The sequence below is a fragment of the Hominiventricola sp. genome (assembly GCF_057604405.1).
The window spans coordinates 1-115,343 of the sequence record NZ_DBLYVB010000005.1 but is presented as its reverse complement, the minus strand read 5'-3'; the positions used below and the strand labels follow the sequence as shown (position 1 = coordinate 115,343).

At 43.1% G+C, this 115,343-nt stretch carries 106 protein-coding genes, 1 other RNA gene, 3 pseudogenes and 1 riboswitch (1 of these 111 running past the window's edge); of the genes and pseudogenes, 98 read left to right on the top strand and 12 right to left on the bottom strand.

Going from position 1 to position 115,343, the window contains the following annotated elements; all coding sequences use genetic code 11:
• The 25 genes from ACZMB2_RS05340 to ACZMB2_RS05220 form a co-directional block, all read left to right on the top strand.
• Positions 1–420: the final stretch of an AAA family ATPase gene (locus tag ACZMB2_RS05340; protein ID WP_487595855.1), read on the top strand. The gene continues 1,047 nt to the left of window position 1, outside the view; only the last 420 of its 1,467 coding nucleotides appear in the window; its start codon lies beyond the left edge, outside the window; it ends in the stop codon at positions 418–420.
• A complete protein-coding gene (gene yfcE / locus ACZMB2_RS05335; RefSeq protein ID WP_487595854.1) occupies positions 398–940 on the top strand; it encodes a phosphodiesterase in 543 nt (180 codons plus the stop codon). Before ACZMB2_RS05340 ends, yfcE begins: the two co-directional genes overlap by 23 nt.
• Before the next feature lie 103 nt (positions 941–1,043).
• Complete coding sequence (locus tag ACZMB2_RS05330; protein ID WP_487595853.1) at positions 1,044–1,907, top strand: ABC transporter substrate-binding protein; 864 nt, start codon at positions 1,044–1,046, stop codon at positions 1,905–1,907.
• Positions 1,908–2,134: 227 nt separating this feature from the next.
• Complete coding sequence (locus ACZMB2_RS05325; RefSeq protein WP_487595852.1) at positions 2,135–2,857, top strand: amino acid ABC transporter permease; 723 nt, start codon at positions 2,135–2,137, stop codon at positions 2,855–2,857.
• Complete coding sequence (locus ACZMB2_RS05320) at positions 2,844–3,566, top strand: amino acid ABC transporter ATP-binding protein (RefSeq protein ID WP_487595851.1); 723 nt, start codon at positions 2,844–2,846, stop codon at positions 3,564–3,566. The genes ACZMB2_RS05325 and ACZMB2_RS05320 overlap by 14 nt, the downstream gene beginning before the upstream one ends.
• A gap of 53 nt (positions 3,567–3,619) precedes the next feature.
• Complete coding sequence (secG, locus tag ACZMB2_RS05315) at positions 3,620–3,859, top strand: preprotein translocase subunit SecG (protein WP_487595850.1); 240 nt, start codon at positions 3,620–3,622, stop codon at positions 3,857–3,859.
• Positions 3,860–3,947: 88 nt separating this feature from the next.
• On the top strand, positions 3,948–6,080 hold the full coding sequence (rnr, locus tag ACZMB2_RS05310; protein WP_487595902.1) for a ribonuclease R: 2,133 nt from the start codon (positions 3,948–3,950) through the stop codon (positions 6,078–6,080).
• Positions 6,081–6,087: 7 nt separating this feature from the next.
• The gene (gene smpB, locus ACZMB2_RS05305; RefSeq protein WP_118770182.1) at positions 6,088–6,552 is read left to right on the top strand and encodes an SsrA-binding protein SmpB; all 465 of its coding nucleotides are present in this window, start codon (positions 6,088–6,090) and stop codon (positions 6,550–6,552) included.
• A 126-nt stretch (positions 6,553–6,678) separates the two neighbouring features.
• Entirely contained in the window at positions 6,679–6,945 is a 267-nt protein-coding gene (gene rpsO, locus ACZMB2_RS05300) for a 30S ribosomal protein S15 (protein ID WP_118770181.1), read from the top strand.
• Between the two features lie 187 nt (positions 6,946–7,132).
• A complete protein-coding gene (locus tag ACZMB2_RS05295) occupies positions 7,133–9,223 on the top strand; it encodes a polyribonucleotide nucleotidyltransferase (RefSeq protein ID WP_118770180.1) in 2,091 nt (696 codons plus the stop codon).
• Between the two features lie 255 nt (positions 9,224–9,478).
• Positions 9,479–10,303 (top strand): tyrosine-type recombinase/integrase, encoded by an 825-nt coding sequence (locus ACZMB2_RS05290; protein WP_487595849.1) that lies wholly within the window; start codon positions 9,479–9,481, stop codon positions 10,301–10,303.
• A gap of 377 nt (positions 10,304–10,680) precedes the next feature.
• Positions 10,681–14,592 carry an InlB B-repeat-containing protein gene (locus tag ACZMB2_RS05285; RefSeq protein ID WP_487595848.1) on the top strand — a complete coding sequence of 1,304 codons (3,912 nt, stop codon included), beginning with the start codon at positions 10,681–10,683 and terminating at the stop codon, positions 14,590–14,592.
• A gap of 9 nt (positions 14,593–14,601) precedes the next feature.
• Positions 14,602–15,126, top strand: a complete 525-nt coding sequence (gene lepB / locus ACZMB2_RS05280; protein WP_487595847.1) for a signal peptidase I — start codon at positions 14,602–14,604, stop codon at positions 15,124–15,126.
• A gap of 156 nt (positions 15,127–15,282) precedes the next feature.
• Complete coding sequence (locus ACZMB2_RS05275) at positions 15,283–16,368, top strand: QVPTGV class sortase B protein-sorting domain-containing protein (protein ID WP_487595846.1); 1,086 nt, start codon at positions 15,283–15,285, stop codon at positions 16,366–16,368.
• A 93-nt stretch (positions 16,369–16,461) separates the two neighbouring features.
• The gene (gene srtB, locus ACZMB2_RS05270; protein ID WP_487595845.1) at positions 16,462–17,199 is read left to right on the top strand and encodes a class B sortase; all 738 of its coding nucleotides are present in this window, start codon (positions 16,462–16,464) and stop codon (positions 17,197–17,199) included.
• Positions 17,200–17,223: 24 nt separating this feature from the next.
• Entirely contained in the window at positions 17,224–17,913 is a 690-nt protein-coding gene (locus ACZMB2_RS05265) for a streptococcal pilin isopeptide linkage domain-containing protein (RefSeq protein WP_487595844.1), read from the top strand.
• Positions 17,914–18,041: 128 nt separating this feature from the next.
• Positions 18,042–19,481 (top strand): tyrosine-type recombinase/integrase, encoded by a 1,440-nt coding sequence (locus ACZMB2_RS05260; RefSeq protein WP_487595843.1) that lies wholly within the window; start codon positions 18,042–18,044, stop codon positions 19,479–19,481.
• A gap of 531 nt (positions 19,482–20,012) precedes the next feature.
• Complete coding sequence (gene spoIIIAA, locus ACZMB2_RS05255) at positions 20,013–20,918, top strand: stage III sporulation protein AA (protein WP_487595842.1); 906 nt, start codon at positions 20,013–20,015, stop codon at positions 20,916–20,918.
• A complete protein-coding gene (locus ACZMB2_RS05250; RefSeq protein ID WP_487595841.1) occupies positions 20,912–21,430 on the top strand; it encodes a stage III sporulation protein AB in 519 nt (172 codons plus the stop codon). Before spoIIIAA ends, ACZMB2_RS05250 begins: the two co-directional genes overlap by 7 nt.
• Positions 21,431–21,448: 18 nt before the next feature.
• On the top strand, positions 21,449–21,643 hold the full coding sequence (gene spoIIIAC / locus ACZMB2_RS05245; protein ID WP_118770172.1) for a stage III sporulation protein AC: 195 nt from the start codon (positions 21,449–21,451) through the stop codon (positions 21,641–21,643).
• 15 nt (positions 21,644–21,658) lie between these two features.
• Positions 21,659–22,042 (top strand): SpoIIIAC/SpoIIIAD family protein, encoded by a 384-nt coding sequence (locus ACZMB2_RS05240; RefSeq protein ID WP_487595840.1) that lies wholly within the window; start codon positions 21,659–21,661, stop codon positions 22,040–22,042.
• 4 nt (positions 22,043–22,046) lie between these two features.
• Positions 22,047–23,075, top strand: a complete 1,029-nt coding sequence (locus ACZMB2_RS05235; RefSeq protein ID WP_487595839.1) for a stage III sporulation protein AE — start codon at positions 22,047–22,049, stop codon at positions 23,073–23,075.
• Between the two features lie 21 nt (positions 23,076–23,096).
• Positions 23,097–23,327: a stage III sporulation protein AF gene (locus ACZMB2_RS05230; protein WP_487595838.1), complete on the top strand. Its 231-nt coding sequence runs from the start codon at positions 23,097–23,099 to the stop codon at positions 23,325–23,327.
• A complete protein-coding gene (locus tag ACZMB2_RS05225; RefSeq protein WP_487595837.1) occupies positions 23,324–23,863 on the top strand; it encodes a SpoIIIAG-related protein in 540 nt (179 codons plus the stop codon). The genes ACZMB2_RS05230 and ACZMB2_RS05225 overlap by 4 nt, the downstream gene beginning before the upstream one ends.
• A complete protein-coding gene (locus ACZMB2_RS05220; RefSeq protein ID WP_487595836.1) occupies positions 23,860–24,543 on the top strand; it encodes a SpoIIIAH-like family protein in 684 nt (227 codons plus the stop codon). The genes ACZMB2_RS05225 and ACZMB2_RS05220 overlap by 4 nt, the downstream gene beginning before the upstream one ends.
• A gap of 65 nt (positions 24,544–24,608) precedes the next feature.
• Here the strand turns inward: ACZMB2_RS05220 and ACZMB2_RS05215 are convergent, their stop codons facing one another.
• From ACZMB2_RS05215 to ACZMB2_RS05205, 3 genes are read right to left on the bottom strand one after another with little or no spacing between them, the layout of a single operon-like run.
• A complete protein-coding gene (locus ACZMB2_RS05215) occupies positions 24,609–25,463 on the bottom strand; it encodes a TlpA disulfide reductase family protein (RefSeq protein WP_487595835.1) in 855 nt (284 codons plus the stop codon).
• Between the two features lie 30 nt (positions 25,464–25,493).
• Positions 25,494–26,360, bottom strand: coding sequence for a 4Fe-4S binding protein (locus tag ACZMB2_RS05210; RefSeq protein ID WP_487595834.1), 867 nt, complete (start codon positions 26,358–26,360; stop codon positions 25,494–25,496).
• Entirely contained in the window at positions 26,353–26,493 is a 141-nt protein-coding gene (locus ACZMB2_RS05205) for a CD1871A family CXXC motif-containing protein (protein ID WP_487595833.1), read from the bottom strand. Before ACZMB2_RS05205 ends, ACZMB2_RS05210 begins: the two co-directional genes overlap by 8 nt.
• Positions 26,494–26,589: 96 nt before the next feature.
• Between ACZMB2_RS05205 and ACZMB2_RS05200 the strand changes: the two genes are divergently transcribed.
• The 5 genes and pseudogenes from ACZMB2_RS05200 to ACZMB2_RS05180 all read left to right on the top strand — a co-directional run bounded on the left by ACZMB2_RS05200 (position 26,590) and on the right by ACZMB2_RS05180 (position 30,960).
• On the top strand, positions 26,590–27,276 hold the full coding sequence (locus ACZMB2_RS05200; protein ID WP_487595901.1) for a response regulator transcription factor: 687 nt from the start codon (positions 26,590–26,592) through the stop codon (positions 27,274–27,276).
• A complete protein-coding gene (locus ACZMB2_RS05195; RefSeq protein ID WP_487595832.1) occupies positions 27,273–28,430 on the top strand; it encodes a sensor histidine kinase in 1,158 nt (385 codons plus the stop codon). Before ACZMB2_RS05200 ends, ACZMB2_RS05195 begins: the two co-directional genes overlap by 4 nt.
• A gap of 25 nt (positions 28,431–28,455) precedes the next feature.
• Complete coding sequence (locus ACZMB2_RS05190) at positions 28,456–29,763, top strand: putative ABC transporter permease (RefSeq protein ID WP_487595831.1); 1,308 nt, start codon at positions 28,456–28,458, stop codon at positions 29,761–29,763.
• Between the two features lie 79 nt (positions 29,764–29,842).
• Positions 29,843–30,277, top strand: a pseudogene (locus ACZMB2_RS05185) (FKBP-type peptidyl-prolyl cis-trans isomerase); the annotation flags it as partial.
• Between the two features lie 41 nt (positions 30,278–30,318).
• Positions 30,319–30,960: a class I SAM-dependent methyltransferase gene (locus tag ACZMB2_RS05180; RefSeq protein ID WP_487595830.1), complete on the top strand. Its 642-nt coding sequence runs from the start codon at positions 30,319–30,321 to the stop codon at positions 30,958–30,960.
• A gap of 57 nt (positions 30,961–31,017) precedes the next feature.
• Here the strand turns inward: ACZMB2_RS05180 and ACZMB2_RS05175 are convergent, their stop codons facing one another.
• Positions 31,018–31,512 (bottom strand): hypothetical protein, encoded by a 495-nt coding sequence (locus tag ACZMB2_RS05175; RefSeq protein ID WP_308458656.1) that lies wholly within the window; start codon positions 31,510–31,512, stop codon positions 31,018–31,020.
• Positions 31,513–31,736: 224 nt separating this feature from the next.
• Between ACZMB2_RS05175 and ACZMB2_RS05170 the strand changes: the two genes are divergently transcribed.
• Genes ACZMB2_RS05170 through ACZMB2_RS05160 form a run of 3 tightly spaced genes read left to right on the top strand, consistent with a single transcriptional unit; the run spans position 31,737 to position 33,738 of the window.
• Positions 31,737–32,216: a DUF2975 domain-containing protein gene (locus tag ACZMB2_RS05170; protein ID WP_487595829.1), complete on the top strand. Its 480-nt coding sequence runs from the start codon at positions 31,737–31,739 to the stop codon at positions 32,214–32,216.
• A gap of 12 nt (positions 32,217–32,228) precedes the next feature.
• Entirely contained in the window at positions 32,229–32,477 is a 249-nt protein-coding gene (locus tag ACZMB2_RS05165; protein WP_487595828.1) for a helix-turn-helix domain-containing protein, read from the top strand.
• The gene (locus ACZMB2_RS05160) at positions 32,449–33,738 is read left to right on the top strand and encodes a DUF4153 domain-containing protein (RefSeq protein WP_487595827.1); all 1,290 of its coding nucleotides are present in this window, start codon (positions 32,449–32,451) and stop codon (positions 33,736–33,738) included. The genes ACZMB2_RS05165 and ACZMB2_RS05160 overlap by 29 nt, the downstream gene beginning before the upstream one ends.
• A gap of 44 nt (positions 33,739–33,782) precedes the next feature.
• Here ACZMB2_RS05160 and ACZMB2_RS05155 read toward each other — a convergent pair whose 3' ends face one another.
• Positions 33,783–34,811: an aldo/keto reductase gene (locus tag ACZMB2_RS05155; RefSeq protein ID WP_487595826.1), complete on the bottom strand. Its 1,029-nt coding sequence runs from the start codon at positions 34,809–34,811 to the stop codon at positions 33,783–33,785.
• 227 nt (positions 34,812–35,038) lie between these two features.
• On the opposite strand from ACZMB2_RS05155, the gene ACZMB2_RS05150 reads away from it, so the two are divergent.
• The 10 genes from ACZMB2_RS05150 to ACZMB2_RS05105 all read left to right on the top strand — a co-directional run bounded on the left by ACZMB2_RS05150 (position 35,039) and on the right by ACZMB2_RS05105 (position 46,886).
• The gene (locus ACZMB2_RS05150; protein WP_118769263.1) at positions 35,039–35,515 is read left to right on the top strand and encodes a complex I 24 kDa subunit family protein; all 477 of its coding nucleotides are present in this window, start codon (positions 35,039–35,041) and stop codon (positions 35,513–35,515) included.
• 3 nt (positions 35,516–35,518) lie between these two features.
• Positions 35,519–37,399 carry an NADH-ubiquinone oxidoreductase-F iron-sulfur binding region domain-containing protein gene (locus tag ACZMB2_RS05145; protein WP_118769264.1) on the top strand — a complete coding sequence of 627 codons (1,881 nt, stop codon included), beginning with the start codon at positions 35,519–35,521 and terminating at the stop codon, positions 37,397–37,399.
• 14 nt (positions 37,400–37,413) lie between these two features.
• A complete protein-coding gene (locus tag ACZMB2_RS05140) occupies positions 37,414–39,120 on the top strand; it encodes a [FeFe] hydrogenase, group A (RefSeq protein WP_487595825.1) in 1,707 nt (568 codons plus the stop codon).
• Between the two features lie 125 nt (positions 39,121–39,245).
• Entirely contained in the window at positions 39,246–40,745 is a 1,500-nt protein-coding gene (locus ACZMB2_RS05135) for a sensor histidine kinase (protein ID WP_487595824.1), read from the top strand.
• Between the two features lie 103 nt (positions 40,746–40,848).
• Positions 40,849–41,188, top strand: a transfer-messenger RNA (tmRNA) gene (gene ssrA, locus ACZMB2_RS05130).
• A 111-nt stretch (positions 41,189–41,299) separates the two neighbouring features.
• A complete protein-coding gene (locus ACZMB2_RS05125; RefSeq protein ID WP_487595823.1) occupies positions 41,300–41,974 on the top strand; it encodes a response regulator transcription factor in 675 nt (224 codons plus the stop codon).
• A 156-nt stretch (positions 41,975–42,130) separates the two neighbouring features.
• The gene (locus tag ACZMB2_RS05120; RefSeq protein WP_487595822.1) at positions 42,131–43,354 is read left to right on the top strand and encodes a dicarboxylate/amino acid:cation symporter; all 1,224 of its coding nucleotides are present in this window, start codon (positions 42,131–42,133) and stop codon (positions 43,352–43,354) included.
• 58 nt (positions 43,355–43,412) lie between these two features.
• The gene (locus ACZMB2_RS05115; RefSeq protein WP_487595821.1) at positions 43,413–44,900 is read left to right on the top strand and encodes an AAA family ATPase; all 1,488 of its coding nucleotides are present in this window, start codon (positions 43,413–43,415) and stop codon (positions 44,898–44,900) included.
• 64 nt (positions 44,901–44,964) lie between these two features.
• Positions 44,965–45,627 (top strand): FadR/GntR family transcriptional regulator, encoded by a 663-nt coding sequence (locus tag ACZMB2_RS05110; RefSeq protein WP_487595820.1) that lies wholly within the window; start codon positions 44,965–44,967, stop codon positions 45,625–45,627.
• Between the two features lie 128 nt (positions 45,628–45,755).
• Positions 45,756–46,886, top strand: a complete 1,131-nt coding sequence (locus tag ACZMB2_RS05105) for an Ldh family oxidoreductase (protein WP_487595819.1) — start codon at positions 45,756–45,758, stop codon at positions 46,884–46,886.
• A 91-nt stretch (positions 46,887–46,977) separates the two neighbouring features.
• Here the strand turns inward: ACZMB2_RS05105 and brnQ are convergent, their stop codons facing one another.
• A complete protein-coding gene (gene brnQ, locus ACZMB2_RS05100) occupies positions 46,978–48,078 on the bottom strand; it encodes a branched-chain amino acid transport system II carrier protein (RefSeq protein ID WP_487595818.1) in 1,101 nt (366 codons plus the stop codon).
• Positions 48,079–48,223: 145 nt separating this feature from the next.
• Between brnQ and ACZMB2_RS05095 the strand changes: the two genes are divergently transcribed.
• From ACZMB2_RS05095 to ACZMB2_RS05020, 16 genes are all read left to right on the top strand, one after another.
• Positions 48,224–48,931: a hypothetical protein gene (locus tag ACZMB2_RS05095; protein ID WP_308458649.1), complete on the top strand. Its 708-nt coding sequence runs from the start codon at positions 48,224–48,226 to the stop codon at positions 48,929–48,931.
• Entirely contained in the window at positions 48,928–49,965 is a 1,038-nt protein-coding gene (locus ACZMB2_RS05090; protein ID WP_487595817.1) for an N-acetylmuramoyl-L-alanine amidase family protein, read from the top strand. The genes ACZMB2_RS05095 and ACZMB2_RS05090 overlap by 4 nt, the downstream gene beginning before the upstream one ends.
• An 87-nt stretch (positions 49,966–50,052) precedes the next feature.
• On the top strand, positions 50,053–51,435 hold the full coding sequence (locus tag ACZMB2_RS05085; protein WP_487595816.1) for a uracil-xanthine permease family protein: 1,383 nt from the start codon (positions 50,053–50,055) through the stop codon (positions 51,433–51,435).
• Between the two features lie 130 nt (positions 51,436–51,565).
• Positions 51,566–53,011: a uracil-xanthine permease family protein gene (locus tag ACZMB2_RS05080; RefSeq protein WP_487595815.1), complete on the top strand. Its 1,446-nt coding sequence runs from the start codon at positions 51,566–51,568 to the stop codon at positions 53,009–53,011.
• Positions 53,001–53,633, top strand: a complete 633-nt coding sequence (gene yqeC / locus ACZMB2_RS05075) for a selenium cofactor biosynthesis protein YqeC (protein ID WP_118770146.1) — start codon at positions 53,001–53,003, stop codon at positions 53,631–53,633. The genes ACZMB2_RS05080 and yqeC overlap by 11 nt, the downstream gene beginning before the upstream one ends.
• Entirely contained in the window at positions 53,626–54,468 is an 843-nt protein-coding gene (gene yqeB / locus ACZMB2_RS05070) for a selenium-dependent molybdenum cofactor biosynthesis protein YqeB (RefSeq protein ID WP_487595814.1), read from the top strand. Before yqeC ends, yqeB begins: the two co-directional genes overlap by 8 nt.
• Entirely contained in the window at positions 54,461–55,513 is a 1,053-nt protein-coding gene (locus tag ACZMB2_RS05065; RefSeq protein WP_487595813.1) for an XdhC family protein, read from the top strand. Before yqeB ends, ACZMB2_RS05065 begins: the two co-directional genes overlap by 8 nt.
• Entirely contained in the window at positions 55,500–56,651 is a 1,152-nt protein-coding gene (locus ACZMB2_RS05060; RefSeq protein ID WP_487595812.1) for an aminotransferase class V-fold PLP-dependent enzyme, read from the top strand. Before ACZMB2_RS05065 ends, ACZMB2_RS05060 begins: the two co-directional genes overlap by 14 nt.
• A gap of 15 nt (positions 56,652–56,666) precedes the next feature.
• The gene (selD, locus tag ACZMB2_RS05055) at positions 56,667–57,710 is read left to right on the top strand and encodes a selenide, water dikinase SelD (protein ID WP_487595811.1); all 1,044 of its coding nucleotides are present in this window, start codon (positions 56,667–56,669) and stop codon (positions 57,708–57,710) included.
• A 13-nt stretch (positions 57,711–57,723) separates the two neighbouring features.
• On the top strand, positions 57,724–58,332 hold the full coding sequence (gene yedF / locus ACZMB2_RS05050) for a sulfurtransferase-like selenium metabolism protein YedF (RefSeq protein ID WP_487595810.1): 609 nt from the start codon (positions 57,724–57,726) through the stop codon (positions 58,330–58,332).
• 1 nt (position 58,333) lies between these two features.
• Entirely contained in the window at positions 58,334–58,573 is a 240-nt protein-coding gene (locus tag ACZMB2_RS05045; protein ID WP_118770140.1) for a putative Se/S carrier protein, read from the top strand.
• A gap of 32 nt (positions 58,574–58,605) precedes the next feature.
• Positions 58,606–59,400 carry an FAD binding domain-containing protein gene (locus ACZMB2_RS05040; RefSeq protein ID WP_308458638.1) on the top strand — a complete coding sequence of 265 codons (795 nt, stop codon included), beginning with the start codon at positions 58,606–58,608 and terminating at the stop codon, positions 59,398–59,400.
• Positions 59,400–59,927, top strand: a complete 528-nt coding sequence (locus ACZMB2_RS05035) for a (2Fe-2S)-binding protein (RefSeq protein WP_308458637.1) — start codon at positions 59,400–59,402, stop codon at positions 59,925–59,927. The genes ACZMB2_RS05040 and ACZMB2_RS05035 overlap by 1 nt, the downstream gene beginning before the upstream one ends.
• Positions 59,914–62,253, top strand: coding sequence for a xanthine dehydrogenase family protein molybdopterin-binding subunit (locus ACZMB2_RS05030; RefSeq protein WP_487595809.1), 2,340 nt, complete (start codon positions 59,914–59,916; stop codon positions 62,251–62,253). Before ACZMB2_RS05035 ends, ACZMB2_RS05030 begins: the two co-directional genes overlap by 14 nt.
• On the top strand, positions 62,254–62,952 hold the full coding sequence (locus tag ACZMB2_RS05025; protein ID WP_487595808.1) for a nucleotidyltransferase family protein: 699 nt from the start codon (positions 62,254–62,256) through the stop codon (positions 62,950–62,952).
• Between the two features lie 240 nt (positions 62,953–63,192).
• Positions 63,193–63,364, top strand: a riboswitch (Lysine riboswitch).
• Between the two features lie 104 nt (positions 63,365–63,468).
• Positions 63,469–64,983 carry a Na+/H+ antiporter NhaC family protein gene (locus ACZMB2_RS05020; RefSeq protein WP_487595807.1) on the top strand — a complete coding sequence of 505 codons (1,515 nt, stop codon included), beginning with the start codon at positions 63,469–63,471 and terminating at the stop codon, positions 64,981–64,983.
• A gap of 443 nt (positions 64,984–65,426) precedes the next feature.
• Here the strand turns inward: ACZMB2_RS05020 and ACZMB2_RS05015 are convergent, their stop codons facing one another.
• Positions 65,427–65,711, bottom strand: a complete 285-nt coding sequence (locus ACZMB2_RS05015) for a hypothetical protein (protein ID WP_487595806.1) — start codon at positions 65,709–65,711, stop codon at positions 65,427–65,429.
• A 358-nt stretch (positions 65,712–66,069) separates the two neighbouring features.
• Between ACZMB2_RS05015 and ACZMB2_RS05010 the strand changes: the two genes are divergently transcribed.
• From ACZMB2_RS05010 to relB, 5 genes are all read left to right on the top strand, one after another.
• A complete protein-coding gene (locus ACZMB2_RS05010; protein ID WP_487595805.1) occupies positions 66,070–68,193 on the top strand; it encodes an ATP-dependent helicase in 2,124 nt (707 codons plus the stop codon).
• 13 nt (positions 68,194–68,206) lie between these two features.
• Complete coding sequence (locus ACZMB2_RS05005; RefSeq protein WP_487595804.1) at positions 68,207–69,139, top strand: AEC family transporter; 933 nt, start codon at positions 68,207–68,209, stop codon at positions 69,137–69,139.
• Between the two features lie 242 nt (positions 69,140–69,381).
• Positions 69,382–69,843, top strand: coding sequence for a hypothetical protein (locus ACZMB2_RS05000; RefSeq protein WP_487595803.1), 462 nt, complete (start codon positions 69,382–69,384; stop codon positions 69,841–69,843).
• Positions 69,844–69,905: 62 nt separating this feature from the next.
• Positions 69,906–70,202, top strand: a complete 297-nt coding sequence (locus ACZMB2_RS04995) for a helix-turn-helix domain-containing protein (protein ID WP_487595802.1) — start codon at positions 69,906–69,908, stop codon at positions 70,200–70,202.
• A 333-nt stretch (positions 70,203–70,535) separates the two neighbouring features.
• Complete coding sequence (gene relB / locus ACZMB2_RS04990) at positions 70,536–70,823, top strand: type II toxin-antitoxin system RelB family anti-toxin (RefSeq protein WP_487595801.1); 288 nt, start codon at positions 70,536–70,538, stop codon at positions 70,821–70,823.
• A gap of 45 nt (positions 70,824–70,868) precedes the next feature.
• On the opposite strand, the gene ACZMB2_RS04985 is transcribed toward relB, so the two are convergent.
• The 3 genes from ACZMB2_RS04985 to ACZMB2_RS04975 are packed head-to-tail and all read right to left on the bottom strand — an operon-like array spanning position 70,869 to position 73,454.
• Complete coding sequence (locus ACZMB2_RS04985) at positions 70,869–72,044, bottom strand: M20 metallopeptidase family protein (protein WP_487595900.1); 1,176 nt, start codon at positions 72,042–72,044, stop codon at positions 70,869–70,871.
• A gap of 2 nt (positions 72,045–72,046) precedes the next feature.
• Positions 72,047–72,733 (bottom strand): hypothetical protein, encoded by a 687-nt coding sequence (locus ACZMB2_RS04980; protein WP_308458631.1) that lies wholly within the window; start codon positions 72,731–72,733, stop codon positions 72,047–72,049.
• 13 nt (positions 72,734–72,746) lie between these two features.
• Complete coding sequence (locus tag ACZMB2_RS04975; protein ID WP_487595800.1) at positions 72,747–73,454, bottom strand: DUF5058 family protein; 708 nt, start codon at positions 73,452–73,454, stop codon at positions 72,747–72,749.
• 188 nt (positions 73,455–73,642) lie between these two features.
• On the opposite strand from ACZMB2_RS04975, the gene ACZMB2_RS04970 reads away from it, so the two are divergent.
• The 27 genes and pseudogenes from ACZMB2_RS04970 (at position 73,643) to ACZMB2_RS04840 (ending at position 107,863) form a co-directional block, all read left to right on the top strand.
• On the top strand, positions 73,643–75,262 hold the full coding sequence (locus tag ACZMB2_RS04970; RefSeq protein ID WP_487595799.1) for a PucR family transcriptional regulator: 1,620 nt from the start codon (positions 73,643–73,645) through the stop codon (positions 75,260–75,262).
• A 113-nt stretch (positions 75,263–75,375) separates the two neighbouring features.
• Positions 75,376–76,656 carry a 2-hydroxyacyl-CoA dehydratase subunit D gene (locus tag ACZMB2_RS04965; RefSeq protein WP_487595798.1) on the top strand — a complete coding sequence of 427 codons (1,281 nt, stop codon included), beginning with the start codon at positions 75,376–75,378 and terminating at the stop codon, positions 76,654–76,656.
• Positions 76,653–78,350: an acyl-CoA dehydratase activase gene (locus ACZMB2_RS04960; protein WP_487595797.1), complete on the top strand. Its 1,698-nt coding sequence runs from the start codon at positions 76,653–76,655 to the stop codon at positions 78,348–78,350. Before ACZMB2_RS04965 ends, ACZMB2_RS04960 begins: the two co-directional genes overlap by 4 nt.
• A gap of 652 nt (positions 78,351–79,002) precedes the next feature.
• The gene (locus ACZMB2_RS04955; protein ID WP_487595796.1) at positions 79,003–79,278 is read left to right on the top strand and encodes a hypothetical protein; all 276 of its coding nucleotides are present in this window, start codon (positions 79,003–79,005) and stop codon (positions 79,276–79,278) included.
• A 321-nt stretch (positions 79,279–79,599) separates the two neighbouring features.
• Positions 79,600–80,871, top strand: a complete 1,272-nt coding sequence (locus tag ACZMB2_RS04950; RefSeq protein ID WP_487595795.1) for a DNA cytosine methyltransferase — start codon at positions 79,600–79,602, stop codon at positions 80,869–80,871.
• A gap of 17 nt (positions 80,872–80,888) precedes the next feature.
• A complete protein-coding gene (gene drmD, locus ACZMB2_RS04945; RefSeq protein ID WP_487595794.1) occupies positions 80,889–83,477 on the top strand; it encodes a DISARM system SNF2-like helicase DrmD in 2,589 nt (862 codons plus the stop codon).
• 9 nt (positions 83,478–83,486) lie between these two features.
• Positions 83,487–85,184: a site-specific DNA-methyltransferase gene (locus tag ACZMB2_RS04940; RefSeq protein ID WP_487595793.1), complete on the top strand. Its 1,698-nt coding sequence runs from the start codon at positions 83,487–83,489 to the stop codon at positions 85,182–85,184.
• Positions 85,184–87,916 carry a DEAD/DEAH box helicase family protein gene (locus tag ACZMB2_RS04935; RefSeq protein WP_487595792.1) on the top strand — a complete coding sequence of 911 codons (2,733 nt, stop codon included), beginning with the start codon at positions 85,184–85,186 and terminating at the stop codon, positions 87,914–87,916. The genes ACZMB2_RS04940 and ACZMB2_RS04935 overlap by 1 nt, the downstream gene beginning before the upstream one ends.
• Positions 87,917–87,929: 13 nt before the next feature.
• Positions 87,930–90,689, top strand: coding sequence for a DISARM system helicase DrmA (gene drmA / locus ACZMB2_RS04930; RefSeq protein ID WP_487595791.1), 2,760 nt, complete (start codon positions 87,930–87,932; stop codon positions 90,687–90,689).
• Positions 90,690–90,740: 51 nt separating this feature from the next.
• Positions 90,741–91,397, top strand: a pseudogene (locus ACZMB2_RS04925) (DISARM system helicase DrmA); the annotation flags it as partial.
• On the top strand, positions 91,397–93,160 hold the full coding sequence (gene drmB, locus ACZMB2_RS04920) for a DrmB family protein (RefSeq protein WP_487595790.1): 1,764 nt from the start codon (positions 91,397–91,399) through the stop codon (positions 93,158–93,160). The pseudogene ACZMB2_RS04925 and the gene drmB, both read left to right, overlap by 1 nt.
• Complete coding sequence (locus tag ACZMB2_RS04915) at positions 93,142–93,837, top strand: phospholipase D-like domain-containing protein (RefSeq protein ID WP_487595789.1); 696 nt, start codon at positions 93,142–93,144, stop codon at positions 93,835–93,837. Before drmB ends, ACZMB2_RS04915 begins: the two co-directional genes overlap by 19 nt.
• 25 nt (positions 93,838–93,862) lie before the next feature.
• Positions 93,863–94,456: a hypothetical protein gene (locus ACZMB2_RS04910; RefSeq protein ID WP_487595788.1), complete on the top strand. Its 594-nt coding sequence runs from the start codon at positions 93,863–93,865 to the stop codon at positions 94,454–94,456.
• A 69-nt stretch (positions 94,457–94,525) separates the two neighbouring features.
• Positions 94,526–94,855: a hypothetical protein gene (locus ACZMB2_RS04905; protein ID WP_487595787.1), complete on the top strand. Its 330-nt coding sequence runs from the start codon at positions 94,526–94,528 to the stop codon at positions 94,853–94,855.
• 33 nt (positions 94,856–94,888) lie between these two features.
• Positions 94,889–95,560, top strand: a complete 672-nt coding sequence (locus ACZMB2_RS04900; RefSeq protein ID WP_487595786.1) for a GNAT family N-acetyltransferase — start codon at positions 94,889–94,891, stop codon at positions 95,558–95,560.
• Position 95,561: 1 nt separating this feature from the next.
• On the top strand, positions 95,562–95,708 hold the full coding sequence (locus ACZMB2_RS04895; RefSeq protein WP_487595785.1) for a hypothetical protein: 147 nt from the start codon (positions 95,562–95,564) through the stop codon (positions 95,706–95,708).
• A gap of 291 nt (positions 95,709–95,999) precedes the next feature.
• A complete protein-coding gene (locus ACZMB2_RS04890; protein WP_487595784.1) occupies positions 96,000–96,341 on the top strand; it encodes an arsenate reductase family protein in 342 nt (113 codons plus the stop codon).
• 624 nt (positions 96,342–96,965) lie between these two features.
• Positions 96,966–99,812, top strand: a complete 2,847-nt coding sequence (locus ACZMB2_RS04885; RefSeq protein WP_487595783.1) for a carbohydrate-binding protein — start codon at positions 96,966–96,968, stop codon at positions 99,810–99,812.
• A 178-nt stretch (positions 99,813–99,990) separates the two neighbouring features.
• On the top strand, positions 99,991–100,962 hold the full coding sequence (locus tag ACZMB2_RS04880; protein ID WP_487595782.1) for a hypothetical protein: 972 nt from the start codon (positions 99,991–99,993) through the stop codon (positions 100,960–100,962).
• Complete coding sequence (locus ACZMB2_RS04875; protein WP_487595781.1) at positions 100,947–101,696, top strand: hypothetical protein; 750 nt, start codon at positions 100,947–100,949, stop codon at positions 101,694–101,696. Before ACZMB2_RS04880 ends, ACZMB2_RS04875 begins: the two co-directional genes overlap by 16 nt.
• A 9-nt stretch (positions 101,697–101,705) precedes the next feature.
• On the top strand, positions 101,706–102,194 hold the full coding sequence (locus tag ACZMB2_RS04870) for a YaiI/YqxD family protein (protein ID WP_487595780.1): 489 nt from the start codon (positions 101,706–101,708) through the stop codon (positions 102,192–102,194).
• Positions 102,166–103,917 carry a DUF2075 domain-containing protein gene (locus ACZMB2_RS04865; protein ID WP_487595779.1) on the top strand — a complete coding sequence of 584 codons (1,752 nt, stop codon included), beginning with the start codon at positions 102,166–102,168 and terminating at the stop codon, positions 103,915–103,917. Before ACZMB2_RS04870 ends, ACZMB2_RS04865 begins: the two co-directional genes overlap by 29 nt.
• A 10-nt stretch (positions 103,918–103,927) precedes the next feature.
• A complete protein-coding gene (locus tag ACZMB2_RS04860; protein ID WP_118771435.1) occupies positions 103,928–104,248 on the top strand; it encodes a nucleotide pyrophosphohydrolase in 321 nt (106 codons plus the stop codon).
• 140 nt (positions 104,249–104,388) lie between these two features.
• Complete coding sequence (yfcC, locus tag ACZMB2_RS04855) at positions 104,389–105,909, top strand: putative basic amino acid antiporter YfcC (protein WP_177970073.1); 1,521 nt, start codon at positions 104,389–104,391, stop codon at positions 105,907–105,909.
• Between the two features lie 97 nt (positions 105,910–106,006).
• Positions 106,007–107,155: a beta-aspartyl-peptidase gene (iadA, locus tag ACZMB2_RS04850; protein WP_487595899.1), complete on the top strand. Its 1,149-nt coding sequence runs from the start codon at positions 106,007–106,009 to the stop codon at positions 107,153–107,155.
• 185 nt (positions 107,156–107,340) lie between these two features.
• Positions 107,341–107,607, top strand: coding sequence for a type II toxin-antitoxin system Phd/YefM family antitoxin (locus tag ACZMB2_RS04845; RefSeq protein WP_487595778.1), 267 nt, complete (start codon positions 107,341–107,343; stop codon positions 107,605–107,607).
• Positions 107,600–107,863: a Txe/YoeB family addiction module toxin gene (locus ACZMB2_RS04840; protein WP_487595777.1), complete on the top strand. Its 264-nt coding sequence runs from the start codon at positions 107,600–107,602 to the stop codon at positions 107,861–107,863. Before ACZMB2_RS04845 ends, ACZMB2_RS04840 begins: the two co-directional genes overlap by 8 nt.
• A 102-nt stretch (positions 107,864–107,965) precedes the next feature.
• Here ACZMB2_RS04840 and ACZMB2_RS04835 read toward each other — a convergent pair whose 3' ends face one another.
• Both ACZMB2_RS04835 and ACZMB2_RS04830 read right to left on the bottom strand, forming a co-directional pair.
• Positions 107,966–108,403, bottom strand: coding sequence for an Rrf2 family transcriptional regulator (locus tag ACZMB2_RS04835; RefSeq protein ID WP_118771430.1), 438 nt, complete (start codon positions 108,401–108,403; stop codon positions 107,966–107,968).
• Positions 108,404–108,691: 288 nt separating this feature from the next.
• Positions 108,692–109,033 carry a hypothetical protein gene (locus ACZMB2_RS04830; RefSeq protein ID WP_487595776.1) on the bottom strand — a complete coding sequence of 114 codons (342 nt, stop codon included), beginning with the start codon at positions 109,031–109,033 and terminating at the stop codon, positions 108,692–108,694.
• Between the two features lie 464 nt (positions 109,034–109,497).
• Here ACZMB2_RS04830 and ACZMB2_RS04825 point away from each other — a divergent pair, with 464 nt between their 5' ends.
• The 7 genes and pseudogenes from ACZMB2_RS04825 to ACZMB2_RS04795 all read left to right on the top strand — a co-directional run.
• Entirely contained in the window at positions 109,498–110,268 is a 771-nt protein-coding gene (locus tag ACZMB2_RS04825; RefSeq protein WP_487595775.1) for an ATP-binding protein, read from the top strand.
• An 85-nt stretch (positions 110,269–110,353) separates the two neighbouring features.
• On the top strand, positions 110,354–111,286 hold the full coding sequence (locus ACZMB2_RS04820; RefSeq protein WP_308458603.1) for an AAA family ATPase: 933 nt from the start codon (positions 110,354–110,356) through the stop codon (positions 111,284–111,286).
• Between the two features lie 6 nt (positions 111,287–111,292).
• On the top strand, positions 111,293–113,110 hold the full coding sequence (locus ACZMB2_RS04815; RefSeq protein WP_487595774.1) for a cobaltochelatase CobT-related protein: 1,818 nt from the start codon (positions 111,293–111,295) through the stop codon (positions 113,108–113,110).
• Positions 113,111–113,126: 16 nt separating this feature from the next.
• The gene (locus tag ACZMB2_RS04810; protein WP_055149523.1) at positions 113,127–113,321 is read left to right on the top strand and encodes a hypothetical protein; all 195 of its coding nucleotides are present in this window, start codon (positions 113,127–113,129) and stop codon (positions 113,319–113,321) included.
• Between the two features lie 20 nt (positions 113,322–113,341).
• A complete protein-coding gene (locus tag ACZMB2_RS04805; protein WP_487595773.1) occupies positions 113,342–113,968 on the top strand; it encodes a DUF3786 domain-containing protein in 627 nt (208 codons plus the stop codon).
• Between the two features lie 96 nt (positions 113,969–114,064).
• Complete coding sequence (locus tag ACZMB2_RS04800) at positions 114,065–114,841, top strand: ATP-binding protein (protein ID WP_118771424.1); 777 nt, start codon at positions 114,065–114,067, stop codon at positions 114,839–114,841.
• Between the two features lie 426 nt (positions 114,842–115,267).
• Positions 115,268–115,343 (top strand): annotated as a pseudogene (locus tag ACZMB2_RS04795) (IS200/IS605 family transposase); the annotation flags it as partial.

The window sequence follows — 115,343 nt, the reverse complement described above, 5'->3', positions numbered from 1 at the left end:
TTCACGGAACACGGAGAAGGAACCCTGCGGGAATTTTTGGAACAACGGAAGAAAGAACTTCGCGTCCGCAAAGAACATGGTCTCTTAAAGGATCAGGAAGAACGGCTGGAACAATGGGTAGACCGGCAACTTCTGGATGGCATGGATGACAGCTTGCCGGGAAAACATTCCATGGAAGAAGAAAAGAAGGCTGTTTTAGCGGCTATGAACCGGGGAACGGATTTCCTGGTACATGCATTTGGGACAGATCTGGAGCTGTCAGACTGGCTCTGGGGACTGAAACATCACGGGGATTACCGGCTCTTTGGATTCCAGAGACCGGAATATGACCATATTACAGAAGAAAAAGATCTGGAGAAGAAACTTCGGGATCAGTTAAAAGAAATGGAGGAACAATATGAAACTTGTAATCGCATCTGACATTCATGGTTCTGCATACTATTGCAGAAAACTACTGGAGCGTGTGGAGAAGGAACAGCCGGACCGGCTGGTATTTTTGGGAGATATTCTTTACCACGGTCCGAGAAATGATCTTCCGAAAGATTATGCACCGAAGGAAGTTATTGCGATGCTGAATCCTTTGAAGAAGAAAATTCTCTGTGTCCGCGGGAACTGCGATACGGAAGTGGATCAGATGGTACTGGAATTCCCGATTTTGGCGGATTATGGATTTTTATACGAAAAAGGGCGCATGATTTTCCTGACCCACGGACATGTATTCAATGAAAAGAATCTGCCGATGCTGGGAAAAGGAGACATTTTACTTCATGGACATACTCATGTGCCGGTATGCAGAGAGCATGAGACCTATATTTATATGAATCCGGGCTCTGTCTCTATTCCGAAAGAAGAAAGTGCCCACAGTTATATGACTTATGAGGACGGACTGTTCCAGTGGAAGGATCTGGATGGACAGGTATATATGGAATATCGGATCTAAAATATTTATATTTATTCACAAAAAAGCTTGCAATCGTGAATAAATGCATTATAATTAGTCAATGATAAAAGTTTATGATACTTTTTATGAGGAGGAAACTATTATGAAAAAGAAAATCGTAAGCGTAATGCTGACAGCAGCTATGGCAGCTACTCTTCTTGCAGGATGCGGAAGCAGCAGTGCAGCAACTGATACTGCAGCAGATGAGACCACTGAGGCAGCTGATGAGACTGAAGAAGATGCAGAAGCAGCTGAGGATACCGAGGCAGCAGCAGAGGACGCAGCAGAAGTAACGACTGTAGAGCCGGGTGTTCTGACCATGGGTACTAACGCAACATTCCCGCCATATGAGTACAAAGATGGAGATGACATCGTAGGTATCGATGCTGAGATCGCACAGGCAATGGCTGACAAACTTGGCTTGAAGCTTGAGATCGTTGATATGGACTTTGATTCTCTGATCGCTTCTATCCAGTCCGGCAAGATTGACATGAGCCTCGCTGGCATGACGGTAACCGAGGAGAGAAAACAGAACGTAGATTTTACTGATTCTTATGCAACAGGTGTTCAGGTTATCATCGTAAAAGATGATTCTGACATCGCTTCCGTAGATGATCTGCAGGATAAACTGATCGGTGTTCAGCAGGGAACTACCGGACATCTGTACTGCGCTGATGACTTTGGCGAGGATCATGTAAATGCACTTCCGAATGGTGCTACTGCTGTACAGGCACTGCTTCAGGGCAAGGTTGACTGTGTAGTTATCGACCAGGAGCCGGCAAAAGCATTTGTAGAGGCTAACGAGGGACTGAAGATCCTTGATACTGCATACACCACAGAGGATTATGCAGCAGCTGTATCCAAAGACAACCCGGCACTGACTGCAGCACTGAACAAAGCGCTTCAGGAGCTGAAGGATGATGGAACCATTCAGGGAATTCTTGATAAATACATCAAAGCAGAATAAGTTCTGAATCTGAAAAGAACAGAGGCGGAGGTGTTCCGTATTGAACACCTCCGTTTTTCCTGTATAGAAGCCCAAAACATCCGGAAAAAACCGCATGGATATATAAGAAGCAATCTGAGACTTGCTTTTTATATATCCATACTGTAAAATAAATGCATATTTATGCGTAAGAGCAAAGTTTATTTGCACAAAGATACGAAACGAGGGAAATGAAAGGAGCCATAATTATGTGGGAAAGTCTTAAGATGGGATTCTATCAGACATTTATACTGGAAGATAATTACCAGTATTTCGTAAAAGGTCTGGGAACCACGCTGACGGTAACTATTTTTGCATTGATCATCGGTGTGATCATCGGTGTACTGGTGGCAATCATCCGTTCTGCACATGACCAGCAGCCGGAGAAAAAGAAAGGACTGCCGCTTAAAATTCTCAATGGAATTTGTAAAGTGTATCTGACGGTGATCCGTGGAACGCCTATGATGGTACAGCTTCTGATCATGTGGTTTGTAGTGTGGGCAAGCGCCAGATCCACAGACAGCAATATGATGAAATGTGCGATTCTGGCATTTGGAATTAACTCAGGCGCATATGTGGCTGAGATCTTCCGTTCCGGCATCATGTCCATCGACAAAGGGCAGATGGAGGCAGGCCGTTCCGTTGGTCTGACCTATGCAACGACCATGCGTTATATCATTATTCCGCAGGCATTCAAAAATGTACTGCCGGCACTGGGTAATGAGCTGATTACCCTTGTAAAGGAAACATCCGTTGTAACCGTTATCGGTCTTCGCGATCTGACCAAAGGAGCTATGATCGTCCAGGCTAAGACTTATCAGGCGCTGGTTCCCTACGTTGCGATTGCAGCAATCTATCTGGTGATAGTAATGTTCCTGACATGGATCATGGGAAAAATGGAAAGGAGACTGAGACAGAGTGATTTACGTTAAAGGATTATCCAAATCATACGGTGACAATCAGGTTATCAAAAATATTGACATGCATATTGCTCCCGGGGAGAAAGTCGTTATCATCGGACCGTCGGGTTCCGGAAAATCTACCTTCCTGCGCTGCCTGAATCTCCTGGAGCAGCCGACTTCCGGAAGTATCGTATTTGACGGACAGGAGATTACCGATCCGAAGGCAGACATTAATGAGATCCGCCGTCATATGGGAATGGTATTCCAGCATTTTAATTTGTTCAACAACCTGACGGTGCTGGACAATATTACACTGGCTCCTATCAAATTAAAGATCATGACGAAGAAAGAGGCAGAGGCAGAGGCCATGCGTCTTTTAAAACTGGTCAACCTGGAAGAAAAGGCAAATGCTTACCCAGCACAGTTGTCCGGAGGACAGAAACAGCGTATTGCCATTGTACGTTCCCTTGCCATGAAGCCGAAGGTAATGCTCTTTGACGAGCCAACTTCCGCACTGGATCCGGAGATGGTTGGTGAGGTTCTGGATCTGATGAAGAAACTGGCTGACGACGGTATGACCATGGCAGTGGTCACCCATGAGATGGGATTTGCAAGAGAAGTGGCTACCAGAGTAGTATTCATGGATGAAGGCATTATTATGGAAGAAAACAATCCGAAGGATTTCTTTGGTAATCCGCAGAATGAACGACTGAAAAGTTTTCTCGCAAAAGTGTTGTGATTTCTTGCTTTCTATGATAGAATGAATCTGTTTAACACGTAGGAGGTGTGAAAATGGAGATTTTAAGATATATCCTCATGGGGATGTTCGTGTTAGTATGTATCGTAGCTACCGTATTGGTACTGCTTCAGGAGGGCAGATCTCAGGGACTTGGCGCCATCGCTGGTGCAGCAGAGAGTTACTGGGGTAAGAATAAAGGACGTTCCATGGAAGGAAATCTGGAGAAATGGACCAAGATTCTGATGGTTGTATTCTTTGTTCTGGCAGTTATCCTGAATCTGAGTATTTTCTAATATTGAAATGAGAACATGATAAGCACTCCGGCGGACAGGAGTGCTTATTTTCGTATAGGATGAGGAATCATGAAAGAGAGGTGAGATGATGACAGAAGAACAGATGAAAGAGAGAAAGAAGATGCTCTGTGATCTTATGGATAATGACCTTTATGTACCCATGAAGATCAAGGAGCTGGCAATCCTTCTTGACATTCCCAAAGAAAAGCGGTCTGATCTGCAGGAAGTGTTGGATCAGCTCATGCTGGAGGGAAAGGTGGAAGTTTCCCAGAAGGGTAAATACAGTAAAGGCAAAGGAAAGCTTCTGGCAGGTGTATTTACTGCTCATGCCAAGGGCTTTGGATTTGTGACTGTAGAGGGCATGGATGAGGATCTCTTTATTGGAGAGGATAATACCCATGGGGCCATGCATCAGGACACGGTGCAGGTAATGGTGAAGCCGGGCATCAGCGGAAAGCGCCGGGAGGGCGTGGTGACAAAAATTCTGTCCCGAGGCACAGTGAAGCTGGTGGGAATTTATCAGGAGAGCAAGAATTACGGTTTTGTGATTCCTGATAATGAACGGTTTATCCGGGATATTTTTATTCCGAAAGAAGAGTCAAAAGGTGCCATGAACGGTCATAAAGTAGTGGTGGAACTGACAGATTATGGCACGGAGCGGAAGAACCCGGAAGGAAAAGTGGTGGAGATCTTAGGCCATATCAGTGACCCGGGTACGGATGTCCTCTCTATCGTAAAAGGCTATGACCTGCCTACAGAATTCCCGGAGAAGGTGATGAACCAGGCGGAGAAGGTGCCGGATGCCATCAGTGAGGCGGATATGGCAGGCCGGATGGACTTAAGAAACCTGCAGATGGTGACCATCGACGGTGAAGATGCCAAAGATCTGGACGATGCGGTTTCGCTGACAAGAGAAGGTGAAAATTATGTACTGGGTGTACACATTGCGGATGTAGCCAACTATGTACAGGAGAGAAGTGCTCTTGACCGGGAAGCTTTGAACCGCGGCACCAGTGTCTATCTGGTAGACCGGGTGATTCCTATGCTTCCAAGAAGATTATCCAATGGAATCTGCTCCCTGAATGCAGGAGAAGACCGTCTGGCCATGAGCTGCATCATGACAGTGGATAAAAAAGGAACGGTGATAGATCATGTGATCACGGAATCTGTCATTCATGTAGATCAAAGGATGAGTTACACCGGCGTACAGAAGATCCTGGACGGAGATGAAGCTGCTCTGGCAGAATACGAAGTACTGATTCCCATGATTCGTGATATGAAAGAACTGGCGGATCTCCTGCGTGCAAAGAGAAAGAAGAGAGGTTCCATCGACTTTGATTTTCCAGAGACGAAGGTGATCCTGGATGAGCAGGGCAAACCGGTAGATATCCGCCCCTATGACCGGAATGCAGCAACAAAAATCATCGAGGATTTCATGCTCATTGCCAATGAGACCGTGGCAGAGGATTATTTCTGGCAGGAAGTTCCCTTCCTTTATCGAACCCATGATAATCCGGATCCGGACCGGATGCGGAAACTTGCTACCTTTATCAATAACTTTGGATACAGCATCCGTCTGAAAGATGATGAAGTCCATCCGAAGGAACTGCAGAAACTGCTGGCAAAGCTTGACGGCACACCGGAAGAAGACCTTATCAGCCGGCTGACCTTACGTTCCATGAAGAGGGCAAGATATACGACAGACTGTACCGGACATTTTGGCCTGGCAGCCAAGTATTACTGCCATTTTACTTCGCCTATCCGCCGGTATCCGGATCTTCAGATTCATCGGATCATCAAGGACTGTCTCCGGGGACGGATGAACGAGGAAAAACGGCAGCATTATGAAGCTATTCTGACAGAGGTGGCAAAGCAGTCCAGTGAGCGGGAACGGAAAGCTGATGAAGCGGAGCGGGAGACCATTAAGCTCAAGAAGGTAGAGTATATGAGCCAGCATCTGTGGGAAGTGTACGAAGGGGTTATTTCCGGTGTCACTGCCTGGGGTATTTACGTGGAACTGCCGAATACCGTCGAAGGTCTGGTGCGCGCTGCCTCTTTACAGGGGGATTATTTTGAGTATAATGAAAATGAGTATGCCATGGTCGGAACCCATACCGGAAAAGCTTACAAATTAGGTGAGAAAATCCGAGTGCAGGTCGTGGCAGCAGATAAAATGACCAGAACCATTGACTTTGAACTGGCAGAAGACGAAGAAGAGTGAGGAAGGCATGGCAAAGGATAGTATTAAACTTATTGCAAATAATAAGAAAGCATATCATGACTATTTTATAGAGGAGACTTATGAGGCGGGCATTGCCCTCCATGGAACAGAGGTAAAATCTCTCCGTATGGGAAAATGCAGTATCAAGGAGTCCTTCGTTCGCATCGAGAAGGGTGAAGTCTTTATCTATGGCATGCATGTAAGCCCCTACGAGAAGGGAAATATTTTCAACCGGGATCCGCTGAGAGTGAAAAAACTTCTCCTTCACAAAGGCGAGATTAACAAGCTGGTGGGAAAGATAGCGGAGAAAGGTTTTACATTGGTTCCTTTGAAAGTGTATTTTAAGGGAAGTCTCGTGAAAGTTGAGATCGGTCTTGCCAAAGGTAAGAAACTCTATGATAAGCGTGCGGATATTGCAAAGAAAGATATGCGGCGGGAAGCGGAGAAAGAATTCAAGGTTAGAAACCTGTAATTAGTGCTTTACAAATATCTTAGGGTATGGTAAAGTAATCGAGTATGAGTTTAGCCGTCATTCAGAGCCCGGACAACTCCGACCGACCCTTAATGACAGGCGATTAATAGAACAGGAGGAAATATCATGATTTCAAAGGAAAAGAAACAGGCAATTATCGCTGAGTACGGACGCTGTGAGGGAGACACCGGTTCACCGGAGGTTCAGGTAGCTATCCTGACCGCAAGAATCCAGGAGCTCACTGAGCATCTGAAAGAGAACCAGAAGGATCATCATTCCAGAAGAGGTCTGCTGAAAATGGTTGGACAGAGACGTGGAATGCTTGCATACCTGAAAGAAAAAGATATCGAGAGATATCGTGCTCTGATCGCAAAATTAGGTCTGAGAAAATAATCAACCATCATAGGGCGGAGATTTCTCCGCCCTGTTTTTGAAGATGGGTACTTGCCTGGTAGTGGAAGATAAGTTCCGAGACCACTGAAAAGGACAGAAAAAATGAGACAAGGGTCTGTATTTTTCAGTAGTTTCGGTATCTTCCGCTATGAAACTTATGTAAGAAATGGAAAGGAGATACAAGAGTATGTACAAAAGTTATACCATGGAGCTTGCCGGCAGAACCTTAAGAGTAGATGTGGGCCGCGTGGCAGCTCAGGCAAATGGTGCAGCATTTATGCACTACGGAGACACCGTTGTTCTCTCCACTGCAACTGCATCTGACAAACCGCGTGATGGAATTGATTTCTTCCCGCTGAGTGTTGAGTATGAAGAGAAATTATATTCTGTAGGAAAAATCCCGGGAGGATTCAATAAGAGAGAGGGAAAAGCATCTGAGAATGCCATCCTGACTTCCCGTGTGATTGACCGTCCGATGCGTCCTCTGTTCCCGAAGGATTACAGAAATGACGTTACCCTGAACAATATGGTTATGAGCGTAGATCCGACCTGCCGTCCGGAACTTGTTGCCATGCTTGGTGCTGCAATCGCAACCAGCATTTCTGACATTCCCTTTGCAGGACCCTGTGCCATGACTCAGGTGGGCATGATTGATGGAGAGTTTATCATCAACCCGACCCAGGAGCAGTGGAAGAAAGGCGACCTGAACCTGACCGTTGCTTCTACCCGTGAGAAAGTGATCATGATTGAGGCCGGAGCAAATGAGATTCCGGAAGCAAAAATGATTGAGGCTATTTACAAAGCTCATGAAGTAAACCAGACCATCATCAAATTTATCGATGAGATCGTAGCAGAGGTTGGCAAAGAGAAACATGCTTACACCAGCTGTGCAGTTCCGGAAGAGCTGTTTGCAGCCATCAAAGAGATCATTCCGCAGGAAGAGATGGAGAAGGCTGTATTTACCGATGACAAGCAGACCCGTGAGGAGAATATCCGTGTCCTGACTGAGAAGCTGGAAGAGGCTTTTGCAGAAAATGAGGAGTGGCTTGCTGTTCTTGGTGAAGCGGTATATCAGTATGAGAAGAAGACTGTCCGCAAGATGATCCTGAAAGATCACAAACGTCCGGATGGACGTGAGATCACCCAGATTCGTCCGCTGGCAGCTGAAGTAGATATTATCCCGAGAGTACACGGTTCCGCTATGTTCACCCGTGGACAGACTCAGATCTGTGACGTATGTACACTGGCTCCGCTGTCTGAGCAGCAGAAGCTGGATGGACTGGATGAGCATGAAGTAAGCAAGAGATACATGCATCATTACAACTTCCCGAGCTACTCTGTAGGAGAGACTAAACCCTCCAGAGGACCGGGACGTCGTGAGATCGGTCATGGTGCACTGGCTGAGAGAGCTCTGGTTCCGGTATTGCCGAGTGAGGAAGAGTTCCCTTATACGATCCGCTGTGTATCCGAGACCTTTGAGTCCAACGGTTCCACTTCCATGGCTTCTACCTGTGCATCCTGTATGTCTCTGATGGCAGCAGGTGTGCCGATTAAGAAGATGGTAGCAGGTATTTCCTGCGGTCTGGTAACTGGTGAGACTGACGATGATTTCGTACTTCTGACCGATATCCAGGGTCTGGAAGACTTCTTCGGCGACATGGACTTCAAGGTAACTGGTACGACTGACGGTATCACGGCTATCCAGATGGATATTAAGATCCATGGACTGACCAGACCGATCGTAGAGGGTGCTATTGCAAGATGCCGTGAGGCAAGACTCTTCATCATGGATAACTGCATGAAGCCGTGCATCGCTGAGCCGAGAAAAGAGGTAGGCGAGTACGCTCCGAAGATCATCCAGATGAGCATTGACCCGCAGAAGATCGGTGATGTAGTTGGCCAGAGAGGTAAGACCATCAACGCAATCATTGAGCAGACCGGCGTGAAGATCGATATTACTGATGACGGTTCCGTATCTATCTGCGGTACTGATAAGGCAATGATGGATAAGGCTAAAGAGCTGATTAATATCATTGTAAGCGAGTTCGAAGAGGGACAGGTTTACGTAGGTAAGGTTGTCAGCATCAAAGAGTTTGGTGCATTCCTTGAGTTTGCTCCGGGCAAAGAGGGCATGGTTCATATCTCCAAGATCGCAAAAGAGCGGATCAATCATGTAGAAGATGTTCTGACTCTCGGTGATGTTGTGAAGGTTGTTTGCCTTGGCAAAGACAAGATGGGACGAATCAGCTTCTCTATCAAAGATGTGAAAGAAGATTAAGCAGTTATCTTCTAAAAAATAAGAAATAAAGTGACTCCGCAGATGAGTAACCATCTGCGGAGTCTTTTTTTTCGACATTTCTAAAAACTGGCAAATTTTGACATCCCGTTTGTGTTACTCTGTTTCCACTGAAAAATGTTATCAAAAAACTGTATGGCTGGGAATACATAATGTTAAGATAACAGTTTATCCTAACATAACAGGAATGATACAAAATCAGAAGAGAGGGACAAATATATGGATCATATCATCAGGATGACATTATTGGATACATTTAAAAGGGAGTTAATCAATGAAGAAAAGAGTGATCTGACGATTGAAAAATATATCAGGGATGTAGGTGCATTTTTTCGCACTATGGAAGAGGGGACTGTAGTGACGAAAGAAAAGGTGATTCAGTACAAACGTAAGTTGATGGAGCAATATACACCGTCCAGTGTAAACTCCATGCTTGCATCCATCAACCGTTTCTTTAAAATGATGGAGTGGTACGACTGTACTGTCCGCAGCCTGAAGATCCAAAGGAGTAGTTTCCGGTCAGAAAAACAGGAACTGACCATTGGAGAGTACAAAAAGCTTTTGAAAACAGCAAAAGATCATAAGGATGAGAGAATGTATCTTTTGATCGAAACGCTGGGGGCAACCGGAATCCGGATCAGTGAGCTGCCGTTTATTACAGTGGAAGCTGTGATGCAGAGAAGGGCTACTGTGTCACTGAAAGGAAAGACGAGAATCGTCTTGCTTCCGATGGAACTGAGAAGAAAACTGCGTGCATATGCCGGTCAGAAAAATATCAGTACAGGAAGTCTTTTTGTCACGCGGTCCGGGAGACAGATGGATCGCAGTAATGTGCTGCATGCAATGAAGAAGCTTGCTTTAGAAGCGGGCGTTGCACCTGAGAAAGTCTATCCCCATAATTTCAGACATCTCTTTGCGTGTACGTATTATCAGAAAGAAAAAGACCTGTCCCATCTGGCGGATCTGCTGGGACATTCCAATATTAATACCACACGAATCTACACATGTATCAGTGGGGAAGCACAGGAGGTGAAGCTGAAAAATCTTGGACTGGTCATATAGACAGAAAATAAAAATACCACATAATATCCATTATGCGGTAAAACCTTTATTGACTACATAGAAATTGCTATCATTTGGTTATAACATAGCACATTTTTCTGATAATTACAATATCTATTGCTGTTAAAATTTCGACAAGAAAATGATAGTATGCACTCTTTTTAAAACTGGGCACACAAAGCAGACGAGTCAGCTGTTTAAAGGCTGTTCCGTCTGTTTTGTGTGCTTTTTAGTTCGGAAAATCATGGAAATTCAGGACTTTTTTACACATCCCGATACCTCATAATGGATATTATGCGGTACTGGAATTCGGCTGCTATTGCAATCATGGAGGGTACAACATACTCCAAATAAGAAAAAGGATGGGAGAATGCGGGATGAAAAGGAAAGTGAAAGCATTACTGGCACTGGCACTGACGTTGGCACTTGTCTCCACGACGCTTGGAGACAACTGGCTCTACGTATCCGCAGAGAATGCAGCAGGGGCAGAAGAACAGACTGATGAGCCGGCAGCTACAGCAGAAGAGGAGACAGAAGAGAAGCCAGCAGCACCAGAAGAAGCAGCGCCTGAAGAAACAGTGTCAGAAGAGACAACACCAGTGGAGGAGACAGCTGCAGTCGAAGAAGAGACAGCTCCGGTAGAGTTAGTTCCGGAAGAAAAACAGACAGAAGAACAAAAACCGGAAGCAGCAGAGGCTTCGGCTGAACAGCCGACAGGAGCTCCGACAGAAAGTCCTGCTCCGGCAGATGAACAGAAGCAGCCAGTAGAGGCCCCGGCTGAGCAGCCAGCAGACAACCCTGCCCTGGCAGATGATCAGAAGCAGGCAGCAGAAAGCTCTGCTCCGGCAGATGAACAGAAGCAGGAAGCAGAGACTCCGGCGGCAGCTGCAGCAGCTCCGGCTGAGACGCCTGTAGCAGATGCAGAAGTACCGGGAGTGGATGAAAAAGATACTGAGACAGTGGAGGAAGAAACCGGTCTGACAGAACAGACGATAGAAGCTTCTGTGGATACGGAGGAAAAAGATGTTGTAATTACCCTGACAGGTGAAATGCCGGAAGAAGCAACGGCAAGTGCCTGTCCAGTGGATATTTCCATGGATGGTGTGAATATCATCTCCGCTTATGATATCACCATCTATGATGCAGATGGCCAGGAATTCCAGCCGTCTGAGGAGAAACCGCTTCAGGTTAAGATTGAGGACGACGCAGTACGGAAAGCTCTGGAAGAAAATACAGAACTGGAAGTATATCATCTTGAGGATGCAGAGGCAGAACCCGAGCAGGTACAGGAAGTCAATCTGGAAGCTGCAGCAGTTGAGTTCCAGGCTCCAAGTTTTTCCATCTATGCAGTAGTAACACCAGAACAGCATTTTACACATACGTATCAGTTTGTGGATGAGGATGGAAGTCCAATAGCGGGTATTCAGGAACAGATCTTATCTGCAAATGAGACACTTACAGAACCGAAAAGTCCGACAAAAGATCATGCGGTATTTGAAGGCTGGTATACGGCACAAAATGGCGGAGAGAAATTTAACAAATTCGGGCAGCAAGAGCCGGAATTGAAAGCAAGCGTAACAACAACGTTATATGCACGGTTTACCACGGTGTATTACGTGTACTATAAAGCTGGAAGTCAGGCAGACAGTAAAGTATTGTTTACACAGACATATCATGACGAAGCAGCTACGATAGTTACCGGTGATATTCCATTTACTCCGGAGAGTACGGAAGAGGCCTTAGTTGGATGGACGACTGTAGCAGGAGGGACGGAGCCGGAAACTTCTCTTGTTATAAAGGATGATGATGTAACTCTTTATCCTGTTGTAAAAAAAGCACATTGGCTGAATTATCATTCTATGGGTGGAACATCTGTAGAACCTGTATATGTATTGGCAGGAAATACGACGCAGGATGACCAGGTCCCAGAAAGAAAGGGATATACGTTTGAGGGATGGTATACAGATCAGTCGTATAGTCAGAAGTTTGAATTTGGTAAAATTCTTGATCAGGATCAGGATCTTTATGCAAAATGGAATCCTGCAATGGTAGAGTATACTGTCGCGTATTGGCAGGAGAATGCAGATAATGATGACTATAGTTATGTGGAATTCGAAAAGAAGCAAGGACTGACCGGAACGGAAGCAGGTTATGACAAGGTGGAGAAGTATGATAATTTCGCCCTGGACACTGCAAAAACGGATATAGAGAAAGTTATTATTTCCGCAGATGGAAGCAGTATTAAGAATGTATATTACAAGAGAAATATTTATACGATCAATTTTGTAAAAGAAAGCAGTAATAGACCTACATGTGGAAAAGAAGAGCATACCCATACACATGGATTTTTGGGAATTGGAAGCTGTTATGACAGATCCGGAAATTTGAAGTGTGGAAAAGAAGAGCATAAACATGACGCCAGCTGTTATGCGGGAGGAGCTATTTTAACAATTAGTCAGAAGTATGATTCTGATATTAGTAAATATTGGGAAGAAGATCCTATTAAGGCGTTGTTAGATGAGGGATATGTCTGGAAATCAAGTTTGACAGGAAAATATTATACATTTCTGCAAAAAATGCCAGAAAATAATATTATCATGACACAAACTAAATGGAGTGGACAAAAATACACATGGTATTACTATTTGGAAGCTTTGGATGGAAAGGCACCAAATGGAGAAGAGATAAGAAAAGATGACGGAAAAACGTATTATTTGTATCATGCAACTTCGGTTTATGGAAATAATTTAAGCCTGACATATGATGAAGATTATTTCCCACTTACTGGATTTGAACAAAGAGACAAGAATGTACCTGAATTTAAGTGGAATAAAAGTAAAAAATGTTATGAAGCTTCACTATATTATCTAAGAGAAGCTTATGAAATTGATTTCCATACCAATAATACGAACAGCGATGTGATAAAGAAATCAGAAATTTTATATGAATCTGATTTATCTAATATTGCACCGAAAGGGTATGTGATTGGAGAAACAACAAAAATTTTGAATGGTGTGACCTATTATTTTGATGGATGGTATGACAATCAATATCTTCAGGGCAACGCTTATGTTTTTACTGGCAAAAAGATGCCGGCAAAGAATCTTGCATATTATGCAAAGTGGAGCAGCAGAAAGGTAACGCTTTCTTTTGATAGTGCAGGTGGTACTGAAATTGATAGTCAGACTCTTGATCAGGGAGCAGCAGGAGTAAAACCTGATAATCCTGTCCGAAGTGGATTTAAGTTTGCAGGCTGGGTAAAAGAGGATGGAACACCATTCAGTTTTTCAACTGTGATTATGAGTGATACCACAATTTATGCAAAGTGGATCAGTAACAGCCAGTATACGCTTACTTACGATCCTGGTGCAGGATCTGGTGCTACAGTTACAGATCTGACTGGCTATGTAAATGGTGCAGAAGTGAAACTGAAAGAAGTACCGGAAGGTTTCCAGCCACCTGAGAAGCATTATGGATTTGTCTGCTGGAATACGGTAAAAGATGGAAGTGGAACGGATTATTACCCGGGTGCAGGATATGTTATGCCTGAGGAAGATGTCACATTGTATGCAAAGTGGGCACCAATCCGAAAGACGACACTGAGTTATGATTATACTGGCGGTATGTTTGGTGGCAAAGAAAGATCAGATGCCATTGAAATTGCAATTCCTAATTCAGAATATGAAATTGACGATAGAATCCCGACAAGAGAAGGGTATGAATTCCTTGGTTGGAGTATTACAAAAGAGATTGCGGCAGGAGGAGCCCTCTTGACTAAGGGTGACAAGATCCAGGTAGACACTTTGGCTGAGGAATCCAATGTAATCTATGCACAGTGGAGAAAGCTGAAAGAAGTTACCTTCACAGTAGAAAAATTAGTGGATGGTAATATGGGAGACCACAACCGGGAATTTGAGTTTAAGTACTCTATTATCGACAAAGAGGGTGCTGAAAAAGACAGTGATACATTTAAACTGAAATCGAGCGTTAGTACGGAACTTCCAAAAGTAGCAGAGGGTTACACTATTGTAATTCAGGAAACTTCGGTAATAGGATATACAACAACGATTGATGCCACCGTAGATAATGCTTCTTCGGAGGCAGGAAAATTCAGTTATACGGTAACCAAAGATAGTTCAGATGCTATTAAAGTTACGTATACGAACAGTAAGACAATGGTTACTCCGACTGGAGTTACTACAAACGGGATGACCTCTATTCTGATGCTTCTGGCAGGCCTTGGTATGGCAGTGGTGATGCTGCTCACAGGAAAACGCAGAAAGATCTGATCATAAAGAATGAAGGCTGAGAAAAAGAAATGGACGAAGAAGGCGGCTATGGCAGAGGTCAGGTTATTTCTGACACGCCTGACTGCCATGGTACTTCTGATATGGGTACTGTTCGGACTGATCTTCGGTATCTGTCCCATGAAAAATGAGGATATGATGCCGAGAATCAGTTCCGGTGACCTGCTTCTCTACTATCGATTGCAGCAAAGCTTTGTATCAGGTGACGTAATCGTCTTACAGAAAGACGGAAAACGATATGTGGGAAGAGTGGCAGCTCATGGCGGAGATACCGTAGAGATCACAGAGGATGCACAGCTCTCCGTAAATGGAAGTACTGTGATCGAAAATGATATTTATTATTCCACACCCAGGTATGAGAGCGGAATTGCCTATCCGGTGACATTGGCAGAAAATGAAGTCTTTGTATTATGTGATTACCGGGAAGGTGCAAAGGACAGCCGGTATTTCGGGCCAGTAAGCAAGTCCGAGATCAAAGGGAAAGTGATTACGATTGTCCGGCGGTCCAATCTTTAAGTGGTATATTGCGGGAATAAAGGACGGGGGAGGCGTGACTGGATGAACATAGAAACATAGACCGTCATAGTTCCGTGATATAGACTGTGCCGAGCGTGCAGCCAGATTATATAACAAAGTCAGGGGAGAGAATCCCGGGAAAGAGAGGTTCATATTATGAAATTTAGTAAAATCTCAAAACGATTAGCAGCCTGTTCACTGGCAGGAGTCATGATGGTATCAATGCTTGGAATGACCGCATTTGCAGCGGAGCCTGAATCTGCTACAGGCACAGTGGGAGCAGGTGGAGTATCTTTTACTAAGACTCTGGATATGTCAGAAGCAGTAGGTGCCAGTGTACCGGATATAACATTTTCGTACGAGATTAAGCCGGGGACATATAAGGCTGCTACAGATACTACACCGGAAATTCTGGCTGGAATTGAAGGTGCAGAAATTGGTACTGTAGCATATACCTATGAAGATAAGGCTGCAACAACTATTGATAAGTCTGTATCTGTAAACTTTAATAAAGTAACATGGCCAGCGCCGGGTATTTATAGATACATTATTACTGAGAAGGCGACTTCTGGAAATGACGACATCACCAATGATGAAAATCCTACCAGATATTTAGATGTATATGTAGTAAATGGTGATAAAATCGGCGAATATAGAATTGCTTCTCAGGCATTGAGTACAAGTGATGCAGCACCGACTGGAAAACAGTATAGCAACAAGAGTGCTGGATTTACCAACAAATATAAAACCTATCAGCTTAGTCTTTCCAAAGTAGTAGATGGTACTATGGGTGAAAAGAGAAGAACTTATAACTTTAAAATTAATTTTGAAGGACCGGCAAATGCATCATTTACAATGAAGAATGATAAAAATGAAGATGTAAAAGTCGTTCTTGATGGTGATGGCAAAGGAAGTGTAGATATAGCACTGACAAATGGCAGCACAAAGGACATCAAAGGTATTCCGTCTACTGTTAAATATACTGTAGTTGAGAATATCAGTAAGAATGATGGATATACAGTCAGCTATACTGTAGGCGGTACAGATGCAACCAGTGCTACTTATGCAACATCTACTGAGAAGACAATGGGTAAGGGTGATAATGCAGTTGTATGTACTAACCTGAAGAACGCAGTTACCCCGACCGGTATTGCCATGACCGTAGCTCCGTACATTCTGATGGTAGCAGTTGCTGGTATCTTTGCAGTTCTGTTCCTTCGCAAAAGACACGAAGAAGCTTAATCAGTGAAGTAAAAGCTTCCCCCGGAGACAGCTTTTTCATGAATGAAGGCGCTCTCCGGGAAACAAAGAAGTTTTCAAAAGGAGGAACCCGTCATGGAGATTGCTGGCACATTAGCCAGGCTGGGAAATCGAATATTGAGCATGATTGCAGCAATTATGATTCTGCTCATGCTGCTCTATGGCGGATACTCCCTCTGGGATACGGTGATGGTGTACCGGGGAGCGCTCCTCTCCAGTGACCTTCTGCAGTTCAAACCAGCGGAGGATGCGGTGGAAAGTCCGACGCTTCTGGAGCTGCAGGCTATCAATCCGGATGTACAGGGCTGGCTTACCATAGATGATACACACATAGATTACCCGGTCGTGCAGGGGGAGAATGACATGGAATATGTCAACAAAGATGTTTATGGAGAATTTGCACTGTCCGGAGCAATCTTTCTGTCCAGCCTCGACAATCTGGAATTTGATGAGGGATATCAGCTGCTGTATGGGCATCATATGGATAACGGCGGAATGTTCGGTGATATCGTGGAATTTTCGCAGGAATCTTATTTTGAAGATCATACATCCGGTGTGTTTTATCTGCCGGATGCAGCTTATGATATTACACTGTTTGCCTGCCTGGAGGTAGACGCTTATGATCCGGTAGTCTACGATTGTGATTCAGGGGCAGACAGGAAAAAACTGTTAGATTATATTAAAAAAAATGCTGTTCAGTACCGGGAGATCGGAGTGACAGCAGCGGATTCGGTTATGGGATTTTCAACCTGTGCCGAGGCGGAAACAAATGGCCGTGTTGTTGTGTTCGGGCGGCTTACCAAAAGAAGCTAAACACAAGAAGGAGGTTATGAAGCGATGACAAGTAGAAAGAAAGGCATTCCCGGCGGATTGCTGATTCTGCCGTTGCTGTTCCTGTTTCTGATGATGCCCGGACAGGTAAAGGCAGCACAGAACAGCTGCGAGGTGACGATTCCGGTGCAGATTGAAGTATCCGGTGATAAGATCCCGGATGGAGAGACCTATCAGATTACGATGGAAGCAGTGACAAAAGATGCACCTATGTCGGCACAGAATGTGCAGGAACGGAAAAATGCAGGAAGTATTTTCTTTGGACCGATGACGTATACAGTGCCCGGAGATTATCAGTATAAAATCTCCCAGACTGCAGGAAAGACAGATCGTTTTACCTATGATACCAGTACGTATCTCGTGACTGTCAGAGTAGTAAATGCAGAAAATGGTACATTGAAATCAGAAATGTGGGCAGTAAAAGATGGATCAGAGACAAAATCTGGAACCATCTCTTTTGGAAATCATTATGATACCCCGAAATCCGGAGGTTCCAAGAAGCATCATCACTCCAGTAAAACGGAAGAGACTACGGTGACTCCGGTAATTGTGCAGACTCTTCAGACACTGGCTTCACCGAAGACAGGTGACAGTGCAAACGTACTTCTCTGGGGTGCATTTGCGGCAGCAGCGCTGCTTGGTGTTGCAGTTATGATCTTGATCACTGTGCGAAACGGAAGACGGAAAGAAGAGTAGCTGTAAAACAGAAATGAATCATGAGAATGACTGAGGGACTGCGTCCGGGTGCGAGAGTATTCGGACGCAGTTTTTGAAGTATAGCTTCAGGCAGGTACAAAGCGATACAAAGGAGTGATGGGACAAAGATGGCAAGGACGGGAAGAGATCTTACCGGACTGAAATTTGGAAAGCTGACAGTGCTCGGGTTCGGCGGCTATGAACAGAATAAGAGACAGCGTGTGGCGATGTGGAATTGTCATTGTGACTGCGGAAGTGACTGTCAGGTGGAAGGATATTTGCTGGTCAGCGGACGGAGAAAAAGCTGCGGCTGTATCCGGAGGGCAGCAGATCAGATGGAGGGAGAGCGCTTTGGAAAACTGGTGGTTCTGGGAGCAGATCCTGAGAATCATACCACATTGCAGAAAGTGCTTTGCCGCTGCGATTGTGGAAATGTAAGGAGCGTGGCGACAAGAGAACTGAAAAATGGAAAAATCACAAGCTGCGGATGTGATGGAACCAGCCGGCGGAGTGCAGAGGATTTTATGGAACGGCAGTATGATGCCGGAATGGAAGTATTGCGTGTGGAGTTTCGTCAAGGAAAATATACACAGATTCACACATTAAAAGAATGGGTTTATGTGTGGATCAGGGAAGTGCTGCAGGGAGTCGTAAAACCGACTACCATACGTATGTATGCAGAGACGATGGAGCATCATATTTTTCCGGCGCTCGGAGAGGAGCAGCTTCAGGAACTGTCCGGAGAGAAGCTGGAAGCCTGGCTTGCATTATTGAGCAGACAGTCAGTGACAGGCACCAGGACTGGAAAGATGACAGAGGGGACGGTCAGGAACGTATTGTCAGTCTTAAGCGGAAGTCTCAGGGACGCACAGAAATATGGTCTCATTGATAGTAATCCATGCCTGGACGTGCATTTCTTTGAGAAAAAGGATCAGAGTAGTGATTGCAGGTCATGGCTTCAACCGGAACAGATCCGGAAGCTGGAACCGGTACTTGTCTCTTATAAGGATGAAGATGGTTATCCGCTGGGACTGGGATTTCAGCTGGTGCTTTATACAGGGATTACCTTGAGTGAAGCGGCAGCCCTCAGGTGGAAAGATGTGGATTTTCAGGAAAAAATTTTGAATATTCGCTATTTTGTGGCAATGAAAAGAAGCCGCCCGGAGGACGAACGGGTATATGACCTGGAAAAATTGACCGGGCGCAAGAACCGCCGGGTACCGGTGCCGGATTTTATGATGCAGACGTTGGAAAAGCTGCAGAAAAGCTATCAGGGCAATTCAGAGGATTTTGTATTAGGTAATCAGGCACAGGAACCGGTGCGTGTAGACCGGATGCGGGCAGCCCTGCAGCGCCGCTCCCATATGTGCGGCATGGACACGGTAACGCCCCGTATGCTCAGGGACACCTATGCCATGAGAGCAGTGCAGGCAGGAGCCACTTCTGATTTGATCGCACAATTAATGGGATTTGCCTCCTCTCAGCAGGTGATCAGGCGGTACATGCCTGCGAATAAAATGAACGAGAGGGAACTTTTGGACCGCATGTTTGGAAATAGAACCTCTTGATTTTTTCTCTGAAACTGATTAAATTGTAAGGGGCTGTTGCAAAATGGATGAGTACTCATCTGTTTTACAACAGCCCCTTTCTGCTGTAAGCCTATAAACCTTAAGGCATTTTATTTGATATTTATAGATGGGTCTATATTGGATTCTTAGTAAAAAAATTCCTGCGAAATATAATTTAGAAGGAACTTTTTCGTAGTCAGAGTCTGTTGAACCCCTTAACCGCCTGGACAACCCCTAATTTTGCCCCAAAAGTGGAACTTTCACATAAGAAATTAAATATAGACCCATGCACACCCAAAATAGACTGCCCCACGCAGTTGAAAGAGTTCTCCCGCGGCACTAGTGTCCCCAGGTGTAAGCCTTTTCCGCGAACTTGCTTTGGGTGGAGCAGACAGGATATATTCCATATGTCCAGCACTGCCGTCAGGAAAAGTGCCGCTCAATCACCTATTCCGGTGATTTTGCGACACTCCCTTCTTTTTACGCATAAAACCTGTCCCGGCTCATATATTTTGATAAGGGGTTGGGACAATGAAGTGCAATGAAATCATAGAGCTGTTTCCAGATATTTTAAAAAATCCGCTGCAGGAGGCGAAGGTGGATCTGTGGGAGACGGAAGAAATCCGGGTACGGGCAGGACAGTGTCTTTCCGTCCGGGTGCGGGGCAGAGAATGGAGACTGGAAGTTCGTTATACGGTGGAAGAGATCCGTCAGATTCTTTCTTATCTGGCCAATTATTCTCTCTATGCTTATGAAAGGGAGATCCGTCAGGGCTATCTTACGCTTCCGGGAGGACATCGGCTGGGACTGGTGGGAAGAGCGGTGCTGGAGGGAGACCGTATCACGTCGCTGATGGAGATCTCTGCCCTCAACCTTCGGCTGGCCCATGAGAAGAAGGGCTGCGCGGATTCGGTGATTTCCTGTTTGTGGGAGCAAGACAACCTGTGTGATACGCTGGTGGTGTCACCGCCCGGCGGCGGCAAGACGACCCTTCTCAGAGACTGTATCCGCCAGATTTCCGATGGGACAAAGGAACATCGTGGAAGAACGGTAGGGGTCGTGGATGAACGGTCGGAGATTGCAGGATGCTGCAGGGGGGTGCCAGAAAATGATGTAGGGATGAGGACCGATGTGCTGGACGGCTGTCCGAAAACCCTGGGGATGCGGATGCTGCTTCGTTCCATGGCACCGGAAGTATTGGCCGTGGATGAGATTGGAAGTGAGGAAGATGTGCGGGAAATCCAGTATGCGGCAAACTGTGGATGTACGGTCTTTGCCACCGTTCATGGAGACAGCCTGGATGCTCTGCAGAATCAGCCGAATCTTCGGAAATTACTGGAAACAGGAGTATTTCAGAGGTTACTGTTTCTGGAGGGGCGGGATGCACCGGGCAGAATCCGGCAGGTGACGGACCACAGAGGAACCGTGTTATGCTGAAATTTCTGGGCATCGGCCTCCTGTTATCAGGTACGGCTGGAATTGGATTTGGAAAGGCAAGAGAACTGGATCAGCGAGTGGAAGAGCTTCGAATGCTCCGGCAGTTGATCATGCTGCTGGAAGGAGAAATCCGCTGTACCCATCGGCCGCTTCCAGAACTGCTGATTTCCATGGGGGAGCGGTTCGGACCTCCTTTTCAGTCTTTTTTGGTGGAGACCGGCAAGGAGCTGGAGGCCCATAAGAGTCTTACGGTGCAGGAGGTATGGAAGGAACAGCTGATCCTTAGCAGAAAGAAATTTCATCTGAACAGACAGGAGTATGAAGAACTGTTGGAATTTGGCGGAATGCTGGGATATCTGGATATTCAGATGCAGACGGAACTGTGTCTTTGGTATGAAGAGCGGCTGAAAATATCGGTGCAGGCTGCCATGTCAGAGGCAGGAGAAAAACGGCAGCTGTATCGGTGTCTTGGAATTTTAAGCGGCGTTGTGCTGGTGGTATTTATCATATAGGACAGGTGGAATCAAAGTATGAGCGTGACACTGATTTTTAAAATTGCCGCAGTCGGAATTCTGGTATCGGTTCTCTCCCAGGTTCTGAAGCACAGCGGCAGGGAGGAGCAGGCATTTCTTACAAGTCTGGCGGGTCTTCTGCTGGTCCTTTTCTGGATTATTCCTTATGTGTATGAGCTCTTTGTTACGATGGAGAAGCTGTTCACACTGTAAGAAAGAGGGGAAACCATGATAAAAATTGCCCTGATCGGTATTGTGGGAATTCTTCTGGCACTTCAGATAAAAGCGGTAAAGCCGGAATATGCCGTGTATCTGTGTATGGGTGTCAGTCTGCTCATTTTTATGGGAGTGACTGAGCAGCTTCAGATCATTGTGGATACCATACAGGCCATCGAAACTTATCTGCCGTTAGATCAGAGGTATATAAAAATTCTTCTGAAAATCGTGGGGATTACCTATATTGCGGAATTTTCCTCGGATCTTTGTAAGGATGCGGGATATCAGACCATTGCCGGACAGATTCAGATCTTTGGGAAACTGTCTGTACTGGCAGTCAGTATGCCAGTGCTTCTGGCTCTTTTAGATGTGATTCAGAACTTTCTGGGAGCGTGAGCAGATGGGGGAAATTGATTATGGGGAAATTCAGCAGGTGCTGGATGACCTGCTGGGGCAGAATGTGGATTTTCAGAATATGGCCGAGCAGGGAGCATCCGGAAACAGTCCCATTTCTTTTCAGAATCTGCTTAAGATGGCGGAAGGACTTTTTTTCCGGGAACTGATGGAACAGAAAGAACTGTGGGTGCACATCCTGATACTGGCAATAGCAGCTGCGGTACTGCTTCATTTTGCCGATGTATTTCAAAATAAGGGCGTGTCCCGGATCAGTTTCTGCATGATCTATATGATGTTATTTTTACTGCTCATTACTTCTTTTCAGGGAAGCATGGAAATAACGACAAATGTGCTGGATGCAATGAAAGACTTTATGACGGTACTGGCTCCGGCTTTTTTTCTTGCCATGACGCTGACATCTTACATCAGTTCTGCGGGAATTTATTATGAATTTACGTTATTCCTGATTTCCGGGGTGAGGTGGCTGACCAGTGTATTTTTGCTTCCTTGTATCGAAATCTATATTCTGCTGGTGCTGGTCAATCATCTGTCGGGAGAAAAGCGGCTGGGACATCTGGCGGAACTGATGTCTATGCTGGTGGGATGGAGTCTGAAAGCGCTGCTGGCGTTGGTGTGTGGTTTTCATATGGTCCAGGGGCTCATTTCGCCGGCAGCGGATGCTTTTCGTACCATGTCGGTGAGTAGAGGGATAGAGGCAATTCCAGGTGTGGGGGATGCAGGAAGCTCTGCCACGGAGCTGGTGCTCGGCTCTGCCATGCTCATAAAAAATGGGATCGGTGCGGCGGCTCTGGTGGTACTGATTCTGCTTTGCATGGTGCCACTTATCAAGCTGGCGGTGATTATGCTGGTATATTATGTGCTGGCAGCAATTCTGCAGCCTGTGTCGGATGAACGGATTACGGAATGTCTGCTCGGCATGGGGAATGGTGTGAAGCTTCTGTTTCAGGCGGCATTTACGGTGCTGGCATTATTTTTGCTGACCATTGCACTGACGACGGCAGTGACGGGATGAGGAACAGACAGGGGGAATAAGATGCAGGCAATTCTGGATATGGTGCGGATGATTGCGGTCTTTTATTTGTTGGAACAGATGGTATTGCAGCTGATTCCCGGGGAGAGGTATGAGCGGTATGTGCGGTTTTATCTTGGACTGCTGTTGGTATTGCTTTTACTGCAGCCAGTCTTTCAGATTTTCAGATTGTCGGAGCAGCTGGATCAGAAAGTATTTCTGCAGGAAAGGAAGATGGAGGAGATGCCGGAATGAAGGAAAAATGGGAAGCACTGCGAAAAAAATACTGGCCGCCCGGAAAGGATCAGTTCCTGATTATGGCGCTGTGTGGACTTTTGCTGGCAGTGATTGCTGTTCCGGTGGATTCCGGGAAACAGAAAGGAACGCAGGAGAACAATGGGCAGGAAACAGAGACCCAGCAGGAGACAGATAGCTATGAAGAGCAGATGGAAAAGAAACTGGAAGAGTTGCTTTCAAGAGTGGAGGGCGTCGGACAGGTCCGGGTTATGCTTACCTTTGAAGGAAGCGGGGAGCGGAAAGTAGAGAAGGATAAGCAGGTGGGGACGGGCGGAACAGAGGAGGAGACTGTATATGAGGAGTCAGGGAGCTCAAGCCGCAGGCCTTACGTAACGTCGGAGAGCAATCCGCAGGTGGAGGGAGTTCTGGTCATTGCAGAAGGAGGCGATAAGAGCAGCGTCAAAGAAGAAATTATCGGAGCCGCTCAGGCATTATTTGGCATTGAACCTCATAAAATTAAAATAATGAAAATGGAGGTGGAGGAAACAAAGTGAAGAAGCTTGTGAAAAAGCCTGTATTTAAGAAAAATCAGATGATTATCACTGCGCTGGCGGGCATGATTGCCATAGCAGGATATCTGAACTATGCGGGAACGGATGTAAATCCTTCCCTGCTGAGTGTGGACAGTGAGGCGGTAGAAGATGTGGCTGAGACAGATCTGGCGCAGGATATTTCCGCAGAAGATACCTATGCTTTGACGGGAGAGGTGGATGAAGGAAGTCAGGATATTGCGAGTCTTGATGAAAATGAGGACGGAGATGTGGCAGCCGAAGAAGGTACGGATGCCGGGCAGACCGTGATGGCCAGTACCACTGTGGGTGTCGGACTGGTATCCGAGGCAAAGGTGACCCGGGAACAGAACCGCTCCAGAAATAAAGAAATTCTCATGGAACTTATCAACAGTACGAATATTACAGACGAACAGAAGCAAAGTGCCATTGATGAGATGGTAGCCATGACAGATGCGGCAGAAAAGGAGCTGGCAGCAGAAACCCTCCTGACGGCCCAGGGGTTTGATGAGGTAGTGGTGAGTATCAATGATGCTTGCGCTGACGTGGTGGTGAGCAGCTCGCAGGTCAGTGATGCAGAACGGGCACAGATTGAGGATGTGGTAAAGAGGAAGACAGGAATCGAGGCGGCGAATATCACGATCACACCAGTCACGGCTGAATAATGAATGCTCATATCATCAGGGACAGGATAAAAAACCTCTGGCTTTTATTCTGTCCCTGATTAGAATTATTTAGTTGAGCTGTCAGCATCAATGACCGATTGAATCTGTTTCATCAGAGCATCATAGTTGTCCTGATTGTCAATTCCGCCAAGCAGGGGATCTCCCACAATATTACCGTTTCTGTCGACCAGTATAGTGGTAGGAAATGCCATAATGTCGGAGGCATATTTACCTGCATCGGAAGCAGAGTCGATGGAAAGGTTGCGGTATTTGGCACCCTGGCTTTCCAGAATTGCGGATGCTTCCTGAATGGCAGCTTCATTTCCGTCAAAGGTTTCTGTGTTGATGCCTACGACCTCGCCGCCCATTGATTTGATTGCATCGTTCAATTCATTAAGCTTAGGTAACTCGGCGACGCAGGGCTTGCATCCGGTAAACCAGAAATTGAGGACAGTGACGGCATTTTCGGAAAAGAGACTTTCATCAACAGAATTACCATCAAAATCCATGCCGGAAAAATTTTTGAAGGGAGATACGTTTTCGGCATTATTTTCCTGACCGGTGGTATCTGATGCCGCATTTTCATTTTCCATTTCAGCTATCTGCTCCTCAAGGTTTCGTATCGTTTCCATATCATCCGTCAGTGTTTTCAGCTCATCATCCGTAAAAGCCTCTTTGCCTGATTCGATGGTGTCAGCCAGATAATCCGCATAATTTCCATTGGGATCGGCAGTGGTTTTATCCATCATGCCAAATACTTTGTTCCATACATCTTCATGATCTGCAAAGACCTGGTTCTCCTGCTGATACAGGTCATCCAGGCTGGTGGCGGAATTGTCCGCAGATTTTTTTGTGCTGCATGCTGTAAGCAATGCCATGCTAAGTATCATAACAGCAATCAATGTTCTTTTTGTTTTCATAAATAATAGCTCCTTTCACTATTTCATTTCCTATGATTTTCCCATTAACTGGTAGTGGATTGCATTTTTAGGACAAGCTTTGATACAGGCCCCGCATCGGATACATTCCGGATGATTTGGAGTTTTGCACACATCCACATCCATTTTACATGCCTTTGTACATTGGTTACAACCGACACATTTGTCGGTTTCAATTTTTATATGAAGAAGGCTGACCTTGTTAAACAATGAATAAATTGCACCAAGAGGACAAATCCATTTACAGAAGGGTCTGTAAAATAAAATGCTTAACACTACAACGGTAATTAAAATAAAGCATTTAAAAGAAAACAGCGTTCCCAGTGCAGACCGTATAGATGCATTTCCAAGGGAAAGTGGGATAGCACCCTCTAAAACACCCTGAGGACAAATATATTTACAGAAGAAGGGGTCGCCCATTCCGACTGAGTTCGTTACAAGCATTGGCAGAAGGATAACAAAAACAATAAGAATGAGATATTTCAGGTATCTTAGTGGTTTCAGCCTGGCTGTGGAAAGTTTTTTTCCGGGAATTTTATGAAGTAAATCCTGAAACCATCCAAAGGGACACAGGAAACCACAGATAAATCTTCCAAGGGTCACGCCGAGCAGAATAAAAAAACCGGTTATGTAGTAGGAAAATTTAAAGCGGGATGATCCCACAACCGCCTGAAAGGCACCAATCGGGCATGCTCCCGAAGCGGCAGGACAGGAATAACAGTTTAATCCTGGTACACAGACTGCTTTCGCCTTGCCCTGATAGATTCTGCCTTTCCATAAATTAGGAATATGAATATTGGTAAGCAGCGTTGCGGCTGCCTGTATCCACCCGCGTAGCTGGGCTGTTTTTTCTGACAGTAATTTCTTTTTCTTATCCAATTCCGACACACTCCAGACATAATTTGATTGCTTTGCCAAGCACGACAGCCGCTTCCCCTCTGATGACACCATAGCCCATCATGGTAATACCTGCGAGGAGCAGGACGGTCGGAACGATTTTTCCGTACTTCAAGATAGGGTCATTCCTTTCGTTTGTTCTATTTATTGACCAGCTGACTTAGGTATTATACAATAACGGTTGTAAAATCTTTGTTAAGAAACAGGTGAAATCATTTTGAGATTATTAATTGTTGAAGATGAGAAACAAATATGTGACACAGTTGCGAAAAGTCTGTATGGTGCCGGGTACGAGGTGGACACCTGCTATGATGGAGAAGAGGCGCTGGAATGTATTCTGGCGGAGAATTATGATCTGATTGTCCTGGATCTGAATCTGCCCGGTATGGATGGTATGGAGATACTGAAGGAACTCAGACAGAGAAATGAAGAGACAAAGGTTCTTATATTATCGGCAAGAAGTCAGATTGCGGATAAGGTGGAAGGACTGGATGCAGGGGCAAATGATTATATGGAAAAACCATTCCATCTGCAGGAACTTGAGGCACGGATCAGAAGCCTGACAAGAAGAAAATTTGTGCAGAAGGATGTATGTCTGGAAAGTGGCGGGATAAAGTTCGATACGATCAAACGGGAGGCATATGCAAAGGGAAAAAAAGTTTCCCTGACAAGAAAAGAAAATGGGATTCTGGAATATTTGCTTCTTAATTTAGGCCGACCGGTGAGCCAGGAGGAATTGATGGAACATGTCTGGGATGCATCTGTGGACAGCTTTAGTGGAGCCATCAGAGTACATATGTCTTCCCTCAGAAAAAAGCTTAAGGCGGTGCTTGGATATGATCCGATTTTGAACAAAGTGGGAGAGGGCTATCAAATACGGGAGGTATCTGACAGATGAAAAAAATATCACTGCAGTGGAGACTTACCTGTATCATTACCATCTATATTGCGGTTATATGTGGATGTCTGACGATGTTTGTCTATAAAAACGGGGTATATTACATGGATACTCTGCAGGAAAGGGTGGATGCCCAGGGAGATGACAATGCGGAGGATACAGACGAAATATACATCAGCATTCCGGATGATAAGTGGGATGAGTTTGCAACGGATTTTTCGATTCAGGTATACAATAATAAGGCAGACTACAAAAAAAACAGTCTGCTTATCTCAGCTTTCCTGGCTCTTCTTGGCGGAGTAGCCACATATTTTATAAGCGGACATGCACTCAGACCAATCAAAGAGTTTTCTGATAAAATTGAAAAGGTGCAGGCACAAAATCTGGCAGACTCACGAATAGAAGAAAATCAGGTGAAAGAACTGAACCAGCTTAGTATTTCCTATAATAAGATGCTGGGACGTCTTTCTCATGCATTTGAGACCCAGAGACAATTTACTGCCAATGCGGCACATGAGCTTCGAACCCCATTAGCTTTAATGCAGGTGCAGCTTGATCTATATAATTCCACCCGTCATCCGGACAATGATGCAGAGACTTTGCAGACGATAAATATGGTCACGGAACAGAACGACAGGCTTGGCAAAATGGTAAAGACGCTTCTCGATATGAGTGAGTTTCAGACGGTAAGCCGGGATGAAAAAATTATAGTGGACGCCCTTGTTGATGAGGTGCTGGCAGACCTGGAACCTCTTGCCCAGGAAAAAGATATCACACTTATTGGAAAATGTGAGAGTATTACGATGATGGGAAGTGATGTTCTTATTTACCGACTGGTATACAATCTCGTTGAAAATGCTATAAGATATAATCATCCGGGCGGTCAGGTTACCGTAACTGCCTGCCGGAAGGAACAAAAGGTGTACCTGTCCGTAGCAGATACGGGAAGCGGAATTCCTGAGGATCTTAGGGAGCGGGTGTTTGAACCCTTCTTCCGTGTGGATAAATCCAGAAGCCGGGAGCTTGGTGGTGTAGGACTTGGACTTGCCCTGGCTCGTGAAATTGTGAGGGTGCATGAGGGCAGTATTACGGTCAGACCGAACCCATCAGGAGGAACGATTTTTGATGTGATCTTCACCCAGGGATCAATTTAACTATTATCATAAAGAGGAGACTTACATGGAATATACGATTTATGAACTGCTGTTTTTCTTATTTTGCTACTCGTTTATTGGATGGTGCGGAGAAACGCTTTTTGTTGCCGTGCGCAGAGGCCATTTTCATAATCGCGGTGTGTTTGGTGTTCCCTTCAGCCTTTCTTACGGTATTATGATGGATCTTCTGATTCTGGTACTGCCGACATTGAAAGACCGGTATCTTCTGCAGGTAGTGGCATATATGGTCATTACCTCTGCCTGCGCCCAGCTGGCAGGAGAGTTTTCGAACCGTATGACCAAAGCCGTGCTGTGGGAGCAGGAAGAACATTCGGTCTATGCTGGTAAAGGAAGAGGATTCCTGGATGTGCTGGGCATGAGCGCAGTGGCAGTGGTGGCCATGCTGCTGATTCAGCCTATGCTCTTCTTCCTGACTCAGATCATTCCAGTGCTGGTCCTGAAAATCATTGTATTTGTGCTGATGGCGGTGGTTATTCTTGATTTTATCGCCGTGGAATATGCGGTTCACAGAAAGCCTCTTCCAGAGAAAATGAAGAATCTGGAGCGCGGTATCTGGGAGCGGAAAGTAGGACTTGGCACCTGGATCGCCGATCGTTTCTGGCGGCGTATTCAGCTGGCATATCCAAACCTGAAGGCAGGCGAAGAACCAGTGTCAGAGGCAGAGAAGCAGTATACCTTTGCAATGGGACTGTGCCTTGATAAAATTATCTGGGTATTTTTTATCTGTGCTCTGGGCGGTGACATCATCGAGACCTTTTATGTGCATTTCACCGCAGGTATCTGGATGAGCCGTTCCAGTGTGCTCTACGGCCCTTTCAGTATTGTGTGGGGATTTGGAGCAGCACTTCTGACCATGCTTTTGTATCGTCTTGCAAAGCTGGAAGACCGGTATATTTTCCTTGGAGGATTCTTCCTTGGAGGTACGTATGAATACATGTGCAGTGTCATTTCAGAGAAAGTATTTGGCACAGTATTCTGGGACTACAGCAACATGCCTTTCAATATTGGCGGAAGAACGAACCTTCTGTTCTGCATTTTCTGGGGAATTCTGGCCCTGATCTGGGTGAAAATCATTTATCCGCCCCTCAGCCGTCTGATCGAGAAAATTCCGCCCATTGCAGGAAAAATCATCACCTGGGTGTGTGTGGCGCTGATGGTCTGTGACCTGGCATTATCGGCTTTTGCCATGATGCGGTATGTGGAGCGAAAAGATGGTGTTCCCGCAAAGAATGCAGTGGAAAGCTTCCTGGATGAACAGTATCCCGACGCGTTTGTGGAATTTGTGTGGCCGAATATGAAGATTACGAAATAAGTTTCCCTTGCACAAACGGTAAAGATTAGGTACTCTTATAGGGAATCATTTTGAAAACAACGGAGGATTTATCATGGACAACCTGACAGGACGCAATGTAGGCAAGACCTGCCGTACTCATTACAGAGGAACTTTTAACGATGGAACCCAATTCGACTCATCCTATGACCGCGGCGAACCGCTGGAGTTTGTATGCGGTGCAGGTCAGATGATCAAAGGTTATGATGCAGCAGTGGCAGATATGGAAGTTGGCGAGGTGAAAGAGATTCACCTGATGCCGGAAGAAGCATATGGAATGCCGAATCCGGATGCCATTTTTGAGATGGAGATCGCAAAGCTTCCGGGCTCCGAAGATCTGGAAGTAGGCCAGCAGGTATATCTGACCAATCAGATGGGCCAGCCGTTCCCGGTAAAAGTAACCGCAAAGGATGAGGTAAACATTACTTTTGATGCCAATCATGAGATGGCTGGAAAAGAGCTGAATTTCAAGATTGAGCTGGTAGAAGTAAAATAAGAAACTTCTCAGAAAGAGATCATTTCAGGAGGAGCAAGACCATGAAAACACAGGAAGAGGTGACACGCATCGGCAATCCGCGCAAGCCGGAGGGCACGGAAGGCGAGGAAATGCTGGAGCGCATGAACCAGAGCCATTATGAGGTGACCGGCTGGGCCCTTTCCTACTGGGAGATTCAGGAGGATGACAGGGTTCTTGATATCGGCTGCGGCGGTGGAGCAACGCTTCACCGGATGGCGGAAAAGGTAACCTCCGGTCATGTGACAGGTGTGGATTATTCGGACGTATCCGTGGAAACTTCCAGGAGGAATAACGAGAAGAATATCAGCAGCGGTAAGATGGATGTACTGGAAGGTTCGGTGGAAAATCTTCCCTTTGCAGATGATTCCTTTGATAAAATCATCACCGTGGAGAGTTTTTATTTCTGGCCGGATCCACAGGAAAACCTGAAAGAAGTACGGCGTGTGCTGAAAGCAGGCGGAACCTTCCTTCTGGTGGCAGATATTTACCAGAATGGAAATCTGACGGAGCGGGAAAAAGAGAATATCCGGAATTATCATCTCTTTAATCCGACGAAAGAAGAATTTGAGCAGCTGTTCATAAATGCCGGATTCACAGATATTCAGATTCATACCAGGAAGGGCGAGAACTGGATCTGCGTCGAAGGTGGAAAAAGAGCATAAGATAAGAAAAACGAAACCCTGCCGGGAACTAAAAATTCCTGGCAGGGTCGTTTTCGTTTAGAAGGAAGTTTGTACATCTGTACATGGTTCAGCACCATAGTAGGGAAGCCTGCCTTCGCTGTATCCATACGCAAAGTAATGATTCAGGAGTCCTACAGCATCCGGTCCGATGACAGCGGCTACATCCGGATAGTTATTGTAGTAGTAGATCGGGTCGAATTTCGGAAGGTCGGAATTGGCATTCTCCGGATTGGGGGATGGAATCTGCATCATGAAAGCGGTTCGTTCTTCCTGAGTGGCCACATATCCGGCAGCAGCTTTCCACTCGGATTCCCGGTTCGGAAAACGGCCTTCCTGCATACCGGCCGTCTGATAATGGTTGAACAGGGCCTGGGTATCGAAGCCGTATTCATTTGCTACATCCACGTATTTCTCAAAATAGTAGCTGGGATCAAAAGCGGTCTTCGCCTCAGAAGGAAATGCCCCAAAGATGGATGCAAGGAACACGGCAGATACTGCACATAAAACAGTTTTCATTTTTGTAAATTTCAATCTGGTCACCTCCGTAGATACGATTATTCTTACAAATAGCTTATCATTAAAATTGTCAAATTTCAACGAAAATTGTCAGAAAAATAAAAAATATGCTGATCATAAAAAAATGAGAAGTCTTGAATTACAATTATAATTTATCGCAAAACGATAAAAATATATTGACAAATATCTTTATACCAACTATACTGCACCTATAAACAAACATAAAGGAGCGAAGTGGTATGGAGCAGCACAGACTGATTAAATGGTTAAAATTTCTGGTGATTTTCGCAGCGGGATGCGGAATGGTGATGGATCTGGGAGTCCTGCCGGGAGTAGGAAGCTGGATGGTGGATCTGGCACCGGAGTTTGGCGGATATTTCTGGCCATGGCTTATATTTTTATGGATTCTTTCCGTGCCCTGTTATATGGCATTGTGGATGGCGTGGAAGATTTTTACAGATATTGAGAAGGACAGAGCATTTACCATGGAGAATGCAAAACGTATGGGGAACGTTTCCTTTCTGGCAGCGGCGGATGCGGTGCTTCTGGTTGTTGGAAATGCGGTTTACCTGATTCTTCATATGAATCATCCGGGGGTGCTGCTGGCTTCATTTTTTATTGCATTGGTGGGAATTGCCATTGCTATCGCGGCGGCCATGCTGTCCCATCTCATCCGGAAAGCGGCGAGGCTGCAGGATGAGAGCGACTGGACCATATAGGAGGATGCGATCATGTCAATTATTATCAATATCGATGTCATGCTGGCGAAACGGAAGATGAGTGTGACAGAGCTCTCTGAACGGGTCGGTATTACCATGGCAAATATTTCCGTGCTGAAAAATGGAAAGGCGAAAGCTGTTAAGATCAGCACTTTGAACAGTATTTGTAAGGCCATTGACTGTCAGCCGGGGGATATTCTGGAATATGTGGAAGACGGAGATGATGAAAACGATGAAAACGATGAAAACGAAAGATCTTAATCAGGTCATGTCAGTTCTTTATCTGGGGCTTGGCTATGGGTTTATTTATCTGTGGTCTTCCTGGACGCTGGAATGGGGACTGACTTTATTTACAGCTGCTTATGCAATTGCAGTACTTGGTTATTGCTATGGAAGCGGCAGAAAACCGGCCCGTGAGAGCTGGTTCTGGCTGACAGTCCTGTTCGCCATTGCCATACCTATGAATTTCTATCTGACATTTGGTATTTTGCAGATACTGGCGCTTATGATGGCAGCGGCCTACTGGACGGAGTCGGTAGGCGGAAGCCTCCTGGATCACGGAAAGACGTCCCATTTTATTGCATTTGACCTGTGGAATGTATTTGTCCAGGTGCCGTTTCGGAATTTTTCAGCCCAGATCCTGGTGTGGTTCTCGGAAAAAGAAAACGAACAGGAAGAGGGAACAGAGCAGAAGAAAATGAAGATGAGCGGTGTAATGGCAGTAGTTTGCGGGCTGGTGCTGGTCATTCCGGTTCTCTGTATGATTCTTCCCCTTCTGTCCCGGGCAGATGCAGGATTTGCAAGGGCGACGGAAGAAATCACAGAGTATTTGCAGTGGCATTTGGCAGCTGTGCTGATGAGGCTTCTGTTTGCCATTCCGGTATCTCTTTATCTGTTTGGACTGGTATACGGGAGTATTTACAAAGTTCACACGGACGACATCAAAGTGGAACAGCTCCGGAAAATGTCTGTACAGGTGAAGAGATTACCGCAGGTGACAGTCTGTACGGTGCTTCTGGTGATCTGTGGGGTCTATGGTTTTTTTATGGGAATTCAGGGAAATTATCTCTTTTCCGCTATTGCCGGGAGATTGCCGGAGACATTTACCTATGCAGAATATGCGAGAAGGGGATTTTTTGAACTGTGCCAGATTGGTATCTGGACGCTGGGCATTCTGTTTCTGGCCAATATGTTTGCCGGACAGACTGCGAAAGCATTGAAATGCTGCAATATACTGCTGGCCGGAGAGACGCTTTTATTGCTTATCACGGCAGCCAGTAAAATGTTTCTCTATATAAGAAGCTACGGACTTACCATCAACCGGATTCTTCCCATGGTGTTTATGATCTGGATGGGAATGGTGCTCATAAGTTTTGTTCTGCGGCAGAGAAAACGGTTTCCCATGGTGCGGATCTGCCTACTGGCCGGAGCAGTGCTGTTTTGTATGCTCTGTGTGCTTCCGGTGCAGCATTTGACCGAACTGTATAATACATGGGCGAGAATGAGTGGACTTATTCCGTAAAAAACAGGCAGGATTTCCAGAAAGAGGAAATCCTGCCTGCGGCGTTAACAGACTTTTATTTCGCCTGCCAGAATCTTCTTGTAATCTTCGTAGTTTTTCTGAAGAAGTTCCGGCGTATTCAGCTGGTAAGGACATTTTTTCATGCATTTGTTGCAATGGAGACATCCTTCGATTTTTTTCATATTTTCCTGCCAGGTCTCATTGAGCCAATGGTCGGAGGGAGCGCGGCGTACCATCAGGGACATACGGGCACAGTTGTTGATGAGAATGCCTGCCGGACATGGCATGCAGTAACCGCATCCGCGGCAGAAATCACCGTCCAGTTCTTTTTTCTCTTTTTCAATGAAGTCTTTGATCTTTTCATCCATAACCGGAGCGTTGTCCATATAGGAAAGCCATTCTTCCAGCTCGCTCATTTTCTGGATTCCCCAGATGGGAAGCACATTGTCAAACTGGGAAATATAAGCATAGGCGGCTCTGGAATTGTTGATGAGTCCGCCTGCCAGTCCTTTCATGGCAATGAATCCCATGTTGTGCTCCTTACACAGACGAACCAGTTCCAGTTCTTTCTCTACGGAGAGATAACTGAAGGGGTATTGCAGCGTCTCATAAAGACCGGATTCAATACATTCCTTTGCAACCGTCAGCTTGTGGGCGGTCACACCGATGTGGCGGATCTTGCCCTGCTCTTTTGCCTCCAGCATACATTCATACATGCCGGTTCCGTCACCGGGGCGGTAGCACTGATCCACGCAGTGGAACTGATAGAGATCCAGATAATCTGTTTTCAGAAGCTTTAATGAGGTATCTAATTGTTCTTTGAAATCTTCGGGAGTGCGCCCCATGGTCTTGCTGGCGATAAAAATCTTCTCACGCATTCCTTCAAATGCATTTCCGAGTTTTTCCTCACTGTCACTGTAAGCTCTGGCCGTATCGAAGAAACGCATGCCGCCTTCGTAGGCTCTGTGAAGAATCTGTCTGGCAGTTTCCATATCCACACGCTGGATGGGAAGAGCACCGAAGGCGTTCTGGGGTACGGTAATACCGGTTTTTCCTAAAGTTACCATTTTCATAATATCAATACTCCTTTGTAAAAGTAATCTTATTGTAATGCAGCAAAGAGATAGGTGTCAAGAAAGTGCTTTTATTAGCACAAACTAACTGTGGGATTTGTCAAATTCCGTGTTAAAATTCTGTGAAAAATGCAAATTGTGCAAAACGTTAAAAAATGATAGAATTAATTCATCGTATTATGCACAAAATGCATAAAAGAGTATATGGGATAAGGAGGATAACGAAAATGCTTGACCAGTCTTATTACAGTAAGACCGATGAGATCATTGAACATTATGGCAAGGATGCCCGTTCATTGATCCCCATCATGCAGGACATCCAGGCGGAGTACCGCTATCTGCCGGGGGAGCTGCTCACCTATGTAGCAGAGCAGATTGGAATTACAGAGGCGAAAGCGTACAGTGTAGCAACATTCTACGAGAATTTTTCCTTTGAAGCAAAGGGAAAATACGTGATTAAAGTCTGTGATGGTACCGCCTGTCATGTGCGGAAGTCCATGCCGGTTCTGGAAGCGCTCTGGAAGGAACTTGGACTTAGTAAGAAAAAGCATACAACGGATGACATGATGTTTACCGTAGAGACGGTGTCCTGTCTTGGAGCATGTGGTCTGGCACCTACCATGATGGTGAATGAAGACGTGCATCCTTCCATGACACCGGAGAAAGCACTGGCGGTGATCGAAGAATTGAGAGGGAGGGGATAAACCATGATGACAAGGGAAGAGCTTCAGCAGGTAAGAGAAGATGCCAGACGGCAGATTGAAGCTTATGATTGCCGGATTCTGGTCTGTTCCGGTACCGGATGTATTGCTACAGGTTCCACGAAGATCTACGAAGAATTTCTGGAACTGGTAAAAAACACACCGGGAATCGTGCTTGATTTTGCACCTCACGATGAAGATGGGGAACATGTAGGTGTTAAGAAAACCGGATGTCAGGGATTCTGTGAACTTGGACCCCTCGTAAGAATCCAACGCGGGGATGAAGTGATTCAGTATGTAAAGGTACAGCCGGAAGACTGCAGAGAGATTTTTGAAGAGACGGTCGTAAGGGGAGAGATCGTTGATCATCTGCTTTATACGAAGAAAGACGTTCATTATAAGCATCCGGAAGATATTCCGTTCATGGCAAAACAGACAAGAATTGTTTTGGAAAACTGCGGTCGTGTGGATGCGGAATCTCTGGATGAGTATATTGCATCCGGCGGTTTTGAGGCACTGAACAAAGCCATGTTTGAGATGTCCAGAGACGAGGTTATTGATGAAGTAGACCGCTCAGGATTAAGAGGACGTGGAGGCGGAGGTTTCCCCTGCGGACGCAAGTGGAAACAGGTAGCACGCCAGAAAGAAACGGTTCGTTACGTGGTATGTAACGGTGACGAGGGTGATCCCGGTGCATTCATGGACGGTTCTGTTATGGAAGGTGATCCCTTCAAATTGATTGAAGGTATGATGATTGCCGCTTATGCAGTAAAAGCAGCTGACGGTTATATCTATGTACGTGCTGAGTATCCCATGTCTGTAGCCAGACTGCGCCATGCCATTGCACAGCTGGAAGAAAGAGGACTGTTAGGAGACAATATCCTCGGAACAGATTTCTCCTTCCGCTTACATATTAACCGCGGTGCCGGTGCATTCGTGTGTGGTGAAGGTTCCGCACTGACGGCTTCCATCGAAGGTAAGAGAGGAATGCCGCGTGTCAAACCGCCGAGAACGGTAGAAAAAGGACTGTGGGAGAAACCGACGGTTCTGAATAACGTAGAGACTTATGCCAATGTTCCGAAGATCATTCTGCAGGGTGCAGACTGGTATCGGACCATTGGTACGGAGGGAAGCCCGGGAACCAAGACCTTCTCACTGACCGGCGCCATCGAAAATACCGGTCTGATCGAAGTTCCGATGGGAAGTACTTTAAGGGAGATTATCTTTGATATTGGCGGCGGCCTGAAGAACGGCGCTCAGTTCAAAGCAGTACAGATCGGTGGACCGTCCGGAGGATGTCTGACTGAGAAACATCTGGATGAGCCCCTTGACTTTGACTCTGTAAAAAAATTCGATGCCATCGTTGGTTCCGGCGGAATGGTAGTTATGGATACCAATACCTGTATGGTAGAGGTTGCCCGTTTCTTCATGAGCTTTACCCAGAGAGAATCCTGTGGTAAATGCGTACCGTGCCGTGAGGGTACCAAGCGTATGCTGGAGATTCTGGAGAGAATTGTAGCCGGAGAAGGCAGGATGGAAGACCTTGATCAGCTGGAAGAGCTTGCAACCATGATTCGGAGCATGGCTCTGTGCGGACTTGGCAAGAGTGCTCCGCTTCCGGTATTAAGTACGCTGAAAACATTCCGTGAGGAATATGAAGAGCATATCCGCGATCATAAGTGCCGTGCAAAAGTCTGTCAGGCAATGCGTCGCTTCATCATCAATCCGGATTACTGTAAGGGCTGCGGAAAATGTGCGAAGAACTGTCCTGTTGGCGCAATCACCGGTGTGCGTAAAGAATGTTACCATATTGATCCGAACCTGTGTATCAAGTGCTCAGCATGTAAAGACAACTGTGCATTTGACGCTGTTTATGTTGAAATGTAGAAAGGGGGAGAAATATGGGAATCATTACAATTGACGGTAGAAAAATAGAATTTACCGATGAAAAAAATCTCCTGACCATCATTCGTAAGGCAGGTATTGATATTCCTACACTGTGTTATCATTCAGAACTCTCCACCTTTGGAGCATGTCGTCTGTGTACGGTAGAAGATGACCGGGGAAGAACCTTTGCCTCCTGCTCAGAGGAGCCAAGGGATGGTATGGTGATTTACACCAATACCGGAAAACTGAAACGCTACAGAAAGCTGATTATCGAGCTTTTACTGGCTGCCCACTGCAGAGACTGTACTACCTGCGTCAAGAGCGGTGACTGTAATCTGCAGACGCTGGCACACCGTTTTGGCGTGACCAGTGTAAGATACAACAACTACAGAGAGCAGAAGCCAATTGATTTCAGTTCTCCGTCCATCGTGCGTGATCCGAATAAATGTATTCTTTGTGGTAACTGTGTACGTGTCTGCAATGAGCTGCAGGGAGTAGGCGCACTTGATTTTGCATTCCGTGGTTCCGAAGCTATGGTGATGCCGGCATTTGACAAAGAGATTGCCAAAACGGATTGTGTCAACTGTGGTCAGTGTCAGATCTTCTGCCCGACCGGTGCCATCAGCATCCGTCATAACAGAGAAGCAGTATGGGAAGCACTGGCTGATCCGAATACCCGTGTGATAGCACAGGTAGCTCCGGCAGTGCGTGTGGCAGTCGGCAGCGCCTTTGGACTTCCGAAGGGAAAGAGCGTGATGGGCAAGATTGTCAATGTGCTTCACCGCATGGGATTTGATGAAGTATACGATACTGCATTCAGTGCGGATCTTACGATTGTGGAGGAGTCTGCAGAGTTCCTGGATCGTCTGAAAAATGGCGGAAAACTTCCGCTTCTGACCTCCTGCTGCCCGGCATGGGTAAAATTCGTAGGCGATCAGTTCCCGGATTATAAGGATAATGTATCCACCTGCCGTTCTCCGCAGGGTATGATGTCTGCAGTAACCAAGGAATACTTCCGTGATCCGGAGCATAATCAGGGTAAGAAGACTGTTATGGTATCCTTCATGCCGTGTACAGCGAAGAAGATGGAAGCAAAACGTCCCAACAGCTTCACTCATGGAGAGCAGGATACGGATTATGTGATCACAACCACCGAGTTTATCGATATGATCCGCATGACCGGTATTGATTTTGCAGAGCTGGAGCCGGAATCTTCCGATATCCCCTTTGGATTTGGATCCGGCGGTGGTGTGATCTTCGGTGTAACCGGTGGTGTAACCGAGGCAGTCATCCGTCACCTGGTACCGGGACATGACAAAGCAACGCTGGAGAGCATTGCAGAGTGCGGTGTCCGTGGAGACAATGAAGACGGACTGATCAGAGAATTTTCTGTTCCGTATGAAGGAACAGACTTAAATATCTGTGTAGTCAGCGGCCTTGCCAATGCAAGAAAAGTGATGGAGCAGGTACAGAGTGGTGAAAAGAACTATCACCTCATTGAGGTCATGGCATGCCGCAGAGGCTGTATTATGGGTGGAGGCCAGCCGCGTCTGGCAGGCGATCGTACTAAGGCAGCCCGTAGAGAAGGCATCTATCGTGCAGATAACGTAGCAGTGATCAAGAAATGTGATGAGAACCCGATGGTAATGTCACTCTATGAAGGCTTCCTGAAAGGGAAAGAACATGAACTGCTTCACAATCACGAGTTTTGTTCTTCATAAACAGTGAATTTCCTGTGAAAAGGATGGAAGTTTTCTGATGTTGTGGTAAAATAACGTGAGAGTGAAAAGGCGGAGCGCCTGAAGTGCTCCGCCTTTTTAACATGGCGGAACAGGAGAGAACGACAATGTCGGAGAAGAAAAGAAGACCGGGACATATTCATTCCATCAGAGTACGAATGACGGTGATTTTTTCACTGGTACTGATCGTGGCACTGGCAGCCTGTATGCTGGCGAATATGTTTTTCCTGGAGCGATATTATATTAAGAACAAGATGGAAGCGTTAAAGGAAACCTATCAGTATTTGAATGAGGCTTCTGCGGCGGATGCTATGAGTGGAGATGCGTTCATAACAAAGCTGAATACCATCTGTGAGGTGGACAATGTCAGCCTGTTTGTCATGGGAAGTGACGGACATGCCAAGCTGACAACAGTGCGTGATTCCGCAGAACTGCAGAGAGAATTATATGAGTATGTGCTGGGGGCAGAGCCGGATAAAAAAACAATCTGGGAACAGACGGACAATTATACCATGAGTCTAAGCGGCGGAAAAGCCAGAGGAGGATATCTGAAGATCACAGGCACTCTGGATCAGGGAGAGCTGTTTGTAATCCGGACAGCGGTGGAGCCTTTACGGGAAAGCGTCACGTTGGCTAACAAGTTTCTGTTGGAGGTGGGAATTTTTGTGCTGCTGATTGGAGCGGTTGCCATTCAGTTCTTATCCAGAAGAATTTCCGAGCCGATTTTGGAACTGGCAAAATTGTCTGAACGGATGACGGATCTGGATTTTAATGTAAAGTTTTCCGGCGGCAAGGATGAGGAGATTGTATTTCTCGGCAATCATATGAATCAGCTGTCAGAGAAGCTGGAAAAAACCATTTCCGAATTGAAGACAGCCAATAACGAACTGCAGCGGGATATTGAGCAGAAGGAAAAAAGAGACCAGATGCGGAAGGAATTTCTTTCCAATGTATCCCATGAACTGAAGACACCCATTGCATTGGTGCAGGGGTATGCGGAAGGACTGAAGGAATGTATTAATGATGATGCGGAGAGTCGGGATTTTTACTGTGAAGTCATTATGGATGAGGCATCCAAAATGAACAAGCTGGTGAAAAATCTGCTGACCCTTAATGAACTGGAGTTTGGCAATGAAGTGGTGACCATGGAACGGTTTGACCTGACAGCCATGCTTCACAATATGCTGCAGTCCATGAAGATTCTGTTTGAGCAGAAGGAAGTCCGTCTGGTATTTGACCAGAAGGAGCCGGCCTATGCCTGGGCTAATGAATTTAAGATGGAACAGGTGCTGACCAACTATATCAGCAATGCCCTGAATCACGTGGAAGGGGAAAAGGTTATCAAGATCACGATCCAGAAAGAACCGAATCATGTGCGTGTTGGCGTCTTCAACACGGGGAGACCGATTCCGGAGGAAGATCTGGGACGCATCTGGGATAAGTTCTATAAAGTAGATAAGGCAAGGACCAGGGAATATGGCGGCAGCGGTGTAGGGTTGTCCATTGTAAAAGCGATTATGGAATCCATGCATCAGAGGTATGGAGTTATCAATTATGACAATGGAGTAGAATTCTGGTTTGAACTGGATGATAAAAATGAAGTATAGGAAGAAGAAAAAATTAGTATTGAGGGGCTCTTGACAAAAGCAAACACAGAGGCTAAGATATAGATACGCTAAATTTCAGCCACCAGCTTTACATGCAGTAATCGGGCTTGTAAAGGTTTCGACGGGGGTTTTGAAGTTGGGGCAGCCATCCGAAGGTACCGCGTAAGGTGCAAAAATAAATATAAACGCTGAAGATAATTTAGCAATCGCTGCCTAATGGCAGCTGTCTGACTCAGAGCACCCACACTTTGTGACCCAGGCATCGACTATGTGGGAAACGACACACGTTAAGCTTTGCGCGTGTGGGCGTATCATGAAGCTACTGAAGCTGTAAGCCTGCCGGTTGGCGTACAGCAGAGGGAATGTCAAATAAGCGGCTGTGATGGGAGATACCGCGATGGATGGGCTTTCGGACAGGGGTTCGATTCCCCTCAGGTCCATAGAAGACAGGTCATTGACCTGTCTTTTTTCGTTGAAATTTAAAATCTTCACAGAATTGTCATATTCCTTTGTTATAATAAAAACTATGAGAAAAGTATATGGAGGCTTGCAGTATGGAAAAGCTGAAAATTTTAGTTGTAGATGATGAGAGTCGTATGCGAAAGCTGGTTCGTGATTTCCTGGTAAAACAGAACTTTGATGTGCTGGAAGCAGGAGACGGAGAGGAAGCAGTTGATATTTTCTTTAAGGAGAAGGACATTGCGCTGATTATTCTGGATGTGATGATGCCGAAGATGGATGGCTGGCAGGTCTGCAGAGAGATCCGGAAATACTCCAAAGTGCCGATTATCATGCTGACGGCCAAAGGAGACGAGCGGGACGAACTCCAGGGCTTTGACCTGGGGGTGGATGAATATATTACCAAACCCTTCAGCCCGAAGATTCTGGTGGCGAGAGTGGAAGCGATTTTGAGAAGATCGAACCTTCTGACTAAAGATGATGAGATCTCGGTAGGCGGCATCGAACTTAACAAGGCGGCGCATCAGGTGAAGATCGATGGACAGGAGATTGAATTAAGTTATAAGGAATTTGAATTGCTGGCATATTTCCTGGAAAATCAGGGCATTGCTCTTTCCAGAGAGAAAATTCTTAACAACGTATGGAATTATGATTATTTCGGAGATGCCAGAACCATTGATACCCATGTGAAGAAGTTAAGGAGTAAGCTTGGTGAAAAAGGTGAGATGATCAAGACCATCTGGGGTATGGGCTATAAATTTGAAGTATAAGAATTTACGAAAAATACCGTTTTTTATTGCGTCTGAACTATGCATATGTTACAATAAATATGTTGGAATAAGACATTACATTCATAGAGTGTAGTGTCTTTTTTGCTGTAGTGATGAGGCAGCAAAAATACAAACGAGAAAGTGAGGGTGCTAAGAATGAAAGAAAAGAAGAAACTGTCCCTTGCAGCGCAGATTTTTATCGCGCTGGTACTGGCCATTATTGCAGGCCTTTTGATGCAGAATTATGCAGATTTTGCAAATTCTTACATTAAACCATTCGGAACTATTTTCCTGAATCTGGTGAAGTTTATTGTTGTACCGATTGTATTATTCTCCATCATGTGTGGTATCATTTCCATGAGTGATATCAGAAAAGTAGGATCCATTGGTCTGAAAACAGTTGTTTATTATCTCTGTACCACTGCATTTGCGATTGCCTTTGGCCTTTGCGTTGGAAATCTGTTTAAAGGAATGTTCCCGGTAGTTGCAACGACGGATCTGGTATATGAGGCTTCTGAACCGGTTTCCTTTATGGACACGGTTGTTAATATTTTCCCGTCCAATTTCTTTGAGCCGATGGTAAATGCCAATATGCTGCAGGTCATTGTCATGGCAATTGTCCTTGGATTTGCCATTATTCTGGTCGGAGAAGAGAAGAACAGCCGCGTGATTCAGGGATTCCAGGATCTGAATGACATTTTCATGAAATGTATGGAGCTGATTTTAAGACTTTCTCCTATCGGTGTATTCTGTCTGCTGTGTCCAGTCATTGCAGCCAATGGTCCGGCAATTATCGGTTCACTGGCCATGGTGCTTCTGGCTGCTTATATTTGCTACATCGTTCATATGGCAGTGGTATATTCTCTGACGGTAAAAGCAATCGGCGGTCTGAGTCCGCTTGAGTTCTTTAAAAATATGTTCCCGGCCATGATTTTTGCATTTTCCAGTTCTTCTTCTGTAGGAACACTTCCCATCAATATGGAGTGTGTGGAGAAGATGGGAGTATCCAAGGAAGTATCTTCTTTTGTACTTCCCCTGGGAGCAACCATTAATATGGATGGAACTGCGATTTATCAGGGCGTCTGTGCCATTTTCATTGCATCCTGCTATGGTATTCAGCTGACACTGCCGCAGATGCTGACCATTATTCTGACTGCAACGCTGGCATCCATCGGTACTGCAGGTGTTCCGGGAGCCGGAATGGTGATGTTGGCCATGGTGCTGACTTCTGTCGGACTTCCGGTGGATGGTATTGCCCTGGTAGCAGGTGTGGATCGTATTTTTGATATGGGACGTACCGTTGTAAATATTACCGGTGACGCTTCCTGCTGTGTAGTTGTACATAACCTGGAAAAGAAAAAAGAAATGAAAAATAATTAGTTTTATGTTATGATTCCTTTATTGAATGAAATTTGAAAGATAGAGGAGCAGATGTAACATGCCAGTATTTGATTTTAACGACGTATCCGATGAGAGAAATCATGCGGAGTGTACGTATACAACCTTCCGTTCCGATGCAGGAGAGGCAACTCCGGAACAGCCGATCCTTCTTCTGGATAACCACAGCAGACAGTGGAAGCATCATTCCATCGGTGTCTTTACCAACCCGGTGAAACGTTCTTCCTTTGAATTTGAAGAGGAAGACGGCAAGTTCAGCGCAGATATTCTGGAGATTGATGCCAGATTTGTAAGCCTTTTACGCTGGCTTGGCGAGAACCACATCAATGTGCGTCTGTCTGGTAAGAATCGGGAGGATGGATATGCTGTTTACAAGATTCGTGAGATTGCATTTGGCGGCGGCACCAAGTTATCCGCAGAGGATGGATTTCTGCAGTTTATGATGGACCGTCTCTTTGCCAGCCATGCTCCGGAGGAGATTGAAGAGGATGAGGATTACGAGGAAGTAGGAGATGAGATGAAACTCACCAGCCTGCAGAGCATCACAGATTTCATGACCTGCGCCGGAAATACCATGCCAGAAAATATCCGCCTGTGGGCCAGAAGAAACCTGGCTGTGGCCCGTTCCCACGAGGTGTCCCCGGAAGAGAGAAGACATGCACAGAGAGCACTGTCCATTATGATGAATGTACAGTGGAAAAATAATTATTTTGAAGCCATTGATCCGGAAGAAGCCAGAAGAATTCTGGATGAAGAATTATATGGTATGGAGCGGGTAAAACAGAGAATTATCGAGACCATTATTCAGATCAACCGCACCCATACGCTTCCGGCTTATGGGCTTCTGCTGGTGGGACCGGCGGGAACCGGAAAATCCCAGATTGCCTATGCAGTAGCCCGGATTCTGAAACTGCCGTGGACGACCCTGGATATGAGTTCCATCAATGATCCGGAGCAGCTGACCGGAAGCTCCCGTATCTATTCCAATGCAAAGCCCGGTATTATTATGGAAGCCTTCTCAGCAGCAGGAGAGTCCAACTTGGTTTTCATTATCAACGAGCTTGACAAAGCTGCATCAGGAAAAGGCAATGGAAATCCGGCTGATGTACTCTTAACGCTTCTTGATAACCTTGGATTTACGGACAATTATATGGAATGTATGGTGCCGACAGTCGGTGTGTACCCGATTGCGACTGCCAATGATAAATCCCAGATCAGTGCGCCTCTCATGTCCCGTTTTGCAGTGATTGAGATTCCGGATTATACGAAGGAAGAGAAGAAGATTATTTTTTCCAGATTTGCACTGCCGAAGGTGTTAAAGAGAATGAGCCTGAAGAAAGAGGAATGTATTGTCACGGAGGAAGGGCTGGAAGCAGTCATGGACATTTTCGCCCATACATCCGGTATTCGGGATCTGGAGCAGGCAGCAGAGCATATTGCAGCGAATGCGCTCTATCAGATCGAAGTAAATCATGTAGCTTCTGTCTCCTTTGACGGAACCATGGTAAGAGAACTACTGGCACAGTAAGGGACTGGAAAGGCAAAGACAGATGTTCACAGAAATTCGAAAAGAAAATCCCTTTCAGGAAATTATGGATCAGATTCTTGAAAAAGTGCAGTCAGGAAAGCTTCATAAGGGAGATGCGCTTCCGGCAGAGCGGGTCATGGCAGAGGCTCTTGGAATTTCAAGACCTATGCTGCGGGAGGTGCTGCGGGCGCTGAATATTCTCGGCGTGATTACAACGGTACATGGCGGAGCCAATTATATTTCCGAGAATCTGGAAAACAGCATGATCCGGCCCCTCTCTATTCTGTTTCGGCTGAATAACAGCAGCGTTTATCAGAATCAGCAGCTGCGTGCTGCGCTGGAAGTAGAATGTGCCATATTGGCAGCCAGAAACTGTTCTCCGGTGGATGCAGCGGAATTGCAGCTGATTATTGCGAAACTGGATGCTTCTCAGGATGAGAGCGAGCGGGCAGATCTTGACCGACAGCTTCATATCAAGATCGGAGAGATGGCGAAAAATCCCATGATTTTCGGAGTCATGAGTGCTTCTGCCCAGTTGACGGAAAACATTATCACCGGCATCCGGGCTTATATCATGCAGAAGCAGCAGTCGGTGGCTCATGTGGATGAGCAGCACCGGAATCTGGTCAGTGCCATCATCAGCCATGATGAAGAGCTGGCAGAGAACTGTATGAAAGAGCATATGCAGACCATAGAAAATTATATCAAAGAAATCTCTGGTATGTAGAAAATGAGAAAGAGAATGATTTGCGGAGTGCAAAAATTCCGTAAATTATTCTTTTTTTTATTGTATTTTTATATGCGAAATGGTATAATCTGTTTGTTGATTGGTAATACCAAAAAAGGAGAATGAGTATGGGGTATGTAAAATGGAGTTATCAGGTATTAGAGAAATTTTGTTATGATGCATTTCGTGCTTTCGGGTTCAGTGACGAAGAGAGCAAGGACATTGAAGACGTGCTTCTGATGGCGGATCTTTATGGAATTGAGAGTCACGGTATGCAGCGTATGGTGCGTTATCACAAGGGAATTGAAAAAGGAACCATCCATCCTCAGGCAAAGCCGGAGGTGGTATTTGAAACACCGGTATCTGCAGTGATCGATGGACATAATGGCATGGGACAGCTTATTTCCATCTTTGCCATGAAAAAGGCCATTGAGAAGGCGAAAACTACCGGTATTGGCATGGTAACTGTCCGGGAATCCAACCATTTTGGCATTGCGGGGTATTATGCAAAGATGGCAAGTGATGAAGGTCTTCTTGGAATGGCATGTACCAACTCAGAAGCAATTATGGTACCGACCTTTGGCAAGAAAGCCATGCTTGGCTCAAATCCAATCGCAGTTGCTATGCCTGCAGAACCTTATCCGTTCCTTTTTGACTGTTCCACTACGGTGGTAACCAGAGGAAAATTGGAGATGTACAACAAGATGGGCAAAGATCTGCCTCATGGATGGGCACTGGGAAGCGACGGACAGGAAAGTACCAGCGCACCGGATGTGCTGGCAAATATCGTCGGCAAGAAGGGCGGTGGGATCATGCCTCTTGGCGGCGACAGGGAAGTGAGCGGAGGCCATAAAGGTTATGGTTACGGTATGCTCTGTGAGCTGTTCAGTTCTATCCTTTCCATGGGAGTAACTTCTGATAAATGCTGTACCTTCCCGGACAAAACCGGTATCTGTCATGGATTTATTGCAGTGAATCCGGCAGTCTTCGGTGATCCGGAAGCGATCAAAAAGCATTTTTCAGATTATCTGGAAGCATTACGGGAGAGCCCGAAAGCAGACGGAGCAGAGAAAATCTATACTCACGGAGAAAAAGAGGTTCTGGCTCAGAAAGATCGTATGGAACATGGCATTCAGGTCAATGATAATACTATGGCAGAGCTGGCAAATCTCTGCGATTACCTGAAACTTGATTTTTCTTCTTATTTTAAGGATTATCAGTTGCAGCGCGACAGCAAGTTTTTTACCGGAAATTATTAAGCTGCAGAGTTAATCATAAATCCGCAGGAATGCGTGGAAACACGCAGACCTGCGGTTTTTTTATGCCACAACAGCAATGAAAAATATCTGTTTAAGGTTTACGAATTAATCCATAGACCGTAATCAGAATCGCAACCGGGCACATGATCTGCAGCACCGGAAGGGACATAGTAAGGATAAAGTTCAGTCCGGCACTGGAAATGACGAAGCTGGACACTGCAAAAATGATCAGCCATGCCACATAAGAAATCTTCGGAAGCAGCTCATGGAAGAAAGTGGCACAGCAGCAGAGAAGTCCCACGCATACGTTAAAACAGGCGATGAAGAAAATGGCTCCGATGATCAGCTGCCCATAGATGCCGTAGCATGCTTTGACAGCCCAGGTCAGGATTTCTGCACCGTTCTGTGCGCCCGGAAAATCCACACTGCACACGGCTCCAATGTAGGAGGTGGCACCGTAGACGATGATCAGCATGACACCGGCCATGATGCCGGCGCGAATTGTCTCGGAAGCAACTGCTTTTTTATCTGTAATGCCAAAGGATCCAATGTTCATGGAGATAACTGTGCCGAAGTTGTAGGCGGCCAGAATGTCCATGGTCTGGTAGCCGGTGATAAATCCGCTGCGGATGGGGTGCCCTGCATAGTAGGCATTGGGTGCGGCAAAAAGTGCCGGCAGTTTTACGAGGACGCCGAAAAAGGTTACGGCAATCAACACCAACAGGACCGGCGTCATGATCTTCCCGAGCAGGTCTTTTAAATGGGTCGGTTTCAGCGCAATCATGATAGCTACTGTGAAAAATACAAAGGAGTAAACGCAGCGGATCAGGAATAAAGTCTGATCACTGTTGTGAAAAAACGGAGCCACCGCCATCTCAAAGCTGGTGGATGCGGTTCGCGGAATAGCCACGCAGGGTCCGATCATCAGATGAACAAAGACGGCGAACAGGACAGCCAGTACCGGATGAATACTGCCGACCAGCTTGGTGAGTCCATCGTGCCGGGCCACAGCCATGACAGACAGGATCGGCAGCAGGACAGCTGTCAGACCTAATCCTGCCATGGCAAGAAGGGTGTCTCTTCCCGCCTGTGCCCCCAACAGAGGCGGGAAAATCAGGTTCCCGGCACCAAAAAACATGGAAAATAATGTAAATCCAATGATGCACCGATGTTTCATGGATAAGTTCTGCATAAAATCTCCCTCTTTTCCAATATGCTTCTTTCCAGTATAAACAGAAAATGAAAATAATTCAAGCTACAATATTTATAAATGAGCTGAATTAATATTGTGTAAGATGCACAGGTATGCGTATAATAGGAGCCATGGAGGAAGAGACATGCTGGATAGAGAAATGTTATATGAGGCTCTTCATAAAGAAATTCCGATTCTGACTACACAGATCAGGAAACTTTATGCAGAGCTGGATCAAAAATTCCATCTGGAAGGGGCGAAGGTGCCGATGACGTTCGGAATGGACCGAGATTGCCTTGGCTCTTATACACAGGCAGGAGGCGGAGAACGGGAACATTTTCATTTTTCCCTGCTGTTTGTGGGATATTCCGTGGAACATCCATTAAGCCGGGACGACCGGATGGATTTATATAAACATGAATATGCCCATTATATGCAGGCACATATGAAGATTCCGGAGAAGTACCAGTGGCAGACGGGAAAGCACGGAAGCGCCTGGAAATACTGCTGTTCTCTGGTTGGAGCAGCGCCGACGCCTTATTATAAAGCCGGGGAAGCGCTTATGAACCATGACTATGACAAGGTGCTGAAATCGAAGATTCACGACCACACGGTTCCTATGCGGGATCATTACCGTCGGGAGCAGGAATATAAGAAAACCAGAGACAGCAAGGTGCAGTATCAGGTGGGCGACAGTGTGGAACATCCGAAATTCGGAGCTGGAAGCATCGAGAAAGTGGAGCAGCGGGCCGGTGGTGTCCATCTGCATATCCGGTTTGAGGATGGAGTACGAAAGATGGATCAGAAATGGGTGCTGCAGACCACCCGTTATCGGAAAGCAGGTGACAGATGATGAAACAGAAAATGGTGATGTGCCTGCTGACGGGCGTACTGGTGCTGGGAATAGGCGGCTGCGGAGCGCAGGAGGTGGAGGTACCGGAAGTGGAAAATGTAGAGACTGCGGAGGAAGAACCTGTGCCGGAGGAGACAGCGGAAGAAGAAGGTGACGAACAGGAGAAGACTGATGAAGAAGATCAGTTGAAAGAAGTCCCAACGGTGGATGATGCAGCAGAATCGGGAAAAACAGAACCGGAAGAAACCGAAGCGGCACCTGCCCCGGTGGTTTATGAGGACGGCGGCCAGATCACCCTTGATCCCTCCTGGACTTACGCGGATCACTCGAAGATCAATTCCGGTGCGGCAGTGCTTTATAAAGCCGCGGAGAACCGAAAAGAAATCGTGGTAGGTGTCAATGCCGGACATGGCACTTCTGGCGGTACAAAGGTGAAGACTCTGTGCCATCCGGACGGTTCCGCCAAAGTGACCGGAGGCACCACCGCAGCCGGAGCGACAGAGGCTGTCGCTGTATCTTCTGGCATGACGTTCAACGATGGCACACCGGAGAGCAGCGTCACTCTGCGGATGGCGCAGATCTTAAAAGAGAAGCTGCTGGCAGTAGGATATGATGTTCTCATGCTTCGTGACGGGGATGATGTACAGCTTGATAATGTGGCACGTACGGTTATCTGTAACAACGCAGCAGACTGTCATATTGCCCTTCACTGGGATGGAGACGGGCTTAATTATGACAAAGGCTGTTTCTACATCTCCGTACCGGACGGTCTCAAATCTATGGAGCCGGTGGCCTCCCACTGGAGCGAACACAATGCACTGGGTTCAGCCCTTGTAGAAGGTCTGCGGGCACAGGGAGCAAAGATCCATGGTGGCGGAAGTATGAGCATTGATCTGACCCAGACTTCCTACAGTACGATACCGTCCGTGGACATGGAGCTTGGAAATGCCTGCTCTGACCATTCGGACAGCGTGCTGGACCTTTTAGGCAATGGACTGGTACAGGGTGTGAACAGTTATTTTGGACAATCGTAATTTCACTCTTGTATTCAAAAATAAATACTCCTATAATAACAGTTAAAAAGGTCAAATTAACCAAGCCAAAGAGGAAAGGAAAAAGTTATGAATGAGTCCAATGATGTAATTCGCGATGCCAGACAACTGGGTGTGCCTAAAATGCTCATCCTTGGCCTTCAGCACATGTTTGCCATGTTCGGAGCCACCATCCTGGTGCCGATTCTGGTCAACAGCTATTTTGTGGATGCCTGCGGAGAGGGACCAACCCGTGGTCTGACCGTAGCAGTCACTCTGTTCTGTGCCGGATTTGGTACGTTATTGTTCCACGTGTGTGCAAAATTTAAAGTTCCCGCATTTCTGGGTTCTTCCTTTGCATTTTTAAGTGGATTTTCCACCGTTGCCCATCTGGATACCGGCATGTATGCGGGAATGAGTGCGAACGACAAGGCTGCCTATGCCTGCGGCGGTGTGGTAGTGGCAGGTCTTTTGTATCTGGTACTGGCATTGATTATCCGTATGGTAGGTGTAAAACGTGTCATGAGATATCTCCCGCCGGTAGTCACCGGACCGGTTATCATCTGCATCGGTTTAAGCCTTGCATCCTCTGCCATCAACAATGCATCCACCAACTGGTTCCTTGCTTTTGTGGCACTGGCCGTGATTATTGTATTTAATATCTGGGGAAAAGGAATGTTCAAAATCATCCCGATTCTTATGGGTGTTGTCATTTCCTATGCAGTAGCACTGTTTATGAACATGATCGGCATCACCAATCCGGACGGTTCTGCTATCCTTGATTTCTCTGCCATTGCCTCTGCAGGTATTATGGGAATTCCGCCTATTCAGATCTGCAAATTTGACGTGACGGCCATCCTCGTTATGGCACCGATTGCCATCGCAACGATGATGGAGCATGTAGGTGATATGTCCGCAATCTCAGCAACTGTTGGAGAAAACTATCTGGCAGATCCGGGTCTTCACAGAACCCTGCTTGGTGACGGACTTGCGACCTCTCTTGCCGGATTCCTTGGCGGACCTGCCAATACCACTTACGGTGAGAATACCGGCGTTCTGGAGCTGAGCCGTGTGCATGACCCAAGAGTTATCCGAATCGCTGCGGTATTTGCAATTATCATCAGCTTTATTCCGAAGGTATCTGCCATTATCAGTACCATGCCGGCTTCCATCATCGGAGGCGTCAGCTTTATGCTCTATGGTATGATCTCTGCGATCGGTGTCCGCAATGTGGTAGAAAATAAAGTTGATCTGACAAAATCCAGAAACCTGATTATTGCAGGAGTTATCTTTGTGTGTGGTCTTGGATTCAGCAGCGGACTGACCTTCACCATCGGTGGAACTTCCATCACCCTGACTGCTCTGGCTATTGCAGCCATCGCAGGTATTGTTCTGAACATCATTCTTCCGGGTAATGATTATGAATTCGGTGTGAATACTTCCGGTGATGAGAACAGAGGTATTCACGCATAACTTATTTATAAGAAAAACTAATGAACGTTAAGTAGGAAAAATAAGGAAACATGCCATTGACCAGGCCTCCGGAACTTCGTAAAATATTAGTCGATCTAATATTTTACGAAAGTTTTGGAGGCTTTATTTTATGAAAAAAAATTCTACCCCTTATGATTTCGAAGGAAGAATTCCTCTTTCACAGGCCATTCCGCTGGGATTACAGCATGTAATGGCTATGTTTATTGGAAATCTGACCCCGCTGATTATTGTGATGGGTCTCTGCGGACTGACTGCGGATGCCGGATTTGGTGATCTCCGTACCGCTTTGCTGCAGAATGCCATGGTTATGGCAGGTATCGTAACCCTGGTACAGCTCTTTTCTATCGGACCGGTAGGTGGTAAAGTGCCGATTGTTATGGGAACTTCTTCCGGATTCCTCGGGGTGCTGAATAATACAGTGGCTGCCTGTGGAGGCGGAATCCTTGCATACGGTGCTATTATGGGAGCCTGTATTGTGGGCGGTATTTTCGAGGGCGTTCTCGGAATGTTTTTAAAACCGCTTCGCAAATTTTTCCCGGCCATTGTAACCGGCTCTGTTGTCATTGCCATCGGTCTTTCCCTTCTGGGGGTGGGTATTAACTATTTCTGTGGTGGAAGCGGAAAAGCAGATTATGGCTCTCTGCAGAACCTGTTTCTTGGATTTGTAGTACTGATTGTCATTATTCTGCTGAAGCATTTTGCACCGCAGGACAGCGTGCTTTCTTCTGCAGCCATTCTGTTCGGTATTCTGGCAGGCTATGCAGTGGCAGTGGTTATGACACTGGTACTTCCGACCGTAGGTATCAATGCAGACGGTGCAGAGTATACCTATTCCTGGGTTGTTAATTTTGAGCAGATTAAGAATGCAGCATGGATTGCAGTACCGAGTTTTATTGGATTCGGTGCCCTGTCTGACATGCATGTGGTTTTTCAGGCAAATGCCATTATTCCTATTGGCATTATGTTTATTGTAACAGCTATCGAGACGGTAGGTGATATTTCTGCCTGCATCGAGGGTGGTATGGCGCGCGAGGCAACAGATACGGAGTTATCCGGTGGTGTGATCTGTGACGGACTTGGTTCTTCATTTGCGGCACTGTTCGGTGTACTGCCGAATACCTCTTTCTCACAGAACGTAGGTCTGGTATCCATGACGAAGGTTGTCAATCGTTTTGCGATTTCCATGGGCGCTATTTTCCTGATCCTCTGTGGTTTCTGTCCGAAAATCGGAGCCATCATGTCTGTGATGCCCCAGTCTGTACTTGGTGGTGCTGCTGTTATGATGTTTGCATCCATCCTGATCTCCGGTATCCAGCTGATTACCAAGGAACCCATTGGAAGCCGTGAGATTACGATTATTTCGGTAGCCATCGGTCTGGGATATGGTCTGGGTGCAACCAATGGAGCAACCTCCCAGCTGCCCTATTATATTCAGCTGGTATTTGGCGGCTCCGGTATTGTCCCCTGTTCTCTGGCAGCTATTCTGTTAAACATTGTCCTGCCGAAGAATTCAAAACCAGTCCGCAAGATGTGGGATATTGAAGATGAAGAATAAAAAGATCGCAGTTGTTGGTGCGGGTGGGAAAACCACCCTCATCCATCGGCTGGCTGAAGAATATCGCAGGAAAGGTGCTTCCGTGCTGGTAACGACGACCACACATATGCTGGTGGAATCGGACACGGATCTTTCCTGCGATTCTTTTGCTATAAGGGAAAAAATAAAAAGAACCGGATACTGCATGGCGGGAAGTCTGTGTCCTGGGCAGAAGCAGAAAATAGGTTCTTTGCCGGAACCTGTGTTTCGTGACTTGCTGATCGCTGCCGATTATGTTTTAATAGAAGCAGATGGTGCGAAACATTATTCTTTGAAATACCCGGCAGAGCACGAGCCGGTCATTCCGGCAGAAGCGACGGATGTGATTCTGGTGCTTGGAATCTGGGATTTGGGAAAGTCCTGTCAGGATGTAATCTTCCGATTTGATAGGATGGCAGAGCTTACCGGAATTTCCGGTAAAAAAACGGTCGGAATTGCAGAACTTCGTCTGATTCGGAAGGCCTATGAGGAAAAACTCCGGGAAATGAACTTTTCCGGAGAATTTCATGTGCTGCTGTCAGAGAAAACAGAGCAGAAGTTTTTGTTTCGCACCTGGCAGGAGGCAGTGGGGGATTATGAATAAAAAAATTTTGATTATCTGCAGGGGAGGCGGAGATCTGGCCACAGGCATTGTGCATCGGCTGTTTCGGGCCGGATTCCCGGTGCTGGTGCTGGAAACCGACAGTCCTGCGGCTATTCGACGGCAGGTATCCTTTTCCGAGGCAGTCTATGATGGAACGGCGACGGTGGAAGGTGTGACAGCAGAGCGGATTGCTTCAGCAAACAGAGCCTCTGTAAACCATGTGCTGGAAGAGGGACGTGTGCCCATCCTGGTGGATCCGGAGGGCAGTTCCATCCCATTGTTGAAACCGGATATTGTGGTGGACGCCATTATTGCAAAGAAAAACCTGGGGACTGCAAAAGAGATGGCACCGCTGGTTATTGGAGTTGGTCCCGGATTTACCGCAGGTGCGGATGTGGATCTGGTGGTGGAATCCATGCGGGGCCATAATCTGGCGCGCATTTTTACGACCGGGTCGGCATTACCCAATACCGGAATTCCCGGTAACATCGGCGGTTTTACGAAAGAGAGGGTTCTCCATGCGGAGGCAGCCGGTTATATGAAAAATATCCGTCAGATCGGAGATATCGTGGAAAAGGGTGAGGAGATTGCCCGGATTTATGAGAAAATGACAGAGGACGGCACATTTTCCGGTTCTTATGTGTCAGTGGAGGCATCTATTTCAGGCATTATCCGGGGACTCATCCGGGAAGGCTATCATTTTCAGAAAGGATTCAAGATCGCGGACATTGATCCGAGAGAGAGCGAGCTTGCCAACTGCTTTACCATCTCGGATAAAGCGCGGAGCATTGGTGGCAGCGTGCTGGAAGCGGTCTGTGGATATGTAAATGGATAGAACAGATCATTTTTATGCCTCTGTCGGGGCATGGAACAGAGAGAAAGAAGCGTTTCTTGCTACGGTGACAGAGGGACCGGCTGCAGGCGAGAAAGTGTTTGTGGAAAACGGTACGATGCAAAGCCGAAAGGGTACATTTTTTACAGAGTCCCGCATCCGGCAGTTGTGTGGAAAAGGACTTCAGCGGATAGACGGGCAGGAAGTATTTGTGCAGCCCCTGGGAAAGCAGGCAAAGCTTGTGATCTGCGGAGCCGGGCATGTGGCGACTGCGCTGATCCGCATGGCAAAGCTTCTGAATTTTGAGATTGTGGTGTTGGAAGACCGGCCTCTTTTTGCGGAGAGCGCCAGAAGAGAAGGCGCTGATCAGGTGTTCTGTGGCGACTATGCAGAACTTCTGCGGCAGATGACGGGCAGCAGGGATCACTATTTTGTGTGCATGACCAGAGGACATCGGTTTGATCAGGAATGCCTGCTGGAAATTTTTAAGAAATCCCATGCGTATATCGGTATGATGGGATCGAAGAAACGGTCTTTCCTTATGAAAAAAGACTTGGTGGAAGCCGGATTTGCACCGGAGCTGGTGGAGTCCCTTCATGCACCCATCGGATTGCCTATCGGAGCACAGACACCGGCAGAGATTGCCTTGTCGGTGATGAGTGAAATCGTAAAAGTGAGAAGTGAGCATGCCAAAGAGACAGCCCTTGATGAGCAGGTGCTGGAAGAACTGACAAAAGCGCCGGAGGATGGTGAGCAGAAAATGCTCTGTACCATTATTGAAAAACACGGAAGTGCACCGCGAAGCGCAGGCACCCAGATGGTGGTGACCTCTTTGGGACGTGTGGTGGGAACCATCGGTGGAGGATGTGCGGAAGCGGAAGTGATCATGGCATGCAGGAAACATTTTTATAAGATAAGGGAAGGAGTTCCCCATCCGGCCTGTGAAAAAATCAGAATCCGCATGACTACGGATAATGCGGAAGAAGAAGGCATGGTCTGCGGTGGAACGATTCTGGTTTTGCTGGAGGAAACAGATGATCTATCTTGATAATGCGGCGACCACCCTGAGAAAGCCGGAGGCGGTGATTGAAGCGGTGGCAGATGCCATGAGAAATATGGGAAACTCCGGCCGAGGATCAGGAAGCACATCCCTTCGGGCATCCAGGGTGATCTATGAAGCAAGACGGACTTTGACAGAATTTTTCGGTGGAACAGATCCGTCGAGGCTTGTTTTTACCTCTAATTCTACCGAAGGGCTGAACATGGCAATTCGCGGAATCTTTGTACCGGGAGACCATGTGATCACTACGGAACTGGAACATAATTCCGTGCTTCGCCCCCTGTATGCAGAACAGGAACAAAATGGAATCTCTCTTACCATTGTGAAAAGCGGGAAACAGGGAACCGTCGATTATGAGGGGATCGAAGCCGCCATCCGGCCGGAGACAAGGGCTGTCATCTGTACCCATGCCTCCAATCTCACCGGAAATGTGGTGGATCTGTATCGTATGGGACAGATTGCGAAACGGAATGGCCTCCTATTTGTGGTGGATGCGTCCCAGACGGCGGGAGTGCTGCCCATTGATATAGAGAGAATGCAGATCGACGTACTCTGCTTTACCGGACATAAGAGCCTTATGGGTCCCCAGGGAACAGGCGGACTTTACGTGAGAGAAGAGGTAGAGATCCGTCCCTTTAAAAGCGGTGGTACCGGAGTCCACAGTTTTCTGAAAAAGCAGCCCGATGACTATCCGGAACATCTGGAGGCCGGCACACTGAACGGACACGGCATCGCTGGACTGTTGGCAGCGGTGCGGGAGATTCAGAACATTGGTTTGTCCGCTATTTATGAGAAAGAACACCGATTCATGCAGCAATTTTACGATGGGGTCCGGGAAATTCCGGGTATAAAAATTTACGGTGATTTTTCCGATCCGGCGGCAGTCCGCTGCCCTGTCGTCTCATTAAATATCGGTGATATGGACGCATCCGAAGTCAGTGACTGGCTCCAGGAAGAGTTCGGTATCATTACCAGAGCGGGTGCCCACTGCGCACCTCTCATGCATCAATATTTTCAAACGGAAAAACAGGGGATGGTAAGATTCAGCTTTTCCTATTATAATAAAGAGGAAGAAGTGCTTGCGGCAGTCCGTGGGGTGAAGACCATTGCAGCAGCACAGCAGTAGTTTGAGATTTTGACTATGAAGGAGGAACGAGTGGCGGAAGAAATTGTATTTTGTAAAGGCGGCGGCTGCACCGCGAAGCTTGGTCCGGATCTTTTAAGTCATGTACTGGATAAACTTCCAAGAGGAGAGAAAGATCCCAATCTGCTCATCGGATATGACAGCAAAGATGACGCGGCGGTGTACCGTGTCTCTGACGAGGTGGCAGTGGTACAGACTCTGGACTTCTTTCCGCCCATGCTGGATGATCCCTATCTCTTCGGGCAGATCGCAGCGACCAATGCCTTGAGTGATATTTATGCCATGGGCGGAACAGTGAAGACAGCCCTTAATATTGTCTGTTTTCCGGAACAAATGGATCTGAATATCCTGGGAAAGATTATGCAGGGCGGTGCAGAGAAAGTGATCGAAGCAGGCGGCACGCTGGCAGGAGGACATTCCATCATGGACAACGATGTAAAGTATGGACTGTCTGTGACGGGGGTAGTGCATCCGGATCATATTTACGGAAATAATCAGGGACAGCCATCGGATGTGCTGATTCTTACGAAAAAACTGGGAGTGGGACTGGTGTGTAATGCAAATCGCGTGGGACTGGCCCCGGAAGGAGCGATGGAGGAAGCGGCGGCATCCATGACCACTCTGAATAAAAAAGCAGCGGAAATCAGCCATCACTATGAAATCCATGCCTGCACGGATGTGACAGGATTCGGATTTCTGGAACATTTAAGTGAGATGATCAACGAGGAGATTTCTGCTGAGATTGATTCCATTTCCATTCCGGTAATCCGGGGCGCCATCCACTGTGCGGAAGAATTTCTTCTGACGGCGGCAGCCCAGAGAAACCGGAACCATGTGGGAGACCGGGTGGAATTTTCCAGCTGGATTCCATTTTCCATGGAAGAATTATTATTTGACCCGCAGACCTCCGGCGGACTTCTGTTTGCAGTAAAACCGGAGCAGGCGGGGGCATTTTTAAAAGAATTACAGGGTGCGGGACTTCCGGCGGCAATGGTCGGCAGGTTCGTATCCAAAAAAGAAAAAGACATTTATGTAAGATAGGAGAAAACGAGCGATGATGACAGTTAATGCTATGGGGGATGCATGCCCGATTCCGGTGGTGAAGACGAAGAAAGCCATGGAGACTTTAAAGGCAGGCGATGTGGTGGAAACTTATGTAGACAATGAAATTGCGGTGGAAAACCTGACCAAGATGGCAAAACAGACTGGATGTGCAGTGACAAGCCAGAAGCTGGACGAAGGAAAATACAGCGTACAGATTACGGTGTCAGAAGCAGCAAGAGAAGCCGGAAATATGCCGGAAGTGAACTGTGGCCCAACACCGGCATCCAACAAAGTCGTGGTCATCCGCAGCTCGGTTATGGGTGAGGGGGATCCGGAGCTTGGAAAAGTGCTGATCAAAGGATTTATCTATGCCCTGTCCCAGCAGGAAGATCTGCCGAAAACCATATTGTTCTACAATGGCGGGGCCTATCTGACCTGCGAAGGTTCTGCATCTCTTGATGATTTAAAAGAGTTGGAGTTAAGAGGGGTTAGAATTCTCACTTGTGGAACCTGCCTTAATTTCTACGGACTTTCTGAAAAACTGAAAGTCGGAGAAGTAACGAATATGTATGAGATCGCAGAGACCATGTCAAAAGCGTCTCTGATCGTGAGTCCATAAGATGCGGATCAGACATCTGCAGCTGGTGGTGACCTTTGCGACAACCACCGCTGCCATGGAAATGGAGCGAAAAGCAGAGGAAGAACAGATACCGGGAAGGCTCATTCCCCTACCGTCGGAGATTTCTGCCGGATGTGGACTGGCCTGGAAGACGGAGCTTTCAGAAAAAGAGAGTCTGATACCATTTCTGGAACAGGCGAAGCTTCGGTGGGAAGCCATGTATGAGTGCAGTCTGTTCTGAAAAATACAAAAAAGATAAGAAGAAAGGGAGCCATGCTTTATTATAATCAGTATGTGAGGGCGGAAAGTCTCGAAGAGGCTTACGATCTGTATCAGAAAAAGAATAATTTCATTCTGGCCGGTATGCTCTGGCAGAAAATGAGAAATAAGACGATGGGAACTGCCATTGATCTGTGCGGCCTCGGCCTTGATAAAATTGAGGAAACTGAGGAGGCGTTCCGCATTGGCGCATATGTTTCCTTACGTGATCTGGAGACAGATGAAGCATTAAATACTTATACTGGAGGTGCATTTCGGGAATCTGTGCGTCATATTGTAGGTGTGCAGTTTAGAAATGTAGCAACCGTAGGCGGCAGCATCTGGGGACGCTTCGGATTTTCCGATGTGATGACCATCTTCCGCGCCCTGGGTGCGAAGGTGGAGCTTCATCATGCAGGTATGATGGATCTTAACGACTTTGTAAAACTTCCGAGAAAAACAAGAGATATTCTGGTGGCGGTTATTGTGCCGAAAAATGTGAAAGGCGTTGTCTATGTAAGTCAGCGGAACCAGTCCACGGATTTTCCGGTGCTGACCTGTGCTGTGGCAAAACGGGCAGACGGATATGCAGCGGCCATTGGTGCGACCCCTCATCTGGCGGAAGTAGTCGTGGTTCCGGAGCGGGAACTTTCGGAACTCAGTGATGAGCAGATGGATGCATTTGCCGGACAGGTATGTGATGAAATTCGATTTGGCAGCAACATGCGAGCAGGTGCGGCTTACCGTAAAACGGTCTGTCGCGTGCTGGTAAGACGTGCCATGCAGGCACTGAAAGGAGAACTCGACTGATGGATGTGAAAATAACATTAAACGGAAAAGTAGTCACCGATTCCGTAGATGCAGATATGGTTCTTCTGGACTTCTGCAGAAAACACAGATGTTATTCCGTAAAACGCGGCTGTGAGAGCGGCAACTGCGGACTCTGCACAGTTCTGCTTGACGGAAAGCCGGTGCTTTCCTGCAGTACGCCGGTGGGGCGTGCCAATGGACGGAAAGTCGATACACTGGAAGGATTACAGGAAGAAGCGAAAGCCTTTACGAATTTCTTCGCTGCTCAGGGAGCAGATCAGTGTGGATTCTGCAATCCCGGATACATTGTAAATATTGTGGCGCTACTCAGAGAAAATCCGGATCCGACAGATGAGGAAATTCTGGAATATCTGTCCGGCAACTTATGCCGTTGTACCGGATATCAGAGTCAGCTTCGCTCTCTCAGAAATTATTTGAACAGCAAAAAAGAGGGCGCAGACCTTGATCTGGAAGCAGGCGTCTATGGAGAAGATATCGGAAAGGAGTGGAAGCATGAAGGAATTTGAACGTGACCGGAAAGATTACCATGCGGTTGGAAAATGCATTCCGAAGAAAGATTCTGAGCAGCTGCTCCTTGGAAAACCGGTATTCATGGATGATATTGTGCATGAGGACTGTCTGGTGGTGAAGATTTTGAGAAGTCCCCATGCTCACGCCCTGATCGAAGATATCAATACGGCAGCAGCAATGAAAGTACCGGGCATTGTGGCAGTTTATACATGGAAGGATGTACCGCAGAACCGATTCAGTATTGCAGGACAGACCTTTCCGGAGCCGTCCCCCTATGACCGTCTCATTCTTGACCAGAGAGTCCGGAGTGTAGGTGATGCAGTGGCAATTGTAGCCGGAGAAACAGAAAAAGCAGTGGACAAAGCACTTCGTGTCATCAAAGTTAAATATCAGGTGTTGGAACCGGTGCTGGATTTCCGCAAGGCCCTTGACAATCCGGTGCTGGTGCATCCGGAGGATAACTGGATGTCCCATGGAAATACCGGTGATGTGAAGAAAAATCTCATTCATCATGAGGAGGATGCTCATGGTGATGTGGAAGCAGTGCTCGCTGACTGCGAAGAAGTCATTGAGCATACGTACCGGATTAAAGCTGCTCAGCAGGGGTATATGGAGACGATCCGTGCTTACTGTGAAATTGACCGTTACGGACGACTTCACTGCATTAGTTCTACCCAGATTGTCTTCCATCTGCGCCGTATCCTTGCCACGGCTCTTGGCATTCCCAAATCCAAGGTCCGTGCTGAAAAACCGCGGATCGGCGGTGGGTTTGGTGCCAAGCAGACGGCAGTCTGTGAGGTGTATCCGGCGTTTGTTACCTGGATGACCAAACGACCCAGCAAGATTATTTACAGCAGAAGAGAATGCCAGACCATTGCGTCACCCCGTCATGAGATGGAGGTAACCGTTCGTCTGGGCGCTATGAAGGACGGACATATCCGTGCCATTGACCTTTATACACTGTCCAATGGAGGTGCTTATGGAGAACACAGCACGACGACGGTAGGACTGTCAGGTCACAAAGCAATTCCTCTCTATACGGGTGGTTGTGAGGCAACCCGGTTTTCCTGTGATGTGGTCTACACCAATGTGCAGGCGGCAGGTGCGTACCGTGGTTACGGTGCGACCCAGGGAATTTTCGCATTGGAGTCCACGGTCAATGAACTGGCAGAGAAGCTTCATATGGATCCGGTAGAACTTCGAATGAAAAATATTGTGCGGGAAGGCATGTTTATGCCGGCATATTTTGGAGAGACAGCCAATGCCTGCGCACTGGACCGCTGTATCGAACATTGTGCTGACAATTTCCACTGGAAAGAAAAATATCCGGTGAGAGATATGGGCAACGGTAAAGTGCGGGCATCCGGTATGGCCATTGCCATGCAGGGCTCCTGTATTTCTAATGTAGATGTTGGTTCCTGTACACTGAAGCTTTCCGATGAAGGAACTTATAATATGATGATCGGTGCAGCAGATATGGGTACCGGATGCGATACGATTCTGGCGCAGATGGCAGCGGAAGTACTGGACTGTGAGCCGGATCAGATCGTAGTCTTCGGTGCAGATACGGATGCGTCTCCTTATGATTCCGGTTCCTATGCCTCCTCCACAACCTATATTACCGGTATGGCAACGCAGAATGCGGCTATGGAACTGCGGGAAAATATTATGAAGATTGGAGCCCAGCTTCTTGAATGCCTGCCGGAAGAGGTGGAATTTGACGGTGAAAAAGTCTATCTCGTAAATGGGGATAAATCTGTCAGTCTGGCAGATATTGCCACCAAATCCCAGGTCAATAACCTGATTCCGGTAGATGTGACCGCAACCTATTCTTCACCGGTCTCTCCGCCTCCCTATATGGTAGGCATGGTGGAAATTGAACTCGACAAAGAAACCGGAAGCGTGGAAATCCTTGATTATGAAGCTGTCGTGGACTGCGGTATCCCGGTCAATCCGAATCTGGCGAGAGTCCAGACAGAAGGCGGCATTGGACAGGGGATCGGTATGGCACTCTATGAAAATGTCAGCTACAATGCCAATGGAAAAATCGCAGAAGGCGATTTCATGCAGTATAAGATTCCTACCCGTCAGGATGTGGGAAATATTCATGTGGAATTTGAGACCAGCTATGAACCGTCGGGACCCTTCGGTGTCAAATCTATCGGTGAGATCGTTATTAATACGCCGGCTCCGGCACTGGCCCATGCCATCTACCGTGCAACCGGTGTGTGGCACAGAACTGTACCCTTCACCCCGGAAAAAATTCTTATGGGTATGATTGATCCGGAATGGAAAGAGACCGATCACCGGGTAAAAGAATAGATGATACATGTGATTTATATGGCGGCTGGAAACAGCCGCCGTTTTGGAAGTAATAAGCTGTTATATCTGTATGAAGGTAAGCCTTTGTACCGGCATGGCCTGGAGTTGTTGCTGAAATTAAAGCAGAAGATGGGAGAGAAGCTGACCGTCACTGTTGTGACCCAGTATGCGGAGATTTTGGAGGAAGTACAGGATATCTTTGAAAGATGCGGGATGGCAGGCATGCAGGCAGTGTTCTGCGAGGAGAGCAGGCTGGGAGCGTCTTATACGATCCGGGCAGGAATTGAGGCGGTCATCTCACAGGATCCGGTCTCTGGGCAGCCGAAAGAAGGGCAGTCCATGATCGGAGAGAAGGACTATCTCATGTTTATGGTAGCAGACCAGCCCCATCTTACTTTGGACAGTGTCCGAAAACTGATCCGGGCAGCAGTCAGCCGTGAGCAGTCAGCTTTTTCCGGGCCACTGGCAGAGGAATGTTCCCGATGGGAGACCCTGTCTCTCCGCTGCGGCAGCACCCCCGGCAATCCCTGTATGTTCCGCGCAGATCTTATCCCGGAGCTTATGTCCCTCACCGGCGACCAGGGAGGACGGAAGGTACTGAAGCAGCGTGCCTGTAAATATGTAGATATTCTTGATAAGAGAGAACTGGAAGATGTGGATGAGATGTTGCAGGTTACGGAAAATCTGGGAGAGAAGTGACATTCTGTGAAAGGAACGTCCGCAGTCCCAGTACTTCATGAGAACGAGTCAGAGACGATGTTCGAATGTTAGTACTGTTGGATCGAGGACTTAGCGCGAGCGGTTCCGCTCACAGAATGTCACTTCGGTTGGTCAGTTTGTTCGTGATCTGCAACATTGCTCCCGGGTTTTTCAAAAAAATTTAAAGAAAGGGTTGCTCTTTTCTAATAACCGTGGTAGCATAGCAGAAAAAGAAAACGTAAAAATGATAGAGGAGCGGGCTTCATGAGTACAGACTGATACAGGTCGGAAACTGTCAGTCATGGAAAGGGAATACCGCCGAAGAGATCCGGACATTTCCGAAGAAAGGATTTCTGGTCTGCCGCAGAAGATGTGTCAGACTGTCACAGGACTGTGGAGAGCTATCATTGGTCAGACAAAATTATAAGGCCATGAACGCAGTCAAAAGAATTGTGTTCATGGCTTTTCTTGTTTCTGTATCTATCATGTTTACAAAAGAAGGGAGAACTTTTCGTTATGGATTATGTACCTGCTATGTACGCCACATTTTGGGCGCTTGTACCGCCGGTTGTGGCAATCGCGCTCGCGCTGATCACCAAGGAGGTGTATTCCTCACTGTTCCTTGGAATTTTAGTTGGAGGCCTGTTCTATTCAGGCTTTAGTTTTGAAGGAACTATCGTTCACATTTTCCAGGACGGTGTTGTAAGTGTGCTGTCTGACAGTTACAACGTCGGCATTCTGATTTTCCTGGTTATCCTGGGAGCAATCGTGTGCCTGATGAATAAGGCAGGCGGTTCTGCTGCATTCGGACGCTGGGCCAGCGAACATATCAAGACCCGCACCGGAGCACAGCTGGCTACCGTTGCACTTGGCGTTCTGATTTTTATTGATGACTATTTTAACTGTCTGACGGTAGGAAGTGTTATGCGTCCGGTCACTGATAAGCACAATATCTCACGTGCAAAACTGGCTTATCTGATTGATGCAACCGCAGCTCCGGTCTGCATTATTGCACCGATCTCTTCCTGGGCAGCAGCAGTTACCGGATTTGTAGAAGGTGAAGACGGACTGGCATTGTTCATCAGTGCTATTCCTTATAACTTCTATGCATTGCTGACGATTGTTATGATGGTGACTATTGCAATTCTGAACATTGACTTTGGTTCTATGAAAGTGCATGAAGACAATGCAAAAAATGGTGATCTGTTCACTACACCGGATCGTCCATATGGTGACGGAGAGGACGAGACTGTGGTCGGAAACGGTACTGTAAAGGATCTGGTGATCCCGATTCTGGCTCTGATTGTCTGCTGTGTCATTGGAATGATCTGGACCGGTGGATTTTTTGCAGGTGAGAATTTTGTAACTGCATTCTCCAACAGTGATGCATCCGTAGGTCTGGCTGTAGGAAGTGCATTTGCACTGATAATAACGATTGCACTGTATGTGAGTCGTAAAGTGCTTGGATTCAAAGAGTGCATGGACTGCATCCCGGAGGGTTTCAAAGCCATGGTACCGGCTATCATGATCCTGACCTTTGCATGGACCTTGAAAGCCATGACCGACAGCCTGGGTGCTGCAGAGTTTGTGGCTGCGATCATCAAAGGAGGCGCATCTGGAATTGTAAATCTGCTTCCGGCAATCATCTTCCTGGTAGGCTGTTTCCTGGCATTTGCAACCGGAACTTCCTGGGGTACCTTTGGTATTCTGATTCCGATTGTTGTAGACGCATTCCAGGCAACCAACCCGACCCTGATGACCATTGCTATCTCCGCCTGCATGGCAGGAGCTGTCTGCGGTGACCATTGCTCCCCGATCTCCGATACAACGATCATGGCATCTGCCGGAGCCCAGTGCAACCACGTAAACCATGTATCCACACAACTGCCTTACGCAGTCAGCGTGGCTGCCATTTCCTTTATTACCTACATCGTTGCAGGCTTTGTCCAGTCTGCATGGATCTCCCTTCCGGTCGGCATTGTGCTGACACTGGGATATCTGATGGTGATGAAGAAAAGAAGCGAAGCATAAGATCAAAAATAGAAGATAGAATATGGAAAAGGAGAACCACTGACGGTTCTCCTTTTCCAGTGTGGGCGGTTTGAGTACGCGCTGGGGCAGATTCTTGCAAAGGATGCCAGAGATTTTTTGTCGCGCAGCTGATCTTTGCTGAAGTTTGGGCATATAGAGATTTCCTTTTGAATTTTGCCCTCACGAGCTTGCACGGATGATGATTTTTGCCGTTTTTCTGACATTTCCGCGAGCTTTTTTCTGACTGTTGGGCAGATAGCCGTTGAGGTTCTCGTTACATCCAACTTGCTTTTTAATTCTGGGTATCAGAACTATTGAAAAGTTGTATATAGCCAAATGATCTGCTCCAACCGCGAAAAATCAAGAAAATTGATTGTATGACAGATCAAAATGGGTGTCAGCAGAGATTAAAACTGCATATGTCCAAAAGTAAAGTTTTCGATTTACTTAACGTAATGTTGAATTGTTTTCTCTATATTCTCTGTATCCAGCGGATTCATTTTTGTCTCATACGTCATAATTAATTGAATCGTTGGATAAATTCGATTTGCAATATAGCTTTGGATTTTTGTCATTGCGCTTCTGGCATAAGAAGGATCATCAATCATGCCAAAATGTTCCCAATAATAGATTTTCCCTGTTTTGGGATCCATGATTGTAAAATCCGGATAGACAGTGATTTCACCCAGCTGAAGTTCACATTCATACCGAAAAGGGATCCCATTCATATGCAGGAAAAAGGCAATTAGAGATTCCGATTTTGATCGGACGTAAATGCCGCCTGCTGTTTTATGAAGCAATTGTTCCGGGTATTTTTCATTATGTTTGTAAGGGGATGCCAGCCATTCACGAGTGGACTGGGGCTGATCAGCGTGGATATTGGTAAGAAGTTCTTTTAAATCATATCTGAAAATGATTGTAAACTATGAAATATGTTAGCAGAAGAAAAATTTATACAGATGTGGACTATCGTAACGAATTGACATGGACTGACAACTGATTCTATAATGGAAAAAGTAATCATCCAGAGTCATGTGTATGGCTCCGAAAATGATAGGAAATGAAAGGACGGGAGACTTTATATTCATGACCTGGCAGGAGTTTGAACAGCAATTTTCCATTCAATTAAATGAGCAACAAAAAAGTGCCGTGCAGAGTGTAGACGGGCCAGTGCTTCTTCTGGCGGTGCCGGGATCGGGGAAAACGACAGTGCTGGTGACGAGGCTGGGTTACATGATCTATTGTAAAGGAATGGATCCGGGCAAAATCCTGACAGTTACCTACACGGTGGCGGCAACGAAGGATATGGCAGAACGATTTGCGGTAAAATTCGGACAGGAGATGGCAGAACGTCTGGAATTTCGGACTATTAATGGCATTTGTGCCCGGGTGATTCAGTACTATAGCTGGAAGACGGGCAGGATGGCATTTCAGCTGCTCACGGATGAAAAGCGGATTTCTGCCATGCTGTCGGGCATTTATCAGCAGACGGAGCGGGTATACCCAACAGAAGGTGATCTGAAAAATGTCCGGACATTGATTACTTACATAAAAAACCGGATGCTGAATGAAAAAGAAATCCAGAAGCTGGAAGAAGAAGCGGAGATTCATTTGGCAGCGATCTACAAAGAGTACTGCAGACAGCTCCGGGAACAGCAGCTTATGGATTATGATGACCAGATGGTCTATGCCTATAATATGCTTCGAAAAATTCCAGAGCTTCTTGCATATTTTCAGGAAAAATACCCTTATATCTGCGTGGATGAAGCCCAGGATACATCGAAAATCCAGCATGCCATCATTGCACTGCTGGCATCGAAATCCGAGAATCTTTTTATGGTGGGAGATGAGGATCAGAGCATTTATGGATTCCGTGCCGCTTACCCGGAGGCATTGCTGGAATTTGAGCATCATCATCCGGGAGCGAAAGTGCTGCTCATGGAAGAAAATTTCCGTTCCGATGGAAACATTGTTCTGGCAGCAGACCGGTTTATCCAGAAAAACACCCTGCGTCATGAGAAACATATGCGTCCTTCCAAAGAAAGAAAACAGGACGTGAAGGAAATCTCCGTTGGCACCCGAAAAGCACAGTATTCTTATCTGGTGAAAGTGGCAGAGGGATGTACAACGCAGACGGCAGTGCTTTACCCGGAGCATGAATGTGTACTTCCACTCATTGATCTGCTGGAGAGAAGAGGAGTTCCTTATCGGATGCGAAACGTGGAGTTGACCTTTTTTACCCATCGGGTGGTGCAGGATATTAGCAATATTATTAAACTTGCAGCGGATTCAAAAAATACAGAACTGTTTTTACAAGTTTATTATAAACTTAATACTTATATCCGGAAACAGGACGCACTTCGAATCGCAGAATTAAGCAGGGAAAAAGATCAGTCCATATGGGAGACAGCGCTTTCTTATGAGGGTCTGGATGGATATGCGAAGAGCAGCATCAAATCGGTGGCAACCCATATGGAACATATGTTGACGGAACCGGCATCCAGAGCAATCCATCGGATAGTGCAGTTCATGGGGTATCAGGATTACCTGAAAAGAAGCGAGATCAAAGACACGAAGCTCGACACTTTGAAAATGCTGGCTTCATTGGAGGAGAGTCCACTTCGGTTGGTGGAGCGGCTTCATGAATTACGAAAGCTTATTGAAGAGAAGGAACAGGATCCGACCTGTCCGTTTATCTTATCTACGATTCATGCCAGCAAGGGACTGGAATATGATACGGTCTATCTTCTCGATGTAGTAGACGGCATTCTGCCGGATCAGATTCCGGTGAATCTAAAGACGGCACCGAGAGAAGAACTGGAGACCTACGAAGAAGAGCGGCGGTTGTTCTACGTAGGAGCCACAAGGGCGAAGAACCGCCTCTTCTTATTTACTATGAAGCAGACATCCAGTTTCTGTGATGAATTTCTGGGAAAAGCAGCACCGAAGAAACGTGTTATCCAAGCAACAGCTGGAAACATTCATCTGCCAGGAGCGGATACAAAAGCAGCAGCTCCAAAAGCATTGTCAGATAGTGAATTCCAGGCATTTATGGAACAGATGGCGGAAGGTGTGGTGGTGACACATAAGATATTTGGACAGGGTGTGGTGGTAGAACTAAACGAGAAAAAGATACGAGTTGATTTTGATGGAGAAGTAAAAACATTCAGCAGCCGGGTAGTGGCCGGAAGCGGGATGTTGAGATTATAAAGAGGTGGTAGATATGCAAATCAGTATTTTATTAATGCAGGAAATTGTAAAACTTTTTGTGATCATGTTCATGGGATACGCAGTCGTAAAGGCAGGACTTATGAAAGCCTCAGAAAGCAAGAGTGTATCCGTAATCCTGGTCTATCTGGTGAATCCGTGTGTGATTGTCAATGCCTTTCAGGTGGAATATACGCCGGAGGTACAGAAAGGTCTGATCCTGGCGGTGATGGCAGCCGTGGTCATCCATTTGTTGTATTTGCTGCTTACGGCAATATTGAAACATCCACTCCATCTGAATGTGATCGAACGTGCAACCGCGATCTATTCCAATGCGGGTATTCTGGTCATTCCGTTGGTGCAGGTGTTGCTTGGACAGGAATATGTCATTTATTCCAGTGCATTCATTACGGTACAGCTGGTGCTTTTATGGACACACTGTAAGAGCATGCTATGTGAAGAAAGCAAGTTGGAATGGAAGAAAATACTGTTGAATGTCAATATCATCTCTATTTTTGTGGGAGTGATTCTGTTCGTGTCGCGAGTTTCTCTTCCGTCCGGAGTACAGTCGGTACTGGGAATGATGAATAATCTGATGGGACCTCTTGGTATGCTGCTGGCTGGAATGGTTATTGCGGATGTTTCCATGAAAAATGTGTTTTTAAGAAAACGGAATTATCTGTCTGCAGCGTTGAGATTACTGATCTATCCGGTTTTGTCACTGGCTGTGATGAAAATCATTTCCCTGTTTGCACCGGTCAGTGATTTTAAGCAGATTCTCCTGACGGTTTATCTGGCATCCGTAACACCTGCCTGCACTACGGTTACTTCTATGGCACAGCTTTATGATAAAGATGCCGGTTATGCCAGTTCGTTGTATGTGCTGACAACATTATTGTCGATTGTGACTATGCCGGTGATGGTGTATCTGTATGAAATGATGATGTAAGAAAATATGAAAAGGTCGGCCATGTGTCGATCTTTTTGTTTTAATTTCATAAAAACAGAAATCAATTTACTCATTTTTAAAAAAATGAGTAAATTGAATTTGACGATGATGATATTGAACCGATATAATAAAACTATTCAGGATTGAAATTAAGAGACAAAAAGAACCCGAAAGGAGACGAATTTTTGTACAGATAAGGCACTGAAGTGTCTGACTTATAGAGAATTTGAGGAGGTGCGCTGATGGTTGGCCAGGGAAGAGAACCACAAAAAGACAATGATCTTTTCTATACTTGTGGTTTGATCGAATATATTGCGCGTAAGACAAAAAATATCCGTTCAGAAGTAGTGAAAAAACTTGGAAAAGACAGAATCAGTAAAATTTATGAATTTGCTGATGTATACCATTGCGAGAATATTGACGCGGTAAGCGATGATTTTATTGAAGATGCCAGTATTGTTCCCGGGGCATTCGACAATGTAGCGGATTGTGGTTATGCAGTACCTTCTCATTGGGATATTGGCAAGGTATATAAGCGTTTAATTAAAATGGTTGCCGCATATGAAAAAATAGGAGTTGTTGATGCACTGATAGAAGTTTATAATTCCTTTATCAGTTCAAAGATTGATGACTACAATAGTAGTGTTTATTATGAAAATCCCAATTATATTTTTGAATGTTATATAGAAAAAGAAATGTTATAAATTAAAAGTTGTAACTGCAAAATTATTTGGGATAAAATCGGCGGGAGAATTTGTAAGAAAATATGATACCATTAATTGATAAACGTGCCACAGGAACTCAACTCCGGCGTTTGATGGACACACGCGGAATTACTGTAAAGGACGTGCAGCAATATCTGGAACTGGGCAGTGTACAGAGCATTTACCACTGGTTAAATGGAAGCAGTATGCCGACCATAGATAATCTGTATGCGTTAAGTGAGCTGTTTCAGGTTACGATAGATGAAATCGTTTGCGGAAACAGAAAGCCATTTGGTGACAGTGGCAGGCAGATACTGCGTGCATATTATGAAATTATGCAGGAAAGGTGGATTGCATAGTTTTTTATACTACAAGTTCAATGACAACAGATAAGACCTTCGTTAGAATTGTATTTAAAAACACAGTTCTAACGGAGGTTTTCTTTATGGCAGAAAATACTGGTGACACGGGCAGTGAGTTTAAGTTAAGCCGCGACGGGAGCTGCGGCTTAACTTACAAATGAAGTGGAATAACATAGTAGATAATTGACAATATGGCATATATGCCATATTATGATTGTAAGGGGATTAAATGACAAAATTTTTTGTAAAAAAGACGCAAAAGACACCCATAGAAGAAATAAAGCTGGCCCAAAAGTATAGGGCAGATTTTAAGGAAAGGATAGGAAAATCATGAAGTCATTAAAGCAGTACAAAGAAATGCAGATGGAGAATCCTGAATTTGTGAAGGAATACGAATCTATTCAGCCGGAAATGGATGTCATCAGAGCTATTATAGAGGCAAGAACTTCTCAGAATATTACCCAGAAAGAACTGGCAGAGCGTACAGGAATTAATCAGGCAGATATCAGCAAATTGGAAAATGGAACCAGAAACCCTTCGGTTAATTTACTTAAAAGGCTAGCTGATGGAATGGGAATGGTTTTAAAGATTGAGTTTGTTCCTAAACAAAAAGCGTAAAATATAAAACGGGCGCCCCAATCAGGGCGCCCATTCCTTTTTCTACTATTTTAAAAATTCTTCTACAACGGCTACGAATACAGCGGCACCTTCCCAGAGGACATCTTCATCCACATTGAATTTTGGATTATGATGAGCCACATCTGTTCCTTTGGCCGGGTTGGAGGAGCTTAAGAACATGAAAGCACCTGGCAGTTCTTCCAGATAGTAGGCGAAATCTTCGCCGCCCATGTTCGGAGCCGGAAGTTCAGTGATCACGTTATCTTCACCGAGGACTTTCTTTGCAGCTTTTGCAGCCAGAGCAGCCATATTGTTATCGTTAATAACGGGCGGGGCTCCCCAGATCATCTCATAATCGACGCTGCCGCCGAAGACAGCTGCAGTTGCCTGGGAGATTTCACCGATGCGTTTTGCAGCAAACTGGCGAACTTCCTCTTCCAGAGTACGGATAGTTCCTTCGATGACAACTTCATCTGGGATGACATTATACTGGCTGCCTCCCTGAATCTTACCGATGGTGAGTACCAATGGTTTGGTAGCATTTAACTCTCTGGTTGTGATGGCCTGAAGTGCAAGCACAATATGAGCTGCAATATTTACCGGGTCAATGCCCTTTTCAGGAGCGGAGCCATGGACGCCTTTTCCCTTTACTTTAATAACAAATTTGTCAAAGGCGGCCATACAGCAGCCGGATGGAATAATAAAGGTTCCGGCAGGAATCGCTTTGTCAACAAGAGTTCCGATATGTGTGCCGAAAACTGCATCAGCGCCTTTGACTGCACCATTTTCAATCATGATTTCCGCACCGCGGGACTGCTCCTCAGAAGTCTGGAATAACAGACGTACCGTACCGGCGATTTCCTGACGGTGTGCCCAGAGTACTTTTCCGGTTGCCAGAAGCATGGCAGTATGGGTATCATGGCCGCAGGCATGCATACAGCCCTCATGTCTGGAAGAGAAGGGAAGACCGGTTGCTTCCGTGACCGGAAGTGCATCCATATCCGCTCTTAAACAGACAGTTTTACCGGCTTTGCCGCCCTCGATGGTAGCGATAAGACTGCTGTCCTTTTCGGAACATACATAAGGAATACCGATTTTGTCCAGTTCTGCGGTGACATAAGCCTGTGTCTCCGGCAGATCAAATCCTACTTCAGGAATCTGATGAAGATCCCTTCTTAAACCTACGATATACTCCTGTAAATCTTTACATTCTTCCCACATCATTATGCATTCTCCTCACTATTATTTTCTTTTTTCTGATCGCTGTTATAAAACAGACGGGCAATTCCAAGTGTACCGAATACGGCACATACGATGATCATCCATGCCGGAACCGGAATGAATAATTTCAGAACCGTAGGAATTAAGAGACCAAATACAGCAATCTTTGGATATTTGACTGCAAAGTTTCCAAAGGTTCCGCCAAAGATGGCTGCGGCTGCATAATTCTTCAAGGCAGCATCCAGAAAAGCCGGAAGGATTGCTACTACTGCGGAACCAACTAAAACGGCGCTGGTGGTAGCAATCAGGTTGGTAATAATGGAACCGCAGATAGCCATGGTGGACACAACCTCTGCCTGTATGGTTCCGCTTTCGCTCTCGGTGACATCCAGTGCCAGAGCAGCACAGGGAACACGCATGTTTCCGATATTACCGGACAGGAAGCCAAGATAAGTACCGCTCATACCGAGGGCTGCGTAATAGGAAATCGGCTCTACGATGTAAAAAGCACCAAAGGACAGAGCGGTAAGAGCCCAGGCTGATAATACAACTTCCAGACTTGGCCAGCAGTTATAGCGGCTGCACAGATAGAGAACCGGAATAAAAGCGGTGAAGGCAGCCAGAATACAGGTTGGTGCACCGATGCGGATGCTGTTTCGTTTCCATTCAGTCATATATTTATTTTCCATAAGTATGTTCCTCCTATGCAATTGACAGATCATAGATGACTGCAAAGACCATACCAATGATCATTGCAATACCCAGAGAATATTCTGCTAATTTCGGATATTTTGGTACAACGAATTTCATAAGTGCCACCATACCAAGTGCACCTGCCAGACAGGCAATGGTATTTCCACATCCTTTTTTGATCTCGTTTGCATTCAGGTAACCGAAGATACCAAGGGAACAGGCACCGGACAAAACTGCCAGCCATTTGGTATCACCACCGCTTAACTTGCCTCTCAGCTTTTCCAGTGCCGGTGTTACCGTGCCGCTGACTAAGAGCCATCCTGCACCGTTCAATGCCATTGCGAACCAGGACACTGCCATAACAGTGAGAGTATAACCCTGACCGCCGAATTCCACACCTGCCGCCTGTGCACCCATAGAAGCTGCGGATAGCTCCGTTGCAGCAGCACCGATAATGGAGAGACGAAGCCATGCCATAGGTCCACCGATGGAAGCCATGAGGCCTACCATTACGATAAATACACCACAGGCAGGCCCGATTGCTGAGATGAGACCAATCTTAAAAGCCTTATTTGCCAGTCCTTTTTCCAGATTTACCTCTACGGCCGCTTTTTTTGCCTGCCGCATAAATAACAATGCCTGCGCCAGAGAAATCAGAACCGTAATTCCGCATAATCCCCAGAACACGGGTGAATTTGCAATTGTTAAGTAATCCATAACACTCCTCCTTGGTAGTTCGTTCAATTTGTTTGTTGGAGACATTATAACATTTAAAAAACTGTATTTCATTGTCTCTGAAAGCCAATAATTCAAAAAGATAGTTGTTATTTGTTTCTTGTATTGTGTATAATAGATAGTAATAGAGGATAAATATTTGTACTATGAGAACAATGAGGTGAATGACCATGACCATATCTGATTTTTTGAATCTGCCGAATTTTTCTGATCTGAATCTGCTGGCCGGTGAAAATGGACTTGACAGAGAACTGACCAATGTAACGGTTGTTGACACGCCGGATGGAACCAACTGGCTGAATGGCGGTGAATTTGTCATTACGACAGCCTATATGCTCCATGAAGAGAAGGATCTCCTGGAATTTCTGCAGGTTCTTCATGAAAAACAGGCGGCAGGTGTGGGGATCAAAGAAAACCGGTACATCACCACGATCCCGGAGGCAGCTCTGAAAATGGCCGATGAGCTGAATCTGCCATTGATTTCCGTCCCGGAAGCCTATCCATTTGTGGATATTATCAATCCGGTACTGACCCAGATCATCAGTCGTCAGTCTTTGCTTTTGACTCAGGCAAATAAGATTCACAAAGAATTTCTGGGATTAGCCATAAATAATAACAGCGTTCCGGAGATCCTGAAGACGCTGAGCAGCATTATCCGAATTCCCTGCGCGTTCATAGATACTCATTTCCGAAATATCTTTTTTTCAGATGAATCATCTTCCCTGATGCAGAAGCTTCAGGATGCAGATATGGAAAGCATTACCAGTGAATTTCTGGAACAGTACGACTATTATACAGTGGCGAATAAGAATGAGCAGTTTGGTTTCCTTCTATTTGAAAAGGGATGCCTGCAGATGCAGGAAAATGGAAATATGCAGACGGCACTGGAATATGCCAGCATTGTCCTGATCCTTCACATTCAGGTACAGATTGCCAACCAGCAGATGGCGGAGAAATATAAGGCATCCTTCCTGGAAGACCTTTTGACCAATAACGTAAAGACGGATGTGGAGATCCACAATCGTGCAAGACTTTATGGCTGGGATTTTACGAATGGTGGTCTGGCTGCGGTCGTAGACATTAATAACATTAAGAAATATTTCACTGATCATCTGGATTCCAACACCAACCGCATGTTGGAAGAAGCGACGGAAATCATTTTCCGACATTCTATTCAGGAAATGCATCAGATGTTCCCCCAGTCCAAATATTTTCGACAGAGTGACCTGATCGTATTTATCATCTCTATGCCGGAGAACAGCAGGGAAGGGTTTCCGGAACAGCTGGAGCAGACCTTCAGGCGCCTGCAGAGCCGCCTGAAAATGGTCAGCCCATTTACCATTACGCTTGGTATCGGACAATATTATGAAAATATTCGTGATATTTCCAAAAGTTACTCCGAAGCCAGAGTTGCCATCAATCTGGGATATTCCCTCCAATGGTTTGACCGGATTCTCTTCTATAACCGGCTGGGTCTTTACCGGCTTCTGGCTCCGGTTATGAACAGTCCGGAATCAGAGGAACTGTGTATACAGTATATTCAGCCGCTGGAGGATTACGATCGGAAATATCACGGAGAACTTCTGCCCACCCTGCAGGAAATCCTGCAGAATGGCTGGAATCTGAAAGAATCTGCTGCAGGACTTTATATTCACTATAATTCCATCAAATATCGATACTCCAAGATCTGTAAAGTACTGAATTTGGATCTGGCGGATCATAATAACCGATCGCTTGTGGAAATTGCGATGAAGCTGTATCTGCTGAAGCATAAGCCGGAAAGTAACTGAAAAAGGATGCTTGCAAATTAAAAAATGCAAGCGTATAATTTCATCTGGGGATAGCATTCACTTTAGAGGGGAATGCTATTTCTTTTTTTGTTATGATTATGGAGGTTATGAGAATGAGCATTACAGACAAATTTGGATCAGCAGTGGGCAATATGTCTCTGGAAAACTCGGAAAAAGCTCGAAAGCTTCTTCTGACAGGATACAGGCTGCAGGAAAAGCGGTTGTTAATCTTCCCGGACAGGGGACTTCCCGCATCAGGACAGTATGCGGCAAGACTGGTTATGCAGAGAATTATCCAAGCACTGGAAAAGCCGGAAAGTGCTGCTATGGTAAGTATTTTTGTGCCGGGTGAACTTCTGACGGCAGCAGGTCTGACTCCCTATTCGGTGGAAGCCTTGTCCTGCTTCATGGCGGGAACCAAATGTGAGCAGACATTTTTAAGAAAGACGGAAGAAGAAGGATTTCCGGAGACCATGTGCTCTTACCACAGAGTATTTCTGGGGGCTGCGCTGACAGGATTGCTGCCAAAGCCCAAATGCATGGTCTATACCAACCTAGCCTGTGATGGAAATATGATGACATTTCCATATTTGAAAGAAACTTATGACATTCCGGGATTTTATATTGATGTTCCCTATGAGAAAAATAAGGACTCTGTTGTTTATGTGGCGGAGCAGCTGCGGGAACTGAAGCATTTTCTGGAAGAAGTTACCGGAAAGAACATTTCCGAGGAGGCTGTCTGTCAGGCAGTTGCCAACAGCCGGAAAGCATCTTCCAATTATCAGCAGCAGTTGACGTTACGGAAAGATCACGATCCGGTTACCACGATTACCAATGAGCTGTATGCGATTTTCATGTGCCATCTGCTGGCAGGGTCAGAAGCCTCTGTCAAATATACGGAAATGCTGTTAAACGATGTGAAAAAAGCGCCAAAGGGCGAAGGACTGCATGTGATCTGGATGCACATCATGCCATTTCTGCAGGCCCCGGTAAAAGAGATCTTTAATTACAGCACGAAAATGCATATCCGCGCCTGTGACTTTGTGGCGGATGGATTTCAGGAGATGCATGAGGAAGATCCTTATGAGGCATTGGCGGAGAAGATGGTCTACAGCATTTATAATGGAAGCGTCAGCCAGAGAATTCAGGCAGCAGAGAAACTTGCCAGAGAAACCGAAGCCGACGGTGGCATCCTGTTCGCCCACTGGGGATGCAAAGGAACTATCGGCGCATCCAGCCTGATTAAGAGTTCACTGGAAAAAGCAGGAATCCCGACCATGATTCTGGATGGTGACGGCTGCAATCCGGCCAATACCAGTGATGGACAGGTGTCCACCAGACTCCAGGCATTTGTGGAAATGCTGGAAGAAGGCAAGGAGGAGAAAGAGTTATGATACATTACGTCTGTAAATACACACCGGTAGAGCTGTTCAAAGGATTTGGCGAAGAATGTGCAGTCCTTGAGGAAATGCCGGAAAATTTTGAAATGTCCGATCAGATCGCCCATGCCAATTTGTGTGGATTTGGAAAATCAGTCATTCAGGCCGTGCTGGAAGGAAAAGCCGACGAGCTGGTCATGGTAAACTGCTGCGATTCCATGCGAAGAGTCTACGATATTGTGAAGAGCACCGGGAAATGCAAATTTCTCTACATGCTGGATCTGCCTCATGAGGACAATGAGTGCGAAAAAGTAAAATTTGCCAGAGCAATCCTCAGACTGAAAGATGCTTATGCAACATATTCCGGAAAAGATTTTAATAAGGAGGCATTTTTTCATTCCTTCCGGAAATACGAAGTGCAAAAGAAACCTTATATCGGAGTCATGGGAGTGCGTGTCAGTGGCTTGATGGAGCAGATGATCGAGGAAAATATCCGGATGGATGTGGAAAATTTCACCTGTACCTGCGGAAGAAAGCTTGCAGTGGTTCCGGAAGAAATACAGAACCTGGATGAAGACGCCCTGTTTCTTGCCTATGCAGATGCCCTTCTCGGACAAATGCCCTGCTTCCGGATGAATAACAGCACCAAAAGAAGAGCACTGTATCTGGACCCGAACCTGAAGGGAATCATTTACCATACCATCAAATTCTGCGACTATTACGGATTTGAATATGCCAGTATTAAAAAGGAAATCAAAGTGCCGCTGCTCAAGATCGAAACAGATTTTACCAGTCAGAGCGCTGGGCAGCTACTCACCAGAATTCAGGCATTTTCAGAGACAGTAGAAGGATCGGAGGATGGAAATTCAGGAAAAGAAATCAGCAAGGAGGCAAGAGAGAAAATGAAGACAGGAGTTTATTATGCAGCAGGAATTGACAGCGGGTCTACCAGTACAGACGTCGTGATTCTCGATCAGGACGGAAAGATCAAATCCACCATGATCATCCCCACCGGCGGCGGAGCTATGATGAGTGCGGAAAAGAGCCTGGATCTGGCAGTGGAAAAAGCAGGTATTCAGAAAGAAGAGATCGTCAGAATCGTCACCACCGGATACGGACGCGCTTATATCGACAGTGGCGATGACAGCGTCACAGAGATCACCTGTCATGCCAAAGGCGCTCACTACCTGAATCCCAATGTCCGTACCGTCATCGATATCGGTGGACAGGACATCAAAGCCATCAGCATCGACGAGAATGGCGCGGTGAAAAATTTCCTGATGAACGATAAATGTGCAGCCGGAACCGGTCGTTTTCTGGAAATGATGGCAAGAACCTTGGGACTTTCCCTGGAAGAAATGAGTACCAAAGGACTGGAATGGAAAGAAAATGTAGTTATTTCCAGCATGTGTACCGTCTTCGCCGAGTCAGAAGTGGTCTCTCTGGTGGCACAGAATAAAGAAGTGGCAGACATCATCCACGGCCTGAATGTGTCTGTCGCATCCAAAGTCGGCGCCCTCGCGGCCCGCCTCGGAAAAGATAACCCGGGCGAATATATGATGACCGGCGGCGTTGCCAAAAACCAGGGCATCATACAGGCACTGGAAGAAAAACTCGGCGCCAAACTCTATATCTGTGACGAAGCACAGCTCTGCGGAGCGCTGGGAGCGGCACTGTTCGCATATGAAGAATGTAAAAATGAGGCGTAATTAGGAATAGAAAACAAAAGGACGCTTGAAATGACAAGCGCCCTAGTGTATAATCAAATCAGAAAGTGAATCGGATGTGACTCCGATTTGCCCTCAGTAAAATTTATATCAAATTTGAAATAGCATCTACTTGGGCGAGTGGGATGCTATTTCTTTTTGTCGAAATGATTGTCTATGTAAGACAGAGCCGCGAAAATTACTAACAACAAAGTTAAGACTTCCATTGTGTTCATAGGGCATCACCCTCCTTTGGAACTAGAGGGCATCTGACATCAGAAAATCACATCCTGCTTTCTGAGTGATTATACAAATAGTATAGCAAAAAAACAAATATAGGTTCAATAAAAATAAGTGATAACATGCAGCAATTACAGAAATGTGGTTGCTGCTTTTTGCTGCCCTTTTTATGGGACAGCTTAAAGTGTAATATATAAGAAAAGCGGAGAACACAACAAAAACAGAGATGCGAAAGGGGTAAATAATATGAGAAAAGATTCAGGGGGCCAGAATTTAATATTAGTTCTTATGGTTGTAGGAGTGCTTTTAGTAATTGGTTCTATCGGAGTAGCATCGGAACCGAAATGTATAGCAGCTGGGTGTAATAATAAACAGTCATCAGGCAGCAGCTACTGTTATCTGCATAAACCATCTAGTGCATATACAGGTAATTCATCTGCGCGTAGCAAATCCTCCTAATCCAGCAACTCGAAATCGTCTGGAAGCAGTAATAGCAGCAACTCTTCTGAAAGTACATCAAGCAGTAGTTCTTCTTATAAGAGCAGTACAAAGAAAAGTACTGGCTATCAGAAGAAAATTACTTATGATTCCAGCGATGATGGTTATGACGACGGTTACGATGATATCTATATGGATGGAGATTACGATTACGACAGATACGATAGAGATAGTGATTATGCAGACGGTGTAGATGATGCAATGGATGAGTTTGCTGAGGATTGGTAAATAAAAAGATACGGCAGTAATAGCGGTTTAGACAGCTGTTACTGCCGTCTTTTAGGTTTACGCCATCAAAGCAAAATGGTATACTTATCATAAATAAACACATGTTTGGAGAGGTGGTATTGGCATGCAGTTACCTTATTCAGATGAGCTAAATATTGAATATCTTGGATGAGTTGGCAAATAGAAGAACATTTATGCTTTTTAATGGGAAGAAAAGTAATAGTGTAAATATGTCACTAGAATTAATTATATGAAGTAATATATGAAACATTGAGGTACGGTGAATATGAAAAAAAATGGTTTAAATTATATAGATCTATTTGCTGGCGCCGGTGGACTTTCAGAAGGATTTATTCAAAGCGGTTATAGACCGGTTGCACATGTGGAAATGAATGAGCATGCAGCAAAGACAATAGAAACAAGAATAGCATATTATTACTTAAAAGATAATGGCAAAATTAAAAGTTATTATGATTATGAAAAAGGAAAAATAACCAGAGAACAACTTTTGGAAAAAATACCCAAAGAGGAACTTAAGACTGTAATTAATAAAGAAATGTCGGAAGCCACAATTAAGGGGATTTTCAACACAATTGATGATATCAAAAGGGAAAAAGAAATTGATAAGATTGATGTAATTATAGGTGGTCCTCCATGCCAAGCATATTCTTTAGTGGGAAGAGCGCAGAGCAGTCATATGATTGTTCCGATGGAAGATGATCCAAGAAATGAATTATATAAGATGTATGTTCAATTTCTTAAGAAGTATAAGCCAAGAATGTTTGTGTTTGAGAATGTGGCTGGGATAAAGACCGCAAGAGGTGGACAGGCATTTAAAAATCTCCAGACATATATGAAACGTGTAGGTTATGAAATTGATTATCATGAGTTGAATGCTCAAGATTTTGGAGTATTACAAAGTAGAAAAAGAGTAATTATAGTAGGTTGGCTTAAAGGCACAGGATATGAATACCCATCATTTGATGTAATTCATAGTAAAGCAGAAGTATGGGATTTACTTAACGATTTGCCAGTGTTAAAGCCTGGTGAAGAGGCTATAGAGCATACAATGACAGATATGCGCAGATTAAAAAAATATGTAAAAGATAATGACATTCGTGTGAAATCGGATGTGTTAACAGGACATATTGCAAGACCACATACTGCACAAGACATTGAAATCTATAAGAGAACAATTGATATGTGGTTTGAAAACGAACAGCATGAACGTTTAAAATATGATGATTTGCCAGAAGATTTGAAAACACATAAAAATAGAACTTCATTCGTAGATCGATTTAAAGTTGTTGAGGGTGATATGGATCATTGTCACACAATACTTGCTCATTTATCGAAAGATGGACATTATTTCATTCATCCAGATATAGAGCAACATAGATCAATTACAGTGCGGGAAGCAGCAAGAATACAGTCGTTTCCGGATAATTATTATTTTGAAGGACCAAGGACAGCACAATTTGTTCAGGTGGGGAATGCGGTTCCGCCAATGATGGCAAAGGTAATAGCAGATAAAATAAAAGAACAATTAGGAAAATAAAATTGGAGGTTTCGCAAATGGGTATTGTTGAAAGTACATATGCTGAATTAAAGCAACAAGAACTGAAAAATAATCCATATAGTTGTTTGCATATGGCTGATATTGACATCAATCCTCATCAGATTGAAGCATTCACATTTGCGCTATCTTCATTAGAGCTTGGTGGAGCAATTCTTGCGGATGAGGTAGGTCTTGGAAAAACTATTGAGGCTGGCTTGGTCATCAAGTATTTGCTATGCAGTGGAAAAAATAAAATACTACTTATTATGCCATCAAATCTGCGAAAGCAATGGCAAGTTGAATTAGAAGAGAAATTTGATATTGATTCATTAATTGTGGATAGTTCTAACTGGGAGGATTATCTCGCAAAGGTAAAGAGTAAACAAGCAGTAATCATTGTTTCCTACCACTTTGCCTCAAAAAGAAAAGCAGAGTTCGGAAAGATAGCTTGGGATTTTTGTGTATTTGATGAAGCACATCGGCTTAGGAATGTATATAAGAATGGTTCAAAGATGGCTAACTCATTATATGAATTAACAAAGGGAATTCCAAAGATTCTATTAACTGCGACTCCTATGCAGAATACTTTACTTGATATATATGGACTTGTTCAGTTTATCGATGATAGAGTTTTTTATAGTAAGCAGATATTTTCCGAAAGATATTTACGAGGAGAAGATTACAATAATTTGAAGGCTTGTTTAGAACCTGTTGTGCAAAGAACTTTACGAAAAGAAGTAGCAGAGTATATCCAATTTTCAGAGCGCAAAGAAATGACAATTGATTTTGAACTATCGCCAATGGAGATAGAACTTTATGTGATGATAAATAATTATCTGAAAAAGGAAATCTTGTATGCTTTGCCAAATTCACACAGAACGCTTATTACATCTGTTATTAGAAAATTGCTTGCATCATCAAGTATGGCAGTTGCAGAAACCTTCAAGGTATTAAAAGGCAGACTTGAAACTTTGAAGGAAACAACTAGAACTGAATCAGCGGATGAAAGTATTGATTTTTTCCTTAGTTTTTTTGATGATGATGAAATAGAGACAGATGATGATAGTAAGCAGGATGAATTATACACAAGAGAAAAGGTAAATGAATTTATTCAGCATGAAATAGATGAGGTAACAGCCATTATTAATAAAGCTGAAAGTATAAAAAGAAATGCGAAGATGACAGCCTTGAAACAGGCGGTGGAGAAAGCTTTTGCATTTCAAGATGAAGCTGGCATAAAACAAAGAATAGTTGTGTTTACGGAATCTATTAGAACGCAACAATACATGTTTGAAGAATTATCTCATGCCGGATATGAAGGCCAGATACTTAAGTTTAATGGTTGTACCAATGATCCTGTTACTAAACAGATTTATAAGGCGTGGAAAGCTAGAAATTATGGAAAGTATGTGGGTAGTAGAAATGTTGAATTGAAGAATGCCATCGTAGAGGCATTTAGGGATGAATACAAGATTTTACTTGTAACAGATTCCGGTTCGGAAGGATTGAATCTTCAGTTTTGTAATACGATTATAAACTATGATCTTCCTTGGAATCCACAGAAGATAGAGCAGCGAATTGGTCGCTGTCATCGTTATGGACAAAAGAACGACGTTGTGGTTATTAATTTGCTTAATACTCAGAATGTAGCAGATAAGAGAGTATATGAAATTCTTTCTGAAAAATTCGAGTTATTCCAAGGCGTATTTGGTGCATCAGATAAAGCTATTGGATTATTAGAAAGTGGAGCAGATTTTGAAAAAAGAGTTACACTTATATATCAGGAATGTAAAACAACATCAGATTTTACAAAGCAATTTAAGGATTTGGAAAAGGAATTAGAAAAGAAAAGAAACAAGAAAATGGATGAACTGAAATCCATATTTACATATAAAACAGAGGAACAACATAAGTCTCATTTTAATATTATCATGAAAGAAATTGCGGAATATGATTCACAGTTTAAGTATTGGAATAGTAGAAGTAAAGAGGAAAATGAGATGTATCCAAAGTACTATGAAACTAATATAGACTTGGAAATTCCGGGAATTCAACACGGATATTTACTTATTGGTGGTTCTTATGTTTGTGAGATTCTTGAAGATGCAGTATTTGAAATAATTGATATAACAGGGAAGATATATGGTGTTTCAGATGAGTTGGCTAGAGATCTTTGCGAAAAATTGCAGGAGCAGTGTTTAGAAGAAAAGACACCAAATAATCAAGAAATCCTTTCATATATTGATAAAGTGGATGAATTTATGCAACAGAAATATGCAGAATCTAAAAGAACAGTTTTGATTGCTAATCAGAAAAAATTGGATAATTGGCTGCAATTAAGAAAAGAGGAATATTTGCTCAGAGTCAAGGATACATCAGAATTAGACGAGCTTAAAGAAAAATATGCAATTGAAAGCGATTTTAGACAGAAGATTGCATTAAAAAAACAAATAGAAATTTTAGAAGAACAGAAACAAAAAATGATAAGGGCATTTCATGATGAAATGTCGACATTGGAAGAAGATGCTGTAAATATGCAGAAGCAGTTTGCAGAAGGTATATTGGTAAAAACACAACTGTTAACAAAGATAGTGATTAAGTTTTAGGAGGCTACCATGGAGAAAAAAGGTAAGTTAGAATTGACATGGGTTGGTAAATATGAGGAAGAGAAACTTGAACCAAGAATATTAATTGAAGATAAATCAAAATCATATGGTGACCCGGATACAGAAAATATGTTGATTCATGGGGATAATCTGTTGGCACTTAAGGCTTTGGAAAATAAGTATACGGGGATGATAAAGTGTATTTATATTGATCCACCATATAATACTGGAGCAGCGTTTGAACATTATGATGATAATTTAGAGCATTCCATTTGGCTAGGAATAATGAAAAAAAGATTAGAAATCCTTCGTAATTTACTTGCCGAAGATGGAACTATTTGGATTCAGATAGATGATGAAGAACAGGCATATTTAAAGGTATTGTGTGATGAAATTTTTGGAAGAAATAATTTTATAAATATGATTTCTGTAAATATGAAGAATGTTGCAGGTGTATCAGGTGGAGGTGAAGATAAGCGTTTAAAAAAGAATTGTGAATATATTCTAGTATATACAAAAGATTATTCTCTACTTCCATTATTTAATGGACCTTATATTTATACTGAAATATCTGAGTTAGTCAATCAGTATCAGAATGAAGGAAAAAGTTGGAAATATACCACAGTTCTAGTGAATCCAGGGGATAAAGAATATTTAGGGTCTACAGTTGATGGTGATGGAAATGAGATAAAGGTATATCTGAGAAAAAATCCTGAAATGATGTCGATTAAACAGATCGCACAGAGAGATGGTATTACTGTTGATGATGCTTATAGTAAATATGGAATAGATATTTTCCAGACAACAAATGCACAATCGTCAATTCGAACAAGAATTATGGATTATCGTTCAGAAATGGGAATTGAAGAAGATTTGATATCAATTGAGTATGTTCCCAAAACAGGTAAAAATCGCGGGAAAGTATATGAACAGTTCTACAAAGGGGATAAGTGTAGATTGTTTGTATGGTTAAGGGATACATCGGAAGTAATAGATGGAAAACTATTTAAAAAGGATTTGCAGGGAACTTATTGGGATATGAATGCTTGGATGAAAAATCTGACTAAAGAGGGAGATGTTGAATTCCCTAATGGTAAAAAGCCCGAGGTACTAATTAGGCAAATATTGGAAATGACAACATCAGAAAACGATTTGATATTAGATAGTTTTTTGGGGTCAGGAACTACGGCAGCTACAGCACATAAACTCAATAGAAGATGGATAGGAATTGAGATGGGAAATCAAGCTTACTCGCATTGTAAAGTTAGACTTGATAATGTAATTGATGGTGAACAAGGAGGGATTTCCAAAGAGGTAGGTTGGCAGGGTGGTGGAGGATATAAATTTTACGAACTTGCGGAGCCATTACTTGTAAAGAATAAAATTCTTCCTGTTTATCAATTAAATCCATCCTATACATGGGATATGGTATGTGAAGCTATTTGCAAGATAGAAGGATTTACCTATGAACCATCTGGGGAGTTTCAAGGACATTCATCAGAGAATCGATTCATACATATCACAGAAGAATTTGTTAATACAAAGTATGTGATGTCGATAATGAAGAACTTAGGGGATAAGCAGAGTTTACTTATCTATTGTAAGAAAAATCAAGCTGACATGATTCTTCCAGAGAATGTGGAAGTGAAAAAAATACCAAAGGATTTATTGGATAAATGTAATTTTGAAAGTGAGGTGCAGGAATAATGAGTTCAGTAGATAAAATCAAATGGGCTATGAGCCTGCGTGATCCTCAGTATGAAGCGCTACAATTCTTTGATGCAATCAGTTCCAAGATTGAGTATAGAACTAGTTCAAAAGCTGAAGCAGAGAAAATAGCATCAGAGAATTGCCAAGATCCACATACAATATCTGTAGATAAGGAATTTGATTTTCCATCATTCTGCTTTGATATGACAACCGGTATTGGTAAGTCCCGTTTAATGGGTGCATGCATTTATTATTTGTACAAGACAAAAGGGTACAAACATTTCTTTATTCTGGCACCAGGAAATACGATTTATGACAAGATGCGTCGAGAGGCGATCCCGGGACATCCAAAATACATGTTTAAGGGACTTGAAGCAGAGATGGGAAGACCCAAAGTTTATGATGGGGAAAATTATTTATCATACCCGGTAAGATATATCCAAGAGGAAATGGTGGTAGAAAAAACATCTGATATTCAGATATTTATCTTTAATATTTCAAAGATTTTTACTAGGGGAGATATCGAATTTAAATTTCACAAGTTTAATGAAAATTTGGGTGGCTCTTTTGCGGATGTGTTACGTTCGTTTGATGACTTGGTTATTTGTATGGATGAAGCGCATCGTTACTATGCCCCAGCATCAAAGAAAGCGATTAATTATCTTAATCCAGTGTTGGGATTAGAATATACTGCTACACCTAAAAGTACAAATAAGAATATTATTTATCACTACGGATTAGAGGATGGAGCTGGGAGGTTTTTGAAGATTCCGGTTGTTATGGGAAGAACAAATACAGCAGGATATTCAGATGATGATATAGAGGAAATGAAGTTGAAAGATGGAATCAAGCTTCATGAGAGACGAAAATCCATCGTATATAAATATTGTATAGACAATCAGTTAGAACAGGTAAAGCCGATTGTTTTGATAGCTTGTAAAGATACAACACATGCTAGAAAAATAAAAGAAAAAATAGATTCTGATGCTTTTTTTGGAGGCCGTTATGTTGGCAAGGTTATTGAAATTGACTCCAGTACAAGTGGTGCAGAGACAGAAGAAAACATTCAGAAATTACTAACCATTGAGAAAAATACCAATCCAATTGAGATTGTGCTGCATGTATATAAGCTGAAAGAGGGTTGGGATGTAAATAATCTGTTTACAATTATCCCTCTTAATGCTGCAAAGAGTGATATATTGGCACTTCAAACTATTGGTAGAGGATTGAGGCTTCCTTTTGGTGAGATAACGGGTATTGAGGAATTAGATACCTTGGATATTGTTGCTCACGATCATTATCGAGAGATTGTGGATGATATCAAGAATAACCCTGTATTTAAGAAGAGAAATCTTGATGAGGAAGATATACCGAACACAAAAACAGTTATGGTAGAGCCAGCAGTTGAGAACCAGCAGATTTCATTATTTGATGAAGCGTTATGCGAAAGTAAAGTGAAATCATACCAAGATTTGAATAATGAAAATGTGGTGGAGAATCTGTTTGCTGAGTATCAGAAAGCATTTGTAAAGAAAGTAGCACCCAAGAAGTCTGAAAGTGATAGTGGACAGATGTCTATTTTTGATTATTTTGCTAACGATGATGAAAAAGAAACAAATGATGGCACAGCATCAGATCACAAAATGACACAGACGGGCATGGGCACTGATGCAGTTGATACATCATTTACTGTACATCAGGGGGATGCTTCATTACAGATTGATTTACAGAAGTCATCTGGCAGTAAGAATGTATTGCCATATGCAAAACAAGAGTTTATCAAGAAAGTTGAAGAGTTAAAGAAAGTTGCTATCTCTGTTCCAAAGATTGGAATTAGCTATAGTTCAACAATTACATTTAAGTCTTTTACTGTTAAACGAAACATTATGGATTTTGATGTTGCGGCATCGAGAATCGAGAGATATGACGCTGTAAATGGTAAGTTGCTGCAAGTGCTGGATGCAGATGCACTTATTGTAGAAAATCCTGAGAATATGCTTGCAGTTTCTTTATTGGAGAGTATTCCGGAGTTTAGTTCTGATGATGCAGAATTTATTCTTGAGGTGGTTGATCAGTATCTCGCATTAATCGAAGGTACGGATGAAGAAAAAAAGAAGATTGTCCGTAGATATGCAACTGTTATAGTAGAGGACTTAAGAAAACAGATATATGCGTCAAAGGAAGAAAGCACTGAGTTTGTATTTAACGTTCAGAAAGACCTTATTGTATTCAAATCATTTGCGAAGAATATGAAGGAAAATGGACGATTGAATTTTAAGAAGGAAGTGCCAGATAAGAAAAATATTAAGCAATATTTGTTTGAAGGATATAAGAAATCATACTATGCAGAGAATGCGTTTGATAGTGATGATGAGAGAAGGTTGTCTGTGGTATTAGAAGAGGATTCAGAAGTTATTAGATTTATAAAGCCACCTTTGAATCAGTTAGGACTATTTTATAAGGCGGCAAAACAGTATAATCCTGATTTCTTAGTAGAGACGGCTGACAAGAAATATATGATTGAAGTGAAGGCTGCAAATCAAACAGATAATGAAGATGTACAGGAAAAAGCAAAGGCTGCAATTAAGTGGTGCGAATGTGCATCGCAGGTGGATGCGGACGGAAAGACTTGGGAGTACCGCCTAGTGCTAGGGGATAAGATTATAGTAGGTAATACATTCAAATATGTAATTGGTATGGCAATTCCTGTTGTAGTAGACGGAGAATAAACGGAGGTTGTAGATGGCTGATATAAAGGATTTTAAACATGCTATTGTTCGACAGAAGATTTTAGATGCAGTACGAAAAGACTTAATAGGACCAACATCAGATTGTGAACAATTGAATGAAGTACCAACGAGTAGTTATATTACGGGATTATTATATCCTGCTGATACAGATGTAACGGAAGATGAAAATTACAATGATGTAGAGTTTACAGAAAAGAATTTCGATGCTGATGGAGAAACTTTGGAGGCAGGAATTTTTGAAGAAGAGGAACCAGAGGATAGAGTAAAAGGTGGTTTTCAGAAGCCGTCATCTATAGGTGTGTCTTTCTATGTCTCTGATGATGTTCAAAAGGTTAATGCTTATATTAATTGGGGAAAGTATTATGCAGAACAGGTGCAGGGTGAAGTAATAGATGAAACCTTAGAAGAAGATGCAGAGAATAAGAAAAAGAAGAAACATACCATATATATTCGTGAGCAGATGAATGATGTTGTGGAAATCGATTTTAATCTGATGGGGCGTTCGAAGCAGATTCCACTTGAGTCCAATGGAAACATCTATATTTATGTTATGAAGATGCAGTTAGACAATGGATACAAGATGGTATCGGTTTATTTGCATAATAATGATAAGTCAGATGGCGATGAAAAAGAATATGCAAAGGTAATGTTCCAGGTGGAGATGCTCATAGCAGATGATTTGACGAGTCCTATTTTTGTACCAGAATATCTCTGTAGAAAAGTTGAATTAGAGGATGAATATTATTATAAAGGCAGACCAGTTTATGCAAGAGGAAGAGGTTGTGCTGCTACTTGGGAAAAGAAAGCAGAAGAGATAAATGCAACTGCTATAAAATCATCATTTATTCCAGATTATGAAATTCCAAGTGTAAGTGCACAGATAGATGATATGCCGGAGCATGCCTTTTCGATGCTTCAGATGGGCTCACCAAAGAAAAAGTCAGAAGTTATTCAGAATCTTCGTACATTGACAGAAATGTATGGAAGTTGGATTACAGATGTATTGACAAACGGCGAAGCTATGCATGATGATAAATTTAAGGAAACAGGTCAGACTATTATTGATAAATGCAATGATGCAAATCGTAGGATGAATGCTGGAATTGATTTGATTGAAAACAATGATAAGGTATATCAAGCGTTTGTATTTATGAATCAAGCAATGTATTTACAGAGAAGTATTACAGCTTTTTCAAAAGATTATGGCAATGGCATTCCTTGCAGCTTAAGAGATTATATGACTGATATGCCAGAAAAAGGAAGAAAGAAAGATCATAGTGAGTGGAGACCATTCCAGATTGCATTTGTGCTTTTGAATTTGTATGGAATTATGGATGGTGAATCACCAGAAAGAGATATTGTTGATTTGTTATATTTCCCTACTGGTGGTGGTAAGACAGAGGCATATTTAGGACTGATTGCTTTTACTATAGCATATAGAAGACTGACAGCGTCAGATGAGACTGATTATGAGAAAGACGGTGGGGTAACAGTATTTTTGAGATATACTCTTCGTTTGCTTACGACTCAGCAGCGAGACAGATTGATGCGTCTTATTGTTGCAATGGAACAACTGCGTGAGAAAAATCAGAGGTTGTATGGAAAAGAAAGAATTACTATCGGATTTTGGGTTGGTGGTAATGTTACACCCAATAAATTTAAAGAATATAGTGATACTGACCAAGTTAAAAAGAAGGAATTTATAAGAAAACTTACAAAACAGATTATTAAATGTCCATATTGTGGTAAGAAAATTACAAGGAATGAATATGAAATTAATGAAAAAGGAAAATCTGTAAAAATTCACTGTGCAGATGATAAGTGTATGTTTTCGGTAAAAACCGGAAGAACCATACCGGTATATCTTGTGGATGAAGAAATATATGCGAAGTGTCCAACTGTTATTATTTCAACAGTAGATAAATTTGCAAGGCTTCCATGGTCAGAGCAGGTTGGATTGTTATTTGGGAGAACCGATAGATATTGTAGTAGATGTGGATATATTGCTATTGGAGAAAAGCATAGGAGAGGACATACTGCAGCTCCGACGATGGGACTGGAAAGGACTGAAATAGTTGACTGTAAGCCTTTCTATCCACCAGAGCTAATTATTCAGGATGAGTTGCATTTGATTACAGGCCCACTTGGTACAATTTATGGTGGATATGAAACTGTTGTAGAAGAAATGTGCTGTATTGAGAAGAATGGAAGGAAGATTCGTCCTAAGTATGTTGTTTCCACAGCAACCATTAGAAATGCTGGGGAACAGATCAAGTTCCTATATGGTAGAAATGAATTTGCACAATTTCCGCCAAGTGGCTTTGATACAAGAGATTCATTTTTTATTAAGGAAATACCGCTTCCGGTTGAAAACTTAGTTGATGCTTCAGAAGAAAAAATTGAAAAAATGATCAGCGAAGGGAAAAAACCATTCCGTCAGTATGTTGGTATATGTGCGAGCGGGCAATCTGTAAAGACAACTCTTATTCGTTTGTATTCGATTATTTTGCAGACAGCATTAGATATAGCAAAGAATCCGGAATATGAGGATTATATTGATCCATATTACACATTGATTGGGTACTTTAATAGTATTCGAGAATTGGGTGGTGCAGTGCGCCTTCTTGACGACGATATAGCAAGCCGTATTCGTGTTGTGAAGAATAAATATAATAGCCCAGAGCAAAGATATCTTAGTTTTGAAGGAAAGAAGGAAATTACATCTCGTATACCATCATGGGAGATTGCATAGGTTCTTGAAAAGTTAGCGGTTTCTTATGATAAAAACAAGAAAAGGCAAGGATGCTATGATGTTATCAGTGCAACCAATATGATAGCTGTTGGTATGGATGTTGATCGTTTAGGACTTATGTCAGTCGTAGGTCAGCCAAAGCAGAACTCTGAATATATTCAGGCGACAAGTCGTGTGGGGCGACAGCATCCTGGAATTATTTTTACTGTTTACAATCCCTACAGGCCAAGAGATTTGTCTAACTATGAGAATTTTGTTGGTTTCCATTCACAGATGTATAGATACGTAGAAGGAACTACTGCAACGCCATTTGCGGCTAGGGCAAGAGATAGAGTATTACATGCATTGGTAGTTTCTTTGTTAAGATTACAGGTTGAGCAGATGGCTGATAATGGAGGGGCATCAAATATTAATGATATCTCTGATGAACAGATTAAAGATATAAAAAACAAGATACTTGGCCGTGTCAGGACAATTGCGCCATCATCTTATGCAGATACCGAGAAGGAAATGGATGAGTTTATCAATACTTGGAAGAGCATAGCAAAAGATGAAAAGTTATTTTATTTTATTCCAGCAGTAGCAGATGACAAGAGGCGGTTGCTTGCATATTATGGCGAATATTATAGAGACAAAGAAAAGCCAACATTAAATTCTATGCGTGATGTTGAGCAATCATCAACAGTATTTTATTGGGAGGGTGTCTGATGAATTTTTATAAAAAATTGGGTGATGTTCGTCCGAATCAGTTAATAACTACATATGGACCAGGCTCGATAATGGATGCTGTAAATGATTCATTGACAGTTTTAGATATTGAGTACTGGGATGCTAATAATATTGGAAAAGAAATTAGAGATGCAAGATTGGCTAGTTATATGAATGTTCGCCGATTTTTTATGCCAAAGACTGGTGGAAAGGAGGATATTCCGGTTATTTCGTTTCCATACTACCATGTATGTTCAAAGGGATCATGTAAATTCTTATTTGATATGAGAGATTACTTTGATATTGACCAGTACAAGAATAATCAAGGTGAAGTGAGATGTCCTAAGTGTGGATTCCCAGCATATCCTTCGAGATTTATAACAGTGTGCGAAGATGGACATATGGATGATTTCCCTTGGCGATGGTGGGTACATTATGGAGAAACAAGTTGTAAAGAGGATTTATATTTAAAATCTATGGGAAATACGTCATCGTTGGCAGAGTTATTGGTTGAATGTAAATGTGGTTCGAAACGAGTAATGTCTGGAGCAATGCAAAAGGAGAAGTTTGTAGGATTATGCTGTTCTGGAAACCATCCACATAGACCAGGTGCTAAGACAAAGATTTGTAAAAAGAGTGTAATACCTAGTCAGCGAGGTGCATCTAATGTATACTTTCCAGTCACGAGAAATGCGATATCAATTCCCCCTTGGACAAATCCTATTAATGATATTATGGGGGCGCAAAGAGCAACTATTGAAACACTAGTAGAGGCTATGGGTGAAGAGAAAGGTCTTTCGTTTGCTTATCAGAAATATTTTGGAGATAAATATTCTTATGAAGACTTTAAGGCTGCTTACGATAGATTAAGGCAAAATATCAAAGAGTTTACTGAACTTAAAGAAATGGAGTATGCGGCCATTGCACATCATGAGGATGTTGAGTATCAGCACGATGTTAAATATTTCAAAGCAGAAGAAGTGACTTTGAGTGAAAGCTTAAAAGAGTATATTTCTAGAATTATTAAAATACATAGATTACGCGAAGTGCGAGTTTTGACCGGCTTTACAAGATTGGAAGCACCAGAACCAGAAGTGGATGAGCAGTCACATATCGTAAAGTTGAAGTGCTCTTCGGGAGAAAAATGGCTTCCGGCAGTTGAAATCAATGGTGAAGGTGTATTTATCGAATTAAGTAGAAAAAAATTGAATCAGTGGATGCAGATAGAGACTGTGAAATCTCGTTCTGATAAATACATGGAATGCTATGCAGCATATTGTCAGAAAAAAGGATGGGAGAATTTTAAACCAAGAAATGCAGAGTATGTGTTGTTACATACACTTTCTCATATGTTGATTAAAGAAATGTCTATGCAGTCTGGATATTCGTCATCTGCATTACATGAGCGCATTTATAGCAGTGGAAATATGTGTGGAATACTGATTTATACAGGTGCGGCAGATAAGGAAGGTTCATTGGGCGGACTTGTTGGACTTGGTGGAATGAATAAGTTTTTACCGCTGTTAAAGGGTGCACTAGAGAATGGTTTAACTTGTACAACAGATCCAGAATGCTTTATGAAGAATCCGACAAGTGAAAGGTTAAATGGAGCTGCCTGTCATTCTTGTACTATGATTTCAGAAACTGCATGTGAAAATGGTAACCGATTGCTTGATAGAGCGTTAGTTGTGCCGGTACCGGAGCATGAAGAAATGGGATATTTCAGGGAATTGGTGAGAGATTTATGTGGAATACAAGTGTAAAAATCGAATATATTGCAGGAATGATTGTAGATGCACTTGAAAATTACTCTGTTAATAGAGAAAATGAACAGTTTTATCATGTGATTAATGAGCTTAGGAGTCATTTTACTAACTGTTCAGAAGAAGAGATAACAGATATAATCAGCCTTTGTATGAGGATGTATTCATCAAAGAAAATTGAACACGCAGAACTAGTTCTTACTGCACCAGATTCATTTCGGGTGAAAACATTAAGAATCAAAGATACAATGCGTAAGCTGATAGAAAATGCAGAAAAGAGTCTTACTATAACTGGTTATTCAATCTCAGATTATTTTGCTGAAATGTTGGATGTTATTATTAAGAAAAGCCAGCAAGGAGTGTATGTTCGCTTGTATGTGAATGATATTGAAAAGCAGAAGGAAGCACTTGGTAGACTAATGTCATATCGTTCACGATTTTTACAGGTATATGAGTATCAAAAACAAGAAGATGACAAGATGGCAGCATTGCATGCGAAACTTATTGTATCAGATGTAAAGAAATCACTGGTGTCGTCAGCTAATCTTTCATATCACGGAATGCAAGGAAATATTGAAATGGGATTCTTGATTGAATCCCATGATAAGGCAAAGCAGATAGAGGAAGTTATGAAAGAAATGGTAAGGATGAAGGTATTTTATTACTTGAAAAATTAGTCATATCTATAACAGGGGTTAATATATGGATAGTTGGTGCAATATACTAGACGAAGACAAGTTAAAACTAAATGTTAATTTCGCGGCAATGTTTGTTTTAAATTTTGAGTGTCTTAAGGATTATATTGTAAGTCAAATAAGAAATTTATATTTAGATAGTATTCATTTTGAAGAAGGAAAAATAATATACAAAGAATCGAAACAGTATAAAGAGCAGGTTCGGACATTGGACAAAAATATTGAAAATGCATCATTGAAATGGTTTATTCAGGAAGGAGCAATAACTCAAGATGATTTTGAAATCTATCAAAAAATTAGAAAGAGAAGAAATGATATTATACATGAATTTCTAAAAAATCTTGATGAAGGTTTTTCGGATAATGATGGGATGCTTTTCAATAAAATGCTTACAATATATGCAAAGATAGATAAATGGTGGATTAATGAGATTGAAATTCCAACATCTGTAGAAGAAGTTCCAGTAGATTATGACAGAGATGATGTGTGTGGCGGACAAGCAATTGTATTGTCAATAATCAATTCTATTATACTTGAAAATAAGGGGAATGAATATAAAGAAGTACTTGCACAGATAATGAAAGCGCGAAATAAAAAATAAGAATAAAATCTATTTAATAGAATATTACATAAGAAGTTTAGAAGATAGATGTACAGGGGAAAGCGTATTATGAAAATACCAGAGTTAAAGAAGAGTAGTAGAAATAGAGAGTATAAATTATATACGCCGGAACAGCGTTTTGAAGTTGTTAAGGGATATATTTTTGATGGACTTTCACACAGGCAGATAGACGAAGAAATTTTAGGTTTAGATCGGGAGTATTCTAGGGGGTATCAGGCGATGGGGATACTTCATTATTTAGGTATAACAGGTGCTTTCAAAGGATTATTTAAAGATTTGTTGTTAGAGGATGTTATACTGGAATTAGAGAATAGGGCAGATGCAAGCTATGACGATTTAATAACGATTTTGTTACGGACAGAAGGAAACGAGATATAGAATAAAAAGATAGTCAAATCTGTAGAAAAATGTATGGCGTGTGAACTAAAATTTATAAAAAGATATAAAGAAAATATAATGGAATTATTTAATAAAAGTATTCTTCCAACAGCAGGCGAACTATTCGCAGAAAATGAAAAAGTTCGATTATGTGTGATTCAGGAGAGGGAAAGGGAAGAGTATTTGGCGGTTTCTTATGAACATAGCTTTATGAAGTCTGCTTTTAAGAATAATGAATTTACAGAAGATCTGTGGAATAATTTTCTTAGTGATAAGATGTTTGTTTGTACGGTATTTGATTGGTTGACAGGTGGTTATGTAGGATATTGTGCTATCAAGAATTTGAATAAGCCGGATTGGGAACTTGGAATAGAACTAAAGAAAAAATGGTGCCATAAGGGGTATGGAACAGAAGCAGTATCTTTGTTCTTGAAAAAGGTGGCAACCCTTACGGGTAAGCGATTTTTCAGGGCAAGGGTAGATATAGAAAATGTTGCGTCACAGGCTATGATGAGAAAATTAGGAGCGTATCCTAATGGTGTTAGCGAGTTTCTGCTTCATGGACAGCTTTTAGAAGAATTTAAGAGTGAGAACATAGATAAAATAGATGACAATATTCGAAATATTGCATGTGAATTTAAAATGACACCGGAAGATATTTTAGGATATGTTCTGGAGTATCGAATTGATGCGGAGAAATTATGAAATGATAATTTCTGAAAAAGATGAAGATATTTATGCAGTTGGCAGAGTGGCGCAAAGCCAGTTGGGGTATTTGGAAACCATAGATTACATACGTCATCCATCATATGGCAGGAAAACTGAATGTGTGGATGGAATTTTATCAATTTAAAATGGGCGTAAAAGCAATCGTAAAAATTTACGATTGTTTTTGCGAACGATTCCGGTTACTAAATAAAGAAAAATGGTGTTATTTTATAAATGTAACGTAAAAAGAGTTACATTTATAAAAATGATTGGAAGGATTCATTCGGAAGGAAGTTAAATGGAATTGATATCCTTCCGAATAATATTGATATTTATCGGAATAATATCAAAAATTTGCAGAGAAAACAGCGCTTCGCACAGTCTTTTGAGAAAATGGTACAGATGGCAATGAAAGATGCAGAAGGGATAAGCGGATATGAACATACAGATATTTGGTACGAAGAAATGCAATGACACGAAGAAAGCAGAGCGATTTTTCAAAGAGCGGGGGATTAAGTACCAGTTTATTGATATGAAGGAAAAGGGTATGAGTAAGGGAGAATTTAATTCCGTTGCTCAGGTAAATGGCGGTCTGGAAAATATGATCAACTGGGAAGGAAAGGACAAGGATTTGCTCGCGCTCATTAAATACACGGTAGAGGAAGACAAGCTTGCAAAAGTACTGGAAAATCCACAGGTTTTGAAAACTCCGGTAGTGAGAAATGGAAAGCAGTCGACACTAGGATATCAGCCGGATATCTGGAAAAGCTGGAATTAATTATTTATAAATGGTCAAAAAAACAATCGTAAATATTTGCGATTGCTTTTTGAATACGCGATAAATAAAAATGGGGAAAATAAAAGATAGCCAGGACTTTCCAGGCGGATTAATCTTGAACGTTTTGCAGCAGGAAAAGTCAGAAGCAGAAAATATCCTAATCGAGAATAGGCGAGCTTTTCAAGGAGATTGTATTCATATCAGAGATGGATTTGAAATGTCTGAATTAATGTCCGAATTAGTGTCCGAATCAATGTCCGAAAGGCGTTTAAAACCACTTCCAATAGGATTTTCTGATTATATACGTACACAGTCGGAATATTACTACGTGGACAGATATTGCTGATCAAAGAATTTCTGGCTCAAAATCACTGGTATCTTTATTTATCATAGCCAGAAGATTTGAAAATTGAACATTTTTCGACAGAATCTATATGTTAAAATGAATATAACATGTGGATTGAAGGGCGGTGTCGAAATGAATGAGTATAGAGCAATAGTTGATGGGATTTTAGAGTTTTTGAAAGATAAAGAATCAGCAAGAATTGGATAAGAAAATAATATATAGTATAGAATCACTAAAAGATTGATTTTCGATTGTTGAAGAAATATAGGGATAAGCAAATGAAGAATTTTTTGGGTTGGATAAAAAGTAAAAAATTAACAGGAGTATCAACACCATTTTTTGGAATATCTTGGGATGATAGGAAAAAGGCAGAACGAAAATTTAATGCAGATCATAAGTTACAAGTTTTTATCAGCTCGATATGTAATGACAGGGGAAAGTATGATAAAGTTCGTAAAATACTTAAGCAAGAAATAGAGGCAACGGGATTGGCACAAGTTTATTTATTTAGTAATGGACCGAGAACAACTTCTGCCATTAATGATTATATATGGAATGTAGAAGATTCAGATTTATGTATTTTTATTATAGACAATAAGGATGGGGTTACAAAAGGAGTACAGAATGAAATAGATGCAGCAAACAGAAATAATATAAAGTCTATTTATTATTTTTGCAGTCAATTTTCACATGAAAAGACGCAGTTACAAATTAGTCTTACAGGTCCGGGAAAACCTAAGTATAATGAAGTGGAAAGTTTTGAGGAATTGATAGAGAAAGGGACTCAAAATCTTATTGATGAGATTATAGCTACATATCATAATTACTGCAAAGGGCGACTTAGAGAATATAATGGTGAGATAGAAATATCTTCAATGGGAGTGGACATAGTAGCTTCTGAAAAAGTAGATGAAAGATTTTTGCCTAAAGTTTCATTAAATAATATTGATAAAAGCTGTATGTATATAATTTCCAAAACTATTGAGATTAATAGTAGAGATATGTCAGAGTCGGAATTAAAAACTTCGGTATTGGATGATTGCGAACTGAATTTTTTGAAGATACTTATGGGCGAACAACCTATATTATCTTTTTCAGCGGATACTTTTTTTGAGGAATTGCAAAAACTTCAAGATCCGGAGCATTTAATGATTGTTAAGCTTAGATGGAATGCTATATTAGCTTTTTTTAAAGATGATATTGATTCTTGTATAATTGAATTGGAAAAAGCGTATGAGGAAGCAGAGTCGAAGAAGGTTTCTACGTGGATTTTACAAGATATTTTAATTGATATACGCAATATAAGAATTTTAAAAGGAAATATTGCTAATAAATATTTTTTAGAGGCACAAGATAAACTTGATAAATTTGATGAGCAGTTTCATTATCCTATGCTTGACAGAATAAATGTTACAATCAGGGAAAAGTATATAAAAGGCTTATATACGAAGAAAATAGATTCACCTTATACAGTGTATTTTGGAGGTGATTATACAGAGTATGGACAGTTGTTTGCCAGTGCATTTTTGATTGCAATGTATAATGGGTCATTAACGCATATTCGTTTATTTTTTGATAGATTAAAGGAATTTATGTTTTATTTCACTGAAAAATACAGTGATTGGGCAAGCCGAAAAAATTTAATAAAATATGCGATTGTATCTGCCAGTGAAAAAGAAATTGAACAAATTGTTAATGCATATCCCGAAATTCTTAATTCTTTATGCGCAGAGGATGCAGAAGAGATTATGCGTTTTTCTGAAGTGTTGCCAATTGCGAATGAAAAAATAGTAGCAAAGATAAAAGCTTTTGGAGTAGTGGGATATTACTTAACAGATGAAGTATTTGCCGAATATGAGAAGGAAATAGTAGATACAATATTTGATAATTTTAATCAAGATAATGTTTCACATTTATTGGGTGGAATTGTGTTTAAAAACCTGAAAAAAGTTACTGTGCGAATGAGTTCGGATCGGTTGATTGAAATTTGTTTGTTAGTAATGAAAAAAGGTTATTCATCCTGGTATCGTGATATGTTTAGATTCATAGAACGTATAGATTTAACTTTGGTTACAGAAGAACTGCGTAAAAGATTAATTCTGGCTTTTGAAGAATTGTTATATGAAGAAAAGGGAAAAAATTTCCTTCTGGATGGAATTTTGATCCATATTAGAAACTGTGATAGATGTAACACAGAACGACTAGACAGTATACTCAAAGAAAAATATCCACAATATTATGATGATTTATATTTGCTTAATACATGTGGAGAAAATAAACAGTTCTATTTAAATTATATTACGAAACTAGAAAACTCTATACAAAAAAGAAATGAAACTCAAGGAAAGGGTGGAGTGTATTCTGGTTATGCACAAAGTAATTATGATTTTTTATTAGTATTGCTAGGAAAATATGTGATGCCTGATGATAATACAATAAAAGATCTTTTGCAGTTGGCGAAACATACCATATGTGAATCTCAAGAATCAGTAACAACAAAAATTGATGCTGTTAAGTTCATTATTATGTTATTAGGAAAAAGAACTGATTTGTGCAATTATTTTAAAACAGATATTGATGAAATATTTGAAAAAAGAGACCGATTGGATAAAAGTGATCTCTGGAATTTTTCAAATGTTGAACCTATTGCGTTGGAATTTGGAATTGTTTTGCTGAAAAGTATGGTTTCGGAAGAGGATGAATACTATGAATTGATAAAAATTATTGCACTCGTTGATGATAACACTGCAACAAAGATATCTATAGTGAACATGTTAAAAAATTTTTATGAGCAGAAAAATAATAAATTATCATCACGAATTGAAACAGCGTTACTTTCAAATGTATTACAATGGTTAGGAGATTCTAATATTGATATTAGATGGAATGCATGTAATATTTTATTTGAATTAAGCCAAAGATTGATAAAGCCAGAATTAGTAGCTAATAAGCTTATTGACTTAATGGAGCATGATTGCGGATACATTAAAATATTGATAATAAAAAACCTTGCAGACATTCATATTAGTGATGCGGCGAAAAAGGAAATATTTAGAAAGGCTGATAATGACTCAAATTATCTGGTCAGAATAAAGTCGAAACAATATTGGATTGATACATTGTAAGATGTAGGCTGAAAGGATTATTTGAAAAAGAATGGCATTTGTGTATGTGTCTAAGCGTACATCATACAGACCTGGCCGGTTGGTTCTGAAAGGAATTGACCGGCCAGGTTTTATCTTGTAATTTTTTAATATTTGTGTTATTTTAAAAATGTAACATAAAAAAAGTTACATTTTTAAAATGGTGATTAAAATGAAAGAGTTTTTGGAAAAGGTACTACGACAAAATGTAACAATAGAAAAAGATGAAGATATCTACAAAAAACTGCCGTTGGCGTACCGGGGAAGATATGACATATTTAAAGTTACAACGAATGGCTTGTTGTGGATTGGCATTTATCCCAAAAGTGAAACTGGGTTGGTTATGCTTAGGAAGGATAGAGCTAAAGTAGAAAAGGAAGCGGGACTAAACTGTGCAATTTTCTTTGAGCGTACGACATTTTATATAAAAGAGAAATTGATGGAAGAAGGAATTCCATTTGTAATAGAAAATAAGCAGGTGTATCTTCCGTTTATTGGCTATTTAATTAGCAATGAAGGTGAGAAGAAATTGCCGCCGGTTCATTTGATTTCATTTCTAACGCAGAAATTACTTTTTGTGGCAATTTATGAAAAATGGAATGAGGTAAAGGTATCGGAAGCAGCAAAAAGACTATCTGTATCAAAAATGTCGGTAAGCAGATGTTTTGATGAATTAGAGTATTTAAATATTGATGTGTTAAGCATGAAAGGAAAATCCCGGGTAATCAGTGAACCGAACGATTTGAAACTATTTTGGAATCAAAATAAGAATACTTTGAGAAATCCAGTGATTCGAAGGTTTATCCTTAGTGACAACATCAAATTTGAAAAAAGAGCGGGGATTTCTGCTCTGTGCGAGTATTCACTTTTATCTGATAACGCTTATCCAACTTATGCAGTAACGAAGAAAGAGATAAAAGATAGTGGTATAAAAATAACGCGCCAGGTGGGAATAGAAGAAAAAATCGGTTGTGCTGTTTTGGAACTTGGCTATTTTATTGATTTCGATGGGAAAGGTACACAGGATCCATTAAGTATTGCATTATCAATAACATCGGATGAAAGAAATGACGAAAGAGTAAACATTTCGGTGAATGAGATGTTGGAGGAATATGTATGGTCAAGGGGCTAGACACATTTAGCAGATATTTCGAGGATTATAAAGATCAGTATGTTTTGATTGGCGGGGCAGCCTGTGATATTATATTTGAGAGCAATGATGTTATTTTCAGAGCGACAAGAGATTTGGATATGGTTTTGATTGTAGAGGCTTTGACGCCACAGTTTGGTGAAAAATTTTGGAACTTCATAGTAGACGGCAAGTATAGAAATAAAGTGACAAATGGAGGAAAGCCTCAATTTTACAGATTTGATAAACCCGAAGATGAATCGTATCCGAAAATGATTGAGTTGTTCTGTAGGACAGACTTTGAGTTGAAAGATGCAGAAGGAATTACACCAATTCATATTGATGATGAAATCTCCAGTTTATCAGCGATTCTTTTAGATGAAGCTTATTATAAAACTCTCCTTGCGGGAAAGGTTATAAGAAATAATCTGTCGGTTCTTCAACCGGAGTATATTATTCTTTTCAAAGCAAAAGCGTATCTTGATTTAAAAACGCGAAAGGAAACTGGAGAAATAGTTGACTCCAGTGACATCAAAAAGCATAAAAAAGATATTTTACGTATTGCAGTAGAGCTTATGTTGAAGCATGTAATGGACTTGCCTGAAACAGTGGCTGCAGATATAGGAATATTTATTGATTCATTGGAGCAGGAGCCATTTGATCAAAATTCGTTGAAACTATACGGTTTGAAGAATGATGAGGTCGTGAATTTGTTGAAAGAGATTTTTGAAGATTAAGGTATAATCATGCAAATATACATTGACGCAGATGCCTGTCCGGTGGTAGGCATCGTAGAGAAAATAGCAGAGAGATACAGAATCCCGGTCACCCTGCTTTGTGATACCAATCATGTATTACATTCGAATTACAGCGAAGTGATCATCGTAGGTGCCGGGGCGGATGCAGTGGATTACAAATTGATTGGCATTTGCCACAGGGGAGATATTGTGGTATCCCAGGATTATGGCGTGGCAGCCATGGCCCTTGGGAAAGGAGCCTATGCCATTCATCAGTCTGGCAGATGGTATACCAATGAGAACATTGATCAGATGTTGATGGAAAGGCATTTGAATGGAAAAGCGAGAAGGGGATCTCACAAGAATCACATCAAAGGACCGAAAAAGCGCACGAAAGAGGACGATGAGCGCTTTGCACAGTCTTTTGAGAAAATGGTACAGATGGCGATAAATAAAAATGGGGCAAAAGATGACGAACATAGCAAAGCCAATTATTAAGCAGATTAAAGACAATCGGGAAGCGTTGGACTTTTTTGAAAATATATTGCTGCCTGCAGAGGATGAGAAGACACAGGAAATCATTGCGAATTTTCCAACGGTTTATATTCACAATTGGCAGGACTCCGGAGATTTTGAGGTCTATGTTGGAGAGTCGAATGACATTTTCAAACGGACACGTCAGCATTATGATGCGGCTGTAGATAAATCAAAATGGCAAAGAAAGCTGATGGAAAAGGATGCGAGGCTTTTCATTATAGGGCATGAGCATTTCAATAAATCGCTGACCATGGATATTGAAAATCGTCTGATGCATTATATGATGAGTGCAGAGCGCGTAAAGCATGTGCACAATCTACGGGACAATCCGCAGACCAGTTATTATCCAGTGGAAGAACTGGATGAGATATTTGGCAGGATCTGGCGGGGACTTCGGAAGGAAAATAAGGAGCTATTTCCGACAGAGAGTGCAATCAAGGATTCCGCGATTTATAAAGCATCGCCACTTCATAAGCTGACCAAAGAGCAGAAAGATGCGAGAGAACTGATTCTCCAGAAGGTTTCAAAGGCACTTGAAAATGGCGAGATCGGGCAGCTGATTTTCATAGACGGTGAGGCCGGAACTGGTAAGACGGTTTTGAACAGCAGTACCTTTTATGAACTGTATTGCCAGGCAGAGGAAGAAGAGAAGACGCTGAAATGCTATTTGTTGGTAAATCATGATGAGCAGATCACGGTATATGAGCAGATTGCGGAGAAGCTTGGTTTAACTGCGAAGTATGGAAAAGTCGTGAGCAAGCCGACGACATTTATCAATAATCATTCGGAAGATGATCCGGTGGACGTGGTTTTTGTCGATGAGGCGCATTTGCTTCTGACACAGGGTAAACAGTCCTATCATGGGGAAAATCAGTTAAAGGATATTATTGCCAGGGCGCGGGTAACGGTGGTGATGTTTGATGAAAATCAGATCCTTACCACAGAACAGTTCTGGGAGGCACAGATTCTGGAACATTACAGAAATCAGGCGAAGACGGCGGAAAATCACATTGTGCTGGATAAGCAGCTCCGTATGCAGGCGGACCCGGTAACCATGGACTGGATTGATTCCTTCACAAAGAAGGGGCAGTTAAAGGAAATCCCGCATACAGTGGATGGTTATCAGATCAAGGTGTTTGACGATCCGGAAATGCTGGATCTGGAAATTCAGAAAAAGGCAAAAGAGAAAGATTCTGCTTTGTCTCGTGTGCTTGCAACTTATGACTGGGAATATAGTCAGAAACGGAAACCCGATGATCGATTAAGAGCATATTGGGAAGTGGTCATTGGAAAATGGCACAAGCCATGGAATCGAGAGCTAGCTGCGGAACTTTCCAGAAAGGAAAAGCGGAAGATCAGTGGCCTGGCATGGGCGGAGCAGCCGCAGACGATCAATGAAGTCGGTTCTACATTTACTATTCAAGGATTTGATCTGAATTATGCGGGTGTGATACTGGGACCATCTGTGAAATATCGGAATGGAAAGATTATATTTGCTCCATCGGAAAGCCACAATAATAAGGCAATTCGAAACAGAACGTTGTCAGATGGAACAAAACAAAAATTTGGAGAAATGTTAATTCAGCACGAAGTGCGGGTACTTATGACCCGTGGCGTGAACGGCATGTACATTTACGCTTGCGATCCAGAATTACGGGCAGCCTTGCTGAAAGCAGCAAAATAAAGGAGAAGGTATGAAACAGGAAACCATAGACAGAATCAGAAAATTTACAGAAGACAGAGATTGGGATCAGTTCCACTCACCGGCGAATCTTGCAAAATCCATTGTGATTGAGGCAGCCGAGCTTCTGGAGTGTTTTCAATGGTCTGATGAAGAATATGATTTGCAGCATGTGAAAGAAGAACTGGCAGACGTCATGGTCTACAGTCAGAATCTGTTGGACAAGCTTGGGCTGGATGCGGATGAGATCATTAACATGAAGATGTCACAGAACGAGGCGAAATATCCGGTCGAAAAAGCAAAAGGCAGTGCTGCCAAATACGATCAGCTGTAAAAATAAGAAACGGGCCTTTATAATCTTGTTTTTATGACAGGAGCGTTATATTTTTGCATGATATGCAAATTTTTAATTAGATTTTAAGTATTCTATGGTACACTAATATAATATATCAAAAATGGGAGGAAGACTCAAACATGAACAAAAAAGAAGGAAAAGGATTAAAGTCTTTTAACAAGGGATTCCAAGTGCCTGATACTTACATTATCATCTTTTTAGTAGTTGTTATCGCAGCACTTCTGACATTTCTTGTTCCAAAGGGATTTTACGAAACACAGGATATTTCATATATGATCAATGGTGTTGAGAAAACTCGTACAGTAATCAAAGACGGAAGTTTCCAGTATCTGACAGATGATGCAGGAAATGTAGTAACAGAAGGAGTAGCACTCTTTAGTGGAGATGGTGGAACAGGATTCTTTAACTATATGTATAACGGAATCGTAAATAGTTCTGCAATCGAGATTATCGCATTCCTTATGGTAGTAGGTGGTGCATTCGGTATCATGATCCGTACAGGTGCGATTGAATCCGGATTGATCGGATTGATCCGTAAGGCAAAGGGAGCAGAAAAACTACTGATTCCGGTGCTTTTCGTACTGTTTTCTCTTGGTGGAGCAGTTTTTGGAATGGGAGAAGAAGCACTTCCGTTTACTATGATTCTTTGTCCGCTGTTTGTAGCAGTTGGATATGATTCAGTGATTGCAGTTCTTGTTACTTATGTTGCAACACAGATTGGTTTTGGTTCATCCTGGATGAATCCATTCTCTGTAGGTATTGCACAGGGTATTGCAGGTATTGACGTATTCTCCGGAGCAGGATTCCGTATGGTAATGTGGGTAGTATTTACAGCACTCGGCTGCGGAATGACGATGTTCTATGCATCAAAGATCAAGAAAAATCCGACAATCTCTATCGCATATAAGACGGATGCATATTTCCGTGAACAAAATGAAAAAACAGGAATTGACGAAGGACATTCATTTGGTCTCGGACACATTTTAGTTCTTCTGACACTGGTTGCTACAGTAGTATGGGTAGTTTGGGGAGTCATGATCCAAGGATACTACATGCCAGAGATTGCTACACAGTTCTTCATTATGGGAATTGTTTCCGGTGTGATTGGAGTTATCTTTAGACTGAACGATATGAAACTGAATGATATTGCAACATCATTCAAAGATGGAGCAAAAGACCTGATCGGTGCTGCACTTGTTGTTGCTATGGCACAGGGTATCATGCAGGTTCTTGGTGGGTCTGATCCGACAACACCTACAGTTATCAATACAATCATGTATAATATTTCAAATACACTGTCTGGAGTTTCCGGAGCAGTTGCAGCAGTACTTATGTATCTGTTCCAGTCCGTATTCAACTTCTTCGTTGTATCCGGAACAGGACAGGCTGCGATCACAATGCCGATCATGGCTCCACTGTCAGACCTGTTAGGCGTTTCACGCCAGACAGCTGTAGTTGCATTCCAGCTTGGTGATGCATTTACAAACCTGATTGTTCCTACATCCGGATGTCTGATCGGATCTCTTGCGATTGCAAAGATTGAGTGGTCTAACTGGATTAAATTCATGTGGAAATTCCTTGGCGTCTTAATGATTGGTGCAATCATTACAGTTCTTATTGCAGTTGGAATTGGATTCTAAAACATGCATTTGAACGCAGATTGCGAAGCGACTGCGTTCATGAGCAAGTAGCGAAGCGGATTGCGAATGTCCGCTTTACAATTGGGAGTGATTTATGATGAAATTAATTCAGAATATTGATGTTTATGCTCCACAGCATCTGGGGAAAAAAGATGTGCTTACAATCAATGATAAGATTGTTAAGATTAAAGATGCAGGTTCCATATCCGCAGACGGATTTCTTTCTGAGGCAGAAATGATCAATGGAGAGGGGCTAATTTTAACCCCGGGATTCATTGATAGTCATGTGCATGTACTCGGAGGCGGTGGCGAAGGTGGATTCGCCAATCGTACTCCGGAAGCAACGATGGAAGGACTTACGAAGTTTGGAGTAACAACAGTTGTTGGCTGCCTTGGAACAGATGGAATTGGTCGTGATATGTGTGCACTGGTTGCAAAGACAAAAGGATTGAATGAGCAGGGAATGACTGCATACTGTTATACGGGCAGTTATCAGATTCCGGTTCGCACGTTGACTGACAGTATTGTGAAAGATATTATGATGATTCAGGAAATCATTGGAACTGGAGAAATTGCGATCTCTGATCATCGTTCTTCACAGCCGACTTTTGAGGAATTTACACGTGTCATTGCGGATACAAGACTTGGTGGTGTTCTTTCCGGGAAAGCTGGTATTGTAAATGTTCATCTTGGCGACAGTCCGAGATGCTTAGATCTTATTGAACGAGTAGTAGATGAGACAGAGATACCAGCTTCTCAAATATTGCCAACACATATCAATCGAAATGAGATGCTTTTCTGCAAGTCGCTTGAGTATGCACTGAAAGGCGGAGCAGTAGACTTTACCGGAAATGAGGATATTGACTATTGGGAAACTATCTGTGATGAGGTACGTGTATGTAATGGGATCAAACGGATGTTAGATGCGGGAGTAAATCCCGACCGCATGACAATTTCTTCTGATGGACAGGGAAGCCTTCCGATGTACAGTAGTGATGGCGAATTCCTTGGAATGGGCGTTGGACAGTCCAGCTGCCTCCTGAAGGAAGTAAAGGAATGTGTATTTAAAACAAAAATTCCTTTAGAAATAGCTATTTCTACAATTACATCTAATCCGGCAGATATTCTTCGTCTCAAAGGAAAAGGCAAGGTTGAAGAAGGCTATGATGCTGATCTTTGTATTCTTGACGCGGAACTTCAGCTTGTTGAAGTAATTGCAAAAGGGAATACAGTTTATACAAAATAAAGCATATTTGTGATAATCCAAAACTTAGAAAGTAAATCGGAAGTGACTCCGATTTGCCCTCTGTATTAAAACTGGAATAGTTTGTATGGGCGTATCATAATATAATATAAATACTTGACGTACAGAAAACTGTACAGTATAATAAAAGTACAGAAAACCGTACATTATATTATGGAGGTGATGATATGTTGGCAGTTAATTATACGAATTTGCGTGATAATATGAAAACTTACATGGATAAAGTTACTGATGATTATGAAACAGTGATTGTAACACGAAAAGATAATAAAAATGTTGTTATGCTGTCTGAAGAAGCATATAACAATTTGATGGAAAATGTCTATGTAATGGGAAATAAAGCTAACTATGATTGGCTGATGGAATCTAAAGCACAGCTTGAAAAGGGAAAGTTTTCTACACATGATCTTATAGAGGTATCTGCTGATGAATAAAGTTTTCACTGACAATGGCTGGAAGGACTATGTTTACTGGCAGACAGAGGACAGGAAAACATTAAAAAAGATAAACAATTTAATAGAAGATATATGTAGAAATGGTAATGAAGGAATTGGAAAGCCTGAATCGTTAGTTGGAAATTTAACAGGTTATTGGAGCAGGCGAATAAACGATAAAGAAAGACTTATATACAAGATTGATGATGAAAATGTGTATATTATAGCTTGTAGATACCATTATAGTGATACGTAAATCATAAGCACCAACAGAGCAAAATCTGAAGGTGCTTATTTTATGTCCTACTGCTGTAGAACTTGTTGAAGCAGGAATTGAGAGAGCCAGGTGTCTATAACTCTATAAGTTATTTTCTATAGATATCCGCTGATAGTAGGTATCTATGATATCCTGTAAAGTAATCGTATTCATTTTTTCTTCGGCAGTCTTTTGAATTTCATTATAAAATCCCTGCAAAGATAACTGAATGTTAATGCCAACGCCACAATCTGGATTGGTATGAGTATCTAAATGAAGCAATGGTTTATCACCTTCAACTGCTTTATAAATATCCAGCAATGTAATCTGATCTGCTGGTTTTGAAAGAGAAGGACGGGCATGTCCCGCTACACTGGTCATAAGTCCCGCTTTTTTAAGTTTTAACATAAGCTGGCGTACAAAGCCGGGATTCGTATGGACACTTTCTGCAATTGAGGCACTGGAGAGGGATTTTTCCTGATTGATAGCAATCAGAACCATCACATGAACAGTATCACTTAATTTCGTTGAGTATTTCATGATAAGAAACTCCTTGTAGTATGATATAATAATTTTATTTTCACATTTTTTAATGTTTTGACGATTGTAAATAATATAATTACAACTATAATAGGGGTTAAAGGAAAAGTCAATACAGCCCTTGTATAAACATTGATTATTACATGATATTATAAATATTCACAAAGGAGAACGTATGGAATACAAAAATCAAACAGAAAATCGTGCATTTTAGGAAATGTTACAGGCAGCAGTAAAACGGCTGCAAAATCGTTCTGGAGAGGATCTTGCTGCAAAAAGTGGGGCTGTTTATCCGGTAACAGTTGGAGAAATTTTGCTGCAAAAATTATCGGAAGCATTTTCTTCCCTCTGATCATGAATCAGAAAACTTTCCAGTCCGGCTTTGATAAATTTGTCAATGGTTGTCTGAATCTGTTTCCAGTCATTACAGTGATTGCGGAGCATCAGTCTGTTGATGGAAAGACAGCCATTCATTTGAAAATAAAAAACCGATTCTGCCTGCTCAAAGGTCAGGAGGCTGTGTGACATAAGCCAGGTCACATAGCCTTCTTTTGTATTTTCTGCTATTTTTTCCAGAAGAATGGAAGCAATTGTATCATCCAGAAACAGAGATCTGTATTTTGTTTCCATCTGAATCTTTTGGCAGAAGGGATAGGAACAGTTTTTCTGGTTTGGGCAAAATAAGTGTTCTACCGTTGTTTTCATATCCTGTGTTATATCATTTAAAATATCTTCCAACACGTCATGGATATCGTAATAATGCAGATAAAAAGTACCTCTGTTTATTTCAGAAATTTTACAGATTTCAGTAACCGTGATTTTTGTGAAATTTTTCTGTTTTAATAATTCTAAAAAAGTTTCCTTTATGCTTTGCCTGGTATATCTGGTACGGCGGTCTTGCTTGCTTGTTTTTTCCGACATAATGGCCTCCATTGAATGTATGCTTTCCAATGTATCATTTCTCAACAGTTTTTCTGATGTGTTGAGTAACCATACAAATCTCACAGACTGATTATTGTAATTCATATAGTAACAACTATAATGAGGTTTAAAGAAAAAGTCAACAGATTGTTCAGAAATTTAGGAGGAAAAATATGGGACATGTAATTGCTGTATCAGGAAAAGGCGGTGTAGGGAAAACAACCCTTTGTGGATTGTTGATTCAATATTTATGTGAAAATGGAAAACATCCGGTTTTAGCTGTAGATGCAGATGCAAATGCGAATCTGAATGAAGTGCTCGGCGTTGAACCGGAGATTACACTCGGAGAATTGAGAGAAGAGATTGAACGTGCAGGAGTTGATCCACGATATCAGATTCCGGCAGGAATGACAAAACAGGCATATCTGGAAATGCGTCTTTCTGATGCGATTGCAGAAGAAGACGATTATGATTTGATGGTAATGGGGCGAACCCAGGGACAGGGCTGCTATTGTTTTGTAAATGGTCTTGTGCAGACCCAGGTTCAGAAACTGCAAAGCCATTATCCATATATTGTGGTTGATAACGAAGCAGGTATGGAACATATCAGCAGAGGAATCCTGCCAATGATGGAAGTTGCGATTCTTGTAAGTGACTGTTCCAGAAGAGGTGTTCAGGCAGCCGGGCGTATAGCAAAGCTGATGAAGGAGTTAAACTTTAAACCACAGAAAACTGGATTAATCGTGAATCGTGTTCCAGATGGAAAACTGGATGCCGGAACTCTGGAAGAAATCCGAAATCAGGGACTGGAACTGTTAGGAGTTGTACCACATGATGACCAGGTATATCAGTATGACTGTGATGGAAAGCCGATCGTACGGCTTCCGAAAGATTCTCCTGTAAGAAGTGCACTGGAAGAAATTGTAAAGAAGTTAGGATTGTAAGTTGGAGGATTGAAAGTTTGAAGATTGAGTAAACAGAAATAGTATCTGATTTGGTATAACCAATTGCAAAGAAAGGAAAATCTTCATGAAAAATAATTGGACAGAAATAGAAAAATATTTAGAAGACCAGAAGATAGCACAGGAACTGATTGGAGAACTGAGAGATTTTCACATGCGTTATGAGGTGGAGGATCAAGTAAAGGAACGGATAGAAAAACCGGATATCCTATTCTATGGGAAAAAGATTCTGGAAATGTCAATAGCAGCGCTTCTTCAGGGAGATAACCTGTTACTTTCCGGTGCGAAAGCTACAGGAAAAAATGTACTATGTGAGACACTGGCATGGATATTCGGAAGACCGGAATACGACATTTCTTTTCACGTAAATACAGACAGTGCCGATCTGATTGGAACGGATACCTTTATAAATAATGAAGTTCGCCTTCGGAAAGGTCCCATCTACCAATGTGCGGAATTTGGAGGATTTGGAATCCTGGACGAAATCAATATGGCAAAAAATGATGCGGTTTCTGTACTGCATGCCACACTGGATCATCGGCGCAGAATCGATATTCCAGGATATAACAGGATTTTACTTCATCCGGCAACACGATTTATCGGCACGATGAATTATGGTTACGCAGGTACCAGAGAGTTAAATGAAGCATTGGTTTCAAGGTTTATGGTAATTGATATGCCTGAAATGGATGAGGATAGTGTCCTTTTTGTATTAAGACAACATTTTCCAGAGGGGAAAAAAAGTGCATTGAAAGCTTTTGCAGGACTGTTTCTGGATTTGCAGATCAAAGCTTATCATGGAGAAATCTCAACAAAATCTCTCGACCTGAGAGGATTGGTTTCTGCTGTAAAGGCAACAAGAAGCGGACTTTCTCCAATTGAAGCAATCCAGATGGGGATCATAAATAAAAGTTTTGATGTATTTGAAAAAGAGATCGTAGAAGATGTGGTTTCTACCAGAATCCCATCTTCCTGGACCGGAAAAGACATATGGGGGTAAACTTGTATGGAGGATGTCAGATGGCCGGCGGAACAACTGGAAGAACATCGTCTGGAGATCAGCAATCGTATCAGAAATCTTTTTTGGACAGTCAGTGGTGATTATGATATGGAATTTGAACCGGACACAGAAAAATATGATTATTCAAAACAAACGGTTCTGTATGAGGCAGTGAAGCAGGGTGCCTTTGCACGATATTTTGATCAGAAGAAACTTGGCATGTATTTGATGAAAAAATTACATTTTTCTGCTGGAGAAGATATGCTTTTGCCTCTTGCTGGATTATGCATGGATGCTGCAGTGAATCGGTTTATCATTCGAGAACGTTTGGGAACAAAAGAAATCAGAGAACAGGCATTCAGAGAATTGGAAAAGGCCGAAGAAGAGCAGGTATCAGACAAAGCCGGAACAGACCTGATTCACAGGATCAGGCTTCTGTATATAAGGCATGTTCTGGAGAACACAGACGATAAGGGAATGGATCCACAGGCAGAGATTGCATTGTACAAGATTCTATCTCTGAAGGATGCGGAAAATACGGAAGATGTCATAAACGTGATAGATGAGATTTATAATCATGTTCTGGATCCTTTTTTTGAAAAAAAGAATGGAAATCTGGAGAAGATTCTGAATTTACCGGATATGGCATTGGCCAATGACACGTGGCAGGAATGCATGACGGATGAACAGATGGAAGACATCATTCAAAAATATCTTTCTAATATCAAAAAAAAGATGATGAGTCTGGATATCAGAAACAAAAAGAAAAAAAGATCTTATTTTTCTCCGGAAAAAGAAGAAGTTCCGGAAAGCCCGGAGAATATAAATCCACAGGCAGTGCGACGGATACGGGAATATGTGGAACTGAATTACGGAAAATCGTATTTAAGTGAATCGGAACAGACCAGAGTCAACCGGAAATTTTGTACAGGAATCCACAAAAACTGTAACCTGTATCTTACAGACGGAATTTTACAGAACCCTGTGATAAAAAATAATCAATACCGTTTTGCTCAGCTACAGTTTGAAAAAAATAAAGCCTATTATGGAAAAAATCACTGGATCATCAAAAGAAATATTTCTGTGTTGGCAGAGTCACTGAAACGGGCATTTATAATCCGAAAGGATGATTTTGTCAGCAGATCTGATGCAGGGCAGCTTGTTCCAGAACGGTTATGGAAAATTGGAAGAACAGACGATGACAAGCTATTTAATAGAAAAAAGAGATCAGAAGATTCTGAATTTGTAATAGATGTCCTGATTGATTCCAGTGGTTCCCAGGCTGGTAGACAGGCTCAGGTAGCGGCGCAGGGATATATTATCAGTGAAGCATTAAGTCAGGCAGGAATTCCTCATCGGGTGACAGGATACTGCGCTTTCTGGGGATATACAGTACTTCAGAGATTTCTGGATTATGAAGATCCAAGTGAAACAAATGAAAGAATCTTTCAATTTCGGGCATATGCCAATAACAGAGATGGGCTTGCACTGAAAACAGTCTGTTCCTCTCTCATGGATCGACCGGAAAAAAATAAGATTTTAATCGTATTAAGTGATGGAAACCCCTGTGATATGAGTATACAACGACCAGGAACCCGCCAGCCCAGGATCTATGACGGAGAAGGAGCTGTGAAAGATACTGCATATGAGGTGCGTCGGGCCAGAAATCAGGGGATTTTCGTAATTGGTATTTTTGTAGGGAATGAGGAAGAACTCTCCGTGGAAAAGAGAATCTATGGAAAAGACTTTGCCTATATTCGTAATATCAGCAATTTTTCCCGTATGATAGGAACTTTTTTGCGAAGACAAATTGATATGGAATGAAAATGGAGGAATCACCATGGGTAAAATTGAATTTGCCAATTGCCAGGATGTAAGAAATCAGAAAAGGATACAGGAATTAGATTGTCCACACTGTCATGAACCGGGAGGCATTGAAGCCTTTGTGAAAGACGGGATACTCGCAGAGGACGGAGTATGTGATAACTGCGGATATATTCTTCCGGAAGGAACAGAACTGGAGGAAGTGGAGTAAGAAGCATTTAAGGAGAACGTATGGAATACAAAAATCAAACAGAAAATCGTGCATTTCAGGAAATGTTACAGGCAGCAGTAAAACGGCTGCAAAATCGTTCCGGAGAGGATCTTGCTGCAAAAAGTGGGGCTGTTTTTTATAGCAATCGAAATATGCTTGAGGTACCGAGTTTTCATGAAGCGATTGAAATTCAACTTCCTGAGTTTCGCATTAACTCAAACATGGACGAATGGCATTATCTGACATTGCTGCATTATCTGGACATGGCAGATGGAACAGAAGGCTCACAGAAGCTCATTACTTTTGGTAACCTGAAAGATGGATTGATTCGGGGAACCAAGTTTGACCGGACTGCAGAGCAGAAACTGGAAAAGCTTTTGCAGGACAAAGATCCTGAGAAAATTCAGAAAGCATGTACAAGTCTGGGTGCAGAATTCATAGAGACAAAGGCGGATTTGTGTGCTGTTTTTCCGGTTCTGCCAAGATATCCGGTAACTTTAAAGATATGGTTTGCAGATGAAGAATTTCCTGTATCTGGCAAACTATTTCTTCAGGATCATGCTGATCATTATCTGAGTGTAGAAGATGCGGTAACAGTTGGAGAAATTTTGCTGCAAAAATTATCGGAAGCATTTTCTTCCCTCTGATCATGAATCAGAAAACTTTCCAGTCCGGCTTTGATAAGATTGTTCAGAAATTTAGAAGGAAAAATATGGAACATAGTAAGTTGGAGGATTGAAACTATGAAGATTACAGTATGTGGCAAAGGTGGCTGTGGAAAAAGTACAGTATCAGCACTGCTTGCCAAAGAATTTGAACGAATGGGAAAGACGGTTCTTGTAGCCGATTCTGATGAATCAAATTATGGGCTGCATCGCCAACTTGGCGTAAAGCTTCCAAGGGATTTTACAGAGTTTTTTGGCGGTAAGGAGAAAGCTTTTAAAACAATGATGGCAGGAGAGATTCTTGATACAGTGAAGTTGTCTGCATTTGCAAAAAAGTTCTATTCGGAACCATTTACATTGAATGAGATACCTGAAGAATATATTTCACGAAACAATGGCGTGATGCTTATTTCCAGTGGAAAAATACATCAGGCAAATGAAGGCTGTGCCTGCACAATGAATAGTATTTTAAAGCAATTTATCAAACATCTGACGGTAGGAGATAATGAAGTTGCATTGCTGGATATGGAAGCTGGGGTAGAACATTTTGGACGTGGTGTAGATAACAGTGTAGATTTGATTTTAATGATCGTAGATCCTTCTTTTGAATCATTGAAGCTGACGAAAAAAATCCAACAGCTGGGGGAAAGCATTGGAAAACCTGTATTTTTTGTGTTAAATAAAGTAAATGAACTGGTTTTGCCAACAATGTTGGAGTCTATTGACGATCAGAGTAAGGTGTTGGCAGTTATTTCAACAGATACAGAAATCGCAAGAAAGGGATTGCTTGGAGATGAACTAATGATGGAAATTCCGGAAATTCATACGCTTGCAAGGAAAATTTTGAAGCAATAAATGATATGTTAAGAAAATAGTAAAATATATACAGGAAAAAGGTGAAAAATGGGATTTTTTTCAGGATGTACGGAAGCCAGAAATATGATTTCAATTAAAGAAGTTAAATGTCCGAAATGTAGTGCAGATATGGAAGTGTAAACAGGATAGGCTTGATGCCTGGGGCAGCCTTCGGGTTGCCTTTACATAGTCTCCATTTTCAAAAAATAAAATATTTTGTGTTTTTGAAAGCGACTTCTTGCATATACTATTAGCAGACAGTATAATAAGTACATCGAAGCAGTTTCAAGAAATGAAAAATCTTCGACTTTTGAATAAATGCACACCGAATTCTCGTTACTTCAGTGATGAGTTAGGTGTGCAATTTTTTTGACAGAAAACAGAACGTACGTTTACTTTTAGCGGAACATATGGTATATTATAAATATGGAGAAAAATATATTTATTATTAAAGAAAATGACCTATCATATGGTCGAGGATATGTTTATTCTTTACAGTATC

What these genes read in the sequence shown, in the direction of transcription:
- ACZMB2_RS05105 (WP_487595819.1), top strand. Translation starts at nt 45,756, where the DNA reads ATGGGGTATGTAAAATGGAGTTATCAGGTATTAGAGAAATTTTGTTAT.
- ACZMB2_RS05005 (WP_487595804.1), top strand. Translation starts at nt 68,207, where the DNA reads ATGCAAATCAGTATTTTATTAATGCAGGAAATTGTAAAACTTTTTGTG.
- spoIIIAA (WP_487595842.1), top strand. Translation starts at nt 20,013, where the DNA reads ATGAAGTGCAATGAAATCATAGAGCTGTTTCCAGATATTTTAAAAAAT.
- drmB (WP_487595790.1), top strand. Translation starts at nt 91,397, where the DNA reads ATGAATTTTTATAAAAAATTGGGTGATGTTCGTCCGAATCAGTTAATA.
- rpsO (WP_118770181.1), top strand. Translation starts at nt 6,679, where the DNA reads ATGATTTCAAAGGAAAAGAAACAGGCAATTATCGCTGAGTACGGACGC.
- ACZMB2_RS04860 (WP_118771435.1), top strand. Translation starts at nt 103,928, where the DNA reads ATGAAACAGGAAACCATAGACAGAATCAGAAAATTTACAGAAGACAGA.
- drmD (WP_487595794.1), top strand. Translation starts at nt 80,889, where the DNA reads ATGGGTATTGTTGAAAGTACATATGCTGAATTAAAGCAACAAGAACTG.
- ACZMB2_RS04935 (WP_487595792.1), top strand. Translation starts at nt 85,184, where the DNA reads ATGAGTTCAGTAGATAAAATCAAATGGGCTATGAGCCTGCGTGATCCT.
- ACZMB2_RS04970 (WP_487595799.1), top strand. Translation starts at nt 73,643, where the DNA reads ATGACCATATCTGATTTTTTGAATCTGCCGAATTTTTCTGATCTGAAT.
- ACZMB2_RS04870 (WP_487595780.1), top strand. Translation starts at nt 101,706, where the DNA reads ATGCAAATATACATTGACGCAGATGCCTGTCCGGTGGTAGGCATCGTA.
- ACZMB2_RS05170 (WP_487595829.1), top strand. Translation starts at nt 31,737, where the DNA reads ATGGAGCAGCACAGACTGATTAAATGGTTAAAATTTCTGGTGATTTTC.
- yfcC (WP_177970073.1), top strand. Translation starts at nt 104,389, where the DNA reads ATGAACAAAAAAGAAGGAAAAGGATTAAAGTCTTTTAACAAGGGATTC.
- ACZMB2_RS05330 (WP_487595853.1), top strand. Translation starts at nt 1,044, where the DNA reads ATGAAAAAGAAAATCGTAAGCGTAATGCTGACAGCAGCTATGGCAGCT.
- relB (WP_487595801.1), top strand. Translation starts at nt 70,536, where the DNA reads ATGAAGTCATTAAAGCAGTACAAAGAAATGCAGATGGAGAATCCTGAA.
- ACZMB2_RS05155 (WP_487595826.1), bottom strand. Translation starts at nt 34,811, where the DNA reads ATGAAAATGGTAACTTTAGGAAAAACCGGTATTACCGTACCCCAGAAC.
- ACZMB2_RS05240 (WP_487595840.1), top strand. Translation starts at nt 21,659, where the DNA reads ATGATAAAAATTGCCCTGATCGGTATTGTGGGAATTCTTCTGGCACTT.
- ACZMB2_RS05230 (WP_487595838.1), top strand. Translation starts at nt 23,097, where the DNA reads ATGCAGGCAATTCTGGATATGGTGCGGATGATTGCGGTCTTTTATTTG.
- smpB (WP_118770182.1), top strand. Translation starts at nt 6,088, where the DNA reads ATGGCAAAGGATAGTATTAAACTTATTGCAAATAATAAGAAAGCATAT.
- ACZMB2_RS05180 (WP_487595830.1), top strand. Translation starts at nt 30,319, where the DNA reads ATGAAAACACAGGAAGAGGTGACACGCATCGGCAATCCGCGCAAGCCG.
- ACZMB2_RS04800 (WP_118771424.1), top strand. Translation starts at nt 114,065, where the DNA reads ATGAAGATTACAGTATGTGGCAAAGGTGGCTGTGGAAAAAGTACAGTA.
- ACZMB2_RS04820 (WP_308458603.1), top strand. Translation starts at nt 110,354, where the DNA reads ATGAAAAATAATTGGACAGAAATAGAAAAATATTTAGAAGACCAGAAG.
- ACZMB2_RS05085 (WP_487595816.1), top strand. Translation starts at nt 50,053, where the DNA reads ATGAATGAGTCCAATGATGTAATTCGCGATGCCAGACAACTGGGTGTG.
- ACZMB2_RS05325 (WP_487595852.1), top strand. Translation starts at nt 2,135, where the DNA reads ATGTGGGAAAGTCTTAAGATGGGATTCTATCAGACATTTATACTGGAA.
- ACZMB2_RS05275 (WP_487595846.1), top strand. Translation starts at nt 15,283, where the DNA reads ATGAAATTTAGTAAAATCTCAAAACGATTAGCAGCCTGTTCACTGGCA.
- ACZMB2_RS04995 (WP_487595802.1), top strand. Translation starts at nt 69,906, where the DNA reads ATGATACCATTAATTGATAAACGTGCCACAGGAACTCAACTCCGGCGT.
- ACZMB2_RS05140 (WP_487595825.1), top strand. Translation starts at nt 37,414, where the DNA reads ATGGGAATCATTACAATTGACGGTAGAAAAATAGAATTTACCGATGAA.
- ACZMB2_RS04940 (WP_487595793.1), top strand. Translation starts at nt 83,487, where the DNA reads ATGGAGAAAAAAGGTAAGTTAGAATTGACATGGGTTGGTAAATATGAG.
- ACZMB2_RS05010 (WP_487595805.1), top strand. Translation starts at nt 66,070, where the DNA reads ATGACCTGGCAGGAGTTTGAACAGCAATTTTCCATTCAATTAAATGAG.
- ACZMB2_RS05065 (WP_487595813.1), top strand. Translation starts at nt 54,461, where the DNA reads ATGGATAGAACAGATCATTTTTATGCCTCTGTCGGGGCATGGAACAGA.
- spoIIIAC (WP_118770172.1), top strand. Translation starts at nt 21,449, where the DNA reads ATGAGCGTGACACTGATTTTTAAAATTGCCGCAGTCGGAATTCTGGTA.
- ACZMB2_RS05035 (WP_308458637.1), top strand. Translation starts at nt 59,400, where the DNA reads ATGGATGTGAAAATAACATTAAACGGAAAAGTAGTCACCGATTCCGTA.
- ACZMB2_RS05150 (WP_118769263.1), top strand. Translation starts at nt 35,039, where the DNA reads ATGCTTGACCAGTCTTATTACAGTAAGACCGATGAGATCATTGAACAT.
- ACZMB2_RS04845 (WP_487595778.1), top strand. Translation starts at nt 107,341, where the DNA reads ATGTTGGCAGTTAATTATACGAATTTGCGTGATAATATGAAAACTTAC.
- ACZMB2_RS05030 (WP_487595809.1), top strand. Translation starts at nt 59,914, where the DNA reads ATGAAGGAATTTGAACGTGACCGGAAAGATTACCATGCGGTTGGAAAA.
- ACZMB2_RS04960 (WP_487595797.1), top strand. Translation starts at nt 76,653, where the DNA reads ATGATACATTACGTCTGTAAATACACACCGGTAGAGCTGTTCAAAGGA.
- ACZMB2_RS05160 (WP_487595827.1), top strand. Translation starts at nt 32,449, where the DNA reads ATGAAAACGATGAAAACGAAAGATCTTAATCAGGTCATGTCAGTTCTT.
- ACZMB2_RS05015 (WP_487595806.1), bottom strand. Translation starts at nt 65,711, where the DNA reads ATGAATGGGATCCCTTTTCGGTATGAATGTGAACTTCAGCTGGGTGAA.
- ACZMB2_RS05000 (WP_487595803.1), top strand. Translation starts at nt 69,382, where the DNA reads ATGGTTGGCCAGGGAAGAGAACCACAAAAAGACAATGATCTTTTCTAT.
- ACZMB2_RS04985 (WP_487595900.1), bottom strand. Translation starts at nt 72,044, where the DNA reads ATGTGGGAAGAATGTAAAGATTTACAGGAGTATATCGTAGGTTTAAGA.
- ACZMB2_RS04975 (WP_487595800.1), bottom strand. Translation starts at nt 73,454, where the DNA reads ATGGATTACTTAACAATTGCAAATTCACCCGTGTTCTGGGGATTATGC.
- ACZMB2_RS05080 (WP_487595815.1), top strand. Translation starts at nt 51,566, where the DNA reads ATGAAAAAAAATTCTACCCCTTATGATTTCGAAGGAAGAATTCCTCTT.
- ACZMB2_RS04895 (WP_487595785.1), top strand. Translation starts at nt 95,562, where the DNA reads ATGATAATTTCTGAAAAAGATGAAGATATTTATGCAGTTGGCAGAGTG.
- ACZMB2_RS04915 (WP_487595789.1), top strand. Translation starts at nt 93,142, where the DNA reads ATGTGGAATACAAGTGTAAAAATCGAATATATTGCAGGAATGATTGTA.
- rnr (WP_487595902.1), top strand. Translation starts at nt 3,948, where the DNA reads ATGACAGAAGAACAGATGAAAGAGAGAAAGAAGATGCTCTGTGATCTT.
- ACZMB2_RS05125 (WP_487595823.1), top strand. Translation starts at nt 41,300, where the DNA reads ATGGAAAAGCTGAAAATTTTAGTTGTAGATGATGAGAGTCGTATGCGA.
- ACZMB2_RS04840 (WP_487595777.1), top strand. Translation starts at nt 107,600, where the DNA reads ATGAATAAAGTTTTCACTGACAATGGCTGGAAGGACTATGTTTACTGG.
- ACZMB2_RS05135 (WP_487595824.1), top strand. Translation starts at nt 39,246, where the DNA reads ATGTCGGAGAAGAAAAGAAGACCGGGACATATTCATTCCATCAGAGTA.
- srtB (WP_487595845.1), top strand. Translation starts at nt 16,462, where the DNA reads ATGGAGATTGCTGGCACATTAGCCAGGCTGGGAAATCGAATATTGAGC.
- ACZMB2_RS05115 (WP_487595821.1), top strand. Translation starts at nt 43,413, where the DNA reads ATGCCAGTATTTGATTTTAACGACGTATCCGATGAGAGAAATCATGCG.
- ACZMB2_RS05110 (WP_487595820.1), top strand. Translation starts at nt 44,965, where the DNA reads ATGGATCAGATTCTTGAAAAAGTGCAGTCAGGAAAGCTTCATAAGGGA.
- yqeB (WP_487595814.1), top strand. Translation starts at nt 53,626, where the DNA reads ATGAATAAAAAAATTTTGATTATCTGCAGGGGAGGCGGAGATCTGGCC.
- ACZMB2_RS05265 (WP_487595844.1), top strand. Translation starts at nt 17,224, where the DNA reads ATGACAAGTAGAAAGAAAGGCATTCCCGGCGGATTGCTGATTCTGCCG.
- selD (WP_487595811.1), top strand. Translation starts at nt 56,667, where the DNA reads ATGAAGGAGGAACGAGTGGCGGAAGAAATTGTATTTTGTAAAGGCGGC.
- ACZMB2_RS04885 (WP_487595783.1), top strand. Translation starts at nt 96,966, where the DNA reads ATGAAGAATTTTTTGGGTTGGATAAAAAGTAAAAAATTAACAGGAGTA.
- iadA (WP_487595899.1), top strand. Translation starts at nt 106,007, where the DNA reads ATGAAATTAATTCAGAATATTGATGTTTATGCTCCACAGCATCTGGGG.
- ACZMB2_RS05165 (WP_487595828.1), top strand. Translation starts at nt 32,229, where the DNA reads ATGTCAATTATTATCAATATCGATGTCATGCTGGCGAAACGGAAGATG.
- secG (WP_487595850.1), top strand. Translation starts at nt 3,620, where the DNA reads ATGGAGATTTTAAGATATATCCTCATGGGGATGTTCGTGTTAGTATGT.
- ACZMB2_RS04825 (WP_487595775.1), top strand. Translation starts at nt 109,498, where the DNA reads ATGGGACATGTAATTGCTGTATCAGGAAAAGGCGGTGTAGGGAAAACA.
- ACZMB2_RS04835 (WP_118771430.1), bottom strand. Translation starts at nt 108,403, where the DNA reads ATGAAATACTCAACGAAATTAAGTGATACTGTTCATGTGATGGTTCTG.
- ACZMB2_RS05215 (WP_487595835.1), bottom strand. Translation starts at nt 25,463, where the DNA reads ATGAAAACAAAAAGAACATTGATTGCTGTTATGATACTTAGCATGGCA.
- ACZMB2_RS04965 (WP_487595798.1), top strand. Translation starts at nt 75,376, where the DNA reads ATGAGCATTACAGACAAATTTGGATCAGCAGTGGGCAATATGTCTCTG.
- drmA (WP_487595791.1), top strand. Translation starts at nt 87,930, where the DNA reads ATGGCTGATATAAAGGATTTTAAACATGCTATTGTTCGACAGAAGATT.
- ACZMB2_RS05090 (WP_487595817.1), top strand. Translation starts at nt 48,928, where the DNA reads ATGATGAAACAGAAAATGGTGATGTGCCTGCTGACGGGCGTACTGGTG.
- ACZMB2_RS05045 (WP_118770140.1), top strand. Translation starts at nt 58,334, where the DNA reads ATGCGGATCAGACATCTGCAGCTGGTGGTGACCTTTGCGACAACCACC.
- brnQ (WP_487595818.1), bottom strand. Translation starts at nt 48,078, where the DNA reads ATGCAGAACTTATCCATGAAACATCGGTGCATCATTGGATTTACATTA.
- ACZMB2_RS05040 (WP_308458638.1), top strand. Translation starts at nt 58,606, where the DNA reads ATGCTTTATTATAATCAGTATGTGAGGGCGGAAAGTCTCGAAGAGGCT.
- ACZMB2_RS05095 (WP_308458649.1), top strand. Translation starts at nt 48,224, where the DNA reads ATGCTGGATAGAGAAATGTTATATGAGGCTCTTCATAAAGAAATTCCG.
- ACZMB2_RS05020 (WP_487595807.1), top strand. Translation starts at nt 63,469, where the DNA reads ATGGATTATGTACCTGCTATGTACGCCACATTTTGGGCGCTTGTACCG.
- ACZMB2_RS05025 (WP_487595808.1), top strand. Translation starts at nt 62,254, where the DNA reads ATGATACATGTGATTTATATGGCGGCTGGAAACAGCCGCCGTTTTGGA.
- ACZMB2_RS04810 (WP_055149523.1), top strand. Translation starts at nt 113,127, where the DNA reads ATGGGTAAAATTGAATTTGCCAATTGCCAGGATGTAAGAAATCAGAAA.
- ACZMB2_RS04910 (WP_487595788.1), top strand. Translation starts at nt 93,863, where the DNA reads ATGGATAGTTGGTGCAATATACTAGACGAAGACAAGTTAAAACTAAAT.
- ACZMB2_RS05190 (WP_487595831.1), top strand. Translation starts at nt 28,456, where the DNA reads ATGGAATATACGATTTATGAACTGCTGTTTTTCTTATTTTGCTACTCG.
- ACZMB2_RS04905 (WP_487595787.1), top strand. Translation starts at nt 94,526, where the DNA reads ATGAAAATACCAGAGTTAAAGAAGAGTAGTAGAAATAGAGAGTATAAA.
- ACZMB2_RS05250 (WP_487595841.1), top strand. Translation starts at nt 20,912, where the DNA reads ATGCTGAAATTTCTGGGCATCGGCCTCCTGTTATCAGGTACGGCTGGA.
- ACZMB2_RS04880 (WP_487595782.1), top strand. Translation starts at nt 99,991, where the DNA reads ATGGTGATTAAAATGAAAGAGTTTTTGGAAAAGGTACTACGACAAAAT.
- ACZMB2_RS05285 (WP_487595848.1), top strand. Translation starts at nt 10,681, where the DNA reads ATGAAAAGGAAAGTGAAAGCATTACTGGCACTGGCACTGACGTTGGCA.
- ACZMB2_RS04890 (WP_487595784.1), top strand. Translation starts at nt 96,000, where the DNA reads ATGAACATACAGATATTTGGTACGAAGAAATGCAATGACACGAAGAAA.
- ACZMB2_RS05120 (WP_487595822.1), top strand. Translation starts at nt 42,131, where the DNA reads ATGAAAGAAAAGAAGAAACTGTCCCTTGCAGCGCAGATTTTTATCGCG.
- ACZMB2_RS04865 (WP_487595779.1), top strand. Translation starts at nt 102,166, where the DNA reads ATGACGAACATAGCAAAGCCAATTATTAAGCAGATTAAAGACAATCGG.
- yedF (WP_487595810.1), top strand. Translation starts at nt 57,724, where the DNA reads ATGATGACAGTTAATGCTATGGGGGATGCATGCCCGATTCCGGTGGTG.
- ACZMB2_RS05060 (WP_487595812.1), top strand. Translation starts at nt 55,500, where the DNA reads ATGATCTATCTTGATAATGCGGCGACCACCCTGAGAAAGCCGGAGGCG.
- ACZMB2_RS04900 (WP_487595786.1), top strand. Translation starts at nt 94,889, where the DNA reads ATGGCGTGTGAACTAAAATTTATAAAAAGATATAAAGAAAATATAATG.
- ACZMB2_RS04875 (WP_487595781.1), top strand. Translation starts at nt 100,947, where the DNA reads ATGGTCAAGGGGCTAGACACATTTAGCAGATATTTCGAGGATTATAAA.
- ACZMB2_RS05145 (WP_118769264.1), top strand. Translation starts at nt 35,519, where the DNA reads ATGATGACAAGGGAAGAGCTTCAGCAGGTAAGAGAAGATGCCAGACGG.
- ACZMB2_RS05235 (WP_487595839.1), top strand. Translation starts at nt 22,047, where the DNA reads ATGGGGGAAATTGATTATGGGGAAATTCAGCAGGTGCTGGATGACCTG.
- ACZMB2_RS04805 (WP_487595773.1), top strand. Translation starts at nt 113,342, where the DNA reads ATGGAATACAAAAATCAAACAGAAAATCGTGCATTTCAGGAAATGTTA.
- ACZMB2_RS04815 (WP_487595774.1), top strand. Translation starts at nt 111,293, where the DNA reads ATGGAGGATGTCAGATGGCCGGCGGAACAACTGGAAGAACATCGTCTG.
- yqeC (WP_118770146.1), top strand. Translation starts at nt 53,001, where the DNA reads ATGAAGAATAAAAAGATCGCAGTTGTTGGTGCGGGTGGGAAAACCACC.
- lepB (WP_487595847.1), top strand. Translation starts at nt 14,602, where the DNA reads ATGAAGGCTGAGAAAAAGAAATGGACGAAGAAGGCGGCTATGGCAGAG.
- ACZMB2_RS04950 (WP_487595795.1), top strand. Translation starts at nt 79,600, where the DNA reads ATGAAAAAAAATGGTTTAAATTATATAGATCTATTTGCTGGCGCCGGT.
- ACZMB2_RS05260 (WP_487595843.1), top strand. Translation starts at nt 18,042, where the DNA reads ATGGCAAGGACGGGAAGAGATCTTACCGGACTGAAATTTGGAAAGCTG.
- ACZMB2_RS04830 (WP_487595776.1), bottom strand. Translation starts at nt 109,033, where the DNA reads ATGGAAACAAAATACAGATCTCTGTTTCTGGATGATACAATTGCTTCC.
- ACZMB2_RS05290 (WP_487595849.1), top strand. Translation starts at nt 9,479, where the DNA reads ATGACATTATTGGATACATTTAAAAGGGAGTTAATCAATGAAGAAAAG.
- ACZMB2_RS05295 (WP_118770180.1), top strand. Translation starts at nt 7,133, where the DNA reads ATGTACAAAAGTTATACCATGGAGCTTGCCGGCAGAACCTTAAGAGTA.
- ACZMB2_RS05195 (WP_487595832.1), top strand. Translation starts at nt 27,273, where the DNA reads ATGAAAAAAATATCACTGCAGTGGAGACTTACCTGTATCATTACCATC.
- ACZMB2_RS05225 (WP_487595837.1), top strand. Translation starts at nt 23,324, where the DNA reads ATGAAGGAAAAATGGGAAGCACTGCGAAAAAAATACTGGCCGCCCGGA.
- ACZMB2_RS04980 (WP_308458631.1), bottom strand. Translation starts at nt 72,733, where the DNA reads ATGGAAAATAAATATATGACTGAATGGAAACGAAACAGCATCCGCATC.
- yfcE (WP_487595854.1), top strand. Translation starts at nt 398, where the DNA reads ATGAAACTTGTAATCGCATCTGACATTCATGGTTCTGCATACTATTGC.